This is a genomic window from Nonomuraea guangzhouensis (assembly GCF_019396345.1).
GTDB classification, from domain to species: Bacteria; Actinomycetota; Actinomycetes; order Streptosporangiales; family Streptosporangiaceae; genus Nonomuraea; species Nonomuraea guangzhouensis.
Map to the genome: position 1 here is coordinate 1 of NZ_JAHKRM010000008.1, position 110,909 is coordinate 110,909.

General features: G+C 69.5%; 115 protein-coding genes, 3 tRNA genes and 1 pseudogene (1 of these 119 running past the window's edge). 64 read left to right on the top strand and 55 right to left on the bottom strand.

What is annotated here, in order from left to right:
* Window positions 1–405 precede the first annotated feature (405 nt).
* The 5 genes from KME78_RS17125 to KME78_RS17145 are packed head-to-tail and all read right to left on the bottom strand — an operon-like array spanning window position 406 to window position 5,142.
* Complete coding sequence (locus KME78_RS17125) at window positions 406–1,215, bottom strand: class I SAM-dependent methyltransferase (protein ID WP_219530005.1); 810 nt, start codon at window positions 1,213–1,215, stop codon at window positions 406–408.
* A gap of 29 nt (window positions 1,216–1,244) precedes the next feature.
* Window positions 1,245–2,147 carry an ROK family protein gene (locus KME78_RS17130; RefSeq protein ID WP_219530007.1) on the bottom strand — a complete coding sequence of 301 codons (903 nt, stop codon included), beginning with the start codon at window positions 2,145–2,147 and terminating at the stop codon, window positions 1,245–1,247.
* A complete protein-coding gene (locus KME78_RS17135; protein ID WP_219530009.1) occupies window positions 2,144–3,328 on the bottom strand; it encodes a sugar ABC transporter permease in 1,185 nt (394 codons plus the stop codon). The genes KME78_RS17130 and KME78_RS17135 overlap by 4 nt, the downstream gene beginning before the upstream one ends.
* Window positions 3,325–4,044 carry an ATP-binding cassette domain-containing protein gene (locus tag KME78_RS17140; protein ID WP_219530011.1) on the bottom strand — a complete coding sequence of 240 codons (720 nt, stop codon included), beginning with the start codon at window positions 4,042–4,044 and terminating at the stop codon, window positions 3,325–3,327. The genes KME78_RS17135 and KME78_RS17140 overlap by 4 nt, the downstream gene beginning before the upstream one ends.
* Window positions 4,045–5,142 carry a sugar ABC transporter substrate-binding protein gene (locus tag KME78_RS17145; protein ID WP_219530013.1) on the bottom strand — a complete coding sequence of 366 codons (1,098 nt, stop codon included), beginning with the start codon at window positions 5,140–5,142 and terminating at the stop codon, window positions 4,045–4,047. It lies immediately after the preceding gene.
* Window positions 5,143–5,242: 100 nt separating this feature from the next.
* Here KME78_RS17145 and KME78_RS17150 point away from each other — a divergent pair, with 100 nt between their 5' ends.
* The 3 genes from KME78_RS17150 (at window position 5,243) to KME78_RS17160 (ending at window position 8,808) form a co-directional block, all read left to right on the top strand.
* On the top strand, window positions 5,243–6,403 hold the full coding sequence (locus KME78_RS17150) for an ROK family transcriptional regulator (protein ID WP_219530015.1): 1,161 nt from the start codon (window positions 5,243–5,245) through the stop codon (window positions 6,401–6,403).
* 63 nt (window positions 6,404–6,466) lie between these two features.
* A complete protein-coding gene (locus KME78_RS17155; protein ID WP_219530017.1) occupies window positions 6,467–7,513 on the top strand; it encodes a 3-isopropylmalate dehydrogenase in 1,047 nt (348 codons plus the stop codon).
* Between the two features lie 197 nt (window positions 7,514–7,710).
* Window positions 7,711–8,808 carry a branched-chain amino acid aminotransferase gene (locus tag KME78_RS17160; protein ID WP_219530019.1) on the top strand — a complete coding sequence of 366 codons (1,098 nt, stop codon included), beginning with the start codon at window positions 7,711–7,713 and terminating at the stop codon, window positions 8,806–8,808.
* A 372-nt stretch (window positions 8,809–9,180) separates the two neighbouring features.
* Here the strand turns inward: KME78_RS17160 and KME78_RS17165 are convergent, their stop codons facing one another.
* On the bottom strand, window positions 9,181–9,435 hold the full coding sequence (locus KME78_RS17165; RefSeq protein WP_219530021.1) for a GntR family transcriptional regulator: 255 nt from the start codon (window positions 9,433–9,435) through the stop codon (window positions 9,181–9,183).
* A gap of 418 nt (window positions 9,436–9,853) precedes the next feature.
* Between KME78_RS17165 and KME78_RS17170 the strand changes: the two genes are divergently transcribed.
* Together KME78_RS17170 and KME78_RS17175 are read left to right on the top strand one after the other, a co-directional pair.
* Entirely contained in the window at window positions 9,854–10,429 is a 576-nt protein-coding gene (locus tag KME78_RS17170; RefSeq protein ID WP_219530023.1) for an HD domain-containing protein, read from the top strand.
* Between the two features lie 282 nt (window positions 10,430–10,711).
* On the top strand, window positions 10,712–11,965 hold the full coding sequence (locus tag KME78_RS17175) for an ATP-binding protein (protein WP_219530025.1): 1,254 nt from the start codon (window positions 10,712–10,714) through the stop codon (window positions 11,963–11,965).
* 235 nt (window positions 11,966–12,200) lie between these two features.
* Here KME78_RS17175 and KME78_RS17180 read toward each other — a convergent pair whose 3' ends face one another.
* From KME78_RS17180 to KME78_RS17200, 5 genes are all read right to left on the bottom strand, one after another.
* Window positions 12,201–12,884, bottom strand: coding sequence for a DUF4386 domain-containing protein (locus KME78_RS17180; RefSeq protein ID WP_219530028.1), 684 nt, complete (start codon window positions 12,882–12,884; stop codon window positions 12,201–12,203).
* A gap of 240 nt (window positions 12,885–13,124) precedes the next feature.
* Window positions 13,125–13,349, bottom strand: a complete 225-nt coding sequence (locus KME78_RS17185; protein WP_219530030.1) for a helix-turn-helix transcriptional regulator — start codon at window positions 13,347–13,349, stop codon at window positions 13,125–13,127.
* A gap of 3 nt (window positions 13,350–13,352) precedes the next feature.
* Window positions 13,353–13,772 carry a hypothetical protein gene (locus KME78_RS17190; RefSeq protein WP_219530032.1) on the bottom strand — a complete coding sequence of 140 codons (420 nt, stop codon included), beginning with the start codon at window positions 13,770–13,772 and terminating at the stop codon, window positions 13,353–13,355.
* Window positions 13,773–13,911: 139 nt separating this feature from the next.
* Window positions 13,912–15,447, bottom strand: coding sequence for an AAA family ATPase (locus KME78_RS17195; protein ID WP_219530034.1), 1,536 nt, complete (start codon window positions 15,445–15,447; stop codon window positions 13,912–13,914).
* Between the two features lie 65 nt (window positions 15,448–15,512).
* Window positions 15,513–16,649, bottom strand: a complete 1,137-nt coding sequence (locus KME78_RS17200) for an ATP-binding protein (RefSeq protein WP_219530036.1) — start codon at window positions 16,647–16,649, stop codon at window positions 15,513–15,515.
* A 90-nt stretch (window positions 16,650–16,739) separates the two neighbouring features.
* On the opposite strand from KME78_RS17200, the pseudogene KME78_RS64340 reads away from it, so the two are divergent.
* A pseudogene (locus tag KME78_RS64340) lies at window positions 16,740–16,985 on the top strand (hypothetical protein); the annotation flags it as partial.
* Here KME78_RS64340 and KME78_RS17205 read toward each other — a convergent pair.
* Both KME78_RS17205 and lgt read right to left on the bottom strand, forming a co-directional pair.
* The gene (locus tag KME78_RS17205) at window positions 16,942–17,877 is read right to left on the bottom strand and encodes a class I SAM-dependent methyltransferase (RefSeq protein WP_219530038.1); all 936 of its coding nucleotides are present in this window, start codon (window positions 17,875–17,877) and stop codon (window positions 16,942–16,944) included. The pseudogene KME78_RS64340 and the gene KME78_RS17205 overlap by 44 nt on opposite strands.
* Window positions 17,878–17,949: 72 nt before the next feature.
* A complete protein-coding gene (gene lgt, locus KME78_RS17210; RefSeq protein WP_219530040.1) occupies window positions 17,950–18,780 on the bottom strand; it encodes a prolipoprotein diacylglyceryl transferase in 831 nt (276 codons plus the stop codon).
* 112 nt (window positions 18,781–18,892) lie between these two features.
* Here lgt and KME78_RS17215 point away from each other — a divergent pair, with 112 nt between their 5' ends.
* Together KME78_RS17215 and KME78_RS17220 are read left to right on the top strand one after the other, a co-directional pair.
* Window positions 18,893–20,032, top strand: a complete 1,140-nt coding sequence (locus KME78_RS17215; RefSeq protein ID WP_219530042.1) for a sensor histidine kinase — start codon at window positions 18,893–18,895, stop codon at window positions 20,030–20,032.
* Complete coding sequence (locus KME78_RS17220; RefSeq protein ID WP_219530045.1) at window positions 20,029–20,661, top strand: response regulator; 633 nt, start codon at window positions 20,029–20,031, stop codon at window positions 20,659–20,661. The genes KME78_RS17215 and KME78_RS17220 overlap by 4 nt, the downstream gene beginning before the upstream one ends.
* 29 nt (window positions 20,662–20,690) lie before the next feature.
* On the opposite strand, the gene KME78_RS17225 is transcribed toward KME78_RS17220, so the two are convergent.
* Entirely contained in the window at window positions 20,691–20,960 is a 270-nt protein-coding gene (locus KME78_RS17225) for a helix-turn-helix domain-containing protein (RefSeq protein WP_219530047.1), read from the bottom strand.
* Window positions 20,961–21,048: 88 nt separating this feature from the next.
* Between KME78_RS17225 and map the strand changes: the two genes are divergently transcribed.
* The gene (map, locus tag KME78_RS17230; protein ID WP_219530049.1) at window positions 21,049–21,876 is read left to right on the top strand and encodes a type I methionyl aminopeptidase; all 828 of its coding nucleotides are present in this window, start codon (window positions 21,049–21,051) and stop codon (window positions 21,874–21,876) included.
* Here the strand turns inward: map and KME78_RS17235 are convergent.
* Genes KME78_RS17235 through KME78_RS17245 form a run of 4 tightly spaced genes read right to left on the bottom strand, consistent with a single transcriptional unit; the run spans window position 21,868 to window position 23,931 of the window.
* Entirely contained in the window at window positions 21,868–22,098 is a 231-nt protein-coding gene (locus KME78_RS17235; RefSeq protein ID WP_372454914.1) for an alpha/beta fold hydrolase, read from the bottom strand. The two genes, map and KME78_RS17235, sit on opposite strands and share 9 nt — an antisense overlap.
* Window positions 22,095–22,418: an alpha/beta fold hydrolase gene (locus KME78_RS67955; protein ID WP_372454915.1), complete on the bottom strand. Its 324-nt coding sequence runs from the start codon at window positions 22,416–22,418 to the stop codon at window positions 22,095–22,097. Before KME78_RS67955 ends, KME78_RS17235 begins: the two co-directional genes overlap by 4 nt.
* Window positions 22,419–22,464: 46 nt before the next feature.
* Window positions 22,465–23,670, bottom strand: coding sequence for a cytochrome P450 (locus tag KME78_RS17240; RefSeq protein WP_246651262.1), 1,206 nt, complete (start codon window positions 23,668–23,670; stop codon window positions 22,465–22,467).
* An 18-nt stretch (window positions 23,671–23,688) separates the two neighbouring features.
* Window positions 23,689–23,931: a ferredoxin gene (locus tag KME78_RS17245; protein WP_219530053.1), complete on the bottom strand. Its 243-nt coding sequence runs from the start codon at window positions 23,929–23,931 to the stop codon at window positions 23,689–23,691.
* 101 nt (window positions 23,932–24,032) lie between these two features.
* Between KME78_RS17245 and KME78_RS17250 the strand changes: the two genes are divergently transcribed.
* The 3 genes from KME78_RS17250 (at window position 24,033) to KME78_RS17260 (ending at window position 26,089) form a co-directional block, all read left to right on the top strand.
* Window positions 24,033–24,662, top strand: coding sequence for a TetR/AcrR family transcriptional regulator (locus KME78_RS17250; RefSeq protein WP_219530055.1), 630 nt, complete (start codon window positions 24,033–24,035; stop codon window positions 24,660–24,662).
* Between the two features lie 63 nt (window positions 24,663–24,725).
* Window positions 24,726–25,214: a hypothetical protein gene (locus tag KME78_RS17255; protein ID WP_308126990.1), complete on the top strand. Its 489-nt coding sequence runs from the start codon at window positions 24,726–24,728 to the stop codon at window positions 25,212–25,214.
* Entirely contained in the window at window positions 25,196–26,089 is an 894-nt protein-coding gene (locus KME78_RS17260; RefSeq protein WP_219530058.1) for an alpha/beta fold hydrolase, read from the top strand. Before KME78_RS17255 ends, KME78_RS17260 begins: the two co-directional genes overlap by 19 nt.
* A gap of 65 nt (window positions 26,090–26,154) precedes the next feature.
* On the opposite strand, the gene KME78_RS17265 is transcribed toward KME78_RS17260, so the two are convergent.
* Window positions 26,155–26,550 carry a hypothetical protein gene (locus KME78_RS17265; RefSeq protein ID WP_219530060.1) on the bottom strand — a complete coding sequence of 132 codons (396 nt, stop codon included), beginning with the start codon at window positions 26,548–26,550 and terminating at the stop codon, window positions 26,155–26,157.
* A 129-nt stretch (window positions 26,551–26,679) separates the two neighbouring features.
* Entirely contained in the window at window positions 26,680–26,988 is a 309-nt protein-coding gene (locus KME78_RS17270) for a hypothetical protein (protein WP_219530062.1), read from the bottom strand.
* A 343-nt stretch (window positions 26,989–27,331) separates the two neighbouring features.
* Between KME78_RS17270 and KME78_RS17275 the strand changes: the two genes are divergently transcribed.
* Window positions 27,332–27,883, top strand: a complete 552-nt coding sequence (locus KME78_RS17275) for a TetR/AcrR family transcriptional regulator (protein ID WP_219530064.1) — start codon at window positions 27,332–27,334, stop codon at window positions 27,881–27,883.
* Between the two features lie 18 nt (window positions 27,884–27,901).
* Here KME78_RS17275 and KME78_RS17280 read toward each other — a convergent pair whose 3' ends face one another.
* Window positions 27,902–28,294 (bottom strand): nuclear transport factor 2 family protein, encoded by a 393-nt coding sequence (locus KME78_RS17280; RefSeq protein ID WP_219530066.1) that lies wholly within the window; start codon window positions 28,292–28,294, stop codon window positions 27,902–27,904.
* 183 nt (window positions 28,295–28,477) lie between these two features.
* Here KME78_RS17280 and KME78_RS17285 point away from each other — a divergent pair, with 183 nt between their 5' ends.
* Window positions 28,478–29,239: a class I SAM-dependent methyltransferase gene (locus KME78_RS17285; RefSeq protein WP_219530068.1), complete on the top strand. Its 762-nt coding sequence runs from the start codon at window positions 28,478–28,480 to the stop codon at window positions 29,237–29,239.
* Window positions 29,240–29,267: 28 nt separating this feature from the next.
* On the opposite strand, the gene KME78_RS17290 is transcribed toward KME78_RS17285, so the two are convergent.
* Window positions 29,268–30,152 carry a phosphotransferase enzyme family protein gene (locus KME78_RS17290; protein WP_219530070.1) on the bottom strand — a complete coding sequence of 295 codons (885 nt, stop codon included), beginning with the start codon at window positions 30,150–30,152 and terminating at the stop codon, window positions 29,268–29,270.
* 71 nt (window positions 30,153–30,223) lie between these two features.
* Here KME78_RS17290 and KME78_RS17295 point away from each other — a divergent pair, with 71 nt between their 5' ends.
* On the top strand, window positions 30,224–30,787 hold the full coding sequence (locus KME78_RS17295) for a PadR family transcriptional regulator (protein ID WP_219530072.1): 564 nt from the start codon (window positions 30,224–30,226) through the stop codon (window positions 30,785–30,787).
* Between the two features lie 12 nt (window positions 30,788–30,799).
* Here the strand turns inward: KME78_RS17295 and KME78_RS17300 are convergent, their stop codons facing one another.
* Together KME78_RS17300 and KME78_RS17305 are read right to left on the bottom strand one after the other, a co-directional pair.
* Window positions 30,800–31,528, bottom strand: a complete 729-nt coding sequence (locus KME78_RS17300) for a hypothetical protein (protein ID WP_219530074.1) — start codon at window positions 31,526–31,528, stop codon at window positions 30,800–30,802.
* Between the two features lie 40 nt (window positions 31,529–31,568).
* Window positions 31,569–32,012, bottom strand: coding sequence for a winged helix-turn-helix transcriptional regulator (locus KME78_RS17305; RefSeq protein WP_219530076.1), 444 nt, complete (start codon window positions 32,010–32,012; stop codon window positions 31,569–31,571).
* A 108-nt stretch (window positions 32,013–32,120) separates the two neighbouring features.
* Between KME78_RS17305 and KME78_RS17310 the strand changes: the two genes are divergently transcribed.
* Window positions 32,121–32,936: an SDR family NAD(P)-dependent oxidoreductase gene (locus KME78_RS17310; protein WP_219530078.1), complete on the top strand. Its 816-nt coding sequence runs from the start codon at window positions 32,121–32,123 to the stop codon at window positions 32,934–32,936.
* Here the strand turns inward: KME78_RS17310 and soxR are convergent, their stop codons facing one another.
* Window positions 32,937–33,386 (bottom strand): redox-sensitive transcriptional activator SoxR, encoded by a 450-nt coding sequence (gene soxR, locus KME78_RS17315; RefSeq protein ID WP_219530080.1) that lies wholly within the window; start codon window positions 33,384–33,386, stop codon window positions 32,937–32,939. It lies immediately after the preceding gene.
* Between the two features lie 20 nt (window positions 33,387–33,406).
* Window positions 33,407–34,141, bottom strand: a complete 735-nt coding sequence (locus tag KME78_RS17320; RefSeq protein ID WP_219530082.1) for an SDR family oxidoreductase — start codon at window positions 34,139–34,141, stop codon at window positions 33,407–33,409.
* Window positions 34,142–34,253: 112 nt separating this feature from the next.
* Between KME78_RS17320 and KME78_RS17325 the strand changes: the two genes are divergently transcribed.
* Window positions 34,254–34,832 (top strand): TetR/AcrR family transcriptional regulator, encoded by a 579-nt coding sequence (locus KME78_RS17325; RefSeq protein WP_219530084.1) that lies wholly within the window; start codon window positions 34,254–34,256, stop codon window positions 34,830–34,832.
* 27 nt (window positions 34,833–34,859) lie between these two features.
* On the opposite strand, the gene KME78_RS17330 is transcribed toward KME78_RS17325, so the two are convergent.
* Window positions 34,860–35,504 (bottom strand): O-methyltransferase, encoded by a 645-nt coding sequence (locus KME78_RS17330; RefSeq protein ID WP_219530086.1) that lies wholly within the window; start codon window positions 35,502–35,504, stop codon window positions 34,860–34,862.
* 212 nt (window positions 35,505–35,716) lie between these two features.
* Between KME78_RS17330 and KME78_RS17335 the strand changes: the two genes are divergently transcribed.
* The 3 genes from KME78_RS17335 (at window position 35,717) to cimA (ending at window position 38,845) form a co-directional block, all read left to right on the top strand.
* Window positions 35,717–36,370 (top strand): TetR/AcrR family transcriptional regulator, encoded by a 654-nt coding sequence (locus tag KME78_RS17335; protein WP_219530087.1) that lies wholly within the window; start codon window positions 35,717–35,719, stop codon window positions 36,368–36,370.
* Window positions 36,371–36,431: 61 nt separating this feature from the next.
* On the top strand, window positions 36,432–37,082 hold the full coding sequence (locus KME78_RS17340) for a DsbA family protein (protein ID WP_219530088.1): 651 nt from the start codon (window positions 36,432–36,434) through the stop codon (window positions 37,080–37,082).
* Between the two features lie 188 nt (window positions 37,083–37,270).
* Entirely contained in the window at window positions 37,271–38,845 is a 1,575-nt protein-coding gene (gene cimA, locus KME78_RS17345; protein ID WP_219530090.1) for a citramalate synthase, read from the top strand.
* On the opposite strand, the gene KME78_RS17350 is transcribed toward cimA, so the two are convergent.
* Entirely contained in the window at window positions 38,842–40,443 is a 1,602-nt protein-coding gene (locus KME78_RS17350; RefSeq protein ID WP_219530092.1) for a heparinase II/III family protein, read from the bottom strand. The genes cimA and KME78_RS17350 overlap by 4 nt on opposite strands.
* Window positions 40,444–40,612: 169 nt before the next feature.
* Between KME78_RS17350 and KME78_RS17355 the strand changes: the two genes are divergently transcribed.
* Window positions 40,613–41,209, top strand: coding sequence for an HD domain-containing protein (locus tag KME78_RS17355; protein WP_219530094.1), 597 nt, complete (start codon window positions 40,613–40,615; stop codon window positions 41,207–41,209).
* A gap of 4 nt (window positions 41,210–41,213) precedes the next feature.
* Here KME78_RS17355 and KME78_RS17360 read toward each other — a convergent pair whose 3' ends face one another.
* The 6 genes from KME78_RS17360 to KME78_RS17385 are packed head-to-tail and all read right to left on the bottom strand — an operon-like array spanning window position 41,214 to window position 44,211.
* Complete coding sequence (locus KME78_RS17360; RefSeq protein WP_219530096.1) at window positions 41,214–41,795, bottom strand: alkaline shock response membrane anchor protein AmaP; 582 nt, start codon at window positions 41,793–41,795, stop codon at window positions 41,214–41,216.
* Window positions 41,792–42,472: a DUF6286 domain-containing protein gene (locus tag KME78_RS17365; protein ID WP_219530097.1), complete on the bottom strand. Its 681-nt coding sequence runs from the start codon at window positions 42,470–42,472 to the stop codon at window positions 41,792–41,794. Before KME78_RS17365 ends, KME78_RS17360 begins: the two co-directional genes overlap by 4 nt.
* A complete protein-coding gene (locus KME78_RS17370; protein WP_219530100.1) occupies window positions 42,469–43,107 on the bottom strand; it encodes an Asp23/Gls24 family envelope stress response protein in 639 nt (212 codons plus the stop codon). Before KME78_RS17370 ends, KME78_RS17365 begins: the two co-directional genes overlap by 4 nt.
* Complete coding sequence (locus tag KME78_RS17375) at window positions 43,104–43,292, bottom strand: hypothetical protein (protein ID WP_219530102.1); 189 nt, start codon at window positions 43,290–43,292, stop codon at window positions 43,104–43,106. Before KME78_RS17375 ends, KME78_RS17370 begins: the two co-directional genes overlap by 4 nt.
* Window positions 43,289–43,675 (bottom strand): Asp23/Gls24 family envelope stress response protein, encoded by a 387-nt coding sequence (locus KME78_RS17380; RefSeq protein WP_219530104.1) that lies wholly within the window; start codon window positions 43,673–43,675, stop codon window positions 43,289–43,291. Before KME78_RS17380 ends, KME78_RS17375 begins: the two co-directional genes overlap by 4 nt.
* A 26-nt stretch (window positions 43,676–43,701) precedes the next feature.
* The gene (locus KME78_RS17385; protein WP_219530105.1) at window positions 43,702–44,211 is read right to left on the bottom strand and encodes an Asp23/Gls24 family envelope stress response protein; all 510 of its coding nucleotides are present in this window, start codon (window positions 44,209–44,211) and stop codon (window positions 43,702–43,704) included.
* A gap of 147 nt (window positions 44,212–44,358) precedes the next feature.
* Between KME78_RS17385 and KME78_RS17390 the strand changes: the two genes are divergently transcribed.
* Window positions 44,359–45,135, top strand: a complete 777-nt coding sequence (locus tag KME78_RS17390; RefSeq protein ID WP_219530106.1) for a fumarylacetoacetate hydrolase family protein — start codon at window positions 44,359–44,361, stop codon at window positions 45,133–45,135.
* Window positions 45,128–46,501 carry a glutamate--tRNA ligase gene (gene gltX, locus KME78_RS17395; protein WP_219530108.1) on the top strand — a complete coding sequence of 458 codons (1,374 nt, stop codon included), beginning with the start codon at window positions 45,128–45,130 and terminating at the stop codon, window positions 46,499–46,501. Before KME78_RS17390 ends, gltX begins: the two co-directional genes overlap by 8 nt.
* A gap of 44 nt (window positions 46,502–46,545) precedes the next feature.
* On the opposite strand, the gene KME78_RS17400 is transcribed toward gltX, so the two are convergent.
* Complete coding sequence (locus KME78_RS17400) at window positions 46,546–48,513, bottom strand: M3 family metallopeptidase (RefSeq protein WP_219530110.1); 1,968 nt, start codon at window positions 48,511–48,513, stop codon at window positions 46,546–46,548.
* A gap of 164 nt (window positions 48,514–48,677) precedes the next feature.
* Between KME78_RS17400 and KME78_RS17405 the strand changes: the two genes are divergently transcribed.
* The 4 genes from KME78_RS17405 to KME78_RS17420 all read left to right on the top strand — a co-directional run bounded on the left by KME78_RS17405 (window position 48,678) and on the right by KME78_RS17420 (window position 49,617).
* A tRNA-Gln gene (locus KME78_RS17405) sits at window positions 48,678–48,749 on the top strand.
* A gap of 40 nt (window positions 48,750–48,789) precedes the next feature.
* On the top strand, window positions 48,790–49,368 hold the full coding sequence (locus KME78_RS17410; protein ID WP_219530112.1) for a SoxR reducing system RseC family protein: 579 nt from the start codon (window positions 48,790–48,792) through the stop codon (window positions 49,366–49,368).
* An 80-nt stretch (window positions 49,369–49,448) separates the two neighbouring features.
* Window positions 49,449–49,524: transfer RNA gene (locus tag KME78_RS17415), tRNA-Glu, on the top strand.
* A 20-nt stretch (window positions 49,525–49,544) separates the two neighbouring features.
* A tRNA-Glu gene (locus tag KME78_RS17420) sits at window positions 49,545–49,617 on the top strand.
* A gap of 116 nt (window positions 49,618–49,733) precedes the next feature.
* Here the strand turns inward: KME78_RS17420 and KME78_RS17425 are convergent.
* Together KME78_RS17425 and KME78_RS17430 are read right to left on the bottom strand one after the other, a co-directional pair.
* Complete coding sequence (locus tag KME78_RS17425; protein ID WP_219530114.1) at window positions 49,734–51,455, bottom strand: hypothetical protein; 1,722 nt, start codon at window positions 51,453–51,455, stop codon at window positions 49,734–49,736.
* A gap of 58 nt (window positions 51,456–51,513) precedes the next feature.
* Complete coding sequence (locus KME78_RS17430) at window positions 51,514–52,230, bottom strand: IclR family transcriptional regulator (protein ID WP_214636939.1); 717 nt, start codon at window positions 52,228–52,230, stop codon at window positions 51,514–51,516.
* A gap of 60 nt (window positions 52,231–52,290) precedes the next feature.
* Between KME78_RS17430 and leuC the strand changes: the two genes are divergently transcribed.
* The 4 genes from leuC (at window position 52,291) to KME78_RS17450 (ending at window position 54,896) form a co-directional block, all read left to right on the top strand.
* Window positions 52,291–53,679, top strand: coding sequence for a 3-isopropylmalate dehydratase large subunit (leuC, locus tag KME78_RS17435; RefSeq protein WP_219530116.1), 1,389 nt, complete (start codon window positions 52,291–52,293; stop codon window positions 53,677–53,679).
* Between the two features lie 12 nt (window positions 53,680–53,691).
* Window positions 53,692–54,279, top strand: coding sequence for a 3-isopropylmalate dehydratase small subunit (gene leuD, locus KME78_RS17440; protein WP_219530119.1), 588 nt, complete (start codon window positions 53,692–53,694; stop codon window positions 54,277–54,279).
* On the top strand, window positions 54,258–54,497 hold the full coding sequence (locus KME78_RS17445; protein WP_219530121.1) for an SCO5555 family protein: 240 nt from the start codon (window positions 54,258–54,260) through the stop codon (window positions 54,495–54,497). The genes leuD and KME78_RS17445 overlap by 22 nt, the downstream gene beginning before the upstream one ends.
* A 99-nt stretch (window positions 54,498–54,596) precedes the next feature.
* On the top strand, window positions 54,597–54,896 hold the full coding sequence (locus tag KME78_RS17450) for an HU family DNA-binding protein (protein ID WP_214636943.1): 300 nt from the start codon (window positions 54,597–54,599) through the stop codon (window positions 54,894–54,896).
* A gap of 51 nt (window positions 54,897–54,947) precedes the next feature.
* On the opposite strand, the gene KME78_RS17455 is transcribed toward KME78_RS17450, so the two are convergent.
* The gene (locus KME78_RS17455; protein WP_219530123.1) at window positions 54,948–55,151 is read right to left on the bottom strand and encodes a hypothetical protein; all 204 of its coding nucleotides are present in this window, start codon (window positions 55,149–55,151) and stop codon (window positions 54,948–54,950) included.
* Between the two features lie 40 nt (window positions 55,152–55,191).
* On the bottom strand, window positions 55,192–55,827 hold the full coding sequence (gene cofC / locus KME78_RS17460) for a 2-phospho-L-lactate guanylyltransferase (protein ID WP_219530127.1): 636 nt from the start codon (window positions 55,825–55,827) through the stop codon (window positions 55,192–55,194).
* Between the two features lie 74 nt (window positions 55,828–55,901).
* Between cofC and KME78_RS17465 the strand changes: the two genes are divergently transcribed.
* The 3 genes from KME78_RS17465 to KME78_RS17475 are packed head-to-tail and all read left to right on the top strand — an operon-like array spanning window position 55,902 to window position 58,780.
* Window positions 55,902–56,612, top strand: a complete 711-nt coding sequence (locus KME78_RS17465; RefSeq protein ID WP_219530129.1) for a lysophospholipid acyltransferase family protein — start codon at window positions 55,902–55,904, stop codon at window positions 56,610–56,612.
* Window positions 56,613–56,616: 4 nt separating this feature from the next.
* Window positions 56,617–57,627, top strand: coding sequence for an NAD(P)H-dependent glycerol-3-phosphate dehydrogenase (locus KME78_RS17470; protein ID WP_219530131.1), 1,011 nt, complete (start codon window positions 56,617–56,619; stop codon window positions 57,625–57,627).
* A 58-nt stretch (window positions 57,628–57,685) separates the two neighbouring features.
* On the top strand, window positions 57,686–58,780 hold the full coding sequence (locus tag KME78_RS17475) for a D-alanine--D-alanine ligase family protein (protein ID WP_219530133.1): 1,095 nt from the start codon (window positions 57,686–57,688) through the stop codon (window positions 58,778–58,780).
* Here the strand turns inward: KME78_RS17475 and KME78_RS17480 are convergent.
* Window positions 58,763–59,194 (bottom strand): DUF3515 domain-containing protein, encoded by a 432-nt coding sequence (locus KME78_RS17480; protein WP_219530135.1) that lies wholly within the window; start codon window positions 59,192–59,194, stop codon window positions 58,763–58,765. The two genes, KME78_RS17475 and KME78_RS17480, sit on opposite strands and share 18 nt — an antisense overlap.
* Before the next feature lie 14 nt (window positions 59,195–59,208).
* Entirely contained in the window at window positions 59,209–59,442 is a 234-nt protein-coding gene (locus KME78_RS17485) for an Lrp/AsnC family transcriptional regulator (protein WP_219530137.1), read from the bottom strand.
* 47 nt (window positions 59,443–59,489) lie between these two features.
* On the opposite strand from KME78_RS17485, the gene KME78_RS17490 reads away from it, so the two are divergent.
* Window positions 59,490–60,482 carry a thiamine-phosphate kinase gene (locus tag KME78_RS17490; protein ID WP_219530139.1) on the top strand — a complete coding sequence of 331 codons (993 nt, stop codon included), beginning with the start codon at window positions 59,490–59,492 and terminating at the stop codon, window positions 60,480–60,482.
* Window positions 60,483–60,827: 345 nt separating this feature from the next.
* On the opposite strand, the gene KME78_RS17495 is transcribed toward KME78_RS17490, so the two are convergent.
* The gene (locus KME78_RS17495) at window positions 60,828–61,055 is read right to left on the bottom strand and encodes a hypothetical protein (RefSeq protein ID WP_219530141.1); all 228 of its coding nucleotides are present in this window, start codon (window positions 61,053–61,055) and stop codon (window positions 60,828–60,830) included.
* Window positions 61,056–61,161: 106 nt separating this feature from the next.
* Between KME78_RS17495 and KME78_RS17500 the strand changes: the two genes are divergently transcribed.
* Both KME78_RS17500 and thiD read left to right on the top strand, forming a co-directional pair.
* Window positions 61,162–62,370, top strand: coding sequence for a flagellar basal body-associated FliL family protein (locus KME78_RS17500; protein ID WP_219530143.1), 1,209 nt, complete (start codon window positions 61,162–61,164; stop codon window positions 62,368–62,370).
* A gap of 16 nt (window positions 62,371–62,386) precedes the next feature.
* On the top strand, window positions 62,387–63,190 hold the full coding sequence (thiD, locus tag KME78_RS17505; RefSeq protein WP_219530145.1) for a bifunctional hydroxymethylpyrimidine kinase/phosphomethylpyrimidine kinase: 804 nt from the start codon (window positions 62,387–62,389) through the stop codon (window positions 63,188–63,190).
* 76 nt (window positions 63,191–63,266) lie between these two features.
* On the opposite strand, the gene rpmB is transcribed toward thiD, so the two are convergent.
* The gene (gene rpmB, locus KME78_RS17510; RefSeq protein WP_049556934.1) at window positions 63,267–63,452 is read right to left on the bottom strand and encodes a 50S ribosomal protein L28; all 186 of its coding nucleotides are present in this window, start codon (window positions 63,450–63,452) and stop codon (window positions 63,267–63,269) included.
* 200 nt (window positions 63,453–63,652) lie between these two features.
* Here rpmB and KME78_RS17515 point away from each other — a divergent pair, with 200 nt between their 5' ends.
* From KME78_RS17515 to KME78_RS17570, 13 genes are all read left to right on the top strand, one after another.
* The gene (locus KME78_RS17515; RefSeq protein WP_219530147.1) at window positions 63,653–65,197 is read left to right on the top strand and encodes a DAK2 domain-containing protein; all 1,545 of its coding nucleotides are present in this window, start codon (window positions 63,653–63,655) and stop codon (window positions 65,195–65,197) included.
* Window positions 65,198–65,231: 34 nt separating this feature from the next.
* On the top strand, window positions 65,232–67,412 hold the full coding sequence (gene recG, locus KME78_RS17520) for an ATP-dependent DNA helicase RecG (protein WP_219530149.1): 2,181 nt from the start codon (window positions 65,232–65,234) through the stop codon (window positions 67,410–67,412).
* Between the two features lie 397 nt (window positions 67,413–67,809).
* Window positions 67,810–68,376 carry a 16S rRNA (guanine(966)-N(2))-methyltransferase RsmD gene (gene rsmD / locus KME78_RS17525; protein ID WP_219530150.1) on the top strand — a complete coding sequence of 189 codons (567 nt, stop codon included), beginning with the start codon at window positions 67,810–67,812 and terminating at the stop codon, window positions 68,374–68,376.
* A 15-nt stretch (window positions 68,377–68,391) separates the two neighbouring features.
* A complete protein-coding gene (gene coaD / locus KME78_RS17530; protein ID WP_219530151.1) occupies window positions 68,392–68,868 on the top strand; it encodes a pantetheine-phosphate adenylyltransferase in 477 nt (158 codons plus the stop codon).
* 70 nt (window positions 68,869–68,938) lie between these two features.
* On the top strand, window positions 68,939–69,490 hold the full coding sequence (locus tag KME78_RS17535; protein ID WP_219530152.1) for a YceD family protein: 552 nt from the start codon (window positions 68,939–68,941) through the stop codon (window positions 69,488–69,490).
* Between the two features lies 1 nt (window position 69,491).
* Window positions 69,492–69,671, top strand: a complete 180-nt coding sequence (rpmF, locus tag KME78_RS17540) for a 50S ribosomal protein L32 (RefSeq protein WP_033409409.1) — start codon at window positions 69,492–69,494, stop codon at window positions 69,669–69,671.
* Between the two features lie 238 nt (window positions 69,672–69,909).
* Window positions 69,910–70,629: a ribonuclease III gene (gene rnc, locus KME78_RS17545; protein ID WP_308127029.1), complete on the top strand. Its 720-nt coding sequence runs from the start codon at window positions 69,910–69,912 to the stop codon at window positions 70,627–70,629.
* A complete protein-coding gene (gene mutM / locus KME78_RS17550) occupies window positions 70,630–71,475 on the top strand; it encodes a bifunctional DNA-formamidopyrimidine glycosylase/DNA-(apurinic or apyrimidinic site) lyase (RefSeq protein ID WP_219530153.1) in 846 nt (281 codons plus the stop codon).
* A 214-nt stretch (window positions 71,476–71,689) separates the two neighbouring features.
* Entirely contained in the window at window positions 71,690–71,965 is a 276-nt protein-coding gene (locus tag KME78_RS17555) for an acylphosphatase (protein ID WP_219530425.1), read from the top strand.
* Window positions 71,966–72,156: 191 nt separating this feature from the next.
* Window positions 72,157–72,351, top strand: coding sequence for a hypothetical protein (locus KME78_RS64345; RefSeq protein WP_090938435.1), 195 nt, complete (start codon window positions 72,157–72,159; stop codon window positions 72,349–72,351).
* 179 nt (window positions 72,352–72,530) lie between these two features.
* A complete protein-coding gene (smc, locus tag KME78_RS17560) occupies window positions 72,531–76,241 on the top strand; it encodes a chromosome segregation protein SMC (protein WP_219530426.1) in 3,711 nt (1,236 codons plus the stop codon).
* A gap of 78 nt (window positions 76,242–76,319) precedes the next feature.
* Entirely contained in the window at window positions 76,320–77,501 is a 1,182-nt protein-coding gene (gene ftsY / locus KME78_RS17565) for a signal recognition particle-docking protein FtsY (protein ID WP_219530154.1), read from the top strand.
* A 236-nt stretch (window positions 77,502–77,737) separates the two neighbouring features.
* The gene (locus KME78_RS17570) at window positions 77,738–79,411 is read left to right on the top strand and encodes a tetratricopeptide repeat protein (protein WP_219530155.1); all 1,674 of its coding nucleotides are present in this window, start codon (window positions 77,738–77,740) and stop codon (window positions 79,409–79,411) included.
* Window positions 79,412–79,417: 6 nt separating this feature from the next.
* On the opposite strand, the gene KME78_RS17575 is transcribed toward KME78_RS17570, so the two are convergent.
* Genes KME78_RS17575 through KME78_RS17585 form a run of 3 tightly spaced genes read right to left on the bottom strand, consistent with a single transcriptional unit; the run spans window position 79,418 to window position 82,277 of the window.
* Window positions 79,418–80,200 (bottom strand): ABC transporter ATP-binding protein, encoded by a 783-nt coding sequence (locus tag KME78_RS17575; RefSeq protein ID WP_219530156.1) that lies wholly within the window; start codon window positions 80,198–80,200, stop codon window positions 79,418–79,420.
* The gene (locus KME78_RS17580) at window positions 80,197–81,240 is read right to left on the bottom strand and encodes a FecCD family ABC transporter permease (protein WP_219530157.1); all 1,044 of its coding nucleotides are present in this window, start codon (window positions 81,238–81,240) and stop codon (window positions 80,197–80,199) included. Before KME78_RS17580 ends, KME78_RS17575 begins: the two co-directional genes overlap by 4 nt.
* Window positions 81,240–82,277, bottom strand: a complete 1,038-nt coding sequence (locus KME78_RS17585) for a FecCD family ABC transporter permease (protein WP_219530158.1) — start codon at window positions 82,275–82,277, stop codon at window positions 81,240–81,242. The genes KME78_RS17580 and KME78_RS17585 overlap by 1 nt, the downstream gene beginning before the upstream one ends.
* A gap of 99 nt (window positions 82,278–82,376) precedes the next feature.
* Between KME78_RS17585 and KME78_RS17590 the strand changes: the two genes are divergently transcribed.
* Window positions 82,377–83,339 carry an ABC transporter substrate-binding protein gene (locus tag KME78_RS17590; RefSeq protein WP_219530159.1) on the top strand — a complete coding sequence of 321 codons (963 nt, stop codon included), beginning with the start codon at window positions 82,377–82,379 and terminating at the stop codon, window positions 83,337–83,339.
* A gap of 4 nt (window positions 83,340–83,343) precedes the next feature.
* Here the strand turns inward: KME78_RS17590 and KME78_RS17595 are convergent, their stop codons facing one another.
* The gene (locus KME78_RS17595) at window positions 83,344–84,420 is read right to left on the bottom strand and encodes a PLP-dependent cysteine synthase family protein (RefSeq protein WP_219530160.1); all 1,077 of its coding nucleotides are present in this window, start codon (window positions 84,418–84,420) and stop codon (window positions 83,344–83,346) included.
* 245 nt (window positions 84,421–84,665) lie between these two features.
* Between KME78_RS17595 and KME78_RS17600 the strand changes: the two genes are divergently transcribed.
* Window positions 84,666–85,250, top strand: a complete 585-nt coding sequence (locus KME78_RS17600; protein WP_214636970.1) for a sigma-70 family RNA polymerase sigma factor — start codon at window positions 84,666–84,668, stop codon at window positions 85,248–85,250.
* Here the strand turns inward: KME78_RS17600 and KME78_RS17605 are convergent.
* A complete protein-coding gene (locus KME78_RS17605; RefSeq protein WP_219530161.1) occupies window positions 85,247–86,191 on the bottom strand; it encodes an anti-sigma factor RsbA family regulatory protein in 945 nt (314 codons plus the stop codon). The two genes, KME78_RS17600 and KME78_RS17605, sit on opposite strands and share 4 nt — an antisense overlap.
* 89 nt (window positions 86,192–86,280) lie before the next feature.
* On the bottom strand, window positions 86,281–87,114 hold the full coding sequence (locus tag KME78_RS17610) for an EamA family transporter (protein WP_219530162.1): 834 nt from the start codon (window positions 87,112–87,114) through the stop codon (window positions 86,281–86,283).
* A gap of 88 nt (window positions 87,115–87,202) precedes the next feature.
* Here KME78_RS17610 and KME78_RS17615 point away from each other — a divergent pair, with 88 nt between their 5' ends.
* The 5 genes from KME78_RS17615 (at window position 87,203) to KME78_RS17635 (ending at window position 91,213) form a co-directional block, all read left to right on the top strand.
* Entirely contained in the window at window positions 87,203–87,778 is a 576-nt protein-coding gene (locus KME78_RS17615; protein WP_219530163.1) for a helix-turn-helix domain-containing protein, read from the top strand.
* A 120-nt stretch (window positions 87,779–87,898) separates the two neighbouring features.
* Window positions 87,899–88,204, top strand: a complete 306-nt coding sequence (locus KME78_RS17620; RefSeq protein ID WP_219530164.1) for a hypothetical protein — start codon at window positions 87,899–87,901, stop codon at window positions 88,202–88,204.
* Between the two features lie 26 nt (window positions 88,205–88,230).
* On the top strand, window positions 88,231–89,004 hold the full coding sequence (locus tag KME78_RS17625; protein WP_219530165.1) for a polysaccharide deacetylase family protein: 774 nt from the start codon (window positions 88,231–88,233) through the stop codon (window positions 89,002–89,004).
* Between the two features lie 45 nt (window positions 89,005–89,049).
* A complete protein-coding gene (locus KME78_RS17630) occupies window positions 89,050–89,700 on the top strand; it encodes a DUF2461 domain-containing protein (protein WP_219530166.1) in 651 nt (216 codons plus the stop codon).
* Between the two features lie 10 nt (window positions 89,701–89,710).
* On the top strand, window positions 89,711–91,213 hold the full coding sequence (locus KME78_RS17635) for a DUF2079 domain-containing protein (protein ID WP_219530167.1): 1,503 nt from the start codon (window positions 89,711–89,713) through the stop codon (window positions 91,211–91,213).
* On the opposite strand, the gene KME78_RS17640 is transcribed toward KME78_RS17635, so the two are convergent.
* The 3 genes from KME78_RS17640 to KME78_RS17650 all read right to left on the bottom strand — a co-directional run bounded on the left by KME78_RS17640 (window position 91,176) and on the right by KME78_RS17650 (window position 96,270).
* Window positions 91,176–93,710: a hypothetical protein gene (locus tag KME78_RS17640; RefSeq protein WP_219530168.1), complete on the bottom strand. Its 2,535-nt coding sequence runs from the start codon at window positions 93,708–93,710 to the stop codon at window positions 91,176–91,178. The two genes, KME78_RS17635 and KME78_RS17640, sit on opposite strands and share 38 nt — an antisense overlap.
* Window positions 93,711–93,788: 78 nt before the next feature.
* A complete protein-coding gene (typA, locus tag KME78_RS17645) occupies window positions 93,789–95,639 on the bottom strand; it encodes a translational GTPase TypA (protein ID WP_219530169.1) in 1,851 nt (616 codons plus the stop codon).
* A 58-nt stretch (window positions 95,640–95,697) separates the two neighbouring features.
* Window positions 95,698–96,270 carry a TetR/AcrR family transcriptional regulator gene (locus KME78_RS17650; protein WP_219530170.1) on the bottom strand — a complete coding sequence of 191 codons (573 nt, stop codon included), beginning with the start codon at window positions 96,268–96,270 and terminating at the stop codon, window positions 95,698–95,700.
* A 101-nt stretch (window positions 96,271–96,371) separates the two neighbouring features.
* Between KME78_RS17650 and KME78_RS17655 the strand changes: the two genes are divergently transcribed.
* The 5 genes from KME78_RS17655 to KME78_RS17675 are packed head-to-tail and all read left to right on the top strand — an operon-like array spanning window position 96,372 to window position 103,436.
* Window positions 96,372–97,115, top strand: coding sequence for an AMP-binding protein (locus KME78_RS17655; protein ID WP_219530171.1), 744 nt, complete (start codon window positions 96,372–96,374; stop codon window positions 97,113–97,115).
* 53 nt (window positions 97,116–97,168) lie between these two features.
* A complete protein-coding gene (locus tag KME78_RS17660; RefSeq protein WP_219530172.1) occupies window positions 97,169–99,586 on the top strand; it encodes a LuxR C-terminal-related transcriptional regulator in 2,418 nt (805 codons plus the stop codon).
* A gap of 56 nt (window positions 99,587–99,642) precedes the next feature.
* Window positions 99,643–100,074 carry an AMP-binding protein gene (locus tag KME78_RS17665; protein WP_219530173.1) on the top strand — a complete coding sequence of 144 codons (432 nt, stop codon included), beginning with the start codon at window positions 99,643–99,645 and terminating at the stop codon, window positions 100,072–100,074.
* 28 nt (window positions 100,075–100,102) lie between these two features.
* Complete coding sequence (locus tag KME78_RS17670) at window positions 100,103–102,667, top strand: LuxR C-terminal-related transcriptional regulator (RefSeq protein ID WP_219530174.1); 2,565 nt, start codon at window positions 100,103–100,105, stop codon at window positions 102,665–102,667.
* 16 nt (window positions 102,668–102,683) lie between these two features.
* A complete protein-coding gene (locus KME78_RS17675) occupies window positions 102,684–103,436 on the top strand; it encodes an alpha/beta hydrolase (protein WP_246651271.1) in 753 nt (250 codons plus the stop codon).
* Between the two features lie 195 nt (window positions 103,437–103,631).
* Here KME78_RS17675 and KME78_RS17680 read toward each other — a convergent pair whose 3' ends face one another.
* Entirely contained in the window at window positions 103,632–105,065 is a 1,434-nt protein-coding gene (locus KME78_RS17680) for an aldehyde dehydrogenase (RefSeq protein WP_219530175.1), read from the bottom strand.
* Between the two features lie 129 nt (window positions 105,066–105,194).
* Window positions 105,195–108,212 carry a M14 family metallopeptidase gene (locus KME78_RS17685; RefSeq protein WP_308126991.1) on the bottom strand — a complete coding sequence of 1,006 codons (3,018 nt, stop codon included), beginning with the start codon at window positions 108,210–108,212 and terminating at the stop codon, window positions 105,195–105,197.
* Window positions 108,213–108,413: 201 nt separating this feature from the next.
* Here KME78_RS17685 and KME78_RS17690 point away from each other — a divergent pair, with 201 nt between their 5' ends.
* Complete coding sequence (locus tag KME78_RS17690) at window positions 108,414–109,304, top strand: coiled-coil domain-containing protein (RefSeq protein WP_219530176.1); 891 nt, start codon at window positions 108,414–108,416, stop codon at window positions 109,302–109,304.
* Here the strand turns inward: KME78_RS17690 and KME78_RS17695 are convergent.
* Entirely contained in the window at window positions 109,301–110,611 is a 1,311-nt protein-coding gene (locus KME78_RS17695) for a GH1 family beta-glucosidase (protein ID WP_219530177.1), read from the bottom strand. The genes KME78_RS17690 and KME78_RS17695 overlap by 4 nt on opposite strands.
* 93 nt (window positions 110,612–110,704) lie before the next feature.
* Between KME78_RS17695 and KME78_RS17700 the strand changes: the two genes are divergently transcribed.
* Window positions 110,705–110,909, top strand: partial view of a TetR/AcrR family transcriptional regulator gene (locus KME78_RS17700; protein WP_219530178.1) — the start only. 446 nt of this gene lie beyond the right edge of the window; only the first 205 of its 651 coding nucleotides appear in the window; its start codon is at window positions 110,705–110,707; its stop codon lies off the right edge, out of view.

The window sequence follows — 110,909 nt, forward strand, 5'->3', positions numbered from 1 at the left end:
CTGCCGCTCTCGCGGCAGCCGTTTTTCTGTCTCAGGATGCGAGATAGTAGGACGTCCAACGAGACAGCCAAACTACCGCCAGGTATTCTTTCGAAAGATGCGCCAGGTTCTCGTACTTCTTACCTGCCGCGGCGGGGCCTGTTAGGGCAGGTCGACGACTCGCCGCGGTGTGTGGCGTTGCGTCGGCCGGTAAGCCCCTTCGTTCGGTCCGCGATCCGGACCCCACGAGATCAGGCCCGGTCGGATTCGTGACCGGGATCCGACTTCACCATCACGACGCCCCGCGAAATGAGATGAGACGCCCATGTACGAGATGTATGCCTGGAATGCCACCGACGAGACCGAGGACGAGGCGACCGAGGCCCTGCAGACCGCCCTGGACCGCAGGGACAACGGCGGCGCCCCTCAGAACTCCAGCCGGTAGAAGACGGCCGCCCTCGCCAAGCGCGGCACGACCTTGGCGATCCCGGCCGAGATCCGGTGTGAGGCCGAAAGGCGGCCGTAGCCGGGCAGGTCGAAAGCGCTCAGGGCGGTGACGAGACGCAGCTTCGGGCTGATCGACAGCAGGTCGTCCGGCCCGTCGATGCCCCAGCGCATCGTGGCCTCGGCCTTCTTGAGCGGTTTGTTGATCGCCTGCAGGCGCAGCCCGAAGGGGCTGACCGCGTCGAAGACGAACTGGCCGCCGGGGAACCGGTCGACGATCGCCCTGACCAGCGCCCGGCCACCCGGCGGATCGAGGTAGTAGAACAGTCCCTCGGCGACGACCAGCACCGGCTTGTCCGCGGGCACCTGGTCCAGCCAGCCGAGGTCGGTGACCGACGTGCCGATGCTCCTGTGCTCCTCCGGATACAGCCGCCGGCGCAGGTCGATGACGTCGGGATAGTCCACGTCATACCAGTCGACGCCCGGCGGCGGCGCCAGGCGGTAGACCCGCGTGTCGAGGCCGCAGCCCAGATGCAGCACGGTCGCCTCGGCATGCCGGGAGAGGAACTCCCTGGCCCAGTCGTCCAGGAAGCGGGCCCTGAGCGCGACCGAGCCGGCGTTGCGGCGGTCCATGCCGGTCTGGCGGAAGTCGTGGTCGATGCGCGCGACGGTCGCCGCGGCCAGGCGGTCGTCGAGGATGGGACGCGGTGATCGGGCGTCCAGTGCCCTGCCGTACAGGGTGGCGAGGAGTGTGGCCTTCTCGGCGGCTAATCGCACCTTCTCGGTAGCCATACTCCTTAAGCTACACCTATTTCACAAACTCATGAAGTCTGTGAAGCGGCATGGGCGAGTGCCAGCGCGCCGAGCAGCGGGGCGTCGTCGGCGAACCGCGCCGGGCGTACCTCGGGCGGGAAGGGTACGGCCCGGCGCAGCTCGGCCGTCAGGCGCGGCATGATCAGGTCCGCCGCGCCCATCATGCCGCCGCCGACCACCAGGCACTCGGGGTCGAACGTCACGCACAGGTTCGCCACGCTCATGGCCAGCAGCGCGAGCGCCTCGTCCACCAGCCCCGCCACATCGGCTCCGGCGGGAGCGCCGTCAGAGGCGCCGGCGGGGGCGGTGGCGAAGAGGGCCAGCAGGTCGGCCGCCGTGGTCTCGCGGCCGAGCAGGGCCGTGCCCCGGGCCGCGAGCGCGGCTCCGGACACCCGCTCCTCCAGAGGCACGTGCCCGTCGGCGAAGGCGGGCTCGCCCGGGATGGCCTGCAGGTAGGCGATCTCGCCCGCCGCGCCGTGCGCCCCGGAGACCACCTGGCCGTTCACCACCAGCGCCGCCGCCAGGCCGGTGCCCAGGTTCAGGTAGACGCCCGCCGACACGCCGCGCAGCGCTCCCCAGCGCAGTTCGGCCGCCGCCGCCGCCTTCACGTCGTTGTCGATCGCCACCGGGATCGCGCCGTACTCCTCCCGCAGCAGCCTGGGCAGCTCCAGCCCCTCCCAGCCGGGCACGTTGGGCGCCAGGCAGACCCGGCCGTCGCGGATGACGCCGCACGTCGAGAAGCCCACCGCGGCCGGCGCGCCGTCCAGGTCCCTGGCCGCCGCGAGCGTCCGTTCGAGCGTGCGGGCGCCGGTGTCGAGCCGGATCCGTTCGATGATCTCCGGTCCGTCGGAGCTGGACACGCCGACGGCGACCTTCGTTCCACCCACGTCGATGCCCAGCACCCGGCTCACTGGGCGGTCCCCCGGCGGGCCAGCGAGTCGATCGCCACGGCCAGGGCCAGCACCGCGGCCGTGACCATGAACCGTACGGAGGAGTCGACGCTCAGCAGATACATGCCGCTGGTGATCGACTGGATGACCAGCACGCCGAGCAGCGCGTCATAGGCGCGCCCACGGCCGCCGAACAGCGAGGTGCCGCCGATGACCGCCGCGGCGATCGCCATGAGCAGGATGTCGCTGCCACCGGACTGCTGGTTGACCGCCGACAGCCGGCTGGCCGCCAGGATGCCCCCGGCCGCCGCCAGCGTGGAGGCCAGCATGAACGCCAGGATCCTGATCCGCGTCACGTTGATCCCGGCCCGTCTGGCCGCCTCCGCGTTGCCCCCCACGGCGTACACATGCCTGCCGAACGCGGTATGCCGGAGCACGAGATCGAACACCACGACCAGCGCGCCGAAGATGATCAGCAGGAGCGGCACGCCCCGGTCTGCCGACATGATGAGCACGCCCACCGCGAGCAGCACGGCCAGCCCGCCCGTCCTGACCAGCAGCCACCACAGGGGAGTGACGGGCAGCCCGGCGGTCAGCCTGAGGCGCCGGGTGAGCAGCGCCGCGCCGCCCGAGACGAGCACCAGGCCCGCCACCAGCAGCCACGACAGCCAGGACGGCAGCCAGGTGTCGCTCAGCTTCGAGATGAACCCGGTGAACGGCAGGTTGATCGTGCCGCCCTGCCGCAGCAGGAACAGCAGCAGCCCGAGCCAGCCCATCAGCCCGGCCAGCGTGACCACGAACGACGGCATCCGGAGCTTGGTGAACATCAGCCCGTGGATCAGTCCGATCCCGGCCCCCGCGGCCAGCGCGATCAGGATGGCCGCCAGCGCGCTCCAGCCCTGCTTGACGTGCATGATCGTCATGATCGTCGCGCAGAGGCCGCTGACCGAGCCCGCCGACAGGTCGATCTCGCCGAGCAGCAGCACCATGATGATGCCTAGCGAGATCGTGCCGGTCGCGGCCATCTGGAGGGCCAGGTTGGTGAGGTTCTCCGGCGCGAGGAAGCGGTCATTGAGCGCGCTGAAGACGATCGCGATCGCCACCAGCCCGCCGACGACCGGCCACGCGCCGACGTCGCCCTGTCTCAGCCGCTCGACCGCGACCTTCGGCGTGTAGGGCTTGCGCGCCAGTGTGTCGGTCATCGCCCTGCCCCCGTGATCGCGGCCACGATCTCCTCCTGCGTGGTGTCTGCCGTACCGAACTCACCGGCGTTGCGTCCCAGGCGCAGGACGACCACGCGGTCGCTCACCTCCCGTACGTCGGCCAGGTTGTGTGAGATGACCAGGACCGCGAGCCCGCGTTCGCGCAGCCGTCCGATCAGTGCGAGCACCTGGGCCGTCTGCTCCACGCCGAGCGCGGCGGTGGGCTCGTCCAGGATGACCAGCCGCGGCTCGCCGATCAGCGCTCTGGCGATCGCGACGGACTGGCGCTGGCCGCCCGACAGCATGGCGACCGGCACCCTGATGTCCCTGATGCGTACGTCGAGCTGTTCGAGCAGTTCGCGGGTGGCGCGTTCCATCTCTATGTGGTGCAGAAGCGTCCAGCGGCGGCGTTCCGTACCGAGGAACAGGTTGGCCACCACGTCCAGGTTCTCGCAGAGCGCGAGGTCCTGGTAGACGGTCGAGACGCCGAGCGCCTGCGCGTCGTGCGGGTTGGTGATCCTGACCGGCGTGCCGTCGACCGTGATCGTGCCCTCGTCGGGGACGACCACCCCCGAGATGGTCTTGACCAGCGTGGACTTGCCCGCGCCGTTGTCGCCCATGAGGGCGGTGACCTCGCCGGGGCGCAGCTGGAGGCTCGCGCCGTCGAGGGCCTGGACCGCGCCGTAGCGCTTGGAGATGCCTGTCGCGGAGAGCATTTACTGAATGCCCGCCTTGGCGCAGGCGGCCTTGACCTCGGCCGTGCAGATCTGGTCGGCCGTGTAGAACTTGTCCTTCACGATCGTGTCCTTGACCTTGTCCGCGGTGACGGCGATGGGGTCGAGGAGGAAGGCCGGGATGTCGACGGTGCCGTTGTTGACCTTGCTGGTCGCGGCGGGCTGCTCGCCCTTGGCCACGGCCACGGCCAGCTCGGCGGACTTCTCCGCCTCAGCCCTGATGTCCAGATATATGGTCATGTACTGCTCGCCGGTGAGGATGCGTTGCACGGCGGCCAGCTCGGCGTCCTGCCCGGTGATCGGCGGCAGCTCCTTGTAGCCCGCGCGCTTCATGGCGGCGATCGCGCCGCCCGCCATGCCGTCGTTGGCCGACAGCACGCCCACGATGTTGTCCCGGCCGATGGCGGTGATCGCCTGCTCCATCTGCTGCTGGGCCTTGTCCGGGCTCCAGTCGGGCGTGTCGAACTCCCTGCCGACCTTGACCTTGCCGCCCAGGACGCTCTTGGCGCCCTTCTTGTAGTCGGCCGAGCTGGGGTCGGTGGGCGCGCCGTGGATCTCCACGATCTGGCCCTTGGCCGTCGTGCCCTTGGCGTTCATCGCGTCGAGCAGGGCCTGGCCCTGCATCTCGCCGACGCGGACGTTGTTGAACGAGACGTAGTACGCGTAGTCGATGCCGGAGATCAGCCGGTCGTAGGCGATCACCGGGATCTTCTTCTGCTTGGCCTGGTTGACCAGCGGGGCCACCGCGTTGGCGTCGACCGCGTCGAGCACCAGCACGTTCGCGCCCTGGGTGAGGGCCGCCTCGACCTGTTGCTGCTGCTTGGCCGCGTCCTGCTCGGCGTTGCTGTAGAGGATCTTGCACTCGGCGCAGAGCTGCTTGACCTTCGCCTCGAACAGCGGCCGGTCGAACGCCTCATACCTCGTGGTCTTGGACTCGGGCAGGAAGAGGGCGATCGTCTTCGAGGCGCCCCCGGCATTCGCCGTGGCGCCCTTGTCGGTAGTGGTGTTGGCGGAGTTACCGCAGGCGGCAGCGGCCAACAAGACCGCCGCGGCCGGGATCAGTCGCCATGATCGGTCCATCGCACATCGTCCTCTCGGGTGGGCGCGCCCCGCTGTTTGGTAAGAAAGCTAGTTTACTACTAGGGCAGTTGGCTAGAGTTTGGCGCGAGGAGGGCTGAAGATGCGGGGTGGGCTGGGTAATCCGCGGCTGCTGCGGGTGCTGAACGAGCGTCGGCTGCTCGACCAGCTCCACGCGAACGGCCCGGCGTCACGGGCCGATCTGGCCAAGATCACCGGACTGTCGAAGCCGACGGTCTCGGCGGCGCTGGCCGGCCTGGAGGAAGACGGGCTGGTGCACCTGGTCGGCGAGGTGTCGGGCCGTCCCGGCCCGGTGACCTCGCTCTACGACATGAACGCGGCCTCCACCCACGTGGCGGGCATCGACATCGGCCGCGACTGGATCCGCGTCGCTGTGGCGGACCTGCGCGGTACGTTCGCGGGCCGCTGCGACGGGCGCAACACCGCCCGCGACTCGGCCGAGCTGGCGATCCTCGTGGGCGAGCTGTGCCACGCCGCGGCCAGGGAGGCGGAGCTGGACTGGTCGGCGATCGCCTGCGCGGTGGTCGGCTCGCCCGGCGTCTACGACCCGGCCCAGGGGCGCCTGGACTTCGCGCCCAACCTCCCGGGCCCGCCTGACCTGGCGGGTCGCCTCCGGTCGGCCCTCGACGTCGAGCTGGTCATCGAGAACGACATCAACCTGGCGGCGGTCGGCGAGCACACGTACGGGGAGGGGCGCGGCAAGTCCAACTTCGCCCTGGTCTCCATCGGTACGGGCGTCGGCATGGGCATCGTCATCAACGGCGAGCTCTACGTCGGTGCCAGGGGAGCGGCGGGAGAGGTCTCCTACGTCCCCACCGACTCGCCCCCCACGGACGATGCCCTGTCCCACGGCGCCACGGAGACGGTGACCGCCGCTCCCAGCGTGGTCCGCGCGGCCCGCGCGGCCGGGCTGGATCTGGAGACGGCCAAGGAGGTCTTCGCGGTGGCGGCGGACGGCGACCCGGCGGCCCGCTCGGTGGTGGAGGCGGAAGGCCGCCGCATCGGCGGTCTGCTGGTGGCGGTGGCCGCGGTCCTGGACCCGGAGGTCATCGTCCTGAGCGGCGGAGTGGGCCGCAACCTGGACCTCCTCGGCGCGGCGATCAAGGACCGGATCGCGGAACTGGGTCCCCTGCGGCCGGTGGTGGTGGCCAGTGCTCTGGGAGACAGTGGAGTGCTGCTGGGCGCGGTGGCCCATGCCAGAACCAGGGCCTGGGACCTCATCTTCGACGCCAGACGCGGCTGACTCTCTTGTCCAAGAAGTGAGATAGGTTGCTCGGCAGTCGAGACGAGCGGGTAAGGTACGCACATGGAGTCGCGGAATATTCGCCTGGCCGTCATCCCCGGAGACGGCATCGGCGCCGAAGTCGTCGCTGAAGGGCTGAAGGTCCTGGAGGCCGTCGGGACCAAGATCGAGGCCACCCACTACGACCTGGGTGCCGCACGTTATCACCGCACGGGCGAGACACTGCCCGACGCCGTGCTCGAAGAGCTGCGCGGCTATGACGCGATCCTGCTCGGCGCCGTGGGCGACCCCAGCGTGCCGCCCGGCATCCTGGAGCGCGACCTGCTGCTCCGCCTCCGCTTCACCTTCGACCACTACGTCAACCTGCGTCCGGTCAAGCTCTTCCCCGGCGTCGAGACCCGGCTGGCCGACACCCCGACCGAGAACATCGACATGGTCGTCGTCCGCGAGGGCACCGAGGGCCTCTACGCCGGCACCGGCGGCGTCATGCGCCGCGGCACGCCGTACGAGATCGCCACCCAGGAGTCGCTCAACACCGCCTACGGTGTCGAGCGCGTGGTCCGTTACGCCTTCGAGAAGGCCCAGTCCCGCCCGCGCAAGAAGCTGACGCTCGTCCACAAGACCAACGTCCTCGCCTACGCCGGCGACCTCTGGCAGCGCACGGTCAACCGCGTGGCGGAGGAATACCCCGAGGTCACCACCGACTACAGCCACATCGACGCGGCCTCGATGTTCTTCGTGAGCCAGCCCGAGCGGTTCGACGTCATCGTCACCGACAACCTCTTCGGCGACATCATCACCGACCTCGGCGCGGCGATCGCCGGCGGCATCGGCCTGGCGGCCAGCGGCAACATCAACCCCGAGCGCACCGCGCCCAGCATGTTCGAGCCGGTGCACGGCAGCGCCCCCGACATCGCCGGGCAGGGCAAGGCCGACCCGACCGCGACGATCCTGTCGGTCGCCATGCTCCTGGAGCACCTCGGCCTGTCCACCGAGGCGGCCAAGGTCGAGCAGGCCGTCGCCGACGACATCGTCGAGCGCCTGGCCGGTTGGGCCGGCCGTACGACACACGAGATCGGTGACGACATCACCGCGCGAGTATCGAGCTAGGGCCGCCCTGCTCCCCAAGCGCCTGGCGGTCCGCACAAGGACCGCGAGGCGCTTTTTCGCGTCTGAATGGCTAAAGCACCCCATTAGCCGCTTGCAATCCCAAATGGCGAGACAATAGGAAGTACAGGCTGCTCTAAGCAGTGACCGTCCAGAGCCGTAGAGTCTGTCCCAGAACCGTAGAGAGAAGGACCTTCGTCATGACCATCGCTCAGAAGCTCAGCTTCGACGTGCAGCTATCCGACCACGCTCGCACTGCGGCCGAGCGGGAGCAGGTACTGGCGAACCCCGGGTTCGGGCAGACCTTCACCGACCACATGGTCTCGATCGACTACACCGAGGGCGAGGGCTGGCACGACGCCCGCCTTGAGCCGTACGGGCCGCTCTCGCTCGACCCGGCCACCTCGGTGTTCCACTACGCGCAGGAGCTGTTCGAGGGGCTCAAGGCGTACCGCCAGGTCAACGGCTCGATCGTGGCCTTCCGCCCGTACGCCAACGCCGCCCGCTTCAACACCTCGGCCGAGCGCATGGCGATGCCCGCGCTTCCGGAAGAGGCGTTCGTCGAGTCACTCGAACTCCTCGTCCAGACCGACAAGGACTGGGTCCCCACCACCGAGGGCCACAGCCTCTACCTGCGCCCGTTCATCATCGCGACCCAGGTCGGCCTCGGCGTCAACTACCCGTCCCGCTCATACCGGTACATGGTCATCGCCTCCCCGGCGGCCTCCTACTTCACCGGCGGCGTCCAGCCCGTCTCCGTCTGGCTCTCCACCGAGTACACCCGCGCCGCGCCCGGCGGCACCGGCTTCGCCAAGTGCGGCGGCAACTACGCCGCCGCCTTCGTCGCCCAGCGGCAGGCCGTCGAGCAGGGCTGTGACCAGGTGGTGTGGCTGGACGCGCACGAGCACCGGTACGTCGAGGAGATGGGCGGAATGAACCTGTTCTTCGTCTTCGGCGACAAACTGGTCACCCCCGCGCTGACCGGCACCCTGCTGCCCGGCATCACCCGCGACTCCATCCTCTCCCTCGCCGCCGACCTCGGCCTGGAGGCTTCAGAGCGCCTCATCACCACGGACGAGTGGCAGGCTGGCTGCGAGTCGGGCGAGCTCACGGAGGTGTTCGCCTGCGGGACGGCGGCGGTGGTCACGCCGGTCGGCTCGGTCAAGGGCACGGACCGGGCGTGGACGGTGGGTGACGGCACCCCTGGAGAAGTGACGATGCGGATCCGCGAGGAACTGGTGGGCATCCAGTACGGCTCCCGCCCCGACACCCACAGCTGGATCCACAAGATCAGCTAGTTTTCCAGCCTCCTTAAAGGGGCCTCCGCTTCGCTCCGGGCGTCTTTCTGCGTCCCACCCGTTACCCATTTGGGTGGTTGGCCGTTTGACGCCCGCCCTTCTACAAAGGGCTCACCATCGGCGCTTCGCGCTCCTGGAAGCTCGACGCTCTTCCTTTGGCGCTACGCGCACTGCAAGGCCCTCCGCTTCGCTCCGGACGTCCTCCCAGGCGGGCTACCGCCCGCCCCCTGGAGGACCTCGCTCCGCTCGGGCTGTCTTCTGAACGCTTCGCCGGGTTGGCGGGTGAGACCATGATGAACCTGGCGGCTCGCACGGTGACCGGCATGCGCTGGGCCTGAGTCACATCCGTCACACGATCATTGTCGGCGACAGTCAGCCCTCCGCTGGCCAACTCTCGCGATCGGCAACGAAGCTGCCCCGTTGAGGCAAGGTCATCACCCACCCCTCGTCCCGCAGCAGAGCCACGGCCTGGCGGGCGGTATCGCGCGCGACCCCGTGATCTCGTACCATCTCCGACTCCGATGGGATCCGATCGCGTGGCCCCAGCGCACCAGCCTTGATCTGCTCTCGGATGATCGCCGCCACCTGTTGATAGATCGGCGTCGGATCGAACCTATCCACTTCCACAATGCCGACGTTAGGTACGTCGCCTACGGATGGCATATGGGCAACGTCCTAGACGAGGTAGACAAGATGGCTTTAGGGTGAGCTCATGACTTGGGTCTACCACAGCATCCATGCCGAGCCCGCACAGCCCGATCATGAGAAGCTTGCCTGGTCGAAGCCACTCCCCAGATCGGCACACGTACGGGTGCGGCAACACACCTGTGCATGCCAGGACCAGATGTACGAACTCTGCGCTTCGGGCGGCCTGATGTTCATCCGGCGCACTACACATGACTCGGACAGGGTCACCGTCCACGAAACACAGTGGTGGCCCAGCAAACGTGCCGAGGAAGCTTGGGCCCTCCTGCTGTCGGGGCAAGCGCGTTGAGCTTCTCGCCCTCCCTGCCGGACAATGTCGTGAGGGCGCGGGAGGGGGACCATGGCGGACGACCTGGCGGGACTGACGGGTCTGCTGTATGAGATCGGGCTGCTCAAGCGCTACAAGCGCACCGGATGGCTCGTGGCGGGCGTGCATGACCCGGAGAGCATTGCCGACCACTCGTTCCGTACGGCGATTATCGCCAGCGTGATCGCCGCACTTGAGGGCGGCAACCCCGAACGAGCCGCGTTCATGAGCCTGTTCCACGACACCCAGGAGACCCGCATCACCGACATCCCGTACATCGGCAAGCGCTACCTCAAGGCGGCCCCGAACGAGGAAGTCACGGCCGACCAGGTGCGGGGCGTGCCGGAGCCTGTGGCCGACATGGTGAGAGACGCTGTCGGCGAGTATGAGGAAAAGGTCAGTCTCGAGGCGGTCTGCGCACGCGACGCTGACAAACTGGAGTGTCTCCTGCAAGCCGTCGAGTATCGCGAGCAGGGGCACCAGAGTGTGCAGCCGTGGATTGACAGTTCTCTTGCCGCGCTCAAGACCGCGACCGGGAAGCGGCTCGCGGAGGAGGCTCTTCGCACGGGGACGCTGGAGTGGATGACCCGCGTCCTCAACGGTGACTGAGTGAGAAACAGGGGCCTGCGGGGTGGAGGTAGCCAACCCCGGCGCGGGTGATCCACAGCGTGCGGTCCTCGTCGTCGACCGCGCACCCTCAGTTCCACCCACGCTCCCAGGCGCTCTGTCGGGCGCCACGTCCGTCGTCTCGGATGTTGGTCGTGGCCCGTGGTCTGTCGGTTTTTTTGCCTGTCAAATGTCGGTTGGCCCTCCGTGATCTGTCGGTTTTTTGCACCGTCAAATGTCGGTTGGGCTCTACGCTGGTCTGGATCGCCGCAGGAAGGAGCTGCCATGTCCGAGTTGGTTTCACGCCAGGTAACCGGCCACGCCGAGGAGTTCCTCGACGCCTTCAGAGTGGTGATCGTCAATGGGCCGAGGCAGTCAGGCAAGACCACTCTGCTTCAACAGCTCAACAAGGGAGGAGGGGGGACCTATCTCACCCTGGATGACGGCCCGTTGAGAGCGGCCGCGCAGGCCGATCCCGGTTCCTTCATCGCGGACGGGCCGCGTCCGATGATGATCGACGAGATCCAGCGGGGCGGAGACGAGCTGATCCTGGCGATCAAGGCGGAGGTCGATCGGAAGACTGAGCGGGGGCAGTTCGTTCTGGCGGGTTCCACAAGGTTTCTGTCCACGCCGTCGTTGAGCGAATCACTTGCGGGGCGCGCGGGCATCCTTGAGGTCTGGCCCTTTGCTCAGGAGGAGCTTGCCGGAAGAGGCGAATCCTTCCTTGTGACGGCTTTCCACGATCCTGGTGCGTTGCGCTCTTCGTCACCCAGCGACTACAGCCGAAGGGACTACTTCGAACTGGTCTGTCGAGGGTTCTATCCGGAGGCAGTCGCGATGAGATCGGAGTTCACCCGGGACAGGTGGTATCGGACCTACGTTCAGTCGGTCATCGACACCGACATCAGGGAGATGGCGAGAGTCGATGAGCCGAGCAGTCTCCGGCAACTTCTCAACATTGCCGCGGCGAATACGGCTCAAGAGCCGAACATGGTCAAGATCGGCAGTGATCTCCAACTCCATCGCAGCACGATCAGCCGTTACATCGGCTTGCTGGAGACAGTTTTTCTGATCCGTCAGGTTCCGGCGTGGTCTCGGAATCTTGTGGCTCGGTCGATTCGTCGTCCCAAGCTGCACATCACCGATACCGGCCTTGCTGCTCATCTGATCGGTGTTGACGCGGATGGCCTGGCTGCCAGGGTCTCGCCGGCACGGGGGCCTCTTATCGAGTCGTTCATCGTCAACGAGATCGCGAAGCAGGCCACTTGGGCGCCGTTTCGAGTCGGACTCCATCACTGGAGGGTCAGCCAGGGCGCTGAGGTCGACCTCGTACTTGAACGAAACAATGGGCGGATTGTCGGTGTGGAGGCCAAAGCCACTGACTCTGTCAACCAGGACGATTTCCAGGGCCTTGCAGCTCTACGCGAGAGTCTCGGCGAAGACTTCATTCACGGTTTCGTCTTCTACACAGGGGCGAGGTCGCTGTCCTTCGGAGACCGGCTGACAGCGCTGCCCCTCAGCGCTCTCTGGGACAGGTAGAGCACACGACTCGCTTCGCCACGGTCAGCCCATGGGGGAGGCGGGAGCTTGGCTGGCGACCGCCCCGAACGCGCCGTCGGTCGTATCCGCTCCCGCGCGTTCGGGAATCGCACCCAAGCCAGCGCCCTTGTCGGACAGGGGGTGGAGCGGGCATGTGCTGTCGCCACCAACGTGATCCACTCCACCCAGGCGCTCGGCTCGTACCTGGTCATCCAGCAATTTCGGCGTACGACGGTCACGCCACCGCAGGTGGCGCCACATGGGCGTCGTCTCGCGGTGCTTCCTGGAGCGCGCGACGGCGGAGGCCGCGGACCAGCAGGTAGCCGACCATCCAGAACTCGCCGACGTGCGCGGGTATCGCGAGGAGTTCGGCGACGACTCCTGCCTCGGGAGCGAGGTACACGATGAACGCGCCGAGCAGATAGCCGGTGCCGCCTGCGATGAGCACCCAGCCCAGCGGTCGGGGCATCCACCCCGAGCGGAGCACGCAGAAGCCCATGGGGATGAGCCACAGGCCGAAGAACATCGCTCCCACGCCCCACAGGTTGCCGCTCAACAGGTAGAGGAGTTGGACGGTTGCCGGCGCGTCGCCGACCGGGCCGAACGCGATCTCGACCGCTGTCGCCAGGAATGCCGCGCTGCCGAGGCCGGTGACCGCGTTGACCAGGCCGAAGGCGGTGATGCCGCCGGCGGCTAAGGCGTCCACGGTGCGGAACAGGCGGTAGAACCACGTGGCGGTGAGCGCCTGGGTGAGGACCATGAGCATCTCCAGCACGACCCCGGCGCGCGCGAGCGACTCGTTCCCGACCAGGTGCGCCAGCGTCGCACTGGGATCGTCGGCCGCGAAAAGCTGCGGCCGGATGACCAGAAAACCAAGCACGCCCGTGATGGCCATACCGAGATAGAACAGCCCGGTCATACGGGCGGTGCGGACTAGCTCGGCTCCTTCAGCTGTTGCGCCGGCTCGTAAGGGTCCCGTGATCATCTGACGGCCCCCGATTCAACGAAGGTGTCGGCCGCCACCGGTCTGTCGACCATGGCAAGGCCTGCGTTCCGGGCGAGGCGTTGAGGGGTGTACATGATTCTCCCTTGCTTTTGGGCGTGAAGGAGGAAGGCCGCGGGGCGGTGTCCCCGCGCGCCGGTGGTAGTGGTGTGGCGGTTAGTCCTCGGTGTCGGGGTGCTGGAAGAGGTCGTCGAGCGGCACCCCGAACACGTGGGCGATCTGGAAGGCCATCTCCAGTGACGGCGAGTAGCGGCTCTGCTCGATGGCGATGATGGTCTGGCGGGTTACGCCGATGCGGTCGGCCAGCTCGGCCTGAGTCATCTCCCCGTGGGCGAACCGCAGGGCGCGGATCGCGTTGGTGACCCTGGTGGGCTTGGCCATGGGCTAGAAGCCCCGTCGGTACGCGACGATCTTCACGATGGAGGAGGCGAGGGCGGCCAGGACGAACGCCAGGTAGAGCGTGTTGGCGATCCAGAACTGCTCAACCTTCGCCATCGCCAGGCCGAGCGGGACGATCGCGGCGACGCTCATGACGTAGAACCCGACGTACTCGCCCCGCCGGTTGATCTGCTTGTCGCGCTCGTCGGTCTTGTCGGCCTCCCTCGGCGAGAGGATCGCGGCCATGATGTTCAGGACGATGTTCGCGGCGACCCCGACACCGATCGCGGTGAGCATCGGCCACACGTAGGCGATCGTCGCCACGTCCGTTCCCGGGACCTTCGACAGGACGGTCGCGAAGTAGACCACGGCTACGCCAACCGCGACCACGACGTAGATCCACGTGCGCTTCTCTTCGGAGGACATGTCCGCTCCCATGTACAACAAACTTGACATAGTCAAAAGTAAAGCAGCGCAGACATGGTGTCAATAAATCTTTACTCCGCCTTGCGGCGCTCGCTGCGGGTTGATCAAATCGCGTGCGAGCCGGACGGCAAGGAACCCGTTACACCCGCAGAACGGTGACCTGACGGCCGGACGGCGTGGTCGCCTGCTCGAAAGCGCCTCGTTCCTTCCATGGCGGGGCTTCGGGGCGCCGGTTGAAGATCACCAGCGCGCCGGTGGTGAGGGTGAGGCGGTCCAGGTACCGGTCGAGTTGCATGAGGCCGTCGGGCAGCGGGTCGTTCTCGCCTGCTCGCCAGACCTTGAGTTCCATGGCCTCGCGCTGCGTGAGCCGTTCGCCTTCGGGGCCGGTGTAGGGCCAGCGGACCAGTACGTCCAGGCGCTTGGTGCCGGCGGCGTACTCCCGGTCGAGCTGGCCTCCGCCGTTGACCAGGCGGTGCAGGAAGGCCATGAGGATGATCTGGCAGGCGGCTTCGTGGTAGCCCTCCTGCCGGATGAGTACCTCGCCGTGTTCGCGCCAGAACACGACGAACTCCTGCAGCAGGCGCGGCAGGTCGAAACGGCCGTCTGGCAGCACGAAGCTGTGCGGATCGGCCTTCACGAACCGCTCCGTGCGATTGCCCAGGACCCGTAGGAGGATCTCTCGATAGATCGGGTTGGCGATCTCCAGATCCCGAGTTCCCCGGATGAGGCCCAGATCGTGAACGTAGGAGACGTCATCGTCGAAAGAAGAGTCCGTGTCTGGCCACGTTCCCGCCAGGATCGGTTCGATCACCCGTTCCACCCGTGGTTCGCGCAGCCGCGCCACGAGGGCGTCCAGGTGGGTGGCGCGCGCCCGGATCAGCCGCTCTTTGGCCTCCTCCACCTGCTCGTCACCGATTGTCCCCGTCGCTCCCATCTCGGTGATGATCTCATCGGCGAGGGCATTGACCAGCCAGGGCTGTCCCTGTGTCAGTTCGAAGACTCGGTCCACCGCGTCTTTGTTGAACTCCTGGCCGGTCGCCTGCGTGTGCTGGCCGTAGAGTTCGGCGATCTGGTCGGTGGTGAAGTCGCCCAAGCGTAGCGATTTGCGGATGATGTTGAACGGGCTGGCCACATTGAACCGGTCGGGAGCGCCGCCCGAGGCTACCTTGTACTCACGCAGGTCGCGCAACCCGCACAGCACCACCGACGCGGGAAACGGATAGCCCTTCGATCGTATGTTGTGACCGTCGCGGAGTTGGTTGAGGATGCTGATCAGGCTCTCGCCTTGCAGGGCGTCGATCTCGTCGAGGAACAGCACCACCCGGCGCGGGCAGCGGCGGCACCACGCGCTCAGCGCCTTACCGAACCGGGTGCCCGCCTGCTCCTCCGGCCAGGAGTCCGGCGGCAGCAATTCACCGGACCATCCCGACAAGTCGGCAGCCCTGCGGAGGGAATCCAGCAGAATCGTCTCCGTGGCGGCGATGTCATCGCTGAAGATCTTGGCGCGCTCGCAGGAGAACGACAGAGCGGCGATGTCGCGCTCGGCGGTCAGCTCCGACGCCAAAGCGTCCAGGATGGTCGTCTTGCCGGTCTGTCGGGGCGCGTGCAGCACGAAGTAGCGGTCCATCTCGATGAGCGCCCGCGCCTCGGGTAGCCGTGGTGTGGGGGGCAGCATGTAGTGGAGCTGCGGATCACAGGGGCCGGTGGTATTAAAGTATCTTGCTCCGGGTGGCGGCATGATTACATTCTGCCATCATGCTGATTCGAGTGCCCGAAGATCCTCAGGCAGGCCTTGGCCAGCGCTTCGTCGGTGAATGGGTCGTCTTGTTCCTGGTGGCGTAGCAGGTCGGCACCCAGGAGCCGCCGCCGCAGCAGGACTTCTCGGTAGATCGGGTTGGCGATCTCCGCTTCTCCGGTTCCCCGGATGAGACCGAGATCATGAACGTAGGAGACGTCATCGTCGAAGGAAGCGTCCGTGCCCGGCATCGTTCCCGCCATGATCGCCCGGATCACCCGTTCCACCCGGGGCTCGTGCAGTCGCGCCATGAGAGCGTCCAGGTGGACGGGGCGCTCTCGGATCAGCCGCTCCTTGGCCTCATCGACCTGTGCGGTGGTGATGGCGCCGCTCACCCGCATCCGGAAGGTGATCTCGTAAGCGAGGGCGTTGACCAGCCATGGTTGTCCCTGAGCCAGCTCGAAGATCCGGTCCACCGCGTCCTTGGTGAACTCCTGGCCGGTCGCCTGCGTGTGCTGGTCGTACAGCTCGGCGATCTCGTCGGCGGTGAAGTCGCCTAGGCGCAGTGACTCGGTGATGATGTTGAACGGGCTGCCTGGGCTCGACCAATCGCGGTTGCCTCCAGAGGTGACCTTGTATTCGGGTACGTCGCGCAACCCGCACAGCACCACCGAAGAGGGGAACGGACGGCCCTCATGCCGCGCGTTGTGGCCGTCGCGAAGCTGGCGGAAGATGCTGACCATGCTGGAGCCCTGCAGGGCGTCGATCTCGTCGAGGATCAGGACCACCCGGCGCGGGCAGCGGCGGCACCATTCGCTCAGCGCCGCGCCGAACCGGCTGCCTGGCGCGGCCTGCGGCCAGGGATCCGGCGGCAGCAGTGCCTCGGTCCATCCCGACCACGTGGCGGCTTCGCGGAGAGACTGCAGCAAAATCGCCTCCGCGGCGGCGTAGTCGTCACCGGCAGCCTTGGCGCGTTCGCAGGAGAACATCAGGGCGGCGATGTCGCCCTCGGCGTTCAGCTCGGACGCCAGCGTGTACAGCGCGGTCGTTTTCCCGGTTTGCCGGGGCGCGTGCAGCACGAAGTAGCGGTCCCTCTCGATGAGCTCGCGCACCTGCGGGAGCTGCGGCGTGGGCGGCAGCATGTAGTGGTGCCTCGGGTCGCAGGGGCCGGTGGTATTGAAATACTTTGCTCGTGGTGGCCGCATGGTCGCAGTCTGTCATCTTCCTGGCGACGCGACGCCGACAAGCTCGAATGTCTCCTTCAAGCCGTTGAGTATCGCGAGCAGGGGTGCCAGAGCGTGCAGCCGTGGATCGACAGCTCTCTCGCCGCGCTCAAGACCGCGGCCGGTTCCCAGTGTCAGCAACCCGATCCCTATGGTGATCGATTGGTCAGAACTGCAGTTCTGAGCGATACCACTCGTCCAGATGAGCTGCTCACCTGGACTGTCCATGCTGGTCGGCGAAGCTCAGCAGAGTGACCGACGGGCGCAGATCGCGCGGGCCGGGCAGGGCCGCGATCTTCCGGAGCGTTCTCGATCGCCAAGCCTTGCGGCCGGGCGGCGGCTGCAGTTCTTCGGCGGTGGCCACGCCCGGGATCTGCGTGGGCAGGCGGGCGGCCTCGGACACCGACAGGCTGAAGGGCATGGGCGGCGCGGTGTACCGGGCCGACATGCGGTAGCCCTTCAGCGTCCGGTTTCGGAACAAGGCGGGTATCGAGTCGAAGAACAGCCGCCCGCCGGGGAACCGCGCGGCACAATCGGCGATGAGGGACATCACCTGGTCGCGTTCGAAGTACATGAACAGTCCCTCGGCGGAGATGAACACGCCACGAGCCGGATCGGGGACGTTCATCCACGTGCGGTCCAGCGCCGAGGCCGGGATCGCGGTCATGCGCGGCTCCTGCGGGAGCAGGCGGGTGCGCAGGTCGATGACGGGTGGCAGATCCACGGACAGCCAGTCGATGCCGGGCCGCCCCAGGCGCCAGTAGGTGGTCTGCAGGCCCTCGCCGAGGGCGACCACCGTGGCGGCGGGATGCCGGTCCAGGTAGTCGCGGATGGCGAGGTCCAGGGTGAGGGCGCGCAGCGGATGGGTCTGGCTGGGCTTGCCGAACCGCTCGTAGTCGTAGTCGATCCTGCGGCAAAGGCGTTCGGCCAGCGGGTCGTGGAACGCCGAGCCGGGGTGCATCGACTCCTCGGCGCGGTTGCGGAGCGTCCACAGGCAGGTGGCCGCCACACCGTCCAGGGCCGCACCGTCGATCTTGTCATCGGTCATGCCCACTCCCAGGGGCTCGCGTCCCACGTGCGGCTCCCGGTCAGGGGACCGCGGATCGGGGTCGTCCAGCTGGTCGTCGAACGTCGGCGGAATAGTCACAAGCTCACTGTCGCCGTCCATGGGCGCTGGTGGCTTGCACAAATGTTCCGACCAGCCGGGCCCTTCGTCCCGTCACGCGGGTCCATCAGGAAGCCCGTCGCCTGGTCGATCCGCTGGAGCGGCCTTTCGGGTGGCGGTGAGGTATATGACGGCAGCCGTGAAGCAGAGCAGCGCGGTCCAGTCGTTGAGGCGCAGACCGAGGATGTGGGGAGCGGGGTCGATGCGGAGCCACTCGATCCAGGCGCGACCGGTCGTGTAGGCGGCGGCGTAGAGCGCGAATGTCCGGCCACGGTCGAGCCGGAACCGCCGTTCGGCCCAGACGACGAACCCCGCCACGCCCAGGTCCCACAGCGACTCGTAGAGGAAAGTCGGATGGTAGGTCGCGGTGGATTCCATACCGGGTGGCCGATGGGCTGGGTCGATCTCCAGCGCCCAGGGCAGGGTGGTCGGCCTGCCGTACAACTCCTGATTGAACCAGTTGCCCCAGCGGGCGATCGCCTGCCCGAGCGCGATCCCGGGCGCGACGGCGTCGGCGAAGTCGCGCAGCGCGATGCCGCGCCGGCGGCAGGCCAGCCACGCGCCCAGCGCGCCGCCCGCGACAGCGCCCCAGATGCTGATCCCGCCCTCCCAGATCGCGAACGCGCGCAGCGGTTCGCTGCCGGGTCCGAAGTACTGCTGCCAGTCGGTGGCCACGTGGTACAGCCGGGCACCGACCAGGCCGAACGGCACGGCCCAGGTGGCGATGTCCCCGACCACGCCAGGCTCGCCGCCGCGAGCGACCCAGCGGCGCCGGGTCACCCGGATGCCGACGAGGACGGCGAGCAGCATCAGCAGGGCGTAGGCGCGGATCGGGAGCGGGCCGAGGTGCCAGACGGCTTGGGTCGGGCTGGGGATGGCGGTCACGCCGTCGAGTCTGGTTCCGGTACGGCGGCGCCCGCATCGAGCGGAATGCCGATTACGTGATCAGTCGACTGGTTGATGCCGAACGGACGGGTGGTTGATTATCGTCGGCGGTGTGGAGTCCTGGGAGCGGTCGCGGCGCCGGTGGCAGCACGCCTTCTTCGCCTCATGGCTGGTGCTGACCTCGGCCGGACCCGTGATGGAGGTGAGCCAGGTACTCCCGGTGGTGCTGGTGGCCGGGCTGGCCGCCTGGTATGCGGTGTGGTTCGTGCTGCGTACGCCTCCCGCGGGTGAGGTGCCCCTGCCGTACGTGGTCGGCGGCGGGTTGCTCTGGCTGGGGCTGATCGCGATCGACTCGTCCTTCATGGTGGTCTGCCTGAGCGTGCTGGTGCCGTACTGCATGGACGCCTTGCGCGTCGGGCTGGTCGCGGTGCTGTCGTGCGCCGGAGGCTGGTTGTGGCACAGCTACCACGAAGGCGGGTCGATCACCTGGACCGAGATCGCCATCACCGCGCTGATCGCGATCAGCGCGGCCGCCTCGGTCGGGTACTTCTATTCGGTGGCTCGGCAGAGCGCCGAGCGCAAGGAGCTGATCGACCAGTTGCAGGCCGCCCAGGAGGCGCGGGCGGTGGCCGAACGGCAGGCGGGCGTGGCGGCCGAACGGCAGCGGCTGGCCCGCGACATCCATGACAGCCTGACCCAGGGATTCGCCAGCGTGGCGATGTTGCTGGAGGCGGCCCAGGCGACCCTGCCGGACAACAAGCACCTGACCCAGGCGCTGCAGGCGGCCCGGGAGAATCTCGCCGAAAGCCGCCGGGTGGTGCGAGCGCTGCGACCCGGCCAGCTCGACGAGTGCGGCCTGCCGGAGGCCCTGCGGCGGCTGTCCGGCCGGCTGTCGGATGAGACCGGCATCGACGCGCACACCGTGATCACCGGCAAGTTCCGGCCGCTCGAAGCCGAGGCGCAGGCAGAGCTGCTGCGCGTGGCGCAGGAGGCGGTCGCGAACGTTCGCCGCCATGCACGCGCCGAGCAGGTCACGCTGACCCTGTCATACATGGAGGATCTGGTCGTGCTCGATGTCCACGACGATGGCGACGGTTTCGATCCCGGGCGGGCCGCCTCCGGACACGGCCTTTCGATCATGCGGGAGAGGATGGAGCAGCTCGGCGGCACGCTGCTCGTGGAGAGTGCCCCGGGTGCGGGCGCCACAGTGGTGGCCAGCCTCCCGGCGGTGGCTTTGAGCGGGGCGCGATGACCGTCCGGGTGCTGATCGTCGACGACCACCCGGTGGTCCGCGACGGCATACGGGCGATGCTCGGCACCCAGGGCGACCTGGAGGTGGTCGGCGAAGCGGTCTCCGGCGCGGACGCGGTACGGCTGGCGCGCGACCTGCGGCCCGACGTCACCCTGATGGACCTGCAGCTGCCCGAGATCGACGGCGCGACGGCGATCAGCCGGATCCGCGAACACGACCCGGACGCCAAGGTGATCGTCTTGACCACCTACGACACCGACGGCGACATCTCACGCGCCATCGACGCCGGAGCCATCGGCTACATGCTCAAGGACACCGGCCGTGAGCAGCTGTTCGACGCGATCCGGGCGGCGGCGCGAGGGGGGAGCGCCCTGTCGCCGGCGATCGCGACCCGAGTGTTGTCATGGGCGCGTGCCGATGCTCCCGACGCTCTCAGCGGCCGGGAGGTCGAGGTCCTCGGCGCGGTCGCGCAGGGGATGAGCAACAAGGCCATCGCCGCCCACCTGTGCATCAGCCAGGCCACGGTCAAGACCCACCTGCTGCACATCTTCGCCAAGCTTGGCGTGGACGACCGCACCGCCGCGGTGACGGTCGCCGCTTCCCGCGGCATCATCCGGCTGGGCGGTTAGCTGCCTGAGATCAGCGATGAGCCGCGGGGCTACGAGACGGCTTCCAGCGGTAGGTCGTTGCCGCGCCAGATGGCCGCCAGCTCCTGAACCGGCACGTTGAGTGCCTCGCCGAGGCAGACGATCGTGCCGAATCCAGGGGACGGCAGTCGTCCGGTCTCGATCTTGCGCAGGGTTTCCGGCGAGATGCCGGCCGCGTGCGCGACCTCCGCGAGCTCGCGCCCGGCTCGCGCGCGGCGCAGCAGGGCACCGAGACGTCTGCCGGCTTCGATCTGCTCGGGCGTGAGCGGTTGACGGACCATGGCCTCAGGATATGACTGGTATTTATATACTGGCAAGCGCTAGAGTATCGGTATAAAAATACCAATACTCTAGGTGTGTGAGGTACTCGTGATCGAACTGAAGTCGCCTGCGGAGATCCAACGCATGCACGTGACCGGCCGTTTCGTCGCCGAGGTGCTCTCCGAGGTCGGTCGGATCGCCGACGTGGGCGTCAACCTCCTGAACCTGGAGCGCCATGTTCGCGGCATGATCGAACGGCGCGGAGCGGAGTCGTGCTACTGGGACTACGCGCCGTCCTTCGGCCGGGGCCCTTTCCGCAACGTCATCTGCCTGTCGGTCAACGACGCCGTCCTGCACGGCTTGCCGCATGACTACACGCTGCGCGATGGGGATGTGCTCAGCGCGGACATCGCGGTCAGCATCGACGGCTGGGTGGCCGACTCGGCGCGTACGGTCGTCGTCGGGACCGCCGCCGAGGAGGACCTGCGGATCATCCGCGCCACCGAGGAAGCGTTGGAGGCGGCCATCGAGGTGGCGCGTCCGGGCAATCGCGTGGGTGACATCTCTGCGGCGATCTGGGCGGTGGCCCGCGACTACGGTTATCCGGTCAACGACGAATTCGGTGGCCATGGCATCGGCCGCACCATGCACGAGGCGCCCCACGTGTCGAACAGGGGGCGGGCAGGGCGCGGCCTCACGCTCCGGCCGGGCCTGACCCTCGCGCTCGAACCCTGGTTCGCCCGTACGACCGACCGGATCGTCTATGACGCCGACGGCTGGACCATTCGGTCGGCGGACGGCTCGCGCACGGCCCACTCCGAGCACACGGTGGCCATCACCGAGGACGCCCCCTTGGTGCTCACCCGGCGTGAACCGGAGAACCCGGCGATGCGGGCTGATTCCGCGAGGGCGGACGGCACCCTGAGCTCAGGGTGATGCCGTGAGAAAAGCTCGGACAACCTCACCGAACCCGGCCGGCTGGACGGTGTGCACCCGGTGCCCCACAGGGATGGTGGCCAGGCGTCCAGCGGGGAACCGGGCGGCCATGTCCGCGATCTTGTCCTGAGGCAGATGGCTGTCCATCCCGCCGGCGATGACGAGAGTGGGCGCGTCGACCTGCGGGATCTCGGCCCACCAGGCCGGATCGGGTGCGTTCAACTGCTCCACGATCGCCGGACGCGCCACCCAGTCGAAGGCCACCGGCCCGTCCGGACGCTGCGGCGTCGCGAGGCCGAGCGGAAATGGTGGCGGAGCCTCTTCGAGGACCAATCGCTCCACCCGGCCGGGATCCGGCCATGACCTCGAAGGTCAGGCGCGTACAGATGCCACAGATCCGCGAGGTCGCCGGCTGTCTCGTCCCACGTCGACCCGTCCGAGCCGAGACCATGCAACAGGATGATCGGCTGGGCGCTCGGATCCCCCCAGGTGCGGTAGGCAAGTCGCACACCACCGACATCGATCAAGCATTGATCATCCACGTCATCGAAAGTAGCAGCGATCCGGAGAATCGAAGGTCCGTCGTGGCTACTCCCAGGTGACGGGCAGTTCGTGGACGCCGTAGATGCTCATGTCGTTACGGAACCGGATCTCCTCCACCGGCACGGCGAGCCGCAGGTTCGGCACGCGGCGCAGCAGCGTGGGCAGCGCGATCTCCAGTTCGGCGCGGGCGAGTGTCTGGCCGAGGCACTGGTGGACGCCGTAGCCGAAGGCCATGTGCCCGCGCGCGTTGCGGTCGATGTCGAGGGTGCCCGGGTCGTCGAGGAAGGCCGGGTCGTGGTTGGCGGCGGGCAGGTTCATGATCAGCCCTTCGCCCGCGCGGACGAGTGTGCCGCCGATCTCGATGTCCTCTTTGGCCACTCGGGCGACGAGGCTGTGCACGATGGTCAGGTACCGCAGCAGTTCCTCGACCGCGCCCGCGACCACCTTGGGGTCGTCGGTGTCGCGGAGGCGGGCCAGGGTTTCGGGGTTCTCCAGCAGGGCCAGGGTGCCGAGGCCGATCATGTTGGCGGTGGTCTCGTGGCCGGCGCTGAGCAGGATGAAACTGTTCATCGCGATGGTCTCGCGGGTCAGCTCGCCGCTCGGGAGGTACTCCTGGATGAGGCGGCTGATCAGGTCGTCGTCCGGCTCGGCTTGCTTGCGGGCCACGAGCTCGTACAGGTAGCCGAAGATCTTCCCGTTGGCCTGCTGCTTCTCCTCCTCGGTGGCGACCCGGCTCATCAGGACGCCGGTGATCTCCTGGAAGAAGTCGTGATCGGCGTACGGCACGCCGAGCAGCCGGGAGATCACCAGGGACGGGATCGGTAGCGCGTACGCCTGGACCAGGTCCGCGGTGCTGCCGCCGGCGACCATCGCATCGATGAACTCGTTCGCCATCTTCTCGATCTCGGGCCGCAGCGCGTTGACCCGCTTGACCGTGAAGTCCTTGGTCAGCATCCGCCGCAACACGGCGTGCTCCGGGTCGTCCATGCGGGGAAAGATCTTGGGCATGGCGTCGCCGTGGTGTTCCGCATCGGCCTGCTGCGCGGCGACCTCCGCGCTGATCCGCGGGTCGGTCATCGCCACCTTGATGTCCTCGTACCGGCTCACCGCCCAGACGGAGTGGCCTTGCCAGTTCACCCGCCGCAGACCGCCCGTCGCACGCCACTGCGTGTACTCGGGGGCGGGGTCGAAGGGGCAGCGAGGGTCCCGGTCGCCCGGGAAGACCGGGAGTTCGGTGTCGGGGGTGGTCATGGAAATCCTCCTCGAGAGTTAGGCGGTGGCCACGTCGCCGGCCCCGTACGGGTGAGTGGTAGTCGCGGACTCGGCCAGGTGAATGGCCGCGGCGGGGCAGACCATGGCCGCCTCGCGGACGGTGTCGTGGTGCTCCGGTGCGGGTGTCTCGTCGAGGAGGACCACGGCGCCGTCCTCCTCGCGCTGATCGAAGACCTCTGGCGCGAGCAGTACGCACTGGCCTGCGGCAACGCACTTGTCGGTTTCGACGCTGACCTTCATCGGATCTCCTCGGACAACAAGATCTTGCATGCTGCTGCAAATTCCCTTGAGGCGGAAGCTAGCACAACTTGCACACGACTGCAGGTTGCTAATCTGTAGTGATGGTCACCGACACCGAGCGCCGCTTGCGCGCTGATGCGGCGCGCAACGCCGAGCGCATCCTGCGCACCGCACGCGCGGCCTTCGCCGACCTCGGCCCGGACGTGCCGCTCGAGGAGATCGCCCGCCGCGCCGACGTGCGCATCAGGACGCTGTACAACCATTTCCCCAGCAAGGCGGATCTGGTCCGGGCCGCCCTCGACCAGAGCATCGCGGAGGATCTCGCACCTGCCACCGAACGGGCAATCGCCGACGACGACCCGCTGAACGGGCTTCTCGGCCTGATCGAAGCCGCGATGGGCCTGGCGGCACGCGAGCTGAACACCCTGGCCGCCGCGCGCAACGCCGGCACCCTGACCGCGGAGGTCTACACCCCGTTCTACGAGTCGCTGACCCTGCTCGCCCGGCGCGCACAGGACGCCGGCCTGCTCCGGGCGGACCTCGCCCCCGAGGACCTGCCCAGGATCATGGCCATGCTGACCAGCACGCTGTGGACCATGGACCCTGGCACCGACGGCTGGCGCCGCTACCTGGCGCTCATGTTCGAGGGTCTGACGCCGGCCGCGGCCAACCCCCTGCCTTCACCGGTCACTCTGCTGAAGGGCCAACGGCCGGGCGACTGGTCACTCTGATCCCACGAAGTCTCGCCGAAACTACTTGACGCGCAATAGCAAGTACTTGCTATGGTCTGTCAAGTGACGACCACGACAGACCACGTCGAGTTGGTGGCCGAGCTGGTCCGGCTGCTGGAGACCCGGATCCTCGACCCACTGGAGATCCTGCTGACCTCCGACGAGCTTCTTCGCCCGATCAGGGCACGGTTGCACGTGGAGGCCGAGGTCTGGGCCGCCCAGTTGCTCGGCACCGACCGGGAGCTCGCCACCATGACCGCGGCCCGGCTCATCGGGGTGCTGTTCCCCGGCGACGGCCCCTTCGACCCGCCCGAGTCGTGGTGGCGTACCGCGTTGGGACGGGCCGTGGCCCGCTCGGCCGGCCACCCCGCGGCCGTGACGGTGTCGTACTCCACGGCGGGAGCGATGCTCGGCATCACCCGGCAGGGCGTCCACGACCTGGTCAAACGCGGCAAGCTCGACAAGCATCCCGACGGCGGCGTCACCACCTCCTCCATCCGCGACCGGCTCAACCGCCCCCAGGAGAGCACCCCATGGCACCACAAGACGTGATCATCGGTAACCGTCCGGTCCCTCTGGCCGTCCGCGACCACGGCGGTGACGGGGCTCCCGTTCTGCTGCTCCACGGCCTGGGCGGCACTCTCCAGCACTGGGACGCGGTCGCCCCGCTGCTGACCGGCGCGCACCGGGTCATCGCGATGGACCTGCGCGGCCACGGGCTGTCCGGCGACGGGTCATGGGATTGGGAGGAGGTCCTGGACGACATGGAGGCGGTCATCGACCACTTCGGCCTGGACGCTCCCCAGGTGGCCGGCCACTCCCTCGGCGGCATGATCGCGGTGCGGTGGGCGCTGCGCCACCCGTACGGCCCTGGGATCGTCAACCTCGACGGCCTGCGCTCGGCCGAGACCGCACCAGAGCACTACCTGGGCATCGGGGGAGAGGAGCTGACCGCGCTCCTGGCGGAACTGAAGGCCGTCTTCGACGCCCAGGCCGAGGCGATGGCCCAGCCGCTGCCCGAGGCCCACGCCGCGATGTATCCCCAGCGCGCACTGCGCACCACCGACCGTGGCGTCCATCTGCGACCGGACGCCGCGCTGGCCGGGCAGATCAGGTACGACCCGTACTTCCAGGACAGCCTCGCGGCGGTGGCCGACATCCGGTGTCCCGCCCTGTTCGTCCTGGCCACCCAGAACCTGCCCGGCCTGCCGGGCCGCGTCGGCGAGCTCATGCCGGCACTACGCGCGGGAATCCGCCGAGACCTGCTGGCCCTCACCGCCGACCGGCCGCACCTGCGCGTACTCGAACTGGCCGCCAGCCACAACATGATCGCCGAGCAGCCCGAGCAGGTCGCCCAGGCCGTGCTGGGGCTTCAGGCAGGGACCACTGAGCAAGCTGCCGGCGATCGGCCCGGCCGGCCGTACTGACGCGGCTGCTGTAGCGCGTGCCGCGACGGGCCACGCACGCGGTCGTCGCGGCGATCGGCGCTGTGTCAGCGGTCGAACCAGCGTGTTGCCGAAGGCGTGAGCAGCGTGGCGACGACCGCGAGCGGGAAGAGCGTGCTGGGGGCGATCAGCCTGATCCAGCTGAGGTCGCCGTCGATCGCGTTCATGATGAGGTAACCACCGGCCGAGACCACTTGGACGCCGATGGCGCCCCAGCGCACCAGCTTCCTTCGGGAGGGCCAGCGGGAGAGCAACCAGCCCATGAGCGCTGTGATCACGACGGGGTAGAGCATCAGCAGGACGATCGGGCCGCTGAAGGCGAAAGCGACAGTACCGATCATGATGGCGAGCCCCACGAGGCTGAAGGCCATTTCCATGGTCATGATGAACCGGCCGGCTCGCACGACGGCCGGCATGCGCTCGGCCTGGATCGCATCCGTCACACGATCATTCTGCCGTGTAACGGGCATTTGCGGAGGGCCCGCCTCCAAGCGGTTGAGCGTCCCTTGCGCGGCGAGGCCGGTTGCCCCCACCCAGGCTGGGGGAGGACAACCGGCAGGTTCGCTGAGCGCTTACGCCGTGCCCATCGCGATGAACGAGAAGTCCCGGTCCGCCTGCTTGCCGTCGCTGGCACCGGTGGTGACGCGGAAGCGGTCCGTGGAGATGGCGATGACGACGGCGTTGTCCCGTGTGTCTCCGCCGTTGCTGTTCATGGTGCCGGGGAACATCTGCGTCGCGACGACCGACGGCCACTTAGCGAACGGCACGTCGAAGAGGATCGTGTAGACACCCGTAGCGACACGATCCACCTTGAAGCCGGTCCCCGAGTAGATCGTCGAACCGTTGCTGCCGACACAGCCCCACACTGATCTGTCAGCCATGTTGATCACCTTTCTCTTCTTGTTGGTTTCCTGTGGACAGGCCTGAGTTTCTGGGTCGCTCGGCAGGGGAGGGGGCGGGCGCTACCCCGGCCCGTCCCCGCTCACCTGCTGCGCTCAAGCCCCCTGATGGCCTATCATGTAAGGCAACCTGTAGCGCAATGTTGTTGCCTTACATGTAGTGTTAACGAGAGCGGGACAGGCGTCAAGAGGTCTTCTGAAGACTTCTCGGCGGGTGTCCAACCGATCGCGCAGATGGAGAACAGCGATGCCATCGCGACCCGACAGCACCCCACGCCACACCCGTAATCCGCGTGGTGCGGGTGATCGCCTACGGCAGGATCTGATGACTGCGGCCAACCGCCTGCTGGAGGACGGCGCCACTCACGAATCGCTGTCCCTGCGTGCCGTGGCCCGGGAGGTCGGGATCGCCGCGACCAGTGTCTATCTGCACTTCCCGGACAAGATGTCGCTGCTGCTGGCCGTCTATGAGCGGCACTTCGTCGAGCTGATCAACCACATCGACCAGGCCGTCGCCCAGCAGACCGACCCCGTGGCCCGGCTGCGCGCGACCGCGGCGGCCTACTGTGCGTTCGCCGACGATCATCCTGACGTCTACCGTGTGATGTTCATGGTGCCCAGCGTGCCTGACCTGCCCCGCGAGATCTCCGACGACCAACTGCCCGGCGCCGCCATCATCGAGTCCGTCCACGAGATCATCAAGGACTGCATCGAGGCCGGCCGCATGCCCCGTACGGACCCCTACGCGGCCACGCTGTGCCTGTGGGCCGCCCTCCACGGGATCATCACGCTGCGAGCGGCCCGTCCTTACGTCCCATGGCCTCCGCTGGACACTCTCATCGACACCCTCCTGGTCGGCTCTATCGGCGCCACCTGAGCGACAGCGGCGGTGTCCTCACACGCCGGACGCCTCTTGCCTGATCTGCTCGAACTGCGCGCCCATGGCCTCGGCCAGCGCGTTCGCCCCGGACAGCGGCCGCACCATGACCGTCAGGTCGTCGATGAGACCGTCGTCGTCGAAGTGCAGGAAGTCACAGCCGTGGACCTGCTTGCCGTTCACCTTCGCCTGGAACACCAGCGCGAGGTCACGGCCCTCCGCGTCGGCGATCTCCCGGACGTAGTGGAAATCCTCGAACACCCGCGAGACGCCACGGATGATCGCCGCGGTGATCGCCCTGCCCGGATACGGCTGGTACGCGACCGGGCTGGTGAACACGACGTCCTCGGCGAGCAGCGCCTCGATCGCCGCCATGTCATGAGCCTCGACGGCCTGGCGGAACGCATGCATGACTACCCCTACTCAATTAGTTGACTATGTGCGCTTGACAGTAGCTCCAATGCGTAACGTCGTCCAGGGAGCAGGGGTGCCAGCTATTGGACCTTGATCGCATTTACACTCACGTCCATGATCGAGTTGGACGACGGTGCACAGCGGCCCAATCTCGAAGCAGTGTGAATCAGGAGGCGCGACATGGCCAGAATCGCCTACGACGATCAGACCGCGGCAGCGTACAAGGCGGTCCGGGAGATTCCCCGAGACGGGCTCGAAGAATGGCGTGAAGCGATACGACGTCACCTCGACCCGTCGCCCGGGAAGACCGTGGTCGACATCGGCGCGGGGACCGGTGCGTTCGCCACCGCCTTCGGCGACTGGTTCGGCCTCAGCGTTCTCGCGGTCGAACCGTCGGCGGCGATGCGGGCCGAGATTCCGCGCCGCCCGGGCATCCAGGTGCTGGAGGGCGACGCCGGCGCACTCCCGATTCCGGACGGCTCGGCGGACGGCGCCTGGATGTCCCTCATGATCCACCACATCCCCGACATGGAAGCCGCCGCGCGAGAAATCCGCCGCGTTCTGCGCCCGGGCGCTCCCGTTCTGATCCGGCAGGGATATCCGGACAGGCCCTATACGACGCGCACCTTTCCCTGGGAGTTCTTTCCCGAGACCACCCGGACGACCGACACCTTTCCCTCCTTCGAGCAGACGTGCCAGGCGTTCGCCACCGCGGGATTCCACCTCGACGCGCTTGAGCCGGTCCCCGAGACAATGTTCAGCCTTGCCGAGTTCCTGGCTCAGGTGGATGTCTTCCGCCGCTCCGCCACCATCATGCGCGGCCTCACCGAGGAGGAGTTCCTACGGGGCAAGGAACAGCTCCGCCGCGCCGTGCGGGACGCCGAGGAGACATCCAGCACGGAACCCAGAGCCAATTGGCTCGACCTCCTGGTTCTGCGCTGACAGCCGACGAATCAATGGCCGGTCACGGTCAGGGACGCAGCCGGTGGAACAGCTCTACCCGAGCGCGGTGGTATTCGAGGTCCGCCTCGTCGTGCGTCACCCCTGAGCGGACGGCCTTGTGGAAGTAGGCATACTCCCTGCGGAGCTTGTGCCTGACGAGCTGAGCGAGCGACTCCTCGTCCAGGCGGGCGGCCGTGCCGCCCGCCTCGTGGTAGGCGGTCACGAACTCCTCGCTCGGCCCGGTCAGGTCGTCGCCCCATTCCAGGGCGGCGGCGGCCAGCTCCAGCTCAGGGGCGCCGACGAAGGTCTCGTCCCAATCGAGAACCGCCACGATCTGGCCGTCCCTGGCCAGTGTGTTGCCGGTGTAGTAGTCGCCGTGCAGGGGGTGACGTACGGGATGCTCGGCATGGAAGGCGGCCAGCCAGCGGTCCAGGTCGGGGTCTTCCAGTCCGGCGGCGTCCTGGGGCGGATCGCCGTACAGGCCGGACTCCTGGAAGGCGGGCACCGGGCGCGGGCCGGGGCGGAAGTCGGCCAGGGACCTGTGCAGCCTGGCCAGCAGCCGGGCACCGGCTCCGCGTTGGGCTGGGATGTCGGAGTCCGGCCAGGCGCCCTCGACATACGGCCAGCAGGAGATCGGGCGCCCGCCCACGAGGATGACCGTCGCCCCTTCGGCAGTCGGCAGTGGGGCGACGGCCTCGGGGAGGCCCGCGGCGGCGTGCCGGGCGATCGCGTGGCACCACTCCGACTCGGCGGCGGCGCGCCACGCCGGGCCGACGCGGATGACGTGCCCGTCGAGGCGGTAGGCGGCGGATTCCTCGCCGCCGTGCAACCGCTCACTCTCTCCCGTGACGCCCCAGGTCAGAACCACGGCTTCGCGGATCTCACGTCTAAGGGGCGTCTGTACGTAGATCATCCCGCCAGCCTATGTCCGTAGGCGTCGACAGTCGCATCGTTGATTAGTCAATCCGGCGATATCGTTGGCGGATGTCCCTGCGTCACGCGGTGATGGCCGCGCTCCTGGAGGGCGAGGCGTCCGGCTACGACCTGGCCAAGGGGTTCGACGCGTCGGTGGCCAACTTCTGGATGGCCACACCCCAGCAGCTGTACCGGGAGCTGGACAGGATGCGGGCCGAGGGGCTGGTCCAGGCACGGGTCGTCGAGCAGGAACGCCGCCCCAACAAGCGACTGTTCTCCCTGACCGAGGCCGGGCACCGTAAGCTGCGCGAATTCACCGCCACGCCACCCCGCCCGGGCGCGATCCGCGACGAGCTGATGGTCAAGGTCCAGTCCGTGGACGCGGGCGACGCCGAGGCCGTACGCGCCGCCATCGAGGAACGCATGGACTGGGCCGAGGCCAAGATCGCCCGATACGAACGGCTACGCGCCCGATTGCTGAACGGCCGCAGCGAGGAGGAGTACCTCGCGCACGCCGACCGCATCGGCCCCTACCTGACCTTGATGCGCGGCCTGGCCTTCGAACGCGAGAATCACCGGTGGGGCGAGTGGGCCCTGGCCGTACTGAAGCAGCGCTCAACCGCCACCACCTGAAGCCGCCGCACCTCACCACAAGGCGGGACGGCGAGTGAAGCGCCACCTGACCAGGATGTAGAGGGCCATCGCCGGGTAGACGAGCAGCCGGGCCGGGTCGTGAAGTACCTGATCGAAACTGAGCCATTGCAGCAGGCCGCTCGTCAGGTCGACCGGCCAGCCCCCGGCCACCCGGATCGCGAGAGTGACCAGCGCGGTCACGGCCAGGTAGTCGATCAGGAGCGTCAGCCCCCGGTGCCACGCAGGCCTTGAGGACGTGGTGACAACCGGCTCCTCGGCAGGGCCGACGACGTGCGTCGCGAGGAGCACCAGCAGGGCGGCTGTCAGGAGGGCCAGCTCGTACGGCCCCCACGCGCAGGCCACGGTCTTGAACCAGTCCAGGCTGAGGAGAGGGAGCCCTCCCTCACATGGGTCGTCCCCGGCGTACACAGGAGTGAGCGGTCTGACGAACGCGATCAGGGTGAGAATCGCCGCCGCCCGACGGCCCGCCGCGGCCGAGTTCCAGCGGCCGAGAGCGGCGAGCACGACCAGCGCGGGAACGGCCCACGTCATCGAGAGTTCCGTCATCGTGGCGAGATCGCCGCGCAGCGGCTGGAGCAGCGAGGGGGATTCGTCCCAGTCGTGGCCGAAGCAGCTGTAGTAAACCCCTGGCTCCTCGGCTTGAGGACGCCACGTGTCCCAGGTGGGATATGCCGCGGCGGTCAGAGCGGCCACCCAGATCAGCAAGGCTAATCGCGACAAGTCGCGCCTCCTTTTTTGCGCGACACCTTACCGATGATCTTCAGAACGCCGCCCCGCCCCCGGGAGCGGTAGGTGGGTGGTCGGTTTCGTACCGGCGGCGGTTCTCGGAAATGGTCCGGCGGTGCGTGGCCGCCCAGCTGCCCAGGGCGGTGACGGGGGCGAGCAACGTGACGCCGAGTTCGGTGAGGGCGTAGTCCACGCGTGGCGGGACGCTCGCGTGGACGGTCCGGGAGACCAGGCCGTCACGTTCGAGTTGGCGGAGGGTCAGCGTGAGCATGCGCTGGGAGATGCCGGTGACGGCGCGTTGCAGTTCCCCGAAGCGCAGCGTGCGGTCGCGGAGGGTGCCGATGATCAGCAGGCTCCACTTGTCGCCGACCAGGGAGAGGATCCGCAGCACCTGGCGGCAGATCTCCTCGTCCGACTCGCCTGACTCGGCTGAGCCGTCCGTGGGGAACGGGGGCCACCGCACGGATGACGCGTCCATTAGTTACATCCTTGTGGGTTTCTGACATCAATGTGCCGTCTTGTGCTTAGCGCCAGTGGTGACAAAGCATATGGCTACCCACAAAAAGTAACCATCGGGGTCATCCATATGAGAACCATCGTCATCTCCGGCGGCACGGACGGCATCGGCAGGGCTCTGGCCCTGCACTACCTGCGTGCCGGGGAGACCGTCGTCATCATCGGCCGTAGCGCCGCCAAGGCGGACGCGATCCGCGCCGAAGCCGATGTCCCCGCCGGGCGGCTGCGTTTCCTGCGGGCCGATCTGGCGCTGGCGCGCGAGAGCGAACGCGTAGCCGCCGAGATCGCCGCCGAATTCCCGAGCGTGGACGCGCTGATCATGTGCGCGGCGTACGTCAGTACCCGCCGTCACGAGACGGCCGAAGGCGTCGAGCACACCTTCGCGCTGTTCTACCTGAGCCGCTACATCCTCACGATCGGCCTGGCCGACCGGTTGCGGGCCGCGCCACGACCCATCGTGGTGAACGTCTCCGTGCCGGGGGCGCCCCGGGACGCGATCCAGTGGGACGATCTCGGGCTGCGGTCGGGGTTCACGTCGCTCAAGGCGAACCGGCAGGCCAGGCGGGCCAACGAACTCATCGCGACGTGCTTCCCGGAGATCACGTACGTCCTGTACAACCCGGGGTACGTGGAGACCAGCTTCGCGGGGGACTTCAACCGGCCGACCAGGGCGATCATGGGTCTGCTGGGAAGGCTGGCCGCCACTCCGCCCGCCAAGGCGATCGCGCCCGTTGTCGACCTGGTCGACCAGCCGCCCGCCGCACCGGTGAGCGCCTTCAAGGGCCGCAAGGAGATCGCCCGGCCGGTCGATCCGGCCGACGCGCTGAAGCTGCAGGAGGGCACCGCCCGGCTGCTCGCCGAGCTCGGTATCCCATCGGACGTCTGATCAAGGCTCCAGCAGGCGGCGCGGGCCCGGGCCCTGCTGGGCGAGGGTGTCGCCGGGATTGACCAGTGCGCACTGCTCGAACGACAGGCACCCGCACCCGATGCACTCCGTGAACCGGTCGCGCATCCGTTCCATCCGTTCGATACGCGCGTTGATCTCCTCGCTCCAGCACTCCGAGGCCCGGATCCAGAACTCCCGCGTCGGCTGGACGCCCTCCGGCAGCAGGTCCAGCACGCCGCCGATCACCGACAGCGGGATGCCGACGCTCTGGGACGCCCGGATGAACGCCACCCGCCGCAGCGTGGTGCGGTGATAGCGACGCTGGTTGCCGGTGGTCCTGCGGCTGTCGATGAGCCCCTGCCGCTCGTAGAAGCGCAGCGCGGACGCGGGCACGCCGCTGCGCTCGGACAGCTCACCGATGGTCAGTTCCTTGGCGATCGCTTCGGGCACGCCCTGAGCCTAGATGAGCCTCAGGCCTGGGCTGTGGGGCGGACGACGATGTCCCCCACGTCGACGCCGTCCGGCTGCTCGATGGCGAAGGCGACGGCGCGGGCCACCGCGTCCGGCGAGATCGCGATCTTGTTCATCGTGTCGTCGATCTGGGCCTTCACCTCCGGGCTCATCTGCTCGGCGAAGTCCGTCTTGATGATGCCCGGCGAGACGACGGTCACGCGCAGGCTGTCGCCGGCCTCCTGGCGCAGGCCCTCGGAGACGGCGCGTACGGCGTTCTTCGTCCCGGCGTACACCGACTGGAGCGGAACGATGCGCAGGCCCGAGGTGGAAAGGATATTGACGAAGTGCCCGAAGCCCTGCTCCCGGAAGACGGGCAGGGCGGCGGCGATGCCGTACAGGACGCCTTTGAAGTTGACGTCGATCATCTCCTCCCAGTCCTCGACGCGGAGGTCGTCCAGGGGGGAGATCAAGCCGATCCCGGCATTGCTGATGAGCACGTCGATCTTGCCGAAGCGATCACGGGCCAGCCCGACGAGGCCGGCCAGATCCTCGCGTCGCTTCACGTCCGTACGGGCCCAGGCGGCTTCCCCACCGGCCTTCTCGATGCGGGCGGCCAGCGCCTCAAGGCGCTCCGTACGGCGTGCCCCGAGGACGACCTTCGCGCCGCGCTCGGCGAGCAGCAGGGCCGTCGCCTCGCCGATGCCGCTGCTGGCGCCCGTGATCGCTACGACCTTGCCTTCGATACCCGACATGATTGGCAGTCCTTACAGAGAGTGTCTTAAAGTAAAAGTGGAGGAGCCGCCACTTCGTCTCACTCTAAGTGGCGGCTCCTCCACTTAGCAAATGGAGAGGGGAGAGCCGCTGATGGCCCGCGACGCAGAACGTCCGCTGAGGGCTGACGCGCAGCGCAACCGGGACAAGATCCTGGTCGCCGCGGTGCGCGTGTTCACCGAAGAGGGGCTGGACGCGCACTTCGAGCGCATCGCCAAGGAAGCGGGCGTGGGCACCGGCACGCTCTACCGCAACTTCCCGACCCGGGAGATCCTGATCGAGGCGGCCTACCGCAACGAAGTGGCCCGGTTGTGCGACGCCGTCCCCGAACTCCTGGCGACCCTGCCGCCACGTGCGGCGCTACGTGCCTGGACGCGCCGCTTCATCGACTACGCCACCGCCAAGCTAGGCATGGCCGACGCCCTGCGAGCCGTCGTCGCCTCGGGAACCAACCCCTACGCCCGCAGCCGCGAGCTGATTCAGGCCGCCCTCTCCTCGCTCATGGACGCCTGCGTGGCCGCCGGCGAGATCCGGTCCGACATCAGCGCGACCGACATGTTCGCCGCGCTCGCCGGGATCGCCCTCACCTCGGCCGAGCCCGAGCAGCGTGAGCAGGCCGAACGCCTCCTCGACCTCACCCTGGACGGGCTGATGCGGCGCCCAGAAAGCTGATGGCGCCGCCCGCGGCTGGAACGACTCCTAGTTCCGGCGGATCATGGTGAGTCCGTCGGCGATCGGCAGGATGACCACGGTGACCCGGGGGTCCTCCCGCACCAGGTCGTTGAACTCACGCATCCCCACGGTCACTGAATCCGACTCGGCCGGGTCGGCCACCCGCCCGCTCCACAGCGTGTTGTCCACCATGAGCAGCCCGCCCGGCCGCAGCCGGTCGATCAGCAGTTCGTAGTACGCCGGGTAGTTGCCCTTGTCGGCGTCGAGGAAGGCCAGGTCGATAGGCAGGTCGAAGGCGGCGAGCGTCTCCAGCGCCGGGCCCAGGGTGAGGGTGATGCGGTCGGCCACGCCGGCCTTCTCCCAATAGCGGCGGGCGATGGAGGTCCACTGGTCGCTGACGTCGAAGCAGTGCAGCGTGCCGCCGGACAGGCCCCTGGCGATGGACAGCGACGAGTATCCGGTGAACGTGCCCACCTCCACCGCCACCTCCGGCGCGGTGAGCTGAGTGATCATCGTGAGGAACACGCCCTGGTCGGCCGTGATCTGCATGCCCGCGCTGTCACCCGTCGCCGCGAGCGTCTCGGTGATCAGTTGCTCCAGCAGGGGGTCGGGCTGAGTGGAGTGATCCACGATGTAGCGGGCCACGGCAGGGTCGAGAAATTCGGATTTCATGATTCCATTCCCAACGAGCATCGGAGCGGCTCAGGGCCAGTCGGTCGGCTGTAATGCGGAAAGTCATAATCCCCCATGTTTAAAGACATAAAACGTCCGATAAGTCAAACGGGTACCCTTACGGGGTGGGTGAAACGGTGACCTCGGCGAGGGGCCTAGGGGCGACCGGGAAGGCTGCTCCGCGCGGGCGTATCGCCAAACGAGAAGCGATCATGACCGCTGCAATGAGGGTGTTCGTCCGGGATGGTTACTCCGGTGCGAGCATCGAAACCATCGCCGCTGAAGCGGCGGTATCCAAACAGACCATCTACAACCATCTGGGCGACAAGCAGTGCTTGTTCGAGTCCCTGATCGACGAGAACTTCGATCGGGTCAATGCCCAGCAATTCGCCATGATCGAGACTTTTCCCGATCGTCCGGCGAATCTCATGGCGGAGCTGACGGCGTTCGCCGGTGATCTCATGCGTGGCTGTCTCATGGACGAGCGGGCGCGAGCCTTGCGCGCACTCGTCCAGGCAGAGGGATCCCGGCGTCCCGAGATCGCCAGGCAGTGGCGGCAACGTGGCCAGGACCAGCTCGCGGGGTCGCTGGCCGCCAGGTTCGCCCGGCTGGCGCTGGCCGGAAAGCTCTCCCTGGCCGATCCCGACCAGGCGGCGCGCGACTTCCTGGCGTTGATCACCTATGACGCCCAGGTCGGCTGGACCATCGGTGACGCGACGATGCGGGACGACGAACTCGACGCCTCCATCGCCGCCGGGGTCCGCACGTTCATGCGCGCGTACGGCAACGGGAACGGCAATGGCAACGGGAACGGGAACGGCCATCACAACGGGAACGGCAACGGCAACGGCTCGCCCGGAGGCTGAACGACGTCCGCCCGCCCTCTTCGGGTAAGGTCTCGGCGATCAATGAGCTAAGGGCGGGCAAATGAACAAGAGGTTGGCGGCCGTCGTGGCCGCGGGCGTGGCGCTCGTCGTGCTGCTGACTGTCGTGGCGTTCTCCGAGCCAGGCAGTTCGTCGGCGCAGGGAGTGCGGTTGACCCGGCAACCCGACGGTTCCATGGTGCTCGCGGACAGGGGCGGAGACGCCCCTGTGCTCGACCTCTACGAGGACTTCGACTGCCCTGTCTGCAAGGAGCTGCACACCAGGGTCAACGCGACGATCGAGCGGCTGGCCAAGGAGGGCAAGGTCAAGGTCGTCTTCCATCCGGTGACGGTCTTCGAGGACGAGCCCATGCGGTCCAACTCCGTCCGCGCCGCCGCCGCTGCCCGCTGCGTGCCGGAGGAGAGCTGGCTGGCGTTCAGGGACGAGCTGTACGCCATGCAGCCCTCGCCGCACGGGCTGGCGTCGGGGTTCGAGGTGCAGGACCTGGCCGAGGCGGCCAGGAAGGTCGGCGCGTCCGTCGACCAGTGCGTGACCTCGCAGTCGTACGCCGACGAGCACCTGCGGGAGAGCGCGAAGATAAAGATCGACGGGACGCCGACCCTGCTCCTCGACGGCGAGCAGCTGGGCAACGAGGCTTTCGACCCGGCCACCCTGGAGCGGGCCATCACCGGAGGCACCGGCGTCACCGTCTGAACGATGTCCATTGTCCCAAAGACTGAGACCGGTGTGCCGACCAGTGGATAGGTGTGGCAGACTCGCAAGCACCATGTTCTACGGTCTGCTCATTATCAGCAGGCGCGCTGGCTGACAAAGGGACACCGCCAGCGCGCAGACCTCTCACGTCCGTGAGGGGTCTTTTTGTTTTCCAGGGAGACGACACCATGGCCGACGACCGCTTTCACGTGTATGACACGACGCTGCGTGACGGCGCACAGCAGGAGGGCCTCACCCTCACCGTCGCCGACAAACTCGCCGTCGCGCGGCAGCTGGACGGCCTGGGCGTCGGCTTCATCGAAGGGGGCTGGCCAGGAGCCAACCCCAAGGACACAGAGTTCTTCAGGCGCGCTCAAACAGAGCTCGACCTGAAGCACGCGCAGCTCGCCGCGTTCGGTGCGACCCGCCGAGCAGGTGTGAAGGCAGCCGACGACCCGTTGGTGGCCGCCTTGCGCGAATCCGGCGCGCCGGTCGTGACCCTTGTCGCCAAGAGCCACGACCGGCACGTGGAGCTGGCCCTCCGCACGACTCTCCAGGAGAACCTCGCGATGATCCGCGACACGGTCTCCCACCTTCGTGCGGGGGGACAGCGAGTCTTCCTCGACGCCGAGCACTTCTTCGACGGCTACAGGTCCAACCCAGCCTACGCGCTGGAGGTCCTGCGTACGGCGGCCGAGGCGGGCGCCGACGTCATCGCCCTGTGCGACACCAACGGCGGCATGCTCCCCGACGAGCTGGCCGACATCGTCCACGCCGCCGTCCAGACCAGCGCCCGCGTCGGCATCCACTGCCACGACGACACCGGCTGCGCGGTCGCCAACACGCTGGCCGCCGTCAAGGCCGGCGCCACGCACGTACAGGGCTGCGCCAACGGCTACGGCGAGCGGTCCGGCAACGCCAACCTGTTCACCGTGGTCGCGAACCTCCAGCTCAAGCGGGGCTTCGACCTGGTGCCGCAGGAGTCGCTCGCCGACATGACGCGCATCGCCCACGCGATCACCGAGGTCACCAACGTCACGCCCAACTCCCACGCGCCCTACGTCGGCATGTCGGCGTTCGCGCACAAGGCCGGGCTGCACGCCAGCGCCATCAAGGTCGACCCGAACCTCTACCAGCACATCGACCCCGCCCAGGTCGGCAACGACATGCGCATGCTGGTCTCCGACATGGCCGGCCGCGCCTCGGTCGAGCTCAAGGGCCGCGAGCTGGGCTACGAACTCACCCCCGAGGCCACCAAGACGCTGGTCGAGCGGGTCAAGGACCTGGAGTCGAAGGGCTTCACGTTCGAGGCCGCCGACGCCTCCTTCGAGCTGCTGCTGCGCGACACCGTCCACGGCGAGCGCACGCGCCACTTCGAGGTCGAGTCGTGGCGGGTGATCGTCGAGCGGGCCAAGGGCGGCGAGCTGGTCAGCGAGGCCACGGTCAAGCTGCACGCCAAGGGCGAGCGCATCGTCGCCACCGGCGAGGGCAACGGCCCGGTCAACGCCCTCGACCGGGCGGTACGCCTGGCGCTGGAGAAGCTCTACCCCGAGCTGGCCAGACTGGAGCTCATCGACTTCAAGGTGCGCATACTCGAAGGCACCCACGGCTCCGACGCCATCACCCGCGTGCTCATCACCTCCAGCGACGACACGGCCGAGTGGTCCACGGTCGGCGTCGCCGAGAACATCATCGACGCCTCCTGGCAGGCGCTGGAGCAGGCGGTGACGTACGGCCTGCTCCGCGCGGGCCACGAGGGTTAGAGCAGACCGGCGGGGAAGGTCAGGCCCTGGACCTTGACCTTCCCACCCGAGCAGGACACCTTCGGCGAGTCGGTGTCGGGCACGATGACGGTCAGCAGCGACTTGGCCGCCGGGGAGACGACCACGTTCGTCGGCTGCTTCGACAGGTACGTCGGCGACACCCAGCCCAGCTTCCCGCCCCGCTGCACCTTCTGCCCGCCCACCGGCTTGCACCCCGCGAGCTGGACCATCGTGACCCGGAACTTCCCGTCGCCCAGCACGACCCGGCCGCCGCCGTTGGAGATCACCTTGAACGACGGGGCGAACCGCCACAGGTTCGTGACCTTCTTGCCGCCGGACGCGGTGTCGAGCACCGCCATCACGTCCTGGCCGTGGTTCACCAGCACCGATCGGGTCCGGCTCGCGCCATAGGCCTTGTCGGTCAGCTTGAAGGCCTGCCGGTCCTTGCCGTACGACGTCTTGACGAGCTTGCTGGCCGTGCGCGGGCGGAAGCGCGCGCCCACCACGGACGGCACGTTGTGCGCCTCGGGGGAGAGCGTCCAGTAGCGGTAGGAGCTCTTCTCATAGGAGTTGAATCCGCCGTCGACCAGGATGTCGCGGCCCTGCGCGTAGTAGGTCACGCCCAGGTGGTCCTCATGGCCGTGGAACTTCAGGCCGGGGCCGAACCTGATCGAGTAGAAGGCGGACTCGGGCTTGCCCCAGTCCGTCCGGCCGTACACGTAGCCGGCCTTGTAGACCTTGACGTTCTCCTTGGGCGTGCCGGTCTCCATCTTGGGCTCGACCACGGCGCTGCCGTCGCCGATCGGCACCATGAAGCCGTTGGGCTGCGTGGAGTGGGCGACGAACGCCTTGAGCGCGTCGGCCCGCCTGGAGATCTCGCCGGGCACCTTGCGACCGCAGTCCTTGATGTTGGTCATCGCGACCATGAGCCTGCTGTGCACGTAGACGGCGTAGCGCGGCGCCTGCTCCATGAGCGCGCCCTGGGAGTCGACGTCGAGCTTGACCGTGCCGGTCAGCCGCTTGACGGCCAGGCCCGTCCAGTCCTTGCGGCCGTAGCGGCAGCCGATGGCCATGAGCGCGATGTCCTGGTCGATCCCGTGGTTGTGGCCCTTCTTGTAGAGCCGCGAGTCGGACAGGAGCTTGGCGTGCTCGGCCAGCGTCTGCTTCAGCCAGGCGTCTTTCACGTGCATGCTCAGGCAGACCAGCGCCTGGGAGCGGAGCGAGACCGGGTGGTCCTTCCAGGCGTAGGACGGGGTGCCACGGGCGCCGCGCCTGTTGTGGTCGACCCAGTCCTTGGTGATCTCCTTGGCCCGGTCGAGGTAGCGCTCCTCGCCGCTGTTCTCGTACGCGACGACCAGCGTGCCCATCCAGCGCAGCGACTGGAAGACGAACTCCCACGACCGGTTGTGGTACGGGCTCATGGCCCAGTTGATCTTCGTGCCGATCTTCACCGGAGGCTGCTCGACCAGGGGCAGCTCACCCCGCATGACCTCGTCCGCCGTGGGCGTGCCGGGCAGCCAGTCGCCCTGGCACTGCGCGGTGCGCTTCACCGACGTGTCGGCGTGCGCTGTGCTCACCAGCCCGCTTGAAACGAGCATGAGAGCAAGGGGGATCGCAAGGCGGCGCACGCCGGTTCCTTCCGGGCCAAAAGATGGGGGCGGAACATGCTGACCGAATCTCGATCAACTGGTCAAGTTGGGTGCCGGATCGTTAGCGGCTCGATGCGGCTCGGTTTCCGGACCGGTCAATTCACGACATCCTGGACGCATGAGATTCGACGACATCGTGATCCCGGACACCGCCGTCTGCCGGAGTGCCCATGAGGTGGCGACCAGGTATCACTCGCCCTCGCTGCTCAACCACTCCGTCCGCGCCTACCTGTGGGCGGCGGCCTACGCGGGGCTGCACGAGATCGCGTTCGACGCCGAACTCCTTTATGTGTCGTCGATGCTGCACGACATCGGGCTGGCGGCGGAGTTCGACAGCCACACGGTGCCGTACGAGGAGGCGGGCGGGCATGTGGCCTGGGCGTTCGCCGCCGGAGCCGGGTGGCCGGTCGAGCGCAGGGTACGGGCCGCCGAGGTGATCATCCGCCACATGTGGGACGAGGTGCCGGTGGCGGAGGACCCCGAGGGGCACCTGCTGGAGCTCTCGACCGGGATGGACATCTCGGGCCGCCGTACCGAGGAGATCCCGCCGGAACTCCAGCAGGAGGTGCTCGCCCGCCACCCTCGGCTGGAGATCGCCAAGGAGTTCGCGGCCTGCGTGACGGACCAGGGCACGCGTAAGCCGGCCAGCCTCGCGGGCAGGTTCGTCCGGGCGGGCATCACGGACCGCATCGCCCGCAACCCGCTGGACGCCTAGCGTCTCAATGGACGACGCGGTGTGAGGCCGGGGCGGGTTCCAGGGTCACGCGGGCCACCGCCGGTACGTGTTCGGCCTCCAGCGCGCTGCGCATGTGCGGGATCGCCACGCCCGCCAGGTGGTCCCTGAGTTCGCTCATCGACGCCTGCTCGTCGGCCACCAGGCGCAGCCGTACCATCAGCCGGTTGCCGGAACCTCCCAGGTCGGCCCCGGCGTTCAGCACGGCGGGGCTGGTCGCGACGTCCGCCGCGACCGCGGCGGCCATGCCCTTCGCGGTGACGTCGGTGACGCCCCCGGGGCCGGTCTCCATCCGCAGCGAGTCGCGGCTGTCGCGGCGGCCCTGGACGAACAGCCAGCGCAGGCCGAGCAGCGCCACGATCACGGCCACCAGCGCGACGACCCACCAGATCCACGGGCTCCAGGCCACGAGGAAGAACCGCACGCGAGCGTCCGCGATCGCCGTTCCCGCCGCGTCCCGCCCGAACGCCCCCATGCCACGCGCCAGCGCGCAGCCGCCGAGTACGGCGAGCACGATGCCGGTCAGGGCCAGTCCCCACCGGTTGCCTCGGCTGGTTCTGCGGTTCACTTGCGCTCCCTCACGTTGACCTTCACCTGGTACGGCTCGACGGGGTTCAGCGCCGCGAGCCTCGACAGCACCATCGCCCGTACGGCCTCGCCGAACCGTTCCCGATCCCACCCGGAGGTGGTCGCGGTGACGGCGGCGGTGTTGCCGTGGACCGAGGCGCGGGCCGAGTGCACGCCCGGAACCCCTTCGGCGGCGTGCGCCAGCGCTCTGGCGAAGCTCTTGCGCCGCATGCCGATGATCAGGTCGGCGTCTCCGGTACGTACCGGGACAAATCTCGGCCTTCCGGGCACCAGCGCGGTCACCACCAGCGCCAGCCCGATCAGCGTGACCAGCGCGGTGCCGAGCAGGAACAGCGGGTCGTTCCACGGAGTCGACGCCGCCCAGATCAGCAGCCGGTCCAGGGGCACCCACCGCAGCGGCCGCCCCGCCAGCGCCGAGACCGTCTCGGCGGCGACCACCGCGCCCAGCACGGTGAGCAGCGCGGCCACCACGACGGCGGGCACGGTCCGCCGCGGCCGGAACGCCCGCAGCGCCGCCCGATCAGCCGCCCGGCCGGAGGCGCCGGTCACGGTGCGGCCGTCTGTCATCCAGCCGCCTTCCCCGGCCAGCGGGGCGTCCGTCGCCTCGTCGGCGAGGCTCGTCACCGGCTTGCCCGCTCGGTCGGCACCGGTACTCATGACGAAACCCCCCGCGGTCCCTCCTGCGGTGCCTCTGGCGAGGTCTGTCGCGGTGCTTCCTGCGGTGCCTCACGTGTCGCCTCTCGCGAAACCTCGCGTGTCGCCTCCCATGAGGAGCCTTGCGGTGCTCGCCCCGCTGTTTCGCGCGGTCCTTCCTGCGGTGCCTCGCGTGTCGCCTCCCATGAGGAGCCTTGCGGCGCTTGTCCCGGCGTTTCGCGCGGTTCCTCCCATGTGGCCGTTGGTGGGGATGTGAAGTCGGTCATCGTGAACTCGGTCATCGTGACGTCCACGCGTGACACCCGCAGGCCCGTCAGCGCGGCGACTCTGGCCGCCACGTGGTTCCTGATCTGGCCGGCCACCGCGCGCAGCGGCACCGGGTAGGCCACGGACACGGTCAGCCCGATCTCGACGTCGCCGCCACGCACCGTCGCGCTCGCCGGGCGCGTCCGGCGCAGCCCGCCGCGCTCGCTCACCTCGCGTACCCCGGCCACCTCGCGCGCGGCATGGCCGGCGATCTTGCCCGCCACGCGGTCCGCGACCTCGGTACGGCCACGCCGCTCGGGCGGTACCGGAGCGGGGCGCTGCTCCGGTACCACTACGACGGCCGTCTCGGACGCGGGCAGGTCGGTGGTCATCTGCGCCTCAACGTGAGGTTCGACAGGTTCACCTCGCCGCCCTCCATGATGCGGCCCACCAGGAGACCGATCGCGCCCAGGACGACCACGAGCAGGAAGGCGCCGAGCCCGCCGAATGCTCCGACTATGCCCAGCACCATGCCTACCGACATGCCGATCACGGGCAGCCACGAGATGTTGTTCATGAGGTCTCCTTCACCGCGTCCTCGGGTGCCGCAGGTGTGTCCGCGGGCACCACGTCGTCGATCCGGATGTTCACCAGACGGTCGCCGGCCAGGTCGGCCACCGCCCGCCGTACCTCTTCGGCCGTTTCGGGGAGGGGGCGGTCGAGCCGCGCCACGATGGCGATGTTCACCTCGTGATCGTCCGCGGACACGCCCGTGAGGCGCTCGCCGGGCAGATAGGTCGCCACCGTGTCGATGAGACCGCCCGACAGCCCGGCCACTCCCGCACAGGCGACGGCCCGCTCGCCGATCAGCCGTACCTCGGTCACCTGGGCGCCGCCCGCCTCAGGCCCGCCCGCCTCAGGGCCGACCACCTGGGAGTCGGTCGTCTGAGCGGCAGACACTTGAGGGCCGCTCGCCCGGGCACCGGTCATCGGACTCTGGGCTCCCGCTCCGTGGCACCCATGTCGCCCGTGCCGCTCGTACCGCCGATCTCTTTCGCGGGTGTGTCCCGCATGGGCAGGTGGACGTCGTCGACCCTGATGTTCACCTCGGTGACCTCGAGCCCGCACATGCGCTCGATCGCGTTGATGACGTTCCGGCGCACGGCCGCGGCCAGTTCGGGGATCGCGATGCCGTACTCGGCGACCAGGTCGAGGTCCGCGGCGGCCTGCCGTTCGCCCACCTCTACCGAGACGCCCTGGGCGAAGCTCTTGTCGGCGCCGACCATGCCGCGCATGGTGCTGAACGCCCTCGCGGCGCCGGCGCCCATGTCGTAGACGCCCGGCACCTCGCGTGCCGCGAGTCCGGCGATCTTCGCTACGACCGCGTCGTCGATGGTGGTGGTGCCCTTGCCGGTCACCAGTGAGCTGGTCTGGCTTTCCTCCACCGTCCTGGCCCGCGGTACGGTGCCCTGCTGATTGGCTACCGTGTCAGCCACGATCCGTCACCTCCCGCACTCGATGTGCTCTTAAAGTCCCCGTAACCTCCATTCAACTGACGATGCGCGGCAAAACGGACTTTAGGTGCGTTTGTGACCGATTTATTAGGCGGGCAGAGCGCGGGACGGCGGCGATAGCCTTGTCAGGTGCGTATAGCGAGGTTCTCCACAGGCGAAGGCGTGTCGTTCGGCGTGGTCGAGGGTGGCCCAGGTGAGGAGTTCGTGTCCGCGATCTCCGGCCACCCGTTCGGGGACGTGCAGTTCACCGGCGAGCGCTTCCCGCTGTCCCAGGTCCGGCTGCTGGCCCCGATGCTGCCCAGCAAAGTGGTGGCCATCGGCAGAAACTACGCCGATCACGCCCGCGAGCTGGGCAACGAGGTCCCGGACGAGCCGCTCATCTTCATCAAGCCGTCGACCTCCGTGATCGGTCACGGTGAGCCGATCGCCTACCCGACGACGCTGTCTCACCGCGTCGACTACGAAGGCGAGCTGGCCGTGGTGATCGGCAGGCTCTGCCGCGAGGTGCCGGTCGAGCGGGCCAAGGACGTCATCTTCGGCTACACCTGCGCCAACGACGTCACCGCCCGCGACCTGCAGAAGAAGGACGTCCAGTTCACCAGGGCCAAGGGTTTCGACACCTTCTGCCCGCTCGGGCCGTGGATCCAGACCGACCTCGACCCCTCCGACCTGGCGCTCACGACGACGGTCAACGGAGAGGTGCGGCAGAGCGGCCGTACCAACCAGCTCATCCACGACATCCCCGCGCTGGTCGCCTACGTCAGCGCGGTCATGACGCTGATCCCCGGCGACGTGATCCTCACCGGCACCCCGGCGGGCGTCGGCCCGGTCGAGGTCGGTGACGAGGTCAGCGTCGGCATCGAAGGCATCGGCACTCTGACGAACAAGGTGGTCTCCCGTGACTGATCTACGGGTGCGTTTCGCCCCGTCGCCTACCGGCATGTTCCACGTAGGCGGCGCCCGCACGGCGCTGTTCAACTGGGCGCTGGCCGAACAGTCCGGCGGCCGCTTCGTGCTACGCGTCGAGGACACCGACGCGACGCGCAACCGCCCCGAGTGGACCGAGGGCATCATCTCGGCGCTCGACTGGATCGGCATCAACGGCACCAACCCGGTGTTCGAGGGCCCCTACTTCCAGTCGGCCTACGAGCCGCAGCACCGCGAGGCCGTGGCCAAGCTGCTCGCCGACGGCAAGGCGTACTTCTGCGACTGCACCCGTGAGGCGCTCGTCGCCCGCACCGGCTCCGAGCACAAGGGTTATGACGGTTTCTGCCGTGACCGGGGGCTGACCGAGGGCGCTGTCCGCTTCCGTACCTCCGACGAGGGTGTCACCGTCGTCGAGGACGTCATCAGGGGCCGGGTGGAGTTCCCCAACGACGCCCAGGAGGACTTCGTCATCGCCCGCACCGACGGCTCGCCGCTCTACGTGCTGGCCAACGCGGTCGACGACATCACCCAGGGCATCACCCACGTCATACGCGGTGAGGAGCACCTGGGCAACGCGGCCAAGCAGCAGCTCCTGTGGCCCGCGCTCGGCGCCAACCCGCCGGTCTGGGCGCACCTGCCGGTGATCGTCAACGAGCAGCGCAAGAAGCTGTCCAAGCGCCGCGACAAGGTGGCGCTGGAGGACTACCGCGCCGATGGCTACCTGGCCGAGGCCATGGTCAACTACCTCATGCTGCTCGGCTGGGGGCCCGGCGACGACCGCGAGATCATGCCGTGGGCGGAGATGGTGCCGCTGTTCGCGCTGGCGGACGTCAACTCCGCCAGCGCCTTCTTCGACGAGAAGAAGCTGCGGGCCTTCAACGGCGAGTACATCCGCGCCCTGCCCGTCGAGACGTTCGAGGAGCGCTGCTCGCCCTACCTCGAGGACGACTGGGACCGGGAGATGTTCAGCAAGGTCGCGGCGCTCGCGCAGACCCGCATCGCCGTGCTGGCCGAGATCAGGCAGAACGTCGACTTCCTCTTCCTGGACGAGCCCGTGTTCGACGAGGCTTCCTGGGACAAGGCGATGAAGAATTCCCCGGTGGAGATCCTCAGCGGCTACCTGGAGCGGCTGGAGACCGTCAACTGGGACCCCGAGTCCCTCAAGGAGGCGCTGGAGCAGGTCGGCGCCGCCCACAGCCTCAAGCTCGGCAAGGCCCAGGCGCCCGTGCGCGTGGCCGTCACGGGCCGGACGGTGGGTCTGCCGCTGTTCGAGTCGATCGAGGTGCTGGGCCGCGAGCGTACCGAGGAGCGGATCCGCGCCGCACTGACGCGACTCCAGGGCTGAACTCAGGGGTGCGACAGCGTCGCACCCCTGAGCCGTGCGGGCGGTCAGAGCAGGCCGCGGCGCTCCAGGAGCGGCTGGATGCTCGGCTCGCGGCCGCGGAAGTTGCGGAAGGCGGTCAGCGAGTCGAGGCTGCCGCCCTTGGACAGCAGCTCGCGGCGGAAGTGGTCGCCGTTCGCCCGCTCCAGCCCGCCGTTCTCCTTGAACCACTCGACGCTCTCGGCGTCGAGCACCTCGCTCCAGATGTAGGAGTAGTAGCCGGCGCTGTAGCCCCCCGCGAAGATGTGCGCGAAGTAGTTGGTCCGATAGCGCGGCCGGACCGTCGAGAGGGCGATCCCGGCCGTCTCCAGCGCCGCGGACTCGAACTCCTCGGCGTCGGCCACCGCCTCGCCCGCGGCCAGCTTGTGCCAGGCCCAGTCGAGCAGCGTCGCGGCCAGGTATTCGACGGTCATGAAGCCCTGGTTGAACTTCTCCGCGGCCTTCATCTTCTCCACCAGCTCGGCGGGCATCGGCTCGCCCGTCTCGTGGTGCTTGGCGTAGTTGGCCAGGATCTCCGGCCAGGTCGCCCACATCTCGTTGACCTGGGACGGGTACTCGACGAAGTCGCGCGGCACACTGGTGCCCGACACGCGGGGGAAGCGCACCTCGGAGAACAATCCGTGCAGCGCGTGCCCGAACTCGTGGAAGGCCGTGTTGACCTCGTCGTACGTCAGCAGCGTCGGCCCGGAGGCCGGCTTGGTGATGTTGAGGTTGTTCATCACGACCGGCTGCTCACCGAACAGGCCCGACTGGTCGACCAGGTTGTTCATCCACGCGCCGCCACGCTTGTTGGGCCGGGCGTACGGGTCGAGCAGGAACAGGCCGAGCGGGCCGCCGTCCTCGTTGAACACCTCGTAGACGCGTACGTCCTCGTGGTAGCCCTTCAGGTCGGGCCGCTCGGTGAACGTGACGCCGTAGAGCCGGGTCGCCGCGTGGAACACGCCGTCCCGGAAGACGCGCCACAGCTCGAAGTAGGGCCGCATCGCCGCGGCGTCGAAGTCGTAGCGGGCCTGGCGCACCTTCTCCGAGTAGTAGGACCAGTCCCACGGCTCGATCGCGAACCCGGCCTGTTCGGCGAGCGCCTCCGCCTCCTTCTTGGCATTGCGTACGGCCGGCCCGACGAGCTGCCCCAGCATGCCCTCGACCGCCTCCACGGTCTTGGCCGTCTGGTCGGCGACCGTGTAGGCGGCGTGGCTGGGGAAGCCCAGCAGCGCGGCCCGCTCGGCCCGCAGCGTCGCCATCCTGATCGCCAGCTCGAAGTTGCGCGGCGCCCGCTCCACGCTCAGCGTGTAGAGCCTGCGGCGCACCTCACGGTCGGTGAGCTGGGCCAGCCCCGGCTGGTTGGTGTAGTTGAGCAGCGGCAGGACGTAGCGCCCGTCCTTCTCCAGCGACTGGATCGTGGCCTCGTCGAAGCCGTCGAGGTCCTTGGCGTCGTCGACGACCAGCGCGGACTCGCTCAGCGCCTTGAGCAGGTTCTGGGCGAACTCGGTGGACAGCCGGGACAGCTCCTCGTTGAGCCGCCTGAGCTCGCCCTGCTCGGCCTCCGACAGGTCGGCGCCGGCCCTGACGAAGTCCTCGCGGTATTTCTCCAGCAGCCACGACTCCTCGGGGTCGTCGGTGGCCACCTGCTTGATGCGGGCCCAGAGCGCACGGTTGAGCCGGATGGCGTCACTGTGCTTGGCCAGCGCGGGCGAGATCTGCTTCTCCAGCTCCAGGACGCCCTCGGTGGAGTTGGAGGAGACGATGCTGAAGAAGGCCGTGGACACGCGCTCCAGGACACGCCCGGAACGCTCCAGCGCGGCGATCGTGTTGTCGAAGGTGGGCGGCTCGGTGCTGTCCGCGATCGCGTCCACCTCGGCCAGCCCCTCCGCCATCCCGCGCTCGAACGCCGGGAGGTAATGCTCCTCGCGGATCTCCTCGAAAGGCGGCAGTTGGTACGGCAGGTCGCTGGGGGCGAAGAAGGGGTTCTCTGACAACGCTTGGGCTCCTCCACGTGGTGCTTTGTCCCCCTCAGCTTGGCACGATCGGACCCTTCCTGCCCCCCGGAGGAAGGCGGTTCGGCAATCGTTTTGGTCTTGCACCCCAAGCTGGGCTATTCTTTCGGACGTCGCCAAAACGCGCCCCACGGGGTTCGGGCCGGTGGGGTATGGTGTAATTGGCAGCACGACTGATTCTGGTTCAGTTAGTCTAGGTTCGAGTCCTGGTACCCCAGCGTTCAACGGATGTCTCGCAGAGACATCCGTTTTTTGCTTATGGATGAGTTCCGGATCCGGCGGGGGTCGTTCCTCGCCTTCGTGGCCCCGCTCCTGATGCCCCTCGTGCTCTTCTTCGCGGTGTGCCTGCTGCTCGGCGCCATCCTGACGGGCAGTTCGATCGCCGGCGTGCTGATCGGCCTCCTCGGCGCCTGCGCGCTCCTCGGCGTTCTGGCGGTCAAGCATCGGCGGATGGTGGCGGGCACCGTCGTACGTTTCTCCCCGCAGGGCGTGGAGCTGGCGGACGCCTACGGCTTCCGCCTCCGGCTGGAGTGGGCCCGGATGGAGCGCATTGACGTCGTGGAGAGCCGGATGGCCAGTCCCCGTACGATCGGGCGCCTCGGCGGCGTCCGGGTCCGTGCTGGCGCTCTGCGGTCCGCCGGGCTGATCGGCTGGGGCACCCGGGAGGTGCCGCCGCGTGTGCCCCGCTGGATGCGGGCCCAGCTCGCCGCGGGGCCCGTCGATCCGCGGACCGGCCTCCAGTGGCTCGGCATCCCGCTCGGCGCCATCGACCCGCTCTGGGAACGCGGCCCGATGGGCGACTGGGTCCGCCGCCAAAGGCCCGATCTGCTGGCCTGATAGTGGTTTGGAGGTGCTCCGAGGGTGCGGTAGAGTTACCTGCGTTGCCGGGGAAACCCGGCACCATCGCTTGTGGACAGGGTCCCGTCGTCTAGTGGCCCAGGACGCCGCCCTCTCAAGGCGGTAGCGCCGGTTCGAATCCGGTCGGGACTACCACTGTCACACAAGCTCACGAAGGTCCCGTCGTCTAGTGGCCCAGGACGCCGCCCTCTCAAGGCGGTAGCGCCGGTTCGAATCCGGTCGGGACTACATTTTTTCACCGCTCTCGGTCGCGCACAGCGCCGAGGGCTTTTTTATTGGCCCCGCTGTGAAGCACGCGAATGGCGCCGCCCCAGCAACTGGAGCGGCGCCATCCGTACGACTGCCTAGGAGTTGGAGCGGGCCTTGAACAGCGCCCGCCGCGCCGCCTTGGCGACCTGCTTGTCGGGGTGGACCTGCGAGATCAGGTCGAGCAGCTCTTCGACGTGCGCGTGCGGGATCTTCCAGATCACCTCGAGCAGGTTGTTGAGCAGCTCGGGCCCGATGTCCCGCAGGCTGCCGACGAACTCCGACCTGCCGAGCCCGGCCGAGATCGTCCACATGTCGAGGATCAGCCAGTGGGTGTCGTCCTGCGTCGGCTCCGGCGCGTCCGGCACCTGAAGCTGGCTCAGGTGCGTGGCCGCGTACGGGCGCAGCGACGACTGCTTCAGCGCTTCCTGCCAGGCCGGGATGGCCGCCTCACCGAGCGTGCCGACCACGCTGGCCGCCTGCACCCGGATGAGCGCGTCGGACTCGTCCTGGGCGGCGGCCTCCAGCAGCTCCTCGGCCGCCTTGCCCGGCTCGCGCAGCCGCATCCAGTCGGCGAACTCGGCGTCGGCCTCCTCCTCCGGCAGCTCGGCGCTGAGCGCGAGCAGCTCGTGGGCGCTCATCGAGTCGATGGCCGGACGCGCGTCGACCTCGATGTCGGAGTCGTCGACCAGATGGACGACGCCCTCGGTGCCCAGCGGCGTGAGGCTGACCGTCTGGCCGTCGGCCTCCACCATGCCGTAGCCGGTCAGCCAGGCGATCGCCCCGGCGAGCGGGTCGCCCGCCGCCTCCCAGGCGTCGGCGCCCAGCTCGTCGAGCTCGGCGGCGGCCTCGGACAGCTCCTGGCCGAGCTCGCCGACGTCGCGGGAGCCGCCCCCGAGGAGCAGCCGGACCAGCACGCCCCGTGTGAGGCCCGCCAGGGCCATCGTGAGGTCCTCGTCGGGCAGCTCGGGGTCGCCGTAGTCGACCGAGTGCAGGCCGAGCATCCAGGCGTCGAGCACGTCCTCGTCGTCGTCGAACGGCCACTCGGACGTGTCGTCCTGGACGCCCACGGTGTTGGCGTCACCCGGCTCCAGGAACTCCAGGTCGACGGCGAGGTTCCAGACGTTCCACAGCTGCGGGACGGCCTCGGCGAGCGAGCCGTCGGTCTCCGGCCTGGGCAGCCCGACGGCGGCCAGCGCCTCAGCCACCTCGTCGTCGGAGAGCAGGGTGTCTTCCCCCACCCGGCGCCCCGAACCCACCCACAGAGCCAGGTCGCGGGCCTGGGCGATCAGCGGCACGGTGCGGGCGGCCGCGGCCAGCTCGGAGTCGGGGCGCAGCCTGATCGTGTCGAGGTCGGCCAGCGCGTCGGCGAACGGCTCGAAGTCGCCCAGGTCGCCGATCTCCTCCTCCTCCTCCTCGTCGTCGCCTTCGGCGTCGTCGTCCAGGAGGTCCTCCATCAGCTCGACGAAGTCGTCCTCGACGTCGTCGAGCTCGGCCTGCAGGTCGGAGAGGGAGTCCGAACCCTCGGTGAGCCGTCCGGTCTGGGAGAGGAACGTCAGGTACGCGTCCACGGCGGGCAGCATCCCGTCGGCGGCGGCGTCGGGGTCCTCCACGACCTTGGGCATGCGGTCGAGCAGCAGGTTGCGCAGGTCGGCACGCTTCCACGTGCCGAGATCCTGGGAGAAGGCGAGGCGGTGCCACAGCGCCGCTGGTCCCACGAGCTCGGGGTCGCTCTCGGGCGCGTTGGCACGTGCCCACATGATGAACTCTTCGAGCAGGGGTCGCAGCTCAGTGGCGGCTACCTCGATGCGATCTGTCACGCACTCAGGCTAGTGCGCCCGCGAGGCACTCGGCTCCCCAAATAAGCGCTTTTGCTGATCATGACGTGCGACGCATGGCCTCGGTGATGCGCTCAGCCGCTGCCATCACGGGCACGGCGTGCAGTCGGCCAGGGGCTCGCGTCAGCCGTTCGATGGGTCCGGAAACCGAGACCGCCGCGATGACCTTGCCGCCGCTGCCCCTTATCGGCGCGGAGACGCTGGCCACTCCCTGCTCGCGCTCGCCGACGCTGTGCGCCCAGCCCCTGCGCCGCACCGACGCCAGCGTGGCCGCGGTGAACTTGGCGCCGCGCAGCCCCCGGTGCAGGCGGTCGGGCTCCTCCCACGCCAGCAGGATCTGGGCGGCCGAACCCGCCGTCATCGGCAGCGCCGAGCCCACGGGCACGGTGTCGCGCAACCCGCTGGCCCGTTCGGCCGCGGCGACGCAGACCCGCTCGTCGCCCTGGCGCCGGTAGAGCTGCGCGCTCTCGCCGGTCAGGTCGCGCAGTTGCATTAACACGGGCGCGGCCACCGCGAGCAGCCGGTCCTCGCCCGCCGCGGTGGACAACTCGGAAAGCCGCGGGCCGAGCACGAACCTGCCCTGCGTGTCGCGGGTCACGATGCGGTGGTGCTCGAGTGCGACGGCGAGCCGGTGGGCCGTGGGTCTGGCCAGGCCGGTGGCCTGGACCAGCTGAGCCAGCGAAGCGGGACCCGCTTCGAGGGCATTGAGTACCAGAACGGCCTTGTCCAGTACGCCGACTCCGCTAGAGTTGTCCATACACCGATACTGCCGTCTCGACATATGAGAAGGCAAGTCGGAATCAACCAGGAGGAGATCATGGCCCGCACATTGGCGGAGAAGGTCTGGGAGCAGCATGTCGTGCGCCGCGCCGACGGCGAACCCGACCTCCTCTACATCGACCTGCACCTCATTCACGAGGTGACCAGCCCGCAGGCGTTCGACGGTCTCCGTCTCGCCGGTCGGCCCGTGCGCAGGCCTGAGCTCACCATCGCCACCGAAGACCACAACGTGCCGACCGTGCTCGGCCCGATCGCCGACCCGGTGTCCAAGACCCAGGTCGAGACGCTGCGCAAGAACGCCGCCGAGTTCGGGATCCGGCTCTACCCTATGGGCGACGCGGGCCAGGGCGTGGTCCACATCATCGGCCCGCAGTTCGGCCTGACCCAGCCGGGCATGACGATCGTGTGCGGTGACTCCCACACCTCCACGCACGGCGCGTTCGGCGGCATCGCGTTCGGCATCGGCACCTCCGAGGTCGAGCACGTGCTGGCCACCCAGACGCTGCCGGCCTACCGGCCCAAGACGATGGCCATCGAGGTCACGGGCGAGCTGCCCGTCGGCGTCACGGCCAAGGACCTGATCCTGGCCATCATCGCCAAGATCGGCACCGGCGGCGGCCAGGGTTACATCGTCGAATACCGCGGCGAGGCCATCCGCAAGCTCTCCATGGAGGGCCGCATGACGGTCTGCAACATGTCGATCGAGGCCGGCGCCCGCGCGGGCCTGATCGCGCCCGACGAGACCACGTTCGCCTACCTCAAGGGCCGCCGGCACGCGCCGACGGGCGAGGCGTGGGACCAGGCCGTCGAATACTGGAAGTCGCTGCGCACCGACGACGACGCCGAGTTCGACCGGGTGGTCGAGATCGACGCCTCGACGCTCACGCCGTACGTCACCTGGGGCACCAACCCCGGCCAGGGCCTGCCGTTGAACGCGTCCGTGCCCAGTCCTGAAGACTTCGCCGACCCGATCGCGCGGTCGGCGGCCGAGCGGGCGCTCGAGTACATGGGCCTCACGGCCGGCACGCCACTGCGCGAGATCGAGGTCGACACGGTCTTCGTCGGCTCGTGCACCAACGGCCGCATCGAGGACCTGCGCGCCGCCGCCGAGATCCTGCGCGGCCGCCAGGTGGCCACCCGCACGCTGATCGTGCCCGGCTCGATGATGGTCAAGGCCCAGGCCGAGCAGGAGGGCCTGCACGAGGTGTTCAAGGCCGCGGGCGCCGAGTGGCGCGAGGCGGGCTGCTCGATGTGCCTCGGCATGAACCCCGACACGCTCAAGCCGGGCGAGCGCAGCGCCTCCACCTCCAACCGCAACTTCGAGGGCCGTCAGGGCAAGGGTGGCCGCACCCACCTGGTGTCGCCGCAGGTCGCCGCCGCGACCGCCGTCACCGGCCATCTGACCGCCCCCGCCGACCTCGCTTAGGAGAGCCTTCCGATGGACGCCTTCACCACCCACACCGGTACGGCGGTGCCGCTGCGCCGCAGCAACGTCGACACCGACCAGATCATCCCGGCCGTCTGGCTCAAGCAGGTCAGCCGGACCGGGTTCGAGAAGGGCCTGTTCGCCGCCTGGCGCGAGGACCCGACGTTCGTGCTCAACGACCCGTCCTACGACGGCGCCTCGATCCTCGTCTCGGGTCCCGACTTCGGCACCGGCTCCTCGCGCGAGCACGCCGTGTGGGCTCTGCAGCAGTACGGCTTCCGCGTCGTGATCGCCGCCAGGTTCGGCGACATCTTCCGCAACAACTCCACCAAGATGGGCCTGCTCCCCGTCATCCTGCCGGGCGAGAAGGTCGAGGCCCTGCAGGCGGCCGTCGAGGCCGAGCCGGGGCTGGCGGTGACCGTCGACCTCGCCGATCGCCAGGTCCGCTGGGCCGATGAGGTCGTCGGTTTCGAGATCGACGACTACACCCGCTGGCGCCTCATGGAGGGCCTCGACGACATCGGACTGACCCTGCGTCATGCCGATGATGTGGCGACGTACGAGAATGGTCGGCAGCCATGGCTGCCGACGACCGTCTAGAAGACGACGCACTGGCGCGGCGGCTGCGCGAAGCGCACCGCCGCGTCCGCATGCTGCCCGCAGCCGAAAAGGAACGGCTGGCCCGCCGCTATGTGGCGATCTGCGATCTGGCCAAGCGGGATCCGGAAAGGGCGGCCGCCCGCCTCGAGGCGTTTCTCGAAGCGCTCGACAGCGATTTCGACACGCCACGCGCACCCGAAAACACGCTCGGTGATTGAGTTCCCTCGCGATCCCGCCTACTTTCGAGCGCGTAAGGGGTTTCTACGTAAGAACTCATGAGCTGGAACCCCGAGCCGTAACTGGGGGAGCAGAACTTTATGAACAAGCGAGAACTCGTCGATGCCATCGCAGATCGGGTGGGCGACAGGAAAACGGCCACGGAGGCCGTGAACGCGATCATCGACGCCGTCCAGAAGGCGGTCGCCAGCGGGGACAAGGTCTCGATCACCGGCTTCGGCGCTTTCGAGATGGTCCACAAGCCGGCCAGGAGCGCTCGCAATCCGTCAACGGGTGCCGAAATCCGGGTCGCGGAGAGCTGGGGACCCAAGTTCCGTCCGGGCTCGGACTTCAAGGAACTGGTGAACGTCGGCGGCAAGAAGCTCGCGAAGAAGAAGTAAGGCAAAGAGGCAGCCGGGCGCCCGGTCCCCGTCGTGGGGCCGGGCGTTTCCTTATGCGGGCAGCGGAAAGGTCGACAGCGTTATGTAGGTGATCTCGTCATCCGCCATCGCGAGGCGGACCCGCTGCCCCGAGCGCAGCAGCCGCAGCGGCCCCGCGTCGAAGGCGGGCGTGCCGAACTCCAGCACGGTCCCGTCATCGAGGAAGACCGTGCCGGAACGCGTCACCGGATCGAAACTGCGTACCGTCGCCTGCATGTGGACCAGCGTAAACGGTGGGGATCGGCGCGGCGAGGCGTCACGAAGGCGGCCACAGCTCGGCGACCACCGCCGCGGTGTGCCGCCCCAGCCCCAGGGCGATGGCGGCACGCAGGTCGTCGGGGGTGTCCACGTCGCGTCTGACCGAGTCGATGCCCTCCGGGCACAGCTCCTTGGCGCCGCCCGCCAGGTGCTTGGCCCGCGACTCCCCGCCGAAGCGCGGCGTGAACGGGCGACCCGGTCGTACCCCGTAGAAGGTGGTGCCGACATCGAGCGCGTCCGGCACGAAGGACTGGTCGAACTCCGCCGCGCAGGCCAGCGCGGTGGCCAGCTCCGCCGGGCGGAGCGCGGGCAGGTCGGCCTGCAGGGCGCCGACCGCGTCGCCGGGCGCGAGGCGTACGGCGTGCGCCGCGCCCGTGCGCAGGGCGGTGTTGAGGCCCCGGTCGGGGTCGTGCACCACCTCGGCGCCCAGCGCGGTCAGCGGCCCGGCGGCGGCCGGGTCGGCGGTCACCACGATTACCCGGGCCACCAGCGGGCAGGAGAGCGCCGCCGCGACGGTGTCGCAGGCGACGGCGACGGCCAGCCGGGTGCGGTGGGGGCCCGTGGCGGCCGCCAGCCGCGTCTTGGCCGCGACCAGCGTCTTCACCGGAATGACCAGTGACCAGCGGATGCTCATAGGGTTAAGCATCGCGCCTCGACATCCCATGCGGCCAACCGGGAGACTTGGGGCGCAGACCGTAGGAGGAGATCATGAGCCGCCCCACGCGCCCATCGCGTTTCTGGGAGACCCTGGCCGTAGTGATCGTGAAACCACTGTCATGGCTCCTGATCAAGAAGGACTGGCGCAAGGGCGAGCGCATCCCCCGCACCGGCGGCGTGATCATCGCGGCGAACCACCTCTCCTGGACCGACCCCGTCCTGCTGTCGCACTTCCTCTACAACAACGGGCGCTGGCCCGTCATCCTGGCCAAGTCCGTGCTGTTCAAGGTGCCGCTCCTCGGCCACGCCATCCGCTCCCTGCGGGCCATCCCGGTCGAGCGGGGCAGCAACGAGGCGGCCAGGTCGCTGCACGAGTCGTCGGCGCGGCTGAAGGACGGCGCCGCGATCTTCTTCTACCCCGAGGGCACCTGCACCCGGGATCCCGACCTGTGGCCCATGGTCGGCAAGACGGGCGCGGCGCGGCTGGCCCTGGAGAGCGGCGCGCCGGTGATCCCGGTGGCCCACTGGGGCGCGCAGGAACTGCTGCCTTATGGGGACAAACGGCTCAGGCTGTTCCCGCGCAAGACGTTCCGCGTGATGGTGGGGCCGCCGGTCGACCTGTCGTCATACGCCGGCAAGCCGCCGGAGGCCGAGGTGTTGCGCGCGGCCACCCACGACATCATGATGGCGATCACCGCTCAGCTCGCGGAGCTGCGCGGACAGAAGGCCCCTGAGGCTCCCTACGACCCCGCCGGACGGTGACGGCATGACGAAGGTGGCCGTGTTCGGCACCGGTTCGTGGGGCACCACGTTCGCGATGATCCTGGCCGAGGCCGGCAGCAGGACCGTGCTGTGGGGGCGCCGGCCGGAGCTGGTCGCGGCGATCGAGCGCAGCCACACCAACCTCGACTACCTGCCCGGTGTGGCGCTGCCGCCCTCGCTGCGCGCGACGACCGACCCGGCCGAGGCCCTTGACGGCGCCGACTTCGTGGTGCTCGCCGTGCCGTCCCAGTCGCTGCGGCCCAACCTGGCCGCCTGGCGCGAGCACATCCCGCGCGACGCGGTCCTGGTCAGCCTGATGAAGGGCATCGAGCTCGGCACGACCAAGCGGATGAGCGAGGTCATCCGCGAGGTGGCGGGGGTGTCCGAGGACCGGGTCGCCGTCGTCTCGGGCCCCAACCTGGCCAAGGAGATCGCCCAGCGCCAGCCCGCCGCCACCGTCGTGGCCAGCGCGGACGAGGGCGTCGCCGCGCGGCTGCAGGACGTCTGCCACCTGCCGCCGTGGTTCCGCCCCTACACCAACACCGACGTGGTCGGCGTCGAGCTGGGCGGCGCGGTCAAGAACGTGATCGCGCTGGCCGTCGGCGTGGCCGCGGGCATGGGGATGGGCGACAACGTCGGCGCCATGCTGATGACCAGGGGACTGGCCGAGATCTCCCGGCTGGGCGCGGCACTGGGGGCCGACCCGCACACCTTCGCCGGACTGGCCGGGATGGGCGACCTGGTGGCCACCTGCACCTCGCCGCTGTCGCGCAACCGCACGTTCGGCGAGAACCTGGGCCGCGGCATGACGCTCGCCGAGGTCATCGCCGCCACCAAGCAGACCGCCGAGGGCGTCAAGTCCTGCGAGTCCGTGCTCGAACTGGCCAGGAAGCACGACGTGGAGATGCCGATCACCGAGGTAGTCGTGGGCGTGGTGCATGACGGCATGTCGCCGAGCGAGGCGGGGATGCTGCTCATGTCCCGCTCGCCCAAGCCCGAGCGCTACGGCGTTTGAGCACATGACCGCGCGCTTGACTCGCTGTCCTGGGTACGCGCCGGTAGATTCGGACCTCATGAGCAAGCCACGCGTCGCCGTCGTTTTCGGAGGTCGCAATTCCGAGCATGCCGTATCCCTCATGGGAGCCGGCAGCGTGCTGGAGGCGATCGACAGGAGCAAGTACGAGGTGATCCCCATCGGGATCGCCCAGGACGGCAGGTGGGTGCTGGCCGCGGCAGACCAGCGGTTCGCCATCGAGGCCGGCGAGCTGCCCGCCGTCGACACCACCGGCGCGGCCCTGGCGCTGCCGTCCGGCGACGCCTCACTGGTGGCTTACGACCCGGGCAGCATCCCCGTCGAGCTGGGCGCCGTCGACGTGGTCTTCCCCGTCATGCACGGCCCGTTCGCCGAGGACGGCACGATCCAGGGCCTGCTGGAGATGGCCGGGGTCCGCTACGTCGGCTCCGGCGTGCTGGCCAGCGCGGTGGGCATGGACAAGGCCCACATGAAGACGGTCATGGCGGCCGCCGGGCTGCCGATCGGGCGCTATGTGGTGGTGCGCGAGCGTGACTGGCGGCTCGACCGGGACCGGGTGCTGAAGGAGGCCGAGGGGCTCGGCTGGCCGGTGTTCGTCAAGCCGGCCAGGGCCGGGTCGTCGCAGGGCATCTCCAAGGCGCACGACCGGGGCTCGCTGGAGCGGGCCGTCGAGTTCGCCCGCGAGCACGATCCCAAGGTGCTCATCGAGGCCGCCATCGAGGGGCGCGAGATCGAGTGCGCGGTGCTCGAATCGCTCGGCGACGAGCCCGCGATCGCGTCGACGCCCGGCGAGGTCACGGTCCAGGGCGGTCAGGAGTTCTTCGACTTCGAGGCCAAGTACTACCCCGACCAGATGTCGCTCACCGTGCCCGCCGACCTGCCGGAGGCGGTGGCCGAGGAGCTGCGGGCGATGGCCGTGCGCGCGTTCGAGGCGCTCGACTGCGAGGGGCTGTCGCGGGTCGACTTCTTCTACACGCCCGAGGGAGAGCTGGTCTTCAACGAGATCAACACCATGCCCGGGTTCACCTCGTTGTCGGTGGCGCCGCAGCTGTGGGCCGCTTCGGGGCTGTCCTACCCGGCGCTGGTCGACCGGCTCATCCAGCTCGCGCTGAACCGGTCACCCGGACTGCGCTGACATCTTGCCGATCGGCCCCGACAGGTCCGCGAGGACCGAAGGGGCCTCGTGCGTGCCCGCGATCGTGACCTCGACATAGGCGGGGTCCGCGATCGCGGTGTACAGCGTCGGCCGGTCGGGGTCGGCGAACCAGCCCACGCCGTCGATCTCCTGCAGCGTGTCGGTCGGCGCCATCCGCGCGGGGCGCGGCACACCGCACCGAAGCGCGATCTCCGCCTCCCCCCAGACCGCCACGTACGGCGACGCCGGCGTGGACTCACCGCGTGCGGCGCCGTCGAGTGTCTTGGGCAGCCGCCCGGCCAGGCTCACGCAGGCCGCCGCCGCCTCGGCCGCCGGCGTGGGCGGCTCCACTCGCACGGCACCGCCGCACCCGGCGAGGGTCAGCAGGGCGAGCAGGACAGTGGTGCGGCGCATGAAATAGATTTACCTCAGATGTGCACGATCGGGCACGTCAGAGTGCGTGTGATGCCCTCCACGGCCTGAATCTGGGCGACCACCAGCTTGCCCAGTTCGTCGACGTTGTTGGCCTCCGCGCGCACGATCACGTCGTAGGGGCCGGTGACGTCCTCCGCCTGTGTGACTCCCGGGATGCCGGAAATCTCGAGGGCCACGCTCGCGGCCTTGCCGACCTCGGTCTGAATAAGGATGTAGGCCTGCACCATTACGTCCTCCCGGGCGATTCGATCACGCCGAAGGGCCACCGTACCCTGTGTGCGTCAGGAGGTGCGTCATCACAGTCGGAGATCTCGGCGAATTCGGAGCGGTGTCTCGTATTTCTGGACGATTGCCGCAAGGTGCGACGGTGCTGCTCGGTCCCGGCGACGACGCGGCGATGGTCAGTGCGCCCGACGGACGCGTAGTGGTGTCTACGGATCTGCTACTCGAGGGTAGGCACTTTCGCCGCGATTGGTCCAGCGGGTACGACGTAGGGCGTAAAGCCGCAGCTCAGAACCTTGCCGACGTGGCTGCCATGGGGGCCGTGCCGACCTCCATCGTGGTCGGCCTGGGGATGCCTCCGGACCTGCCCGTCGAGTGGCTCGACGCGCTCGCCGACGGGTTCCGCGAGGAGTGCGCGGTGGTGGGGGCGAGCGTCGTGGGCGGCGACATCGCGCGCAGCGAGCTGGTCGTCATCGGGGTGACCGCGCTCGGCGACCTGGGCGGCCGGAGGCCGGTGACCCGGTCGGGCGCGCGGCCGGGGCAGGTGGTGGCCGTGGCCGGGCGTCTCGGGTACGCCGCCGCGGGGCTGGCGCTGCTGGAGTCCGGGTGGGCGGCTTCGGAGGGGATGCCTCTCTCCCGGCCGCAGGAGGCGCTCTGGGAGGCCGTGGCCGCGCATCGGCGCCCGTGCCCGCCCTACGCCGCGGGACCCGAGGCGGCGGAGCTGGGGGCCGCCGCGATGCTCGACGTGAGTGACGGGCTGCTCCAGGACCTCGGGCACATCGCGGCGGCCAGTGGCGTGCGCGTCGAGCTGGACCCGGCGGCGTTCGTCGTGGGGGAGCCGGTGGCGGCGGCGGCCAAGGAGCTGGGGGCCGATCCGCTGGACTGGATCCTCGGTGGGGGCGAGGATCACGCGCTCGCGGCGGTCTTCCCCGCCGAGGTGGCGCTCCCGCTTTCGTGGCGGATCGTGGGAGACGTCGTCGCAGGTCAGGGCGTGGTCGTCCGAGGTCGCGAAACTGGCCATGCCGGATGGGATCACTTTGCGTGACATTACGCCGCGATTTGTGTAAGGTTTGGCGGATTTGGGGTGTGACTACCGGGAATGCTGGGACAAAGCCGTAGTAAAGGTGTTATGAAGATTGGCGGCCACTGTAACCGGCAGAAAGGGCAGCCATATGGGCCGCCACGGCACAGGTGGATCCGACGACGAGGATGATTGGGGGGACGAGGGCTCCGACGACATTCAGTTGGACCTCAGGTCCACCACCGACCCCGCCGCGAGGTGGGCCGCCGTCCCGGATCCGACCGCCAAGAGCGCCTTCTGGGGCCCGGACGAGCAAGGTGCCGAGCCGCCAGGCTGGCCCTCGCCGCCGGACCAGGTCGAGGTGACGGGTCAGTGGGCACCGATGCCGAAACGGGAAGGCGGACCGGCCCCGGCCGGACCGGCTCCTGACGCACGCCCTGACCCGTTCGAGACGACGGGCGCGTTCGCGCCGCCGCCGCGGTCGAAGGCCGCGGGCAGGCCTCCGGAGTCGTCCGCCGAACCCCCGAGCGCGTTCACGCGCCCGGAAGGCGCCGCAAGCAGCTTCACCCGGCCCGAGGGGGCTCCGGTTGCGTTCATGCGCCCGGAAGACTCCTTCACGCGGCCCGCAGGGCCCCCTGGGGGGCCGGGCGCGTTCCCGGAAGGGCCGACCGAGACTACGGGCGCCTTCCTACCCCCCGAAGGCGTGTTCAACCAACCGCAGCAACCTCCAGCGGGCGGGCCGAACCGCCAGGAGGGGCCGTTCGAGACGACCGGCGCCTTCACGCGTCCGCAGTGGGACGTCCCCGGCCCCGCCGGGGAGCCTTCCTCGAACGAGACGCGGGACTTCAACGAGCCGTTCGGCGCCACCCAGGTCTTCGGCTCCAACGAGGCGTTCGGGCCGCCGCCGAACGAGCCGCCCGCGCCGGGCGACATCAAGGTGTACGGCGCGCCGACCATGGTCGACGCGCCCACGCCCGCCTGGGCGGACAGCGGTGACAACGCCGACAACGGCTTCCTCGGCTCGGGCTGGTCGTCGGACGAGCCGATCGACGAGCCGGAGCCGCGCAGGCGCCGTGGCCGCAAGAAGCCGCCCGCCGACCCCGACGTGCTCGCCGCACCACCCAGTGGCGGGCGGGGCAAGGTGGCGCTGCTCTCGGTCGCCGCCGTGGCCGTCGTCCTGGGCGGCACCGTCGCCGGCGTCAAGTTCATGAGCTCCTCGGACGACCCGGCCAAGTGCTCCGGCACCACCTGCGCGGCCGTACAGGTCTCCAACCAGCCCGGCCCGAAAGTCACCGAGTCCGCCCCGGAGGAGGAGCCCACGGAGGAGCCCTCCGACGAGCCGACCAAGAAGGAGAGCAAGCCCGCCGACACCCCGAGGCCGTCGGCCACGGTCAACGTGCGTACGCCGCGCCGTAGCGCCTCACCGACACCGACGCCGACCAAGACGAAGACGAAGGATCCGGTCCGGCCCACGAGAGAGCCGGTCGCGACGAGCCCCACGGAGAGCCCCACAGAGGAGCCGACCGAGGAGTCCACGACGATCAACGACCCCAACACGGGCGCTCCCGTGGATCCCCAGTCCTCCGTCACGGCCAACCCCCTAGCCGGCGGCCAGTCGGTGAGCCTGAACTTCGACGTGGTCAACCAGGGGCTCGTGGGGTACACCGCGCACCTGGACGTCGTCAACGCCTCCGCGGAGGCGCTGCCGGCGCTCACGGTCTCCCTGCCCATCCGTGGCCGGGTGCTGGACGTGAAGGGCGCCGGGTGGACCCAGGACGGCGATCAGCTGATCATCGATCTGTCCCAGTCGCTCGACACGGGCGGCTCCACCCAGCTGACGATCTCGGCCACGGGCCGCGGCGCCGCACCGGCGAACTGCGGCCTGGTCGGTGGGGAGTGCGCCGTCAACTAATCGGCCAGGTGGTTGGATGGGCGATATGACGGTTACGACCCCTCCACGCGTGCTGACCGTCGCCGGATCCGACTCCGGCGGCGGCGCGGGCATCCAGGCCGACCTCAAGACCATGCTCGCCCTGGGCGTCCACGGCATGAGCGTCATCGCCGCGGTGACCGCCCAGAACTCGCTGGGCGTCCAGGGCTACTGGGAGCTGCCGCCCGAGGCCGTACGGGCGCAGCTCGACTCGGTGCTCGGCGACATCGGCGCGCAGTCGGTCAAGACCGGCATGCTGGCCTCGCCGGGACTGGTCGAAGTCGTGGCGGAGGCGCTCGGCGCGTACCCGGCGCCGGTGGTGGTCGATCCGGTAGGCGTGTCCAAGCACGGAGACCCGCTGCTGGCGCCCGAGGCCGTCGATACGGTCAGGACGCGGTTGCTGCCGGTCGCCACCGTCGTGACGCCCAACCTGTGGGAGGTCGAGCAGCTCACCTCGGTCAAGGTCGAGGACGAGCACGGCCTGCGCCGCGCCGCGGACGCCATCCTGGAGCTGGGCCCCACCTGGGCCCTGATCAAGGGTGGCCACCTGCCCGGCGAGCCCGTGGACCTGCTCACGGACGGCACGAGCGAGTATCGCTTCTCCGCCCCGCGCCTGGACAACCGGCACACGCACGGCACGGGCTGCACGCTCGCCTCGGCGATCGCCGCCCGCCTCGCGCTGGGGGACGACGTGCCGACGGCGGTGGGCAAGGCGAAGGAGTATGTGACGGGCGCCATCGCCCGTGGCTTCCCGCTCGGCGACGGCATCGGCCCGGTCGACCACGCCTGGCGCTGGCGCTGAGTTCGCGCGCCCCGGACATGGCGAAAGCCCGCCGCTCGGAATCGAGCAGGCGGGCTTTGGCGAAAGTCGGAACCGGCTAGCGGGTGACCTTGCCGGCCTTGATGCACGAGGTGCACACGTTGAGCTTCTTCGGCGTGCCGCCGATGACCGCGCGGACCGTCTGAATGTTGGGGTTCCAACGACGACGGGTGCGGCGGTGCGAGTGGGACACGTTGTTGCCGAAGGTCGGCCCCTTGCGGCAGACATCGCAGACGGAAGCCACGGTATCGCTCCTTAAAACAGTCGATGTAGCCCTGTCCGCTTGATGCTTTCCGGGCGAAGGGCATGCCGGGACAACCGGCCAGCCAGACGAGAATATCCGATCCGCACCACTGGGCGCGAACCCGAGCACTAGACGAGCCCAAATGCGGCGATATCCTCCTGCATGAACGGTAGCGCATGCTGGGAGGTCGGAGCGCGCAGATGGAGGTTCTCGACCCGCCCGCCGTACGCCGCTGGGCCCGCCTGGCCACCGACGCGCTGGGCGGCGCCAGGGCGGAGATCGACGCGCTCAACGTGTTCCCGGTCGCCGACGGCGACACCGGCACCAACCTGCACCTGACCATGCTCTCCGCGGCCGAGGCGGTCGAGGCGCTGCCCGAGGACGTGGACGCCGCGGTGATGTGGCAGACGCTCTCGTACGGCGCGCTGATCGGCGCCCGGGGCAACTCGGGGGTCATCGTCAGCCAGGCGCTGCGCGGGCTCGCGGAGGTGCTGAAGGACGGCTCCGACCTGCGCGCCGGGCTGCTGCGGGCGGCCGGCCTGGCCAGGGAGGCCGTGGCCAGGCCGGTCGAGGGCACGGTGCTGAGCGTGCTGGAGGCCGCGGCGCGGGCCGTACAGGAGGTGACGGGAGACCTCGCGGCGGTCGCGCGGCGGGCGGCCGGGGCGGCGCGCGCGGCGCTGCGGCGCACGCCCGAGCAGCTCGACGTGCTGGCCCGCAGCGGCGTCGTGGACGCGGGCGGCGCCGGGCTCGCGATCATCCTGGAGTCGCTCGAACGGGTGATCACCGACTCCCACAGCGACCGCTACGACGTGCCCGCGCCGACCGCGCGGATCTCGCCGATGACCGAGGTGGGCGCCGGCTACGAGGTGATGTACCTGCTCGACGCCGACGACGACGCGGTGGCCAAGCTGCGCGCGGAGCTCGACGCGATGGGCGACTCGCTCGTGGTGGTCGGCGGCGGGGGCCTGTGGAACGTCCACGTCCATGTCGGCGAGGCCGGTCCCGCGGTCGAGGCGGGGCTGCGCGCGGGCCGGCCGCACCGGATCAGGATCACCTACCTGGCCGAGCGTACGCACCGAGCCAGCGCGGGCAGGGGAGTGGTGTCGGTCGCGGCGGGCGACGGGATCGCGGCGCTGTTCGAGGAGTGCGGCGCGGTGGTGGTGCGCCGCGAGCCCGGTACGCGGCCCACGCTGCCCGCGATGCTGGCCGCCATCCGGGAGGCGGGCAGCGAGGTGGCGGTGCTGCCGAACGACGAGGGCGCCGGGGCGGTGGCGACAGCCGCGGCCGAGATCGCCCGTGAGGACGGCGTCGTGGTCAGCGTGCTGCCCACCAGGGCGACCGTGCAGGGGCTGGCCGCGCTGGCCGTGCACGATCCGCTGCGCCGCTTCGACGACGACGTGGTGGCCATGACCGACGCGGCCGGGCACACGCGCCACGGCCACCTGGTGGTGGCCGACCGCGAGGCGGTCACGAGCGCGGGCGTGTGCCGTCCCGGCGACGTGCTCGGGCTGATCGACGGCGACGTGTCGGTGATCGGCGAGACGCTGGAGGACGTGGCCACGCTCGTCGTGGACCGGATGGTGGCGGGCGGCGGCGAACTGGTCACCCTGGTCACGGGCGCCGACGCGCCGGTACGGCTGGCCGGGCACGTCGAAGCGCACCTCGCGGCCGGCAGGCCCGACGTGGACCTGGTCGTCTACGACGGAGAACAGGGCGGTTACCCGCTGCTCATCGGTGTCGAATGATTCCTGTCGGCCGCAAGCGGTAGAACATAGTGCCGTGAGCCGTTTCGACGAGCCCCTGACGAAAGCGCTCGACCCCAAGACCGCCAAGCTGCTGCACAGCGTGCTCGGCCTGGAGACGGTCGGCGACCTGCTGCGCCACTACCCACGCCGTTACGCCGAGCGCGGGGAGCTGACCTCGCTCGACGCGCTGGAGGTCGACGAGCACGTCACCGTGGTGGGCGAGGTCACCAGGCTGATGCGCAAGCCCATGCGCAACCGGGGTGGCACCTGGCTGGAGGCCGAGGTCGTCGACGGCGGGCGCAACAAGATCTACCTGGCGTTCTTCGGCAAGGGCTCGCACGTGGCCGAGTCGCGGCTCAAGCCGGGGCGGCGCGGCATGTTCGCCGGGAAGGTGGGCATGTTCGGGTCCAGGACCAACCCGCGCTGGCAGCTGTCGCATCCGGAGTTCGAGCTGTTCGAGGAGGGTGAGGCGAGCGCGGAGGACTTCGCGGCGGCGCCCGTTCCCATCTATCCGGCGGGCAAGGATCTGACGCCGTGGGCGATCAGGCGGGCGATCGGCGTGGTCCTCGACACGCTCGGGCCCCTCGACGACCCGCTGCCCGCCTCGCTGCGGGCCCGTCGCGGGCTGGAGGAGCTGGGCGAGGCGCTGGTGGCCATCCACCGGCCGAAGGACTTCGCCGACATGCAGCGGGCGCGCAAGCGGCTGAAGTTCGACGAGGCGTTCGTCCTGCAGGCCGTGCTGCTGCAGCGCAGGCAGGCGGCGACCGCGTGGCCCGCCAGGCCGCGCCCCCGGCGCGCCGACGGCCTGCTGGCCGACTTCGACGGGCGGCTGCCGTTCACGCTGACCGAGGGGCAGGCGCTCGTCGGCGAGGAGATCGCCGCCGACCTGGCGCTGGAGCACCCCATGCACCGGCTGCTGCAGGGCGAGGTGGGCGCGGGCAAGACCGTGGTGGCGCTGCGCGCGATGCTGCAGGTGGTCGACGCGGGCGGCCAGGCCGTCCTGCTGGCGCCCACCGAGGTGCTGGCCCAGCAGCACCACCGCTCGATCAGGGGCATGCTGGGCGATCTCGCGCAGGGCGGCATGTTCGGCGGCACGGCCGTCACCCTGCTCACCGGCTCCATGGGCGCCGCCGCGCGCAGGTCCGCGCTGCTCGACGCCGCGTCCGGCACCGCGGGCATCGTCGTGGGCACGCACGCCCTGCTGCAGGAGCACGTCCAGTTCGCCGACCTGGGGCTGGTCGTGGTCGACGAGCAGCACCGGTTCGGCGTGGAGCAGCGTGACGCGCTGCGCGAGAAGGCCGGCGGCGGCCGGCCGCACGTGCTGGTCATGACCGCCACCCCGATCCCGCGCACGGTCGCGATGACGGTCTTCGGCGACCTGGAGGTCTCGACGCTGTCGCAGCTGCCCTCGGGCCGGGCGCCCATCACCACCCACGTCGTGCCCGCCGCCGAGAAGCCGCACTTCCTGGAGCGCACCTGGGAGCGGGTCCGAGAGGAGGTGGCACTTGGGAGACAGGCCTACATCGTCTGTCCCCGCATCGGCGATCTGGAGGGCGACGAGGGGGACCTGGAGGCGCCGCCGCCGTCCGACGAGGAGCGGCGCCCGCCGCTGGCCGTCCTCGACGTGGCCGAGCTGCTCTCGGGGGGCCCCTTCCACGATCTCCGGCTGGGCGTCCTGCACGGCAAGCTCCCGCCGGAGGAGAAGGACGCGATCATGCGTGGCTTCACCCGCGGCGAGCTCGATGTCCTCGTCGCCACCACGGTCATCGAGGTCGGCGTGGACGTGCCCAACGCCTCAGTCATGATCATCATGGACGCCGACCGCTTCGGCGTCTCCCAGCTCCACCAACTCCGCGGCAGAGTGGGCCGCGGCGGCCTGCCCGGCCTCTGTCTCCTGATCTCCGACTTCCCCGAGGGCACCCCCGCCCGCGCCCGCCTGTCGGCAGTGGCCGCGACCCTGGACGGCTTCGAGCTGTCCCGCGTCGACCTGGAACAACGCCGCGAGGGCGACGTCCTGGGCGCGGCTCAGTCGGGCAAGCGCTCGTCCTTGAAGCTGCTCCAACTCCTTCGCGACGAGGACGTCATAGAGACAGCGAGAGAAGACGCTTCGGCCCTCTTGGCAGACGACCCAGGACTGACCTCGAACGACGCGTTGCGCGCGGAGATAGATCGCCTACTGGCGGACGAAAAAGCGGAGTACTTGGAGAAGACCTGAGTCCACGGAATCCGAGTAAGGATCGCACGTAACGGCGCCCGGCCATGTGCGGGCTCAGCGGCCGTTTTCCTGGAGGCCCTCAGCCACGTATGGCGGGTGGCGGCCAACCCGGCCGTGCCGTAAAAACAGGAAAAGCCCTTGATGTTGAAAAGCCCAGCCGCGGGGACGGCCTCCCCCCGAATGCCGTCCCCGGCTGGGCCCACCCTCGGGTCAGGTGCCGAGGGAACCGGCGTGCGGAAGGGCTCACGATCACGCCGGTCGGCCTTCAACTGGGTCACCTTGAAGGCCGCAGGACCCATCATGCGAGACCCTCCCCGCGATGGGAATCACCCTTGCGTACTCGAGGCCGACACTTGTCCACTCTTGACCTGCGCGGACATGCGGGACAATGGCCCGCATGACTCGGATCATCGCGGGGAGCGCGGGTGGCAGGCGGCTGGCCGTGCCGCCGGGGCGCGGGACGAGGCCGACCAGTGACAGGGCCCGAGAAGGGATCTTCTTGACCCTCGACTCCCTGTACGGGCTGGAAGGGGCCCGGGTGATCGATCTGTACGCGGGCTCGGGGGCCGTCGGGCTGGAGGCGCTGTCCCGGGGGGCGGACTGCGCGGTGCTCGTGGAGTCCGACCCGAAGGCGGTCCGGACGATCAGGGCGAACGTCGAGGCCCTGGCGCTGGACGGGGCCCGGGTGGTGGCCGACAAGGTGGAGCGGTTCCTGGCCAAGCCCGAGGACGGTGGATACGGGATAGTTTTCGCGGATCCGCCCTATGCCGTCACCGACAGTGAGGTCACACGCGTCCTGGAGTCCCTGCGCGACAACGGCTGGTTGGCCGAGGGGGCTTTGGTGGCGTTCGAGCGGGAAAGCAGGGGAAAGTCCCTCGTGTGGCCTGAAGGCTACGTTGAGGAGAGGGTCCGTCGCTACGGCGAAGCGTCCGTTTGGTACGGTCGCGCCGCCGGGAACCCGTAGACCTGGGGAGGCGTCTTGCGCCGCGTTGTCTGCCCGGGGTCGTTCGACCCCATCACCAACGGTCACCTCGACATCATCGGCCGGGCCGCCCGGCTGTATGACGAGGTGACCGTGGCAGTGCTCATCAACCTCGAGAAGAGTGGCCTGTTCACGGTCGACGAGCGGATCGAGGTCCTGCACACCGTGACCAAGGAGTACGCGAACGTCAAGGTCCAGAAGTTCCATGGCCTGCTCGTGGACTTCTGCAAGCAGAACGACATCCCCGCGATCGTCAAGGGGATCAGGGTGGTCAGCGACTTCGACTACGAACTGCAGATGGCGCAGCTCAACTACCGGCTGTCCGGGGTTGAGACGCTGTTCATGCCGACGAATCCCGAATACTCCTTCCTGTCCTCCAGCCGGGTCAAGGAGATCGCCCGATACGGTGGTGACGTGTCCGGACTGGTGCCTGACCTGGTCCACGAGCTCCTCATCGAGCGGCTCAGGAGCTGATGCCGACCTGCTATCCTTTCATTTCGGCCTTGTACGACGGCGATAATTTCGCCATGCCTAGCGAGAGCAGATGACTCAGCACCTCGACCCCCGCTCCCCTTGGGTGATCTCCACTCACGACCTGGGTAGGCGACCGGGATCGATGAAGCGGATGACCCTGTCCCTCCCGGCACCGGTGGATCTCGGCGTCAACATGATCGGCGTCCCCAAGGACGCCGAAGTCGAGCTGGATCTCCGGCTCGAAGCAGTGATGGAAGGCGTGCTCGTCTCGGGCACGGCGCAGGCCCCGCTCGCCGGGGAGTGCGTGCGGTGCCTGGACCCGGTCACCTCGGAGATCGAGGTCGACCTGCAGGAGCTGTTCTTCTACTCCGACGAGGACGCCTCGGAGGAGGATTCGCTGCTCGACGGCGAGCTGCTCGACCTCGAGCCGACGTTCCGCGACGCGGCGGTGCTCGCACTGCCGCTGAGTCCCGTCTGCGGCGAAGACTGCGCGGGTCTCTGCACGGAATGCGGGGTCAAGCTGGCCGAGGCCGGCGACGATCACCGGCACGAGAAGATCGACGCCCGATGGGCGTCGTTGCAAGGTCTGGTTACCGAGAACGATAACGATCAGGAGAAGTGACGTGGCCGTCCCGAAGCGAAAGATGTCGCGGAGCAACACCCGCGCCCGTCGCTCCCAGTGGAAGACGACTGCTGTCGCCCTGGTGAGCTGCCCGCAGTGCCGTTCGCCGAAGCAGCCGCACATCGCGTGCCCGACCTGCGGCACCTACAACCGCCGTCAGGTGATCGAGCCGTCCGCCTGATCGCACCACCTGGTGAGCGGACCGTGACCGCTCAAAGGGTTGACGCACTGCCGACCGGGTGCCATGGTGCCCCGGTCGGCGTTACCGTCTGACGCGTGCGGTGGCGGTTCGCCCGCGGCCGTGGTGGACGCCGGGGTCAGTCCCCCCGACGCCCACCACGTTTTCGGGCATCTTCCGCAGCCGTCGCGCCTTGTGAAGATGTCCGAGGAGGAAGCACGTGGGCGCAGGTCCTAAGCCGGTGGCCGTCGAGGTCGCCAGAGAAGAGCTGGAGCGGGTGCTGCTGGTCGGCCTCGGTGCCGACATCCTGGAGCGGGCGCTGACCCACCGCTCCTACGCGTACGAGAACGGCGGCCTGCCCACCAACGAGCGCCTGGAGTTCCTCGGCGACTCGGTGCTCGGCCTCGTCGTGACCGACACCCTCTACCGCAACCACCCCGACCTGCCCGAAGGCCAGCTGGCCAAGCTGCGGGCCGCGGTGGTCAACATGCGTGCCCTGGCCGACGTGGCCCGCACGCTCGGACTGGGCCGGTTCCTGCGGCTCGGCCGGGGCGAGGAGGGCACGGGCGGCCGCGACAAGTCGTCGATCCTGGCCGACACGCTGGAGGCGCTGATCGGCGCCGTCTACGTCGACAAGGGCCTGGACGAGGCCTTCCGGGTCGTGCACCTGCTGTTCGACCCGCTGATCGTCCGCTCGGCGTCGCTGGGCGCCGGCCTCGACTGGAAGACCTCGTTGCAGGAGCTCACCGCCTCCGAGGCCCTCGGCGTGCCCGAATACCACGTCGAGGAGAGCGGTCCCGACCACGCCAAGTCCTTCACCGCCGAGGTGCGCGTGGGCGGCGAGTCCTACGGCTCGGGCACCGGACGCAGCAAGAAGGAGGCCGAGCAGCAGGCGGCCGAGGCGGCGTGGACCCGCATCAGGGCCCGTCGTGAGCAGCGCGAGAGCCAGCCGGCGGGATAGGTGCCAGAGCTTCCGGAGGTCGAGGTCGTCCGCCGCGGCCTCGCCGAATGGGTGGCCGGCCGGGAGATCGCCTCGGCCGAAGTGCTCCATCCCCGTGCCACCAGACGCCACGTGCCGGGCGCGGAGGAGTTCTCCGCGCGCCTGAGAGACCGCACGGTGCTCTCGGCGGAGCGTCGCGGCAAATACCTGTGGCTGCCGCTCTCGGGCGACGAGGAGGCGCTTCTGGCCCATCTGGGCATGAGTGGCCAGTTGCTCATCGTGCCGCCCGACTCGCCGCTGGAGAAGCATCTGCGAGTACGGCTCAGGTTCGCCGACGGCGGCTCCGATCTCCGCTTCGTGGACCAGCGAACGTTCGGCCACGTCATGCTGAGCCCCCTGGTCGAGGGCATTCCCGCGCCCATCGCGCACATCGCCCCCGATCCGTTCGAGAAGTCGTTCGACGCCGACGCGTTCGCGACGAACCTCCGCAAGAAGAAGACCGAGATCAAACGGGCCCTGCTCGACCAGTCGTTGATCAGCGGAGTCGGCAACATCTACGCCGACGAGGCCCTCTGGCTGGCCAAACTCCACTGGGCGCGACCCACCCAGACCCTCACCCGCCCCAAGATCGCCGAGCTCCTGGCCGCCGTCCGCCAGGTCATGGCCGCCGCCCTCGTGCAGGGCGGGACGTCCTTCGACAGCCTCTACGTCAACGTCAACGGAGAGAGCGGCTACTTCGACCGCTCTCTGGAGGTCTACGGCAGACGCGACCAGCCCTGCTCCCGCTGCGGCACCCCGATCAGGCGCGACCCGTTCATGAACCGCTCGTCCTACAGCTGCCCGACCTGCCAGCGCAAGCCCCGCTGAGCGAGTTCGAAGAAGACGGTCAAGAGCGCGCACGTAGCGGCGCCCGGCCGTCTCCACCGCAGGAGCGTGCCCCTGGACAGGCCCCGGCCCGTGCGGCGGGTGGGGCCCACCGGGCCGGCCGTAATGGATGGTCTGGAGAATGAGGTACGGCGTCCAGTCCGCCACGCCGGGAGCCCCGTGCGGCGGTCACGGAGTCGCAAAAGAAAAAGGGGAGATCCCAATGGTGAGGCTGACGGTGTGGGTGAGGGGGAGGGTGCAGGGCGTGGGCTTCCGATGGTGGACCCGCGCGCGAGCGCTGGAGCTCGGGCTCACGGGCTGGGCGAGGAACACGCCCGACGGCCGGGTGGAAGTCGTGATGGAAGGCTCCGAGGAGGCCTGCGTCAAGCTCCTGGGGCTGCTCAGAGGTTGCGACACGCCGGGCAGAGTTGATGGAGTGGTAGAACGTTGGAGCGAAGCCCGAGGTAGTTTGGGTGGGTTTGTTGAGCGGTGAGAGGTTTCGTTTAACCGCCCAAATAGGGTATAGTTGTATGTCGGGAGTGCCCGGGGGACGGTCTACGCGGTTGGTTCGACTTGACCGCCCACACTGCCGGTGCGACTCTTGTTAGGTACCACGCGCACCCCTCCCGCGGAATAAGAAGTGCGCGAACCAGTCTGGTCACTCAGCGTGGAGGACCCTTTACCATGGCGAAGGCTCTACTCGGCCACGTCGGCGGTCCTGACCCTCGAATGGTCTCGGAGATGCGCCGTCTGCAACAGCGGATCCGGGATTTGGAGGCAGAACTCATCCGACTCCAGGCCACGAATGACGCTCTTGCGGCGCAAACCCGCGACGAGGCGCTCAGCCGTATGCAAGAGCGCGAGCCGGCACTCACCTAAGGGTGCCGGAGCGCACGACCCAGGGACGTCTCGAAGAGGCGTCCCTTGTTATTTTGCGGATATTCGGCGAACTTTATCCCTCCTTTGCCCAATCGGCGCGGCCCGGACTGCACACGCCCTCACGGGGCAGTGAACACCAGTAGTCTTTTCCGAGTCGGTCCAGGGAGAGGGGGATGGTCTTGTACCTGAAGACCCTCACCCTGCGCGGCTTCAAGTCGTTCGCCTCCGCGACCGCCCTGCGTTTCGAGCCCGGCATCACCTGCGTGGTGGGCCCCAACGGCTCCGGCAAGTCCAACGTCGTCGACGCCCTGGCCTGGGTCATGGGCGAGCACAGCGCCAAGTCGCTGCGCGGCGGCAAGATGGAGGACGTCATCTTCGCCGGCACCTCCTCCAGGCCGCCGCTCGGCCGGGCCGAGGTGACGCTGACCATCGACAACTCCGACGGCGCGCTGCCGATCGACTACACCGAGGTCACGATCAGCCGCCTGATGTTCCGGTCGGGCCAGAGCGAATACGCCATCAACGGCGACACCTGCCGCCTGCTCGACATCCAGGAGCTGCTGTCCGACTCGGGCATCGGCCGCGAGATGCACGTCATCGTCGGCCAGGGCCAGCTCGACGCCGTGCTGCACGCGGGGCCCGAAGACCGGCGCGCGTTCATCGAAGAGGCCGCGGGCGTGCTCAAGCACCGCAAGCGCAAGGAGAAGGCGCTGCGCAAGCTCGACGCGATGCAGGCCAACCTCACCCGCGTCCAGGACCTCGCCACCGAGCTGCGCCGCCAGCTCAAGCCGCTCGGCCGCCAGGCGGAGATCGCCCGCAAGGCCGCCGTCATCCAGGCGGACCTGCGCGACGCCCGGCTGCGCCTGCTCGCCGACGATGTGTGCGTCCTGCGCGTGACCCTGGAGCGGGAGGCGGCCGACGAGGCGGCGATCCTGGCCCGGCGCACCAGGGTGGAGTCCGACCTGGCCGAGGGCCAGCAGCGTGAGGCCGCCCTGGAGACGGCCGAGGCGGAGGCCCAGCCCCGGCTGACCGCCGCCCAGGAGACCTACTTCCGGCTCTCCTCCCTGCGCGAACGCATCACCGGCCTCGAACAACTGGCCGCCGAGCGGCACCGGCACGCGCTCGACGCGGCCGCCATCGAGCGGCGCGGGCGCGATCCGGAGGAGCTCGAACGCGAGGCGGCCGAGGTCCGCGAGCACGAGCTGATCCTCCAGGCCGAGCTGGAGCACGCCCAGGACCTGCTGGAAGAGGCGGTCCAGCGGCGCGCCGAGGCCGAGGCCGAGCTGAGCGCCGAGGAGCAGCGGCTCGCCATGGCCTCCCGGGCCGCCGCCGACCGGCGCGAGGGCCTGGCCAGACTGCGCGGCCAGGTCGATTCCGTACGCAGCAGGGCGCGCGCCGCCGAGGACGAGATCGGCCGCCTCACCCGCGCCGTGACCGAGGCCGCCGGGCGGGAGCGCCAGGCCCGCGAAGACCTGGAGTCGCGGCGGCTGGAGGAGCCCGCCGTCGATCCCGCGCTGGCCGCGGAGCTGGCCGCCGCCCAGGCGCTGGTCGACGAGGCGAAGGCGGCGGCCGACGAGGCCCGCGCCGCCGTCGAGCAGGCCAAGTCGGCGCTCGACGCGCCGCGAGCCGCCCTCCAGGCCGCCCGATCGGGCATCGGCACGGCTCGCGCCACCGACCAGAAGGCCCAGCAGACGGTGGCCGCTCTCCGGGCCCGCTGCGAGGCCCTGGAGCTCGGCCTGGCCAAGGGCGACGGCGGCGCGGCCCTCCTCGAGACCGACCTGGCCGGGGTGCTCGGCCCTCTGGCGGCGTCGATGCAGGTCACCACGGGCGCCGAGCCGGCCGTCGCGGCCGTGCTCGGGCCCATCGCCGACGCCATCGCCGTCAAGACGGTGGACACCGCGCTCGCCGCGCTCGAACTGCTCCGGGTCAAGGAGGCGGGCCAGGCGACGCTCCTGGTGGCGCACTCCAACGGACACGCCGCGGTGGCGGGTCCCGACGGGCAGGCCGTGGATCGGGTTCGGGGGGCGGCGCCGCAGGGGAGTCGGTGGGTCGCGGCGCTGGTGACGGTGCCCGAGCATCTCAGGGCCGCCGTGGACCACGTCCTGGCCGACGTCGTCGTCGTGGACGATCTCGGTGCCGCCCGTGCGATCGTGGACAGCCATCCCGAGCTGCGTGCCGTGACCAGGGGCGGCGACCTCGTCGGTGCCCATCTGGCCAGCGGCGGCTCCGAGGGCGGCACCTCCGTGCTGCAGGTGCGGGCGGCGCTCGACGACGCCGTCGCGGACCTGGAGGAGGCCGAGGGCCGGGCCGAGGAGACCGCCGAAGCCCTCGACGAGGCCGCCGCCGCCGAGCAGGCCGCGCAGCTGGCCCTGGAGTCGGCCCAGACCCACGTCAACGAGGCGCAGTCCGCCGCGGGCACCGCCCAGGCCGGGGTCAACACCGCCCAGAGCGCGCTCGACCAGGTCAGGGCCAGGCAGCGCGAGGCCGACCAGCGCAACGCCGCGGCGGCCAAGCGGCTGGCCCAGCTCGAGGCCGCCGCCGACGCCGCCCGCGACGAGGCCCAGCGCCTCGCCAAGAACGTCACGACGGCCGAGGAGTCCCGCGCCGAGGGCCTGGAGGAGCTGGCCGAGCTGGAGATCCGGCTGGCCGAGGCCGAATACGCGCAGGAGCTGGAGACCGAGCCGACCACCGAGCTCCGCGACGACCTCGCGGGCACCTGCCAGGTCGCCAGGCAGCGCGAGATGGAGACCCGCCTGCAAGTCCGCACCGCCGAGGAGCGGGTCAAGGGCATCGAGGGCCGGGCCGACGGCCTGGTCAGGGCCGCCCAGCGCGAGCGCCAGGAGCGCGCCCAGGCCGCCGCCCAGCGGGCCAGGCGCCGCCAGCAGGCGACGGTGGCCGAGGCCGTGAGCAGCGGCGCCAAGCAGGTGCTCAGGGCCCTGGGGACGTCCATCCAGCGCGCCGCCCGCGAACGCGACGAGGCCGACCTGGCCCGAGTCGCGATCGACGCCGAGCTCAAGCAGGTCCGCCTGCACGTACGCGAGCTCGGCCAGGAGCTCGACAGGCTGGTCAACCGGGTCCACGGCAGCGAGGTCGCCCGCACCGAGCAGCGCCTCCGCCTCGAACAGCTTCAGCAGCGCGCCCTGGAGGAGTTCGGCGTCGAGCAGGAGTCCCTGATCTCCGAGTACGGCCCGGAGGCCCCGGTCCCCGGCGACCCGCCCACCCCCTACGTACGCGAGGAGCAGGAGAAGCGCGCCAAGATCGCCGAGAAGCAGATGAACCAGCTCGGCAAGGTCAACCCGCTCGCCCTGGAGGAGTTCGCGGCGCTGGAGGAGCGGCACGCCTTCCTCAACTCGCAGCTCGAAGACCTCAAGAAGACCCGGCGTGACCTCATGCTGGTGGTCAAGGAGGTCGACGAACGGGTGGAGCAGATGTTCACCTCGGCCTACGAGGACGTGGCGCGGGAGTTCGAGCAGATCTTCACGCGGGTGTTCCCCGGCGGCGACGGTCGTCTGGTGCTGACCGAGCCCACCGACATGCTGACCACCGGCATCGAGGTCGAGGCCAGGCCGCCCGGCAAGAAGGTCAAGCGGCTGTCGCTGCTGTCGGGCGGTGAGCGGTCGCTGACCGCGGTGGCGTTCCTGATCTCCATCTTCAAGGCGCGGCCCTCCCCGTTCTACGTGATGGACGAGGTCGAAGCGGCCCTCGACGACACCAACACGCAGCGTCTGCTGAGACTTTTCGAAGAGCTGCGGGAGAGTTCGCAGCTGATCGTCATCACCCACAACAAGCGGACGATGGAGATCGCCGACGCCCTCTACGGCGTGTCGATGCGCGGCGACGGCGTCACTCAGGTGGTCAGCCAGCGGCTCCGGGAGCGCGAGTCCGCCTGACCCCGTCCCGGCCCGATGGGCCCCGACCGCGCGGCGCGGGTCATCAGCATGCCGGTCGATCTGGAAAACTGACCTGTTGTGGATGGTTATCTCGGCGTCATAGTGATCGTGGTCGTCGTCGCCTTGTTGGCGGCCGGTGGCCTTTTCCTGCTGTTCAGGCCGGGTGGCAAGGCTGCGCCGCCGGTCGAGCCGCCCAAGTCGCCCCAGACGCCCACGCTCCCCGAGCAGCGTCCGGCGCCCAGCGCGGAGGAGGGTGAGGGGGCGACCACCACGCTCCCGCCTCCGGCGCCACCCGCTGTCGTCGTGCCCGAGATCGAGGTGCCGCCGCCGTCCGCCGGCCGGATGGTGCGGCTGCGTTCCCGGCTGGCCCGTTCGCAGAGCGCGCTCGGGCGCGGCCTGCTGGAGCTGCTGTCCCGCGACCGCCTCGACGACGACGTCTGGGACGAGATCGAGGAGAGCCTGATCACCGCGGACGTCGGCGTGGCGCCGACGCGCGCCATGGTCGAGGAGCTGCGCACGAAGGTCAAGGTCCTCGGCAGCCGCACCCCCGCGGAGGTGCGCGAGCTGCTCAGGGAGCAGCTGCTCACCCAGATCAACCCCGACCTGGACCGCACCCTGCACGTCCAGAAGCACGGCGAGCGGCCCGCCGTCGTGCTCGTCGTGGGCGTCAACGGCACCGGCAAGACCACCACCACGGGCAAGCTGGCCCGCTCGCTGGTCGGTGACGGCAAGAAGGTCGTGCTCGGCGCGGCGGACACCTTCCGGGCCGCGGCCACCGAACAGCTCCAGACCTGGGGCGACCGGGTCGGCGCCGACGTCGTACGCGGGCCCGAGGGCGGCGATCCGGCCTCGGTCGCCTTCGACGCCACGGCCAAGGGCATCGAGGAGAAGGTCGACGTCGTCATCATCGACACCGCCGGCCGCCTGCACACCAAGACCGGCCTCATGGACGAGCTGGGCAAGGTCAAGCGGGTCATCGAGAAGAAGGCCACGGTCGACGAGGTGCTGCTCGTCCTCGACGCCACCACCGGCCAGAACGGGATGCGGCAGGCCCAGGTGTTCGCCGAGGTGGTCAACATCACCGGCATCGCTCTGACCAAGCTCGACGGCACGGCCAAGGGCGGCATCGTCATCTCGGTCCAGCGTGAGCTGGGGGTGCCGGTCAAGCTCGCGGGGCTGGGAGAAGGCCCCGACGACCTGGCGCCATTCGATCCGGAGGTGTTCGTCGACGCGATTCTCGGCGACGAAAACGCAAAATGAAATGGAAATGTGGCTTACCGGGGAATGGGTTGTCGTTTGACCGAGGCCGTGTTGATATTGAGCGGTCCTCAGCTATAGATCGAAATGAGCACCCATGAAGAAGGTAGTCGTCCACAGACCCGGGACCGTCAAACTGACCGGCGCCGCGACGCCGAAGCACGCCGCCTGATCTGTCATCGGGCTGGGCCGGTGTCTGGGTGGAGACTCCGGCCTCGGCGGGTGATCCGGGGACGACTTTGACAGAGATCACACTTGACGCCGATCGCCGGCGCAATGGTCCCTACACGCTCGCGGCCGATCTCCTCGGCCTCCTGGTCCCGCAGGCGGCGCCGGAGCTGGTCGCGGCACACGACATCGAGATCCTCGCGGCGGCTCCCGGTTTGCGTGCCTCGGTCCCGGCCGGCCGCGTCTCGCCGGTGGACCGGCTGCCGCAGGACGAGCGCATCCTGGTGCCGGGCCGGCTGCGTACGCTCCGGCTGGCCAACGGGCTCGCCGAGTTCGTCCGCGACCACCTGAGAGTCCGTGGTCCCCTGGCCGTGCGGGTGACGAACACGCATGAAGCGGACCCGACGGACACCGAGCTGGTGGCCGTACTCCGTCGCAGGGTGCCCGCCGAACTGCTCACGATCACCCTCGAGGACCCCGCGTTCGTGGTGCCGGGCCCGGGCGGGGTGCCCGTACGAGAGGCGGATCTCGACCGTTACCGCGACGAGGGGTTTCATCACGCCATGGCCGAGGCCGGTGCGGCGCTGCTGCCCACGCTGGCCGAGGATGGCGAGGAGTGGTGGCGGCTGCTGCACCGCACGACCACCGCGCTGGCCGCCCTCGACCGGGAGGATGAGGCCCGCGCGCTGCTCGATCATGCCAGGCGGGTGAGCGCGCACCCGAAACACCGCGCCACCGCCGCCTACGCGACCGCGATGCTGCTGGTCAGGCACCACGACCCGGGCGAACGCGACCCGGAGGCGGCGATGGCCTGGATCAACGAGGCGGTCGCCCTGACCTCGCTGCTGCCCGACCGCCGCGAGCGCGCCTTCCACCTGGGCTTCGACCTCAACGGCAAGGCGCTCATCGAGGTACGCAGGGGCAACACCGAGGTCGCGCTGCGGCTCGTCCAGCAGGCCATCGAGCTGGCCGAACGCGACCTCGCGCCCGGCAGGCACCCGGTGCACAAGGCCGTCCTGCGCGCCAACCGCGCCCAGCTGACCGCCCTGCTGGGTGATGCCGAAGGGGCGCTGGCCGACCTCGACGCGGTCGTCGCGGCCGATCCCGGATATCCCGATCCCTACCTCGACCGGGGCAATCTGCTGCACCGGCTCGGCCGCCTGGAGGAGGCGCTGGCCGACTACGAGACGGCCATGCGGGTGGGGCCGCCCTTCCCCGAGCCGTACTACAACCGTTCGGAGATCCGCTATGCCCGGGGAGACCTCGCGGGCGCGCTGGCCGACCTCGACCACGCGATCGAGCTCGATCCCGGCTTCACCGACGCCTACGTCAACAGGGCCGGGCTGCTGGTGGCGCTGGACGAGCTGGACAGGGCCCGGGCCGACGCCGAGCGCGACCTGGACAACCCGTACCTGCTGTGCGTGCTCGGCCAGGTCGAGGCCGCGCAGGGGAAGCGGGTGAAGGCCCGCAAGGCGTATGACTCGGCGCTGCGCCGCGACCCCCGGCTGGCGGCGGTCTGGGCCGGGCGCGGGGCGCTGGCGTTCGAGGAGGGCGACCACGAGACGTCCATCGCGGACCTCACCCGGGCGATCGAGCTGGAGGAGAGCGCGGAGGCCCTGTTCAACCGGTCGCTCGCGCTGCGCATGACCGGGCGTGCCGAGCGGGCGCGGGCGGACCTGCGGCGGGCGCGCGAGCTGGCCCCGGACGATGAGGAGGTACGGCGGGCGCTGGCCGAACTCGGCTGATCCCCGTCAGCGGTGGGTGCCGATGGGGATGACGAGCGGGGTGCCCGCCACCGGGTCGGTGATGATCTTGGCGTCCAGTTCGAACACCTCTCGCATCAGCTCCTCCGTCAGCACCTCGTGCGGGTCGCCGGCGGCCACCACCCGGCCGTCCCGCATGGCCACCAGCCGGTCGGCGTAGCGGGCCGCCAGGTTGAGGTCGTGCAGCACCATGACGATGGTCCGGCTCGCCTCCCGGTGCAGCTGCCGTACCAGCTCCAAAACCTCCACCTGGTGCGCGAGGTCCAGGAACGTGGTCGGCTCGTCGAGCAGCAGCAGGTCGGTGCCCTGGGCCAGCGCCATGGAGATCCAGGCCCGCTGCCGCTGCCCGCCCGAGAGCTCGTCCAGGGGACGTTCGGCCAGGTCCGCCAGACCGGTCATGGCCAGTGCCTCGCCCACGGCCGCCTCGTCGTCCGACGACCACTGCCGGTACCAGGTCTGGTGCGGGTGCCTGCCCCTGGCGACCAGGTCGGCGACCGTCAGGCCCTCCGGCGCGGTGGGCGCCTGCGGCAGCACGCCGAGGATCTTGGCCACCTCGCGGGTGGGGATCCGGTCGATGCGCTTGCCGTCGAGCAGCACCTCGCCGCCTTGCGGCCGGAGCAGGCGGCCGAGGGCGCGCAGCAGGGTGGACTTGCCGCAGCCGTTCGGGCCGATGATCGTGGTGACCGTGCCGGCCTCGATGCCGAGGTCGAGGCCGTCCACGATGGTGCGGTCCCCGTACCCGAGCTTGACGTCGACGGCCTGGAGCCTCATTTGCGCGCCTTCCAGATCAAGTGGATGAGGTACGGGGCGCCGAGGACCGCGGTCACGACGCCGACGGGGAGTTCGATGGGGGAGAAGACGGTGCGTGCGATCAGGTCGGCGACGGCGGTCAGCACGGCGCCGACCATCGCCGACGACAGCAGCGGCGGCTGGCCGGAGCGGGTGAGCCGGAGCGCGATCTGCGGCGCCGCCAGCGCGACGAACGCGATCGGGCCCGCCGAGGCCGTCGCCACGGCGGCGAGGAGCACCGCGGCGAGGATCATCAGCGCCCGCGCCGGGTTCATCCGCACGCCGAGCGCGGTGACCGTGTCGTCGCCGAAGCGCAGCGCGTCGAGCGAGCGGGTGCCGAGCAGCGTCAGCGGCACGAGTACGGCCAGCGCCAGCGCCACGGGCACCACGTGCTCCCAGCCCCGGCCGTTGAGCGAGCCGCTGATCCAGACCATGGCCCGGCCGGTGTCGTTCACGTCGCCGACGGTCAGCAGCCAGTACTTGACGTTGGTGAACACGGCGGCCACGCCGATGCCGACCAGGACCAGCCGGTAGCCGTCGAGCCCGCGCCGCCAGGCCAGCGCGTACACGATCGCGGCGCCCCCCAGGCCGCCGAGCAGGGCCAGGACGGGGATGCCGAGGGTCGAGAGCAGCCCGCTGGCTCCGCCGACGGCGCTGCCGCTGGCCACCACGCCGGCCACGACCGTGACGGAGGCGCCGGTGGTGACGCCGAGGATCTCGGGGCTGGCCAGCGGGTTGCGCGCGATGGACTGGATGATCGCGCCGGACAGCGCCAGCGCCGCGCCCACCAGGGCGCCGGTCAGCGCGCGCGGCAGGCGGAGCTCCATGATCACGAAGTGGTTGGCGCTGTTGACGTCGAACGTGCCGGCCAGCACCTCGGCCACGGTCATCCGGATGTCGCCGATGCGCATGTTCAGGACCATGAGCAGGGCGAGGAGCGCCAGGCCGCCGAGGGTCACGGCGACGCCGCGCAGCCGTACCTGCCAGGACAGGCCCGCCACCCGCAGCGGGAACGTCGTCATCACAGTCGCACCGGCTTCCTGCGGCGGACCAGGACGACGAAGAAGGGGGCGCCGAGCAGCGCGAGCACCACACCGACCTCCAGCTCGCCCGGCGGGGCGACGACGCGGCCGATCACGTCGGCGAGCAGCAGCAGCGCCGCGCCGATCAGCCCGGAGTAGGGCAGCAGCCACCGGTGGTCGGTGCCGGACAGCGGGCGGGCCAGGTGCGGCACGATCAGCCCGACGAACGCGAGCGACCCGCAGGCGGCGACCGAGGCGCCGGAGAGCAGGGTGACGGCGGTGACGCCGATGGTCCGGGTGAGCGCGATGTTCTGGCCCAGGCTGCGGGCGACGTCCTCGCCGAGGGACAGCGCGTTCAGCCCCGGGGCGTTGACCATCGCCAGCAGCAGCCCGGCCAGGATGAACGGCAGCACCTGCCAGACCACGTCGGGGCCGCGGCCGGCGATGGAGCCGGCCTGCCAGAACCTGAACACGTCCATCGCCTGCTCGTCCAGGAGCACGATGGCCGAGGTCAGCGCGTACAGGAAGGCGCTCACGGCGGTGCCCGCCAGGGCGAGCGTGACCGGCGTCGGACCGCCGCGCCCGCCGACCATGCCGAGCGCGAACACGCCGACGCTGGCGATCAGGGCACCGGCCAGGCCGAACCAGATGTAGGCGAGCAGGCTGGAGGCGCCCAGCAGGATGATCGAGGCCACCATCGCGAACGCCGCGCCCTGCGTGACGCCGAGCAGGCCGGGGTCGGCGAGCGGGTTGCGGGTGTGGCCCTGCATGAGCGCGCCCGCGACGCCCAGTGCTAATCCGGCGAGCACACCGAGGACGGTCCTGGGGATCCGCAGCGAGCGGATGACGATGTCGTTCTCGGTGCCGCTCGGGGCGGTGAGCGCGTGCCAGGCGTCGGCCGGCGGCACGGACTTGGCGCCGATCGTGATGCTCAGCACCACGCCGATCAGGACGGCCCCGAGCAGAACCAGGAGGACGGAGAGCCGCCGCTGCTGAACACCGTGCGGGCGCGGCGTCACAGCCGTAGCGGTGGTCACGCGGTCCTCCCTGCTTGTTGCTCGACCCTGGTGAAGTATGCCAGGTTAGGCAGGCCTAACCTAATTTAGGGTTACCTAAGGTTCATGGAAAGGGATCGGATGAGACCGTTGCGCGCCCTGGTGGGTGCCGTCCTCGTGGCGGTGCTCGCCGCCTGTGGTTCGACGCCCGTCGCGCAGAAGCTGACGGAACCGTTTCGGATCATCAAGCACGCGATGGGCGAGACCACGATCCCGGCCCAGCCCAAGCGGGTGGTGGCCTTGGACCAGAGCTTCGTCGACGCGGTGCTGACGCTGCGCACGCCGGTGGTCGGCTACACCACCTACCGGTCCATCGACTCGAAGCTGCCAGATTACCTGGGCTCCGTCGCCGCCGAGTACGGCAAGGAGGCCACCCCGGTCGGCACCCTGGAGCAGCCCAGCCTGGAGAAGATCATGGCGCTCAAGCCCGATCTCATCGTCTCGGCCAAGGTCCGCCACGAAGCCCTCTACGACAAGCTGTCCAAGATCGCCCCGACCGTCTTCAGCGAGACCACCGGCGCCATCTGGAAGGACAACGTCCGGCTCATGGGCCAGGCCCTGGGCAAGGAGCAGCTCGCCGACACCACGATCAAGTCGTACGAGGAGCGGGCCGCGAAGATCGGCGCCGCGATCAAGGCGAAGGACGGGAAGCTGCCGACCATCTCCGTCGTCAGGTTCGCCGGTGAGCCGACGGTCCGGCTGTACGTCGAGAAGTCCTACTCCGGCATCGTGCTGAAGGACATCGGCTTCCCGCGCCCGGAGGGCCAGCCCACCAAGCAGGACGCGATCGCGGTGGACGTGAGCCAGGAGCGCATCGGAGACCTGGACGCGGACCAGCTTTTTGTGGCGACATATGCGGACCCGTCGGCTGAGGCGCCCAAGGAGAAGTTCGTCGGCAATCCTCTGTGGGGGAAGCTCAAGGGAGTCAAGCGCGAGGTCAGCGATGTGACCTGGATGACCGCGGTCGGCATCCAGGGCGCTCACGCGATCCTCGACGACGTGGCGAAGTTCTTCGCCGTCGATGCCGCCAGGACCGTCTCCTGAGGGATCAGTCTGCTGAGAGGAATGTCCGCAGGTCTTCCAGGTGCGGGTCGAGGTCCAGGCCCTGGGCGGAGAGCCAGTCCCGGTCGCAGTAGGTGCCCCGGTAGCGCTCGCCCCCGTCGCAGATCAGGGTGACGACGCTGCCCTGGACGCCGGCCGCGCGCATCTCGCGGATCAGGTCCACGCAGGCGGCCATGTTCGTGCCGGTGGAGCCGCCCACGTCGCGGCCCGTCACCTCGCGGACCCAGTGCATGGCGGCGATCGACCGGGCATCCGGTACGGCGATCATGCGGTCGATGACCATCGGCTGGAACGAGGGCTCCACCCTCGGCCGGCCGATGCCCTCGATGCGGGAGCCCCGGGCGGTGACGGAGGTGTCGCCCGACACCCAGCTCGGGTAGAAGGCTGAGCCCTCCGGGTCGGCCACCGCCAGGCGCGTGGGGTGGCGGCGGTAACGGATGTAGCGGCCGATCGTCGAGGAGGTGCCGCCCGTGCCCGCGCCCACCACGATCCAGGTGGGCTCCGGGTGGGGTTCCATGGCCATCTGGGCGTAGATGGACTCGGCGATGTTGTTGTTGCCCCGCCAGTCCGTGGCCCGCTCGGCATAGGTGAACTGGTCCATGAAGTGGCCGTTCGTCTCGGCCGCCAGGCGCCGGGACTCGTCATAGATGGTGCCCGGGTCGTCGACCAGATGGCACTTGCCGCCGTAGAACTCGATCAGCGCGATCTTCTCCGGTGAGGTGGAGGCGGGCATCACCGCGATGAAGGCCAGACCGAGGAGCCGGGCGAAGTATGCCTCGCTGACCGCCGTCGAGCCGCTCGACGCCTCGACGACCGTGGTGGCCGGGCCGATCCAGCCGTTGGCCAGGCCGTACAGGAAAAGAGATCGGGCGAGTCGGTGTTTGAGTGAACCGGTGGGGTGGACTGACTCGTCTTTCAAGTAGAGGTTTACTCCCCAATGCGAGGGAAGCGGGAAGACATGGAGATGCGTATCGCAGCTCCGGTTGGCGTCGGCTTCGACCCTACGGATGGCCTCCGTCACCCAGAGTCGTTCCTCCATGTCATGACGGTCCACAAAAATCATCCCTATACGCTATCCCATGTGACTCTGACCACATTAATCGTGATATTGGGGGTATAGTGTTATGCTAATGAGACTGGTCCGGCCGTGGACTTGATGACGCATGCCGCGAGCCTGTGGACCTTTCACCTCCCTGACCTGGCGGAACCGTTAACGCAGTCCTTACGTAGGGTTTGCGAAACTGGTACCAAGGTCAGCGGCTTGGCCGAGATGGGGGATAGATCGCAAGGGGGAATGATTTGATCACCATGACCGATGAGCAGCGACAAGACTGGTTCGAGCGCGATGTCGTGCCCGTGACGTCGCAGCTGTTCGCCTCCGCCATGCGTCTGACCCGTAACTCCGCCGACGCAGAGGACCTGGTCCAGGAGACCGTGGCCAAGGCGTATACCTCGTATCACCAGTTCCGCGAGGGCACCAACCTCAAGGCTTGGCTCCACCGGATCCTCACCAACAACTTCATCAACGACTATCGCAAGAAGCAGCGCTCGCCGAAGCTGGCGGCCGCCGAGGAGATCGAGGACTGGCAGCTGCACGCCGCCGAGTCCCACAGCTCGACCGGCCTGAAGTCGGCCGAGACCGAGGCGATCGAACGGCTGCCCGACAACGTCGTGATGAACGCGCTGCGCTCCCTGCCGGAGGACTTCCGCGTCGCCGTCTACCTGGCCGACGTCGAGGGGTTCGCCTACAAGGAGATCGCCGAGCGCATGGGCACGCCGATCGGCACGGTCATGTCCCGGTTGCACCGGGGCCGCCGTCAGCTGCGCGGCATGCTCGAGGGCTATGCCCGCGAAGAGGGCGCGGTACGCGTCCCGGCGCAGAGCGCTGCCTAGCCGTCCAACCCCATATGGAGCCGCACGCGGAGTGTTCCGTCCTCAGCCCGTAGGTCGACGAAGTCGCAGAGCTGACGGCTGATCCAGAGCCCGTATCCTCGAGAGGATTCGGGCTCTGGTGGTATGTAGCCCGGCAAGGGGTCATCGAGCGCGCCGCCCGGGTCGGCGATCTCGCAGACCATCTCCCCTCCGCTCACCCACATCCTGATCAGGCCGTGGCCGGCGCCGTGCTCGACGCTGTTCGCGGCGATCTCGGAGACGCTGAGCACCAGGGAGCCGATGAGGTTGACGTCCATCCCCGCGGCGCTGGCGTAGTCGCGGACCCGGTGCCTGAGCCCCTTGATCTGCTGCGCGGTGAAGGTCACCGTCGCCACCTGGCCGCTCGGCGCGGGCAGCGGTGCCAGGTCGCCGTTCAGCACCAGCTCGTGCGGCTGGACGAAGTCCGGGCTGGCCGTCTCGCCGCCGGCCCCGAGCAGCAGGGGGTGAATCACCGGCTGATACTCCAGCACCGGCGCCGGGACCGTCCGTGGGTCGTAGAGGCACAGGACGACGGCCCTGGCGTCCTCCAAGGCGGCGTTCAGCACCGACTCGTAGCGGATCCACTCGCGTATCTCGCGCTCGCTGCGGTCGGGCCAGGTGGCCTCGCCGACGACGAGCGTGCGCCGTCCCCGGGTGTACTCGTGGTAGGCGGCCAGCGTGCGGTGCGGGTGGTGGTACCAGGTGCGGGAGTCCCTGCGGTCGATCTGCCCGGCCTCGTCGCCGAGCGCCTCTTCGAGCAGCCGGAGCCTGCCGGCCGAGGTCACCACGAGGACCCGCCTGTCGTCGGCGAGCGCCGCGCGCACGCGGGGCACGATCAGTGCGAGAAAGGCGTCATCCGAGTCGTACGGCACCGCGACGTGCTTGAACGGCTCGGGGGCTGGAGGTGCCCGATCGGGGCGCACGGCCGAAACGTAACAATTGCTTGCAATCTACGCAACGGCTGCGAGCGCCCCCGCGCCCGACGGTGGAATCGGCGCGCCAACCGGCCGCGTCAGGCGACGGCGATGAGCGCGACCGCGCCGAGCGCGCACGCGACGCCCGCCACCTGGATCGTGTGCAGCCGCTCCCCGAGCACCCGCCTGGCCAGCAGCAGCGTGCTCGCCGGGTAGAGGGACACCAGCACCGCCACCAGGCTCAGCAGGCCCTCCTGCTTGGCCAGCAGGTACAGCACGTTGGCCAGCATGTCGAGCACGCCCGCCGCAACGATGATGTGCAGCGACCCCCCGCCCGGCTTGAGCGTGCGCCGCGTCGCCACCGCGAGGAGCACCACCAGCGCCACCGAGGAGAGCCTGGCCCCCACCAGGGGCCACAGCCCGCCCTCGACGGGAGCCAGGGCGAGCAGGATGAAGAAGCCGCCGAACCCGGCCCCAGCGGCCAGGGCGATGAGCACCGAACCCGCCGAGCCGCCCTTCCCGTCGGAGCTGCCCTGGCTGACCAGGAGTACGGCACCGAGGGCCAGGGCCACCCCGACCAGCGCCACGGGCTGGGGGCGCTCGCCGGTCGCCAGACCGTACATGACGGGGAGCGCCGCCGAGGTGACCGCGGTCGTGGGCGCCACCACCGACATGACGCCGGTGGCGAGCGCCCGGTAGAAGAGCACCAGCCCGGTGGCACCCGCCACGCCCGCGCCCAGCCCCCAGAGCATCGCCCCGGCACTGAGCCGGCCGGGGAGCAGGGGGAGCAGGGCGAGGATCACGCCCAGGCCGGCGAGCTGCGACAGCGCCACGACCGAGAACACGCGCGATCGCCGGGTGGCCAGGCCGCCGAAGAAGTCAGCCGTCCCGTACACCATCGCGCAGGCCGTCGCGAGGATCACCGCAGTCACATTCCACCGTCCAGTCCATCAGAGTGAACTCCTAGTACAACACAATAGGTGCAATACACTGCAAATCAAATTCACTAGACTGCACCGCATGGAGGATCCGGAGACGATCACGCAGGCCATCGCCAACAACGTGCGCGCCCAGCGCGCGCACCGCGGGCTCACGCTCGACGCGCTGGCCGCCAGGTCGGGAGTGAGCAGGGGCATGCTGGTCCAGGTCGAGCAGGGCCGGACCAACCCCAGTGTGTCCACGCTCACCCGGATCGCCTCCGCGCTCGGCGTGACCGTGGCCAGGCTCGTGGAGGTCTCCGACGTGCCGGTGGTGCGGATCGTCGACAAGGCGGACGTGGTCACCTTCGACCAGGGCGAGGTGCAGGCGAAGCTGCTCGTCGGGGCCGACGCGCCGATGATCCTCGAACTGTGGGACTGGCGGCTGGGGCCCGGCCAGCACCACGACGGCGACGCCCACCCGCCGGGCACCCGCGAGATGCTGACCGTCCTGGCGGGCGAGCTGACGCTCACGGTGTACGGCAGGAGCTACGTGGTCAAGACCGACGCCGCCGTGCTCTTCACCGCGGACAGACCCCATCGCTACGCCAACCAGGGGCAGGAGGAGCTCCGGCTGGTCATGGTCGTGGCCGAGCCCCGAGAGGCGCCCGACCAATAACGCCGAACGCCCTCCGGATCACCTTCTGGAGTTTCATGATTACTCCATGTCCTTGACGGCTGAGGCCGGATGGTGGGTACATCCCGGTGTGTGCGACGAAACGTCAGCTGGGGGTGGCGCGTGACCGAGGGGCGCACGGCGACGGAGAAGCTTCACGCGGAGCTGCACGGCCTCGGTGTCACCAGCGCCTACGAGATAGGCGACGACGCCACCGTCGCGGTGTGGATCGGCCTGGTCGTGCACTACAGGGACGGGTTTTACCGCTGGCAGGAAGGGGCGGTGCGACGTCGGCATTTGGGTACGGATCCGGTCGGTTGCGCTATACGCGTGGCGCGTCGCTACACCGAACTCCAGGCGGATATCCCACTGTGGTGGGACGACCTGGCCAAGGAGTTGCGGGGGAATCCGGCGCAGGAATATCCGTAACCCCGCCGGACGCTCTCGGGGGCGGCATGCGGGCCTGGGCTCTGTCGCTGGCACTGCTGATCATGGCGGGATGCGGCACCCAGCCGGTGATCCATCCTCAGCTGGCTCGCCCCCCGGCGCCCATCGACCCCAAGTCGCTGGCCAAGCGGCTGGCGGCCATGCAGCCCGGCTGGCCGGTCGCCCGCAGGGTCGACTGCAGGCACCAGAAGTGCGTCGCGCTCACCTTCGACGACGGGCCCGGCCCCTACACCGGCAAGCTGCTCGACCTGCTGCGCGCCCGGCAGGTCAGGGCCACGTTCTTCGTCCTGGGGCAGATGGTCGCCGCCGACCGGGGCGGCCACCTGGTGCGCCGCATCGTGGCCGACGGGCATGAGCTCGGCAACCACTCGTGGAACCATCCGCCGCTCACCGGATTGGCGGACCGGAGGCTGCGCTTCCAGCTGAAGCAGACGAACGAGCTGGTGGAGCGGGTGACCGGGGTCCGCATGCGGATGATGCGCCCGCCGTACGGCGCGACGAACCGCCGGGTGGCCGACGAAGCGGGGCGCGAGGGGCTGGCGCAGATCCTGTGGAGCATCGACACCCTGGACTGGCACGACCCGGTGCCCGCCATCGTGGCCAGGCGGGCGAGCAGGGCGCGGGCGGGGGCGATCGTGCTGATGCACGACGTCCACCGGACCACCGTCCAGGCCGTCCCGACCCTGCTCAATGTGCTGGAGAAGAAGGGCTGCACGCCGGTGACCATCTCGGAGCTGTACGGCAGGACGCCCCAACCGGGCCGGACGTACATGGGCCGATGAACGGTCCCGCGTAAACCGTCGTCCGGCCGTGGCACTCTTGAGTGCATGGGGTTCACCGGTTTTCCCGACGAGGCTTTCCTGTTCTACGAGGGCCTTGAGGCGGACAACAGCAAGACGTACTTCACCCGGCACAAGCACCTCTACGAGGAGGCGGTGCGGGCGCCGATGCTCGCCCTCACCGGTGAGCTGGCCGCCGAGTTCGGGGAGGCCCAGCTGTTCCGCCCCTACCGCGACGTCCGCTTCGCCAAGGACAAGTCGCCCTACAAGACCCACCAGGGCGCCTTCGTGGATCTCACGCCCGGCATCGGCCTCTACGTCCAGCTCGGCGCCGACGGCGTCTACGTGGCCGGCGGCATCTACACCCAGGCGTCCGACCAGGTGGCCCGCTACCGCGCCGCGGTCGACGAGGACCTCACGGGCAAGCCGCTGGCGGACATGGTGACGGCCCTGCTGGCCGAGGGCTACGTCATCGGCGGTGACCGGCTCAAGACCCGGCCGCGTGGCATTCCGGAGGACCATCCGCGCCTCGACCTGCTGCGCCACAGGTCCCTCTACGCGGGCCGCCAGTGGGAGCCCGAGCCGTGGGTGCACACCGCCGAGGTCCTCGGCCGCGTCCGCGACACCTGGCGTGCCTTCGGGCCCCTGGTGGACTGGCTCAGCGCCCACGTACGGGCCAGCGAGCAGCCCCGCCGCTGACCGCCCGACCATGGCAAGCGAACAGGCCGTGACGACCGTCACGGCGCCGGAGACCCCCGAGCCCGGCGGTCGGACGCGCCGCGACCGCGTCACGCTGGCGGCGATCACCGCCACGGCGGCCGCCCTCTACACCACCCTCTCCCTGACCCGGCTCGCGAACTTCAAGGCCGGTGCCTACGACCTGGTGATCTTCGACCAGGCCGTCCGCTCCTACGCGCAGTTCCGCCTGCCCATCGCCATCGTCAAGGGCGTCCACAACGGCTTCGGCCCCGACTTCTCCACCCTCGGCGATCACTGGTCGCCCATCCTGGCCCTCCTGGCCCCTCTGTACTGGCTGTTCGACGGCCCGAAGACGCTGCTGGTCGCCCAGGCGGTGCTGCTGGCCGCGGCGGCGATCCCGTTGTGGGTGTTCACCCGGCGGGCCCTCGGGCCGGGCGCCGCGCACCTGGTCGCCGTGGCCTACACGCTGTCGTGGCCCGTGGTGGAGACCGTGGCGTTCGACTTCCACGAGGCGGCGTTCGCGCCCCTGCTCACCGCCGTGCTGCTCGAACGCCGCCAGGCGGGCAAGCGCGTCGCCGTGATACTGGCCGCCCTGGCGCTGCTGTGCGTCAAGGAGGACATGGGGCTGCTGGTCGCGGGGTTCGGGACGGTCCTGCTCGCCCAGCGCGGCTGGCGCGTCCTGGGCGGCGCGTTCGTGGTGGGCGGGGCGGCCTACACATGGCTGGCCTCGCAGGTGCTCATCCCGCTGTTCGGGGGACGGGCGGACTACTACTGGGCGTACGGCGCGCTCGGGCCGAACATGGGGGGCGTCGCGCGCACCGCCCTGACCGATCCGCTGGCGGTGCTGGCCCAGCTCGGCAGCCCGCCGGTCAAGCTCGTCACACTGGCCCTGCTGCTCGGCGTCACGCTGATGGCGGCGCCGCTCTCACCGCTGCTGATCATGGCGGTTCCGCTGCTCGCAGAGAGGATGCTGGCCAGTTCGTTCCCCAATTGGTGGGTGCCGGGCTACCACTACAACGCCTTCATCGTGGTGGTGGTCTTCGCGGCGGGCGTCGACGGCGTCCAGCGGCTGCGTTCCCGCGGCGCCATCGGCGGGGACCGGCTGCCGCGGGTCTGGGCCTTGGGGGTGGCCGGCGTCGCCCTGGCCTCCGTGCCGTTCTTCTCCCTGGCCGGCCTCGCCGACCCCGGCTCCTACCAGCACGACGCCCGGGAGCGGGCCGCGGCCGCCGCCGTCGCCGTGGTGCCCGACGGGGTGCTCGTGGAGGCGGCCAACAACCTGGCGCCGGCCCTGTCCGGGCGGAGCAGGGTGCTGCTGTGGGACCGTACGCACCGTGGGGCCCCATGGATCGTGGCCGACGTGGGGCGGCGGATCTTCCCGTTCGCGAACGTGACCGAACAGCAGGACCGCGTCCGGTTCCTGGTCGGCAGCGGCTACCAGGTCCGGTTCTCCCAGAACGGCTACGTGGTCCTGGCGGCTACGGGGAGTCCGACGACGACACCTGGTCTCCCTTGAGGATGCGGTCCACGGTCTGGCCCGCCGCCGACGTCGCCGCCGTGGTGCCCGCCGCGATGACGACGGCCAGCAGCGGCGTGGCCAGGCTGCGTACGCTGCGGATGTTGCGCACCCGCGCCCACGGCTCCCCGGCCAGATGCATGATGCGCCACTCCCAGTACAACCCGAGCCCGATGCAGACCAGCGCCACCTCGCCCACCACGATGGCCGTGACCTGCACCTTGTCCGCCACCCCGACGTCCGGCTCGAACAGCGTCGGCAGGTACGCCGACAGCTCCGTGACCAACGCCGCCGCCATCAGGTGGAGCGCCTTGGTCATCGGCTGGGTGCCCCGGATACGCGGATAGAAATACCCGAACAGGAATCCGAAGGCGGGCAGGGTGAGCAGGTAACGGGAGTCGAACACGAAGCTGCTCAGGTCGGCCCCCGACGGCCAGCCGAACACGAGCACGAAAGGCGTGCTCAGCAGCAGGCTGATCACGAACGCGTGCACCCCGTTGTGCCAGGGCGTGCAGCCGGCGGCGGTGGCGAGGGCCGTCTCGGGGTGCCGCCCGTGCTCGTGCAGCGCGGCTTCCAGTTCGAGCCGCTGCGTGTCGAACTCGGCCATCGACAGCTCGCCGGCGCCCAGCTTGCCCCGGCCGATGCGATAGAGCTCCTGCTCGGAGATGAGCAGCAGCCGCTTGTGCAGGGCGGCCCTGACCAGTTGCCGGTGCTCCTCGGCGGAGGTGGGCTCGACGACGGCCGGGTGGGGGCGTACGAGCAGCCAGCGGGCCGTCACCCAGGCGGCGATCGAGGTGATCGACAGCTGGGGCAGCGCCACGTTGACGGCGGTGAACGTGGTGCTGCCCCGCGGGGTGAGATAGAGCACCATCAGGCAGACGATCACCGTGGCGTGCGTCGCCGGGTGGTCGAGCGCGGCCAGCGAGCCGCCGAGCCGCCTGAGCCGGAGCACCAGCAGCGCGAACGCCAGCAGCAACAGCCCGAGCACGCCGCGTACGAGCGGGTCGAGTGGCAGGATGCCGATCATCGGTAGGTTCGACGAGCTCGTCGAGGGCATGTCCCACGAGCCGGCGTCCAGCCACTCCGTCGGCCACCTCTGCACCAGCAGGCTCACGAGCAGCGCGCCCACGACCGCCGTGCGGGTCCACGTCTTGGTGGCCACCGCGATGGCGGCGATCGGGATCATCGCCCAGCCGAGGGCCAGCACCAGCCGGATGCTGTCCGGCGGGTACACCCCGGTCAGCAGCGCCCGGCCCCACAGCGCCAGCGCCAGCAGGCCGATCGCCGCCTCGGCCGCCAGCACCGCCAGCCGGACGATCACCACGCGGACCCCCAGGTCCACGCTGAACACCACCGCCGCCGCCGCGGCCGCCACGGCCGCGACCACGGCGCCGATGAGCAGTGTCTGGCCGGGCAACTGCTGATGCAGCCACGACCAGGACAGCATGCCGATGCCGACGAGGCAGCCGAGCCCGGTCACGACGAGCATGTCGCGGGTGGTCCACGGCGGGCTGGTCGGCAGGGCCCGGCTCGCGTGCCGCGCCGTGAGCGCCGGCACCGCGAGGAACAGGGCCACGTACGCCAGGGGCCGCCAGCTCGGCGCCAGGAGCGGGAGGAACACCAGGGGCGCGATCAGGACGAGCCCCAGGACGAGCTCACGGTTGTGCAGCCGGTTCCACCAGGCCATGCCGAGCGAGCGCGCCAGGAAGGCGACCAGCGCGATCGCGGTGAGCACGCCGAGCCCGGCCGTCCACGAGAAGTCGTTCTCCTCCATCGCGTCCGGGAACCCGTAGGAATCCTGGGCCAGCGTCACGCGCACCAGATACGACCCGACCCTGAACTGCAGGTGGTCCGGCTCCTCCAGGTCGGGCTTGATGCTTTCGGACTGGAGCACGGTCCAAGCGCCCGGCAGCAGGCTGACCGTGCGCTGCTGCACGAGGAGCGGCTTGGCGCTGGGCGCGTTGAAGTCGAGCGTCATCAGCGCGCCGGGCGCGAACTGGCGCAGCAACGTCACTTGGAACTCGGCCGTCGTCACCCCGGCCTTCGTGGTGAGGGTCGGCGCCGGCCGGGTGGTCGGGGCCAGCACGGTGCCGTCCACCTTGATCGCCCCGAACCCCTCGTCGGTGAACCGCCGGATCCCGTCGGGGAAGCTGCTGCCCTGCCGCAGCACTTCGACCAGCTTGTCGACCTCGTTCATGCGCAGCCGGTGCACGATGGTCACCTTGACCTGGCGCTGCCGCTCGTCGAGCCGGCCCTCGGGCACGGCGCGTAGATCACCCGGCCCGGCCCCGGCCACCTTGACCTCGGTCGTGGCCTGCCGGTCGTGATCTACGCGCGGCTCGTCGTTCGGGCCGAGCAACTCCCACGGATCGGGCACAGCGGGCTCCGCGGCCCGCGCGACCTGCGGCACGGGCCTGGCCGCCACCGTGCACCAGACAATCGCTCCCGCCGAGACCATCGCCAGCCCGAACGCGATGAACATCCGGAGCTTCCCCACAGAGTGGATGATTCACTCGCGGCGGGAGTTGTTCCATCCAGTCCGGTCACGGTGTGGTCACACCTGACGGTCAACCCATCAGGCGCGCTTGGCGCGAGCGGCGGAGCGGCCACGCGCGGAGGCGTCGAGGACCACCTTGCGGATGCGTACGTGCTCCGGGGTGATCTCCACGCACTCGTCCTCGCGGATGAACTCCAGGGCCTGCTCCAGGGACAGGTTGCGCGGCGGGATCACCTTCTCGGTCTCCTCGCTCGTGGAGGAGCGCATGTTGGTGAGCTTCTTCTCCTTGGTGATGTTGACGTCCATGTCGTCGGACCGGGAGTTCTCGCCGATGATCATGCCCTCGTAGACCTCGGTGGTCGGGGACACGAACAGCGTGCCCCGCTCCTGCAGGTTGAGCATGGCGAAGGCGGTCACGGGACCGGAGCGGTCGGCCACCAGGGAGCCGTTGTTGCGGGTGCGCAGCTCGCCGAACCACGGCTCGTAGGAGTCGAAGACGTGGTGCACCAGGCCGGTGCCGCGCGTCTCGGTGAGGAACTCGGTGCGGAAGCCGATCAGGCCGCGCGCCGGCACCACGAACTCCATCCGGATCCAGCCGGTGCCGTGGTTGGTCATGTGCTCCATGCGGCCCTTGCGGACGGCCAGGAGCTGCGTGATCGCGCCCAGGTATTCCTCCGGGCAGTCGACCGTGAGGCGCTCGACCGGCTCGTGCACCTTGCCGTCGATGGTCTTGGTGACCACCTGCGGCTTGCCGACGGTCAGCTCGTAGCCCTCACGGCGCATCTGCTCGACCAGGATGGCCAGCGCCAGCTCACCGCGGCCCTGCACCTCCCAGGCGTCGGGCCGGTCGGTGGGGAGCACGCGCAGCGACACGTTGCCGACGAGCTCCTTCTCCAGCCGGTCCTTGACCATGCGGGCGGTGACCTTGGAGCCCTTGGCCTTGCCGACCAGCGGCGAGGTGTTGGTGCCGATGGTCATCGAGATGGCGGGCTCGTCGACCGTGATGAGGGGCAGCGGACGCGGGTCCTCGGGGTCGGCCAGCGTCTCGCCGATCATGATCTCGGGGATGCCGGCGATCGCGATGATGTCGCCGGGGCCCGCCTCCTCGGCCGGCTTGCGCTCCAGGGCCTCGGTCATGAGCAGCTCGGTGATCTTGACCCGCTGGATCGTGCCGTCGGTACGGCACCAGGCCACCTGCTGGCCCTTGCGCAGCACACCCTGGTGGACCCGGCAGAGCGCGATGCGGCCCAGGTAGGAGGAGGCGTCGAGGTTGGTGACGTGGGCCTGCAGCGGGGCGCTGGGGTCGTAGGTGGGCGCCGGGATCGTCGACTTGATGATGTCGAAGAGCGGCTCCAGGTCCTCGGCGTCCGGCATGCCGCCGTCCTCGGGACGGTTCATGGAGGCGCGGCCCGCCTTGGCGGAGGCGTAGACGATCGGGAAGTCGATCTGCTCCTCGGTCGCGTCGAGGTCCATGAAGAGCTCGTAGACCTCGTCCACGACCTCCTTGATGCGCGCGTCGGGCCGGTCGACCTTGTTGATGCAGAGGATGACCGGCATCTTGGCGCCGAACGCCTTGCGCAGCACGAAGCGGGTCTGCGGCAGCGGCCCCTCCGACGCGTCGACCAGCAGCACGACACCGTCGACCATCGACAGGCCGCGCTCGACCTCGCCGCCGAAGTCGGCGTGGCCCGGGGTGTCGATGATGTTGAGGGTCATGCCGCCGTGACTTACGGCGGTGTTCTTCGCGAGAATGGTGATGCCCTTCTCGCGCTCGAGGTCGTTGGAGTCCATGACACGGTCGTCGACGTCCTGGTTGGCGCGGAACGCCCCGGACTGCCAGAGCATGGCATCGACCAGTGTGGTCTTGCCATGGTCGACGTGCGCGATGATCGCGATGTTCCGCAGGTCGTCGCGGCTGTTCAAAGGCATGATGACGTCTCGCTCTGTGATCGTGGGGGCGACCGCGCGAAGTCGCGGCGTTATAAGTCTAGTTGATCCCCTCTGATGGCAGGAGCGGGACGAGGTGACGCCTGGCGTAAGCACGGGTTTCGTCGTCGCTGTCCAGCGGTATCGCGCTGTCCGGAGTGAGCACGAACGACAGCGCGATGCGGATGAACATCTCGGCCACCGCCTCCGCGTCCGGGGTGTCGAGGTGGGCGGCGAGATACTCCCTGGCGACCGCGAGATAGGCGCCCGCCTCCAGCGTGAGGTGCGGCAGGATCAGCTCCGGCTCGGTCGCCAGCAGCCTGCTCAGCAGCGGATGCCCGCGCACCAGGCGCAGCGTGACCACGAACCCCTCCGTCACCCGGTCGGCCATGGTCGGCAGCGGCCCGACCGCCTGCTCGAACGCGCTCAGGAACCGGGCGAGCTCGCGCAGGATCACACCCTGGATGAGGTCGTTCTTCCGGGAGAAGCGGCGGTAGACGGTGATCCGCGACAGGCCCGCCTGCCTGGCCACGTCGTCGACGGTCAGACGGCGCAGGCCATGCTCCAGCATCCGCGCGTAGGCCGCGTCGAGGATGCGCTCCGTGGAGGTCGCCTCGGTGGAGTCGTCCCGCATGGATCAAGACTATGGGCGGGTTCTCCCGGGCGCCGTACGTACATAGCGGGTTGCACAATTCTGCGCATGTCCCTGTGCGCCCGGATGCCTACATTGGCGGCATGACCTGGACAGAGCTGGTGCTGGGCGCCTCTCCCGTACAGGGCGAGCAGCCCGCGGTGAGCGACGTCAGAACCGGAGAGGTGCTGTCGTACTCCGCGTTCGCGCGGAAGGTCACGCACGCGGCGGCGGGGCTGCGCCGTCACGGTCTCCGCTACGGCGACCGCGTGATCGTCGACATGCCGCTCGGTGCGGGGTTCGCCGTCGCGGTGCACTCGGTCGCCTGGTCCGGCGGGGTGGCGGTGCTCGGCGCCACCGGCACGGCCCGCATGATGATCGCCCAGCGCGACTACGACCCGCTCGCGGTGGACGTGCAGAAGGTCTTCACCTTCGAGCCGACGCCGGGGGAGCTCTCGTTCGGCGATCTGCTGGGTGAGCGTACGGTCGAGTTCGGCCCGCTGGCCGGCCCCGCGCTGAGCGTCGACGGCGAACACGTCTACGACCACGACGAGCTGGCGACGGACCTGCGCAAGCTGTCGTCGCGGGTGCTGGTCAGGCAGGACGACGTCGTGCTCGCGGCGGTCAGCGATCCGCTCAAAGGACTGCGGGTGCTCGACCTGGCGCTGATGTCGGGCGCCCATGTGATCATCGCGCACGAGCCGAGTCTGATCGGCTGCCGCGTGCTCGCCCACGAGCACGACGCCACCCTTGTGATCGCGCCGAACGAGGTGGTCAGGCGCCTGCTCGGTGATCCAACGTTGCGGGTTGTGGACGAAAGGGCCGTCGTCAGCTCGCTCACCCGGTGAAATCTGCGACACTGTGGGAGAGTGTGATCCTTCCGCGACGCAGGGTGACCACAATGTCCGAGCCCCCCAGGCACAATCTTCCAGCCGAGCCCAACAGGTTCGTGGGTCGCGAACGCGACGTCGACGACCTGTGCGGGCTGCTGGGCGAGACCCGCGTGGTCACGCTGTGCGGGGTCGGCGGCATCGGCAAGACCCGGCTGGCCCTGCGGGTCGCCGCCCGGCTGGTGCCCTCCTATCCGGGCGGCGTGTGGCTGGTCGAGCTGGCCAGGCTCACCCGGGGCGAGCTGATCCTCCAGGAGATCGGCCACGCCCTCGGCATCCACGAAGAGGGCACCCGCCCGCTGCTCGACACGGTCACGGCCCGGCTGCGCGACACGCACGCCCTGCTGCTGCTCGACAACTGCGAGCACCTGATCGACCAGTGCGCGGAAGTGGCCGCCGAGCTCGTCGCGGCGTGCCGGGGTCTCGGCATCCTGGCCACCAGCCGCGAGCCGCTGCGCATCGCCAGCGAGCTGGTCTGGCGGGTGCCGCCGCTCGACCTGCCCGACGAGCGGCATCCCGACGCCGAGTCCGTGCTGCTGTTCGTCGACCGCGCCGCCGCGGCGGGCACCAGGCTGAGCCAGGCGAGCCGGGCCGACGTCGTACGGCTGTGCCGGGCGCTCGACGGGCTGCCGCTCGCGCTGGAGCTGGCCGCGGCCCGCACCAGCCTGCTCAGCCCCGGGCAGATCGTCGACCGGATCGACGGCCGCTTCTCGCTGCTCACCACGGGCGGCCGCACCGCTCCGCCCCGCCAGCGCACGCTGCTGGCCGCGGTCGAATGGAGCTACGACCTGCTGTCGGCCAAGGAGCAGGTGCTCCTGCGGAGATTGTCGGTGTTCGCCGGGTCCTTCGACCTCGAACTCGCCGAGCAGATCTGCGCCGACCGGCCCATCTCCGAGGCCGAGATCGTCGACCTGCTCGGCGCCCTGGTCGACAAGTCCCTCGTGCTGTGCGACGAGGAACGCCGGCGCTACCGGCTGCTGGAGACCATCAAGCACTACGCGGCCGAACGGCTGGCGGAGGCGGCCGAGCGCGAGGTGCTGCGCGACCGGCACCTGGAGGTGCTGTGCGAGCTGCAGCTGCGCCACTTCGCCACGGAGATGGTCGAGCCCGACCTGCCGTGGCCGGTGCGGCTGGCCGCGCTGACCGCCAGCCGGAGCCTGGTCGACGACCAGCGGGCCGCGCTCGACTGGGCGATCGCGTCCGGCAACGCGCCGCTGGGCCTGCGCCTGTGCGCCTACAGCACCAGCCTGCTCCCGGTCAGCAGCGCCAACCCGGCCGAGATCGTCGGCTGGGTCGAGCGCCTGCTGGCACTCGACCTGACCCAGGTGTCCGACGAGCAGATCGCGCACGCCCAGGCGTACCTCGCCTATGGGCTGGAGGGCCGCGACGAGCTGGCCCGCTCGCTGGAGTGCGCCAGCGCCAGCCTGGCGGGCCTGGGCGACGACAACGTCTTCCCCACCTGCGTCATGCACAGCCTGGTCGTCATACTGCTGCTGCGCATGGGCCTGGTCGACGAGGCGCTGCACCACGCCGAGACCGGCCTGGCCGTGGCCACCGCCTCCGGCGACCAGTGGAACCAGGCGGCCGGGCTGGCCGGGCTGTCGGCGGTGGCACTCACCCGGGGCCGGTTGCGCGAGGCCCAGTGCCACGGTGAGGAGGCCCTGGCCAAGGCGCGCCAGCACGGGCACCGCTGGCTGCTGGCCAGGACCGCGACGCAGCTCGGCGCGGTCGCCGAGGCGCGCGGCGACCTGGTGAAGGCGCTGGCCCAGTACGAACTGGCGATCCCGTGGCTGGAGGAGCTCAACGGCACCATCGAGCTGGCCCGCTGCCTGGCCAGGATCGGCCGGGTCGCGGCGCTGCTGCACGAGTTCGGGGTGGCCAGGGAACGGCTGGCCGCGAGCCTGTCGCTGAGCAGGCAGACCGGGCAGCGCCAGAGCGTGGCCCGCTGCCTCGTGGGCCTGTCGGTGCTGGCGGAGGCCGAAGGCGACCTGGAGAGCTCCGTGCTGGCCGCCGCCTCGGCCACCGCCCTCCGCGAGTCGATGGGCCAGCTCTCCGCGACGAGCCGCATCGAGGAACTGCTCACCCGTGCCCGCGGCAAGCTCGGCGAAAGCCGCACGGCGGCGCTCTGGTCGCGGGGCAGGACGATGAGCCCCGACGACGCCGCCCGCCAGGTTCTCGCGGGCGAACGGCCGGTCCAGGCGGGTCCCCTGGTGGCCGAGCCCGTCAGGCACTCGCTGCTGACCGCCCGCGAGCAGGAGATCGCGGCCCTGCTGACCAGGGGCCTGTCCAACCGGGCCATCGCCGAGGAGCTCGTCATCAGCCCCGCCACGGTGGCCAGGCACATCGCCAACATCATGGAGAAGCTCGGCTACACCTCGCGCGCTCAGATCGCGGTGTGGGCCGCCGAACAACCACGCGGTTCTGCATAGCGATCTGCATATTCCGCCCCATGTGTGCATGAGATGCCCTCCATAGCGTGGGCGCCATGGAGGAGCGCATCGTGATGGTGGACTCTGGCACCGGTCTGTGTCTCACTGAGGGGCAGCTGGACGAGAGGTCGGCCGCCGCGACCGTCCAGCTGCGCCGCCGGGGTGTGCGCGCGGGCGACACGGTGCTCATCTGCCTGACCGTCGGTCCCGATCTGCTCGTGGCGACCGACGCGGTGATAGCCGCCGGCGGGGTCGTCTGGCCGATCCCGCCGGAGCTCGACGCGGGCAGACTGCGAGATCGGATCATCGCCAGCCGGGCCCGGCTGATGATCTCCGACCTGCCGCAGGCGATGGACGCGGCGAAAGAGTCATGGGTCCGCATGGTGGTGAGCGTCGCGGATCTTCACTCATATCCGGCCAGTCGCGAACTGTGTACGGAAAGTGATCGCGCCAGGTGGCGAACCAAGGGAGACTGTGAGGGAGTGTGATCCCCCCGCCAACACTTGGACCTACCTCATGACCGCACAAGTCCAGCACAACCTCCCCGCCGAACCGAACCGTTTCGTCGGACGGGCACGCGACGTGGCCGAGCTGTGCGCGCTGGTCCGCGGTGAGCGCGTGGTCACGCTCAGCGGAGTGGGTGGCATCGGCAAGACCCGCCTGTCGCTGCGGGTCGCGGCCAGGGCGCTGCCCGGCTTCACCGACGGTGTGTGGCTGGTCCAGCTCGCCCGCGTCAGCGACCCCGAGCTGATCGTGAAGGAGATGGCCGACGTGCTCGGCGTCCGGGAGGAGGGCTCCGAGCGGCTGCTCGACGGCCTCCGGGTCCGGCTGCGCGGCACCAGGACGCTGCTCCTGCTCGACAACTGCGAGCACCTCGTCGAACCATGCGCCGAGCTGGTCGCCGGCCTGATCGCCGACTGCCCCGAGCTGAGATTCCTGCTCACCAGCCGTGAGCCGCTGCGCATCCCCGGCGAGCTGATCTGGCGGGTGCCGCCGCTCGACCTGCCCGACGAGTGTCACCCCGACGCCGAGTCCGTGCTGTTCTTCGTCGAGCGGGCGGCCGCGGCCGGAGCCCGCGCGGTGACCGACAGCATGCCCGACGTCATCCGGCTGTGCCGGGCGCTCGACGGGCTGCCGCTCGCGCTGGAGCTGGCCGCGGCCCGCAGCAGCCTGCTCAGCCCCGGCCGGATCGCCGACCGGATCGGCGACCGCTTCCGGCTGCTGACCACCGGCGACCGCACCGCCCACGCCCGCCAGCGCACGCTGCTGGCCACGGTCGAGTGGAGCCATGACCTGCTCGACCACAAGGAACGCGTGCTGCTGCGCAGGCTGTCGGTGTTCGCCGGGCGCTTCGACCTCGACCTGGCCGAGCAGGTGTGCGCCGACGGCGGCCTCCTGCGCGGCAGCGAGGTGCTCGACGTGCTCAGCGGCCTGGTCGACAAGTCGCTGGTGCTCCACCACGGCGACGGCGGCCGCTACCACCTGCTGGACACCATCAGGCACTACGCGGCCGAGCGGCTGCGCGAGGCCGGCGAGGAGGCGCGGCTGCGTGGCGGCCACCTCCAGGTGATCTGCGCCGAGATGGAGCGCTGTTACGAGGCCGGTTCGCTCGACCGCCGGCTGTCGTGGCCGGCCCGCGCCGTGCACTTCGCCAGGGGCCGCACGCTCCTCGACGACTGCCGGGCGGCGATCGACTGGGCCGTCGAGTCCGGCAGCGCCGAGCTGGGGCTGCGGCTGGCCCACGCGGCACTGGCCATCCTCGCCGTACGCGGCGATCTGAGGGAGACCGTCGGCTGGTACGAGCGGCTGCTGGGTCTCGACCTGTCCGACGTGCCCGCCGACCTGATCGGCGTGGCCAAGGGCGGGCTCGCCTTCGGGCTCGAAGCGCGTGACGAGCTGGACCGGGCCGCCGGGCTCATCGAGGAGAGCATCGAGGAGCAGAAGCGGCACCCCTACACGCACTGGCTCGGCGTCACCTACGGCGCGGCCCTCGCCGTCTTCTTCCGCACCGGCCAGAGCGACACGGCCCTGCGCTACCTGCGTGAGCTCGAAACGGCGGCGGCCGGGCACGACGACCTGTTCAACCTGACGACCGCCCGCATCGCCCGGCTCAACCTGGCGCTGTTCCAGGGGCAGCCGCGCCAGGCCCAGCGGTTCGGTGAGGAGGCGCTGGCCCTGGCAATGGAGGCCGGTCACCACTGGACCCTCGCCAGGGCCCTGACCCACCTGGGCGCGGTGGCCGAGGCGAGGGGCGACCTGGAGGCCGCCATGCGGCACCACGCGGCGGCGCTGCCCATCCTGGAGGAGCTCGACAACCGGGTCGAGCTGGCCCGCTGCCAGGCCAAGGTCGGCAGAGTGGCGGCCCGGCTGCACGACTTCCCCGCCGCCCGGCGCAGTCTGGCCGCCAGCCTGGTGCTGAGCAGGCAGACCGGCCGGCGCAGCGGCGTCGTCCGGGCGCTGGTCGCCCTGTCCGTCCTGGCGCAGGCCGAGGGTGATCTCGACGGGGCGGTCCGCGCGGCCGCGGCGGCGAACGCGCTGCGCGAGTCGATCGGCCAGCACGACGCCCCGGCCCGCACCCAGGAGTTGCTCTCGCTCGCCCGCGACAAGCTCGGCGAGGGGCGCGTGGCGCTGCTGTGGGCGAGCGGCACCGAACAGGAACCCGGCGCGGTGGCCCGGCGGATCCTCGACCGGGCATCCGATGGGGCGTCCGACGGCCGGGCGTGCGAGGGCCGGGCGTGCGAGGGCCGGGCGTGCGACGGTCGGGCGTGCGATGGCGGGGCGTGCGATGCCGCCGACGTCCACGAGGCCGCCCTCCCTACCCCTTCCCTGCCCGCCTCCCTGTTCGTGTCCTTGTCCGGCCCGGCCGTCCGCGAGCTGCGCAACGCGACGCTGACGGTGCGCGAGCGGGAGATCGCCGGGCTGCTCACCGAGGGCCTGAGCAACCGGGCCGTCGCGGCGCAACTGGTGATCAGCCCCGCGACGGTCGCCAGGCACGTGGCCAACATCATGGAGAAGCTCGGCTTCAGCTCGCGCGCCCAGATCGCGGTCTGGGCGGCCGAACGCCGCCTCGACAACCGGTGACCCTAAGCTCGGAAGCATGCCGCTCGCCCCTAACTTCCCGGTCATGCTCCGCACCGAGGACGGCGTCCGCATAGACGCCGCGCACACGCCCTCCACCCGCTCCGACCTCGGCATCGTGGTGGCGCACGGGTTCACCGGCGGGTGGCGCGACCGTGCCACCAGGCGCATCGTGCACGTGCTGAGCAATCATGGCGGCGTGATCGCGTTCGACTTCCGCGGGCACGGGCGGTCCGGCGGCGAGTCCACCGTGGGCGACAAGGAGATCCTCGACGTCGAGGCCGCCGTACGGCACGCGCGGGTGATCGGCTACTCCAAGGTCGCCGTGGTCGGCTTCTCCATGGGCGCCGCCGTGGCCGTACGGCACGCCGGACTGATCGGCGGCGTCGACGCGGTGGTGTCGGTGAGCGGCCCGGCCCGCTGGTACTACCGCGGCACCAAGCCGATGCGCCAGGTGCACTGGGCCATCGAGCAGCCGATCGGCAGATGGGCGGCCAGGATGGCCAAGCGCACCAGGATCGCCCGCGGCCGGTGGGAGCCGATCCCGGTGCCGCCCCACGAGGCCGCCGCGCTGATCTCCCCGACGCCGCTGCTGGTCGTCCACGGCGACGCCGACACGTTCTTCCCGCTGGAGCACGCGTACCAGCTCTACGAGGGCGCGCGCGAGCCCAAGAGGCTCTGGATCGAGCAGGGGTACGGCCACGCGGAGTCCGCCGCCAACCCGGAACTCATTCGTCGCATCGGAAAGTGGATCGGTTCGAACCTTTTCTGAGTAATAGACGTCTATCTAGGGCGGATGGAAGAAATCCGCCGGGAGAAAGTCCCTGGGGAAGGAAACCGTCGAGGCGGTGACCATGGGACATACTTCGTGGAGTAGCGGGTTTCGCACCTAGCGTTGCGGGGGCGCGCTGGGTGTACATCCTGCTGAACGAGGGCTCCGGTACGTCGTACCGGAGCCCTCGTTCTTTCAGCCCAGGCGGGCGATCGACTTGTACTCCAGGTAGCTGCTGAGGCCCTCGGGGCCCAGTTCGCGGCCCACGCCGCTGGCCTTGTAGCCGCCGAAGGGCGCGTTCGACTCCAGCATGAAGCAGTTGACCCCGTAGGTGCCGGCGCGGACCTGGCGGGCCACCTCCATGCCGTGGTCGGTGTCGGCGGTCCAGACGGTGCCGGCCAGGCCGTAGTCGCTGTCGTTGGCGATGCGGATCGCGTCCGCCTCGTCCTCGTACGGGATCACCGCCAGCACCGGGCCGAAGATCTCCTCGCGGGCGATGCGCATGTCGTTGGTGACGCCCGCGAAGACGGTCGGGGCGACGTACCAGCCGTGGTCCATCGGCCGGTCCATTCCGCCGACGACGACCTTGGCGCCCTCGTCCATGCCGGCCTTGATGTAGCCCTCGACGCGGTCCTGCTGCCGCTTGGCGACCAGCGGGCCGATGCCGGTGCCGGGGTCGGCGGGGTCGCCGACGGGCTGGGAGGTGACCATGTTCGCGACCGCGTCCACGACCTCGTCGTAGCGGCTGCGGGAGGCCAGGATGCGGGTCTGGGCGACGCAGGCCTGGCCGTTGTTCATCAGCGAGGCGATCGCCAGCATGCCCATGCTGCCGGGCAGGTCCGCGTCGTCGAGGATGATCGCCGCCGACTTGCCGCCGAGCTCCAGGCTGACCCGCTTGAGCTGTTCGCCGCAGATGGCGGCGATGCGGCGGCCTGCGGCGGTCGAGCCGGTGAAGGCCACCTTGTCCACGTCCGGGTGGGAGACCAGGTGCTCGCCGGCCTCGCGGCCTGCGGGGACGATGTTGAGCACGCCGGCCGGGATCCCGGCCTCGATGACCATTTCGGCCAGCAGGTACGCGTCCAGTGGCGTCTCCGGCGCGGGCTTGAGCACGATCGTGCACCCGGCCAGCAGCGCGGGCGCGATCTTGGTCATCGCGACGAACTGCGGCACGTTCCACGGCACTATGGCCGCCACCACGCCCACCGGCTCCCGCCGCACGGTCGTCGGCCCGAACAGGCCGGGCCGCTGCTCCTCCTGGGCGAACGTCTTGCCGTAGTCGGCGTAGTACTGCAGCATGCCGAGGGGCTGCGGCGCCTGCGCCAGGTTGGAGAAGGTGATCGGCGAGCCCATCTCCTCCGTGATGAGCGCGGCCATCTCGCCCTGCCGGGCGGCGTAGATCTCGGCCAGCCTGCCGATCACCTCGGCCCGCTCGGCGAACGTCATGCGCGGCCACGGGCCGTGGTCGAACGCCTGCCGGGCCGCGGCCACCGCGCGTTCCATGTCCTCGGGGGTGCCGTCGGGCACGCGGCCGACGACCTCTTCGGTGTGAGGGGAGATGACCTCGATGGTGCCGGTCCCCGCCGGGGCCACCCATTCGCCCCCGATGAACAGCGTGTCGTGCTGGCGCATGTCGTGAGCCTCCTGCTTGACCGAATGCTTGCTTGCCTACAAGCTCCTCAAGCTGACCGAACCATGTTCTGTCCACGCGCGCAAGAGGGGTCCGGCACGCGTACCCGCGTGCCGGACCCCTCCGGCGGATCAGCCGAGCAGGTGCCGCAAGGACCGCCTGATCAGGTCCGTGCGCATGGCCTGGGTCGTCAGGCTCTCGACGCCGAACCCGAGGTAGACGGTGTCCTTGGTGGTGATGCCGCCGCCCTCCTCGAACACCTGGTCCGTACGGGCCCAGTTGTTGATCGAGGGCGAGGTGCCGGCCGGTGGCGGCGCCACGGTCCAGCCGCCCAGGTCGGACTCGAACGAGGTCTGCTCCGCCGTCGCGCCGTTCAGCGTGACGGTGAAGTCGTCGAGGAAGACGCCGGCGCCCTGGGTGCTCCAGTCGCTGACGTACGAGAGCGACAGCTCCACCTGCTTGCCCGCATAGGGGGTCAGATCAACCTTCCACTGCTGCCAGCCGGCCGAGTTGCCCGTGGCCGCGTTCCACGAGCCGGAGGTGCCGGTCGGCTCGCAGCCCGGTCCCTGGTAGCGCTGAGTGAACGGATGGATCGTGCGCCAGCCCGCGCCGCCGCCGGGCGGGGCGCAGCTGCTGCCCGTGCTCTGCGTGGTGTGACCGTTGACGTCCGGCAGCGTGGTCCAGTCGTCGCCGCCCACGGTGTGCGCCTCGACCGTGAAGAAGTCCCAGCCGGCCTCGGTGTCGTAGGAGGTCCAGAACGACAGGTCGCCGCTGGTCCTGCCGGTCAGGTCGACGGTCCTGGTCAGCCGCTTCCAGGAGACGTCGGCGATGCCGCTGTAGACGTCCCAGGAACCGGTGTGCGGGTCGAACGGCCCGCCGGGCCGGGCCCACTTGACGGGCGCGGAACTGGCGAACCGCGGGAACCGGTCGGCCGGCAGGATCGCCGACGTCGCCACGAACGAGTTGGTGTGGCTCGGCTCCAGCGTGCCGTGGAAGCCCTGGAAGCGGCCGCTCGCGCCGTCGAGCGCGTACGGGAGGCTCGTGGCCGGGTCGGTGCCCGAGTCGTCGAAGAAGACGTACGCGCCCAGCCAGTACTGCTGGAAGTCGTTGAACACCTGGATGCACGGCGGGTCGTTGGGATCCGTGCACTCCGGCTGGGCCGGTTGGTCGGGCTGGTAGTAGTACGCGCCGTTGTTGTTGGCCGCGTACGACGGGTACTTGCCCGCGTGCAGGAGCTTGCCGCCCTCGTTCAGGTAGTCGCGCACGGCCAGTTCGGTGTCGACGCCGCCCTTGGAGGTGGTGCCGGGCACCTGGCCGGCCGATCGGGGGATGATGTCGTCGCCCGTCTCCCAGACCACCGCCTTGTAGTGGCTGAGCACGCCGAGCGGGTGGGGAGCCTTGCGGCCCAGCTTGTCCATGTCGTAGACGTCGGAGCTGTAACCGGCCTCGTCGAGCGCCTTGACGTAGTCGTCGGCGTACTTGGCCTCGGTCACGCCCTGGACGGGGCTGAGGCCCGTGACGTCCTCGGTGGCCAGCACGAGCACCTTGCCGCCGATGTCGGCGGCGACCTGGTAGGTGAAGTCTCCGCTCCTCTTGCCGATCGAGCTGAACCAGACCTTGACCTTGTCTCCCGGCCGGGTGCCGGTGATCTTGCCGCGCAGCCAGTGGTAGTAGGTGTTGTAACCCTTGCCGTAGCGCTCGCCGCCCCGCCACTCGCCGGTCGGCACGGTCTTGGTCCGGCCGCCGTTGACCTGGTAGTTCAGGAAGACCGGACCGAGCTTGCGCTTGGCGTCCACCTGGACCACCTGGTCCCTGCCGTAGCTGACCTCGAACGGGTCGAGCACGAAGTCGGCCGTCGCGTTGCCGAGGTGGTTGACCGGCTCGGACCAGTTGGTGGCCGACCTGGCCACGTCCATGGCGAACGGGATGTTCTTCGCGAACTCCGCCTGCACCAGCGCCTCGTCGTCGGGGAAGACGAATCCGCAGCCGTCGCAGCCCTCGTCGAGCTCCGGCGTCCAGGCCAGGGTGCCGTACGTGCTGTGCGCGTGGTCGGTCGTCTCGCCGTTGGTCGTGTACAGCTCGGCGCCCAGGTCGGGGTCGGAGCCCGGGATGGCCGGGTTGGCGTCATTGCCGGAGATGGCCTCGTAGATCGGGTTGTCCGCGGTCTTCGTGGCGATCTGCCAGCCCATCGGATAGAGCAGCAGCGGGCCGAAGGAGTGGTAGTTCACCTGGCCCCTGAACCTGATCCGCCTGAGCAGCCCGTCGAGCGCCCTGGTCTCGGGCTCGCTGGCGGGCCCCGTGCCGCGGTAGGTCTCGCTGCTCGGGATCGACGAGGAGCCCTCCTCGTCGTAGTGGAAGTTGGTGGCGTAGTTCCGGTTCGGGTCGACGCCGTCGCCGGTGGTGATCTGCCCGTCGCCGTTGTTGTCGCGCAGGTTCTTGCGCCACAGGCGGTTGCCCTCGGTGAAGGTGAAGTCGTAGCCGTCGGGGTTGGCGACCGGCACGAACCAGAGTTCGGTCCTGTTCAGCAGGTCTCTGAGCGAGGATCTGTTGGCGATCACGTACTTCAGCAGCCGCAGGTCGACCTCGGTGGCGATCCACTCGCGGGCGTGCTGCGTGGCCGAGTACAGGGTCGCCGGCTTGATGCCGTCGGGCAGCACCCTGGCCAGCGTGCTGACCTTGACCGCGAGGATGTCCTGGCCCTTCAGCGTCTTGCCGAGGGACTGGATCTTCACTATGTCCTTGTTCGCGTTGGCGAGGGCCTTGAGCTGGTCGGCGATGCCGCCGGGCTCGGAGTAGGACCTCCAGACGGTGTAGCCGCCGGCGGCCTGCGCCTTGGCCGCCTCCAACTGGCTCTGGCCCTGCGGGTTGCGTACGGGCTCCGGCTGGTAGCCGAGCTTGCGCAGGCCGTCGAGGTCGGTCTGGGCGGCGGTCACCTCGACGTGTTCCCGGCCGCCCCGCGCGTCCTGTTGAACGACGTCGAAGCCCTTCTCCCTGAGCGCCTGGCCGGTGCCGGGAGTGCTCTCGAGCTGGTAGAGCTCGATCCGGTCGCGGGCTGGTAATGGGTCCACCGTCGCCTGGGCTTCCAGGGCGACGAGGGAGGTGCCGAGGCCGAGGATGACGGCCGTGGACAGGGCCAGTAATCGAGACACGGGTCTGCCCCTTCGCAGAGACGAGTTTCGTCGCCATCTCAGACCGATCCGTCGCCCCCGACAAGGCCCAATCTTTATCTCTCGCTTAGATCGGACAAACAGCTCGATAGTTCGCCAAGGGGGCGTGACTTGTGGCGTTCAGGTGACAGAAATCAAGATCATCTTCTATAGTTTCGCTCCGTCTATGAGGGGAGGACGGACGTGAAAATCAGTCGCTTCGCCCTATTCGCCATCGTCTTGGCGGGGCTGTTCGCGTTCCCTCTCCCAGCCGTCGGTGCTCCTGACCCGGCCGAGTTGCGCAAGCTGACCAAGCAGGCGTCCCAGCTCAACGAGCTCTATCGAGGCCAGATCCAGAGCCTGGAAGAGGTCCGGATCCAGGCGAAGAAGGCCACCGACAACTCCGGCGACCTGGAAGCCCGGCTCGCCAGGGCCAAGGCCGACGTGTCGTCGATCGCCCAGAACACCTACATCGCCGGCCCGATCGACGGCGCCCAACTCTTGATCCCGACGGTCGACCCGTACATCGCGCTCGGCCAGGCGGCGAACATGACCTACCTGGCCAACCAGCGCATCAGCAAGATGCAGAGCATCCAGGCGCTGATCGACAAGGCGAAGGAAGCCAAGCGGACCGCCGCCGGCAAGATCGAGAAGCTGCGGAAAGAGATCAAGGAGATGCAGGGCAAGCGCCGCGAGATCGAGCGGTTGCTCGCCAAGTACGGCTTCCAGCAGCCGGGCGGCTCCTCGGGGCTCACGCCGCGCCTGATCGCGGTACGCGCCGAGATCATGCGGAACTTCCCCATGCCGTACGGCGTGGGCTGCCTGCGTCCCGGTGACCCCGGTGAGCACGGCAAGGGCCGGGCCTGCGACTTCATGATGTCGAGCGGCGGCAGGGCGGCCGCCGGGGCCGACGCCGACCGGGGCGACGCGCTGGCCGAGTGGCTGATCAAGAACGGGCCTCGGATCGGCGTGATGTACATCATCTGGAAGCAGCGCTACTACGACATCCGGTCAGGCGGCGGCTGGGATCCCATGTCGGACCGGGGCGGCGTCACCGCCAACCACTACGACCACGTGCACGTGTCGGTCTTCTAGGGGTTCCGCAACTCCGTCAGGCGTTCCCGCAGCCAGGCGTACGACGCCTTCGGGGTGCGGCGCAGCGTGTCGAAGTCCACGTGCACCAGGCCGAAGCGCTGGTGGTAGCCCTCGGCCCACTCGAAGTTGTCCAGCAGCGACCAGACGAAGTAGCCCCGCACGTCGACGCCCTCCGCCGCCGCCTGCTCGACCGCCCTGATGTGGCCGTCGAGGAAGGCGATGCGGCCCTGGTCGTCGATCGTGCCGTCGGGGCCGGGGACGTCCTCCTGGGAGCAGCCGTTCTCGGTGACGTACACCGGCGGGAGCGCGGCGCCGTACCTGGTGCGCAGGCCCGTCAGGAGTTCGCGCAGGCCGTCGGGCACGACCGGCCAGCCGAAGGCGGTCGTGGGGTAGCCGGTGATTCCGAGATCGGTGAAGGGCAGGCCGTCGTCCGCGGGTGCGCCGATGCGGGTGGGGTTGTAGTAGTTGATGCCCAGGCCGTCCAGGGGCGCGGAGATGACGGCCAGGTCGCCGTCGCGGACCACGTCGTCCAGGGCGCCGATGGCCTTCAGGTCCGGATACTCGCCCAGCAGGATCGGGTCGTTGAAGAGGCGGTTGTGCAGGGTGTCGTACGCGTCGGCCGCGGCCAGGTCCTCGGCCGACCCGGAGGCGGGCCAGACCGGGGTGCAGTTGTTCGTGATCAGCACCTGCCGCGCCCCGGCCGCGCGCAGCGCCTGTACGGCCAGGCCGTGGCCGAGCAACTGGTGATGGGCGACGGGCAGGGCGTCGAACAGCAGGGCCTGGCCGGGGGCGTGGACGCCCATGCCGTACCCGAAGGCCATGTGCACGAACGGCTCGTTCAGCGTGATCCACATGGGGACGCGGTCGGCGAGCCGCTCGGCCACGATCGCCGCGTATTCGGCGAAGTGATAGGAAATATCGCGATTCATCCACCCGCCGACGTCCTGCAGCGCCTGCGGCAGGTCCCAGTGGAACAGGGTCGGCACCGGCGCGATCCCCGCCGCCAGCAGCCCGTCGACCAGCCGGTCGTAGAAGTCCAGGCCCTTCGGCTCCACCCGGCCCGTGCCGAGCGGCAGCACCCGTGGCCAGGAGATCGAGAAGCGGTAGGCGTTGACGCCGAGGTCCGCCATGAGCGCGACGTCCTCGGGCCAGCGGTGGTAGTGGTCGCACGCGACGTCGCCGGTGTGCCCGTCGCGGGTACGGCCGGGCTCATGGGTGAAGGTGTCCCAGATGGAGGCGCCCCTGCCGTCATCCTTGGCGGCGCCCTCGATCTGGTAGGCGGCGGTGGCCGTACCCCACAGGAACATATCCGCTCCTTAGCGATCATCCGAGTGCCACTCATGTTAACTGGCGGAGGACTCCGGAACCCTACCTGGCGGTAATACGCCAAGATGGGGGGCATGACGAGTACCCTGCGCCGGCGTCCAGCCCAACGCCGCAGCGTGGAGCGAGTCGAACGGATGCTCGACGAGTGCGCACACCTGCTCGACGAGGTCGGTTACGAGGCACTGACCACCAAAGAGGTCGCGCGCCGGGCCGAGGTGCCGATAGGCACGTTCTACCAGTTCTTCTCCGACAAGCAGGGCCTGGTGCGAGCGCTGGCCC

Coding starts and splice junctions, on each gene's coding strand:
- KME78_RS17125 (WP_219530005.1), bottom strand. CDS start 1,215: ATGGCTACCGAGAAGGTGCGATTAGCCGCCGAGAAGGCCACACTCCTC.
- KME78_RS17135 (WP_219530009.1), bottom strand. CDS start 3,328: ATGACCGACACACTGGCGCGCAAGCCCTACACGCCGAAGGTCGCGGTC.
- KME78_RS17140 (WP_219530011.1), bottom strand. CDS start 4,044: ATGCTCTCCGCGACAGGCATCTCCAAGCGCTACGGCGCGGTCCAGGCC.
- KME78_RS17145 (WP_219530013.1), bottom strand. CDS start 5,142: ATGGACCGATCATGGCGACTGATCCCGGCCGCGGCGGTCTTGTTGGCC.
- KME78_RS17150 (WP_219530015.1), top strand. CDS start 5,243: ATGCGGGGTGGGCTGGGTAATCCGCGGCTGCTGCGGGTGCTGAACGAG.
- KME78_RS17155 (WP_219530017.1), top strand. CDS start 6,467: ATGGAGTCGCGGAATATTCGCCTGGCCGTCATCCCCGGAGACGGCATC.
- KME78_RS17160 (WP_219530019.1), top strand. CDS start 7,711: ATGACCATCGCTCAGAAGCTCAGCTTCGACGTGCAGCTATCCGACCAC.
- KME78_RS17170 (WP_219530023.1), top strand. CDS start 9,854: ATGGCGGACGACCTGGCGGGACTGACGGGTCTGCTGTATGAGATCGGG.
- KME78_RS17175 (WP_219530025.1), top strand. CDS start 10,712: ATGTCCGAGTTGGTTTCACGCCAGGTAACCGGCCACGCCGAGGAGTTC.
- KME78_RS17180 (WP_219530028.1), bottom strand. CDS start 12,884: ATGACCGGGCTGTTCTATCTCGGTATGGCCATCACGGGCGTGCTTGGT.
- KME78_RS17185 (WP_219530030.1), bottom strand. CDS start 13,349: ATGGCCAAGCCCACCAGGGTCACCAACGCGATCCGCGCCCTGCGGTTC.
- KME78_RS17190 (WP_219530032.1), bottom strand. CDS start 13,772: ATGTCCTCCGAAGAGAAGCGCACGTGGATCTACGTCGTGGTCGCGGTT.
- KME78_RS17195 (WP_219530034.1), bottom strand. CDS start 15,447: ATGCTGCCCCCCACACCACGGCTACCCGAGGCGCGGGCGCTCATCGAG.
- KME78_RS17200 (WP_219530036.1), bottom strand. CDS start 16,649: ATGCTGCCGCCCACGCCGCAGCTCCCGCAGGTGCGCGAGCTCATCGAG.
- KME78_RS17220 (WP_219530045.1), top strand. CDS start 20,029: ATGACCGTCCGGGTGCTGATCGTCGACGACCACCCGGTGGTCCGCGAC.
- KME78_RS17225 (WP_219530047.1), bottom strand. CDS start 20,960: ATGGTCCGTCAACCGCTCACGCCCGAGCAGATCGAAGCCGGCAGACGT.
- KME78_RS17240 (WP_246651262.1), bottom strand. CDS start 23,670: ATGACCACCCCCGACACCGAACTCCCGGTCTTCCCGGGCGACCGGGAC.
- KME78_RS17245 (WP_219530053.1), bottom strand. CDS start 23,931: ATGAAGGTCAGCGTCGAAACCGACAAGTGCGTTGCCGCAGGCCAGTGC.
- KME78_RS17250 (WP_219530055.1), top strand. CDS start 24,033: ATGGTCACCGACACCGAGCGCCGCTTGCGCGCTGATGCGGCGCGCAAC.
- KME78_RS17260 (WP_219530058.1), top strand. CDS start 25,196: ATGGCACCACAAGACGTGATCATCGGTAACCGTCCGGTCCCTCTGGCC.
- KME78_RS17270 (WP_219530062.1), bottom strand. CDS start 26,988: ATGGCTGACAGATCAGTGTGGGGCTGTGTCGGCAGCAACGGTTCGACG.
- KME78_RS17275 (WP_219530064.1), top strand. CDS start 27,332: ATGACTGCGGCCAACCGCCTGCTGGAGGACGGCGCCACTCACGAATCG.
- KME78_RS17280 (WP_219530066.1), bottom strand. CDS start 28,294: ATGCATGCGTTCCGCCAGGCCGTCGAGGCTCATGACATGGCGGCGATC.
- KME78_RS17285 (WP_219530068.1), top strand. CDS start 28,478: ATGGCCAGAATCGCCTACGACGATCAGACCGCGGCAGCGTACAAGGCG.
- KME78_RS17290 (WP_219530070.1), bottom strand. CDS start 30,152: ATGATCTACGTACAGACGCCCCTTAGACGTGAGATCCGCGAAGCCGTG.
- KME78_RS17295 (WP_219530072.1), top strand. CDS start 30,224: ATGTCCCTGCGTCACGCGGTGATGGCCGCGCTCCTGGAGGGCGAGGCG.
- KME78_RS17305 (WP_219530076.1), bottom strand. CDS start 32,012: ATGGACGCGTCATCCGTGCGGTGGCCCCCGTTCCCCACGGACGGCTCA.
- KME78_RS17310 (WP_219530078.1), top strand. CDS start 32,121: ATGAGAACCATCGTCATCTCCGGCGGCACGGACGGCATCGGCAGGGCT.
- KME78_RS17320 (WP_219530082.1), bottom strand. CDS start 34,141: ATGTCGGGTATCGAAGGCAAGGTCGTAGCGATCACGGGCGCCAGCAGC.
- KME78_RS17325 (WP_219530084.1), top strand. CDS start 34,254: ATGGCCCGCGACGCAGAACGTCCGCTGAGGGCTGACGCGCAGCGCAAC.
- KME78_RS17330 (WP_219530086.1), bottom strand. CDS start 35,504: ATGAAATCCGAATTTCTCGACCCTGCCGTGGCCCGCTACATCGTGGAT.
- KME78_RS17335 (WP_219530087.1), top strand. CDS start 35,717: ATGACCGCTGCAATGAGGGTGTTCGTCCGGGATGGTTACTCCGGTGCG.
- KME78_RS17340 (WP_219530088.1), top strand. CDS start 36,432: ATGAACAAGAGGTTGGCGGCCGTCGTGGCCGCGGGCGTGGCGCTCGTC.
- cimA (WP_219530090.1), top strand. CDS start 37,271: ATGGCCGACGACCGCTTTCACGTGTATGACACGACGCTGCGTGACGGC.
- KME78_RS17350 (WP_219530092.1), bottom strand. CDS start 40,443: ATGCTCGTTTCAAGCGGGCTGGTGAGCACAGCGCACGCCGACACGTCG.
- KME78_RS17355 (WP_219530094.1), top strand. CDS start 40,613: ATGAGATTCGACGACATCGTGATCCCGGACACCGCCGTCTGCCGGAGT.
- KME78_RS17365 (WP_219530097.1), bottom strand. CDS start 42,472: ATGAGTACCGGTGCCGACCGAGCGGGCAAGCCGGTGACGAGCCTCGCC.
- KME78_RS17370 (WP_219530100.1), bottom strand. CDS start 43,107: ATGACCACCGACCTGCCCGCGTCCGAGACGGCCGTCGTAGTGGTACCG.
- KME78_RS17375 (WP_219530102.1), bottom strand. CDS start 43,292: ATGAACAACATCTCGTGGCTGCCCGTGATCGGCATGTCGGTAGGCATG.
- KME78_RS17410 (WP_219530112.1), top strand. CDS start 48,790: ATGGATGAGTTCCGGATCCGGCGGGGGTCGTTCCTCGCCTTCGTGGCC.
- KME78_RS17430 (WP_214636939.1), bottom strand. CDS start 52,230: ATGGACAACTCTAGCGGAGTCGGCGTACTGGACAAGGCCGTTCTGGTA.
- leuC (WP_219530116.1), top strand. CDS start 52,291: ATGGCCCGCACATTGGCGGAGAAGGTCTGGGAGCAGCATGTCGTGCGC.
- leuD (WP_219530119.1), top strand. CDS start 53,692: ATGGACGCCTTCACCACCCACACCGGTACGGCGGTGCCGCTGCGCCGC.
- KME78_RS17445 (WP_219530121.1), top strand. CDS start 54,258: ATGGCTGCCGACGACCGTCTAGAAGACGACGCACTGGCGCGGCGGCTG.
- KME78_RS17450 (WP_214636943.1), top strand. CDS start 54,597: ATGAACAAGCGAGAACTCGTCGATGCCATCGCAGATCGGGTGGGCGAC.
- KME78_RS17455 (WP_219530123.1), bottom strand. CDS start 55,151: ATGCAGGCGACGGTACGCAGTTTCGATCCGGTGACGCGTTCCGGCACG.
- cofC (WP_219530127.1), bottom strand. CDS start 55,827: ATGAGCATCCGCTGGTCACTGGTCATTCCGGTGAAGACGCTGGTCGCG.
- KME78_RS17465 (WP_219530129.1), top strand. CDS start 55,902: ATGAGCCGCCCCACGCGCCCATCGCGTTTCTGGGAGACCCTGGCCGTA.
- KME78_RS17470 (WP_219530131.1), top strand. CDS start 56,617: ATGACGAAGGTGGCCGTGTTCGGCACCGGTTCGTGGGGCACCACGTTC.
- KME78_RS17475 (WP_219530133.1), top strand. CDS start 57,686: ATGAGCAAGCCACGCGTCGCCGTCGTTTTCGGAGGTCGCAATTCCGAG.
- KME78_RS17480 (WP_219530135.1), bottom strand. CDS start 59,194: ATGCGCCGCACCACTGTCCTGCTCGCCCTGCTGACCCTCGCCGGGTGC.
- KME78_RS17485 (WP_219530137.1), bottom strand. CDS start 59,442: ATGGTGCAGGCCTACATCCTTATTCAGACCGAGGTCGGCAAGGCCGCG.
- KME78_RS17495 (WP_219530141.1), bottom strand. CDS start 61,055: ATGAACGCAACCGGAGCCCCCTCGGGCCGGGTGAAGCTGCTTGCGGCG.
- thiD (WP_219530145.1), top strand. CDS start 62,387: ATGGGCGATATGACGGTTACGACCCCTCCACGCGTGCTGACCGTCGCC.
- KME78_RS17515 (WP_219530147.1), top strand. CDS start 63,653: ATGGAGGTTCTCGACCCGCCCGCCGTACGCCGCTGGGCCCGCCTGGCC.
- rsmD (WP_219530150.1), top strand. CDS start 67,810: ATGACTCGGATCATCGCGGGGAGCGCGGGTGGCAGGCGGCTGGCCGTG.
- KME78_RS17535 (WP_219530152.1), top strand. CDS start 68,939: ATGACTCAGCACCTCGACCCCCGCTCCCCTTGGGTGATCTCCACTCAC.
- KME78_RS64345 (WP_090938435.1), top strand. CDS start 72,157: ATGGCGAAGGCTCTACTCGGCCACGTCGGCGGTCCTGACCCTCGAATG.
- KME78_RS17575 (WP_219530156.1), bottom strand. CDS start 80,200: ATGAGGCTCCAGGCCGTCGACGTCAAGCTCGGGTACGGGGACCGCACC.
- KME78_RS17580 (WP_219530157.1), bottom strand. CDS start 81,240: ATGACGACGTTCCCGCTGCGGGTGGCGGGCCTGTCCTGGCAGGTACGG.
- KME78_RS17590 (WP_219530159.1), top strand. CDS start 82,377: ATGAGACCGTTGCGCGCCCTGGTGGGTGCCGTCCTCGTGGCGGTGCTC.
- KME78_RS17595 (WP_219530160.1), bottom strand. CDS start 84,420: ATGATTTTTGTGGACCGTCATGACATGGAGGAACGACTCTGGGTGACG.
- KME78_RS17600 (WP_214636970.1), top strand. CDS start 84,666: ATGACCGATGAGCAGCGACAAGACTGGTTCGAGCGCGATGTCGTGCCC.
- KME78_RS17615 (WP_219530163.1), top strand. CDS start 87,203: ATGGAGGATCCGGAGACGATCACGCAGGCCATCGCCAACAACGTGCGC.
- KME78_RS17625 (WP_219530165.1), top strand. CDS start 88,231: ATGCGGGCCTGGGCTCTGTCGCTGGCACTGCTGATCATGGCGGGATGC.
- KME78_RS17630 (WP_219530166.1), top strand. CDS start 89,050: ATGGGGTTCACCGGTTTTCCCGACGAGGCTTTCCTGTTCTACGAGGGC.
- KME78_RS17635 (WP_219530167.1), top strand. CDS start 89,711: ATGGCAAGCGAACAGGCCGTGACGACCGTCACGGCGCCGGAGACCCCC.
- typA (WP_219530169.1), bottom strand. CDS start 95,639: ATGCCTTTGAACAGCCGCGACGACCTGCGGAACATCGCGATCATCGCG.
- KME78_RS17650 (WP_219530170.1), bottom strand. CDS start 96,270: ATGCGGGACGACTCCACCGAGGCGACCTCCACGGAGCGCATCCTCGAC.
- KME78_RS17655 (WP_219530171.1), top strand. CDS start 96,372: ATGACCTGGACAGAGCTGGTGCTGGGCGCCTCTCCCGTACAGGGCGAG.
- KME78_RS17660 (WP_219530172.1), top strand. CDS start 97,169: ATGTCCGAGCCCCCCAGGCACAATCTTCCAGCCGAGCCCAACAGGTTC.
- KME78_RS17665 (WP_219530173.1), top strand. CDS start 99,643: ATGGAGGAGCGCATCGTGATGGTGGACTCTGGCACCGGTCTGTGTCTC.
- KME78_RS17670 (WP_219530174.1), top strand. CDS start 100,103: ATGACCGCACAAGTCCAGCACAACCTCCCCGCCGAACCGAACCGTTTC.
- KME78_RS17675 (WP_246651271.1), top strand. CDS start 102,684: ATGCCGCTCGCCCCTAACTTCCCGGTCATGCTCCGCACCGAGGACGGC.
- KME78_RS17680 (WP_219530175.1), bottom strand. CDS start 105,065: ATGCGCCAGCACGACACGCTGTTCATCGGGGGCGAATGGGTGGCCCCG.
- KME78_RS17695 (WP_219530177.1), bottom strand. CDS start 110,611: ATGTTCCTGTGGGGTACGGCCACCGCCGCCTACCAGATCGAGGGCGCC.